Origin of the sequence: Sphingobium nicotianae (assembly GCF_018603885.1) — a bacterium.
Classification (GTDB): Bacteria; Pseudomonadota; Alphaproteobacteria; order Sphingomonadales; family Sphingomonadaceae; genus Sphingobium; species Sphingobium nicotianae.
In genome coordinates this window covers 1-111036 of the sequence record NZ_JAHGAW010000013.1, presented here as the reverse complement: position 1 = coordinate 111036, position 111036 = coordinate 1, and the positions used below count along the sequence as shown (strand labels likewise).

At 66.1% G+C, this 111036-nt stretch carries 111 protein-coding genes, 1 tRNA gene and 1 other RNA gene (1 of these 113 only partly in view); 53 read left to right on the top strand and 60 right to left on the bottom strand.

Annotated features, from left to right (window positions below):
- The 10 genes from KK488_RS18450 to KK488_RS18405 all read right to left on the bottom strand — a co-directional run.
- A protein-coding gene (locus KK488_RS18450) for a glycosyltransferase family 2 protein (RefSeq protein WP_349356931.1) crosses the window boundary here: on the bottom strand, positions 1–365 show its start. Its footprint begins 670 nt before the window's first position; the window shows 365 of its 1035 coding nt (coding positions 1–365); the start codon lies at positions 363–365; its stop codon lies off the left edge, out of view.
- 8 nt (positions 366–373) lie between these two features.
- The gene (locus tag KK488_RS18445; RefSeq protein WP_214625173.1) at positions 374–1408 is read right to left on the bottom strand and encodes a glycosyltransferase family 2 protein; all 1035 of its coding nucleotides are present in this window, start codon (positions 1406–1408) and stop codon (positions 374–376) included.
- Between the two features lie 89 nt (positions 1409–1497).
- A complete protein-coding gene (locus KK488_RS18440) occupies positions 1498–2637 on the bottom strand; it encodes a serine hydrolase (protein ID WP_214625172.1) in 1140 nt (379 codons plus the stop codon).
- Positions 2638–2957: 320 nt separating this feature from the next.
- Positions 2958–4562: an L-aspartate oxidase gene (gene nadB, locus KK488_RS18435; protein WP_214625171.1), complete on the bottom strand. Its 1605-nt coding sequence runs from the start codon at positions 4560–4562 to the stop codon at positions 2958–2960.
- On the bottom strand, positions 4559–4882 hold the full coding sequence (locus tag KK488_RS18430) for an endonuclease domain-containing protein (RefSeq protein WP_250890711.1): 324 nt from the start codon (positions 4880–4882) through the stop codon (positions 4559–4561). The genes nadB and KK488_RS18430 overlap by 4 nt, the downstream gene beginning before the upstream one ends.
- 128 nt (positions 4883–5010) lie before the next feature.
- Positions 5011–5931, bottom strand: a complete 921-nt coding sequence (locus KK488_RS18425; RefSeq protein ID WP_214625169.1) for an ABC transporter ATP-binding protein — start codon at positions 5929–5931, stop codon at positions 5011–5013.
- Between the two features lie 159 nt (positions 5932–6090).
- Positions 6091–6789, bottom strand: a complete 699-nt coding sequence (locus KK488_RS18420; protein WP_214625168.1) for an ATP12 family chaperone protein — start codon at positions 6787–6789, stop codon at positions 6091–6093.
- Positions 6786–7070 carry a hypothetical protein gene (locus KK488_RS18415; RefSeq protein WP_214625167.1) on the bottom strand — a complete coding sequence of 95 codons (285 nt, stop codon included), beginning with the start codon at positions 7068–7070 and terminating at the stop codon, positions 6786–6788. Before KK488_RS18415 ends, KK488_RS18420 begins: the two co-directional genes overlap by 4 nt.
- A gap of 58 nt (positions 7071–7128) precedes the next feature.
- On the bottom strand, positions 7129–8319 hold the full coding sequence (locus KK488_RS18410; RefSeq protein WP_214625166.1) for an acyltransferase family protein: 1191 nt from the start codon (positions 8317–8319) through the stop codon (positions 7129–7131).
- Between the two features lie 124 nt (positions 8320–8443).
- Positions 8444–9103, bottom strand: a complete 660-nt coding sequence (locus KK488_RS18405) for an HAD-IA family hydrolase (protein ID WP_214625165.1) — start codon at positions 9101–9103, stop codon at positions 8444–8446.
- 210 nt (positions 9104–9313) lie between these two features.
- On the opposite strand from KK488_RS18405, the gene KK488_RS18400 reads away from it, so the two are divergent.
- Both KK488_RS18400 and KK488_RS18395 read left to right on the top strand, forming a co-directional pair.
- Positions 9314–9616, top strand: a complete 303-nt coding sequence (locus KK488_RS18400; RefSeq protein WP_214625164.1) for a hypothetical protein — start codon at positions 9314–9316, stop codon at positions 9614–9616.
- 91 nt (positions 9617–9707) lie between these two features.
- The gene (locus KK488_RS18395) at positions 9708–10409 is read left to right on the top strand and encodes a hypothetical protein (RefSeq protein WP_214625248.1); all 702 of its coding nucleotides are present in this window, start codon (positions 9708–9710) and stop codon (positions 10407–10409) included.
- 16 nt (positions 10410–10425) lie between these two features.
- Here KK488_RS18395 and KK488_RS18390 read toward each other — a convergent pair whose 3' ends face one another.
- The 4 genes from KK488_RS18390 to crcB all read right to left on the bottom strand — a co-directional run bounded on the left by KK488_RS18390 (position 10426) and on the right by crcB (position 13599).
- Positions 10426–11298: a DUF8021 domain-containing protein gene (locus KK488_RS18390; RefSeq protein WP_214625163.1), complete on the bottom strand. Its 873-nt coding sequence runs from the start codon at positions 11296–11298 to the stop codon at positions 10426–10428.
- Between the two features lie 163 nt (positions 11299–11461).
- Positions 11462–11857, bottom strand: a complete 396-nt coding sequence (locus tag KK488_RS18385) for a hypothetical protein (protein WP_214625162.1) — start codon at positions 11855–11857, stop codon at positions 11462–11464.
- A gap of 72 nt (positions 11858–11929) precedes the next feature.
- Positions 11930–13216 carry an RluA family pseudouridine synthase gene (locus KK488_RS18380; protein WP_214625161.1) on the bottom strand — a complete coding sequence of 429 codons (1287 nt, stop codon included), beginning with the start codon at positions 13214–13216 and terminating at the stop codon, positions 11930–11932.
- A complete protein-coding gene (gene crcB / locus KK488_RS18375; RefSeq protein WP_214625160.1) occupies positions 13213–13599 on the bottom strand; it encodes a fluoride efflux transporter CrcB in 387 nt (128 codons plus the stop codon). The genes KK488_RS18380 and crcB overlap by 4 nt, the downstream gene beginning before the upstream one ends.
- A gap of 133 nt (positions 13600–13732) precedes the next feature.
- On the opposite strand from crcB, the gene KK488_RS18370 reads away from it, so the two are divergent.
- Positions 13733–14269 (top strand): hypothetical protein, encoded by a 537-nt coding sequence (locus tag KK488_RS18370; RefSeq protein ID WP_214625159.1) that lies wholly within the window; start codon positions 13733–13735, stop codon positions 14267–14269.
- A 3-nt stretch (positions 14270–14272) separates the two neighbouring features.
- Here KK488_RS18370 and KK488_RS18365 read toward each other — a convergent pair whose 3' ends face one another.
- The 5 genes from KK488_RS18365 to KK488_RS18345 form a co-directional block, all read right to left on the bottom strand.
- Complete coding sequence (locus tag KK488_RS18365; protein WP_214625158.1) at positions 14273–14653, bottom strand: hypothetical protein; 381 nt, start codon at positions 14651–14653, stop codon at positions 14273–14275.
- A 72-nt stretch (positions 14654–14725) separates the two neighbouring features.
- Positions 14726–15355 carry a hypothetical protein gene (locus KK488_RS18360; RefSeq protein WP_214625157.1) on the bottom strand — a complete coding sequence of 210 codons (630 nt, stop codon included), beginning with the start codon at positions 15353–15355 and terminating at the stop codon, positions 14726–14728.
- 59 nt (positions 15356–15414) lie between these two features.
- Complete coding sequence (locus KK488_RS18355; RefSeq protein WP_214625156.1) at positions 15415–15933, bottom strand: hypothetical protein; 519 nt, start codon at positions 15931–15933, stop codon at positions 15415–15417.
- A 21-nt stretch (positions 15934–15954) separates the two neighbouring features.
- A complete protein-coding gene (gene rpoH, locus KK488_RS18350; RefSeq protein ID WP_214625155.1) occupies positions 15955–16863 on the bottom strand; it encodes an RNA polymerase sigma factor RpoH in 909 nt (302 codons plus the stop codon).
- 51 nt (positions 16864–16914) lie between these two features.
- Positions 16915–17868 carry an RluA family pseudouridine synthase gene (locus KK488_RS18345; protein ID WP_214625154.1) on the bottom strand — a complete coding sequence of 318 codons (954 nt, stop codon included), beginning with the start codon at positions 17866–17868 and terminating at the stop codon, positions 16915–16917.
- Positions 17869–17883: 15 nt separating this feature from the next.
- Between KK488_RS18345 and KK488_RS18340 the strand changes: the two genes are divergently transcribed.
- Positions 17884–18336, top strand: a complete 453-nt coding sequence (locus tag KK488_RS18340; RefSeq protein WP_214625153.1) for a M67 family metallopeptidase — start codon at positions 17884–17886, stop codon at positions 18334–18336.
- A gap of 34 nt (positions 18337–18370) precedes the next feature.
- Positions 18371–19015 (top strand): histidine phosphotransferase family protein, encoded by a 645-nt coding sequence (locus tag KK488_RS18335; protein WP_214625152.1) that lies wholly within the window; start codon positions 18371–18373, stop codon positions 19013–19015.
- 133 nt (positions 19016–19148) lie between these two features.
- Here KK488_RS18335 and KK488_RS18330 read toward each other — a convergent pair whose 3' ends face one another.
- Positions 19149–19919: an N-acyl amino acid synthase FeeM domain-containing protein gene (locus KK488_RS18330; RefSeq protein WP_214625151.1), complete on the bottom strand. Its 771-nt coding sequence runs from the start codon at positions 19917–19919 to the stop codon at positions 19149–19151.
- Between the two features lie 439 nt (positions 19920–20358).
- Positions 20359–20892, bottom strand: a complete 534-nt coding sequence (locus tag KK488_RS18325; RefSeq protein ID WP_214625150.1) for an FxDxF family PEP-CTERM protein — start codon at positions 20890–20892, stop codon at positions 20359–20361.
- 468 nt (positions 20893–21360) lie between these two features.
- Between KK488_RS18325 and KK488_RS18320 the strand changes: the two genes are divergently transcribed.
- The 6 genes from KK488_RS18320 (at position 21361) to KK488_RS18295 (ending at position 27437) form a co-directional block, all read left to right on the top strand.
- The gene (locus tag KK488_RS18320; RefSeq protein WP_214625149.1) at positions 21361–23814 is read left to right on the top strand and encodes a chemotaxis protein CheA; all 2454 of its coding nucleotides are present in this window, start codon (positions 21361–21363) and stop codon (positions 23812–23814) included.
- The gene (locus tag KK488_RS18315) at positions 23811–24251 is read left to right on the top strand and encodes a chemotaxis protein CheW (RefSeq protein ID WP_214625148.1); all 441 of its coding nucleotides are present in this window, start codon (positions 23811–23813) and stop codon (positions 24249–24251) included. Before KK488_RS18320 ends, KK488_RS18315 begins: the two co-directional genes overlap by 4 nt.
- A gap of 68 nt (positions 24252–24319) precedes the next feature.
- Positions 24320–24685: a response regulator gene (locus KK488_RS18310; protein WP_214625147.1), complete on the top strand. Its 366-nt coding sequence runs from the start codon at positions 24320–24322 to the stop codon at positions 24683–24685.
- A 24-nt stretch (positions 24686–24709) separates the two neighbouring features.
- A complete protein-coding gene (gene cheB, locus KK488_RS18305) occupies positions 24710–25798 on the top strand; it encodes a chemotaxis-specific protein-glutamate methyltransferase CheB (protein ID WP_214625146.1) in 1089 nt (362 codons plus the stop codon).
- Entirely contained in the window at positions 25795–26646 is an 852-nt protein-coding gene (locus KK488_RS18300) for a CheR family methyltransferase (protein ID WP_214625145.1), read from the top strand. Before cheB ends, KK488_RS18300 begins: the two co-directional genes overlap by 4 nt.
- A gap of 107 nt (positions 26647–26753) precedes the next feature.
- Positions 26754–27437, top strand: coding sequence for an N-acetylmuramoyl-L-alanine amidase (locus KK488_RS18295; RefSeq protein WP_214625144.1), 684 nt, complete (start codon positions 26754–26756; stop codon positions 27435–27437).
- A gap of 109 nt (positions 27438–27546) precedes the next feature.
- Here KK488_RS18295 and KK488_RS18290 read toward each other — a convergent pair whose 3' ends face one another.
- Positions 27547–29133 carry a tetratricopeptide repeat protein gene (locus KK488_RS18290; protein ID WP_214625143.1) on the bottom strand — a complete coding sequence of 529 codons (1587 nt, stop codon included), beginning with the start codon at positions 29131–29133 and terminating at the stop codon, positions 27547–27549.
- Between the two features lie 115 nt (positions 29134–29248).
- Here KK488_RS18290 and KK488_RS18285 point away from each other — a divergent pair, with 115 nt between their 5' ends.
- The 7 genes from KK488_RS18285 to KK488_RS18255 all read left to right on the top strand — a co-directional run bounded on the left by KK488_RS18285 (position 29249) and on the right by KK488_RS18255 (position 33815).
- A complete protein-coding gene (locus tag KK488_RS18285; protein WP_250890709.1) occupies positions 29249–29845 on the top strand; it encodes a PEPxxWA-CTERM sorting domain-containing protein in 597 nt (198 codons plus the stop codon).
- A gap of 97 nt (positions 29846–29942) precedes the next feature.
- Positions 29943–31358 (top strand): M20/M25/M40 family metallo-hydrolase, encoded by a 1416-nt coding sequence (locus KK488_RS18280; protein ID WP_214625142.1) that lies wholly within the window; start codon positions 29943–29945, stop codon positions 31356–31358.
- A gap of 142 nt (positions 31359–31500) precedes the next feature.
- Positions 31501–31910, top strand: an RNA gene (rnpB, locus tag KK488_RS18275) — RNase P RNA component class A.
- A gap of 129 nt (positions 31911–32039) precedes the next feature.
- Entirely contained in the window at positions 32040–32579 is a 540-nt protein-coding gene (locus tag KK488_RS18270; RefSeq protein WP_214625141.1) for a J domain-containing protein, read from the top strand.
- On the top strand, positions 32576–32890 hold the full coding sequence (locus KK488_RS18265; protein WP_214625140.1) for a (2Fe-2S) ferredoxin domain-containing protein: 315 nt from the start codon (positions 32576–32578) through the stop codon (positions 32888–32890). The genes KK488_RS18270 and KK488_RS18265 overlap by 4 nt, the downstream gene beginning before the upstream one ends.
- Entirely contained in the window at positions 32890–33090 is a 201-nt protein-coding gene (locus KK488_RS18260; RefSeq protein ID WP_214625139.1) for a hypothetical protein, read from the top strand. Before KK488_RS18265 ends, KK488_RS18260 begins: the two co-directional genes overlap by 1 nt.
- Positions 33087–33815, top strand: a complete 729-nt coding sequence (locus tag KK488_RS18255; RefSeq protein WP_214625138.1) for a carbon-nitrogen hydrolase family protein — start codon at positions 33087–33089, stop codon at positions 33813–33815. The genes KK488_RS18260 and KK488_RS18255 overlap by 4 nt, the downstream gene beginning before the upstream one ends.
- Before the next feature lie 114 nt (positions 33816–33929).
- Here KK488_RS18255 and KK488_RS18250 read toward each other — a convergent pair whose 3' ends face one another.
- The 5 genes from KK488_RS18250 to KK488_RS18230 all read right to left on the bottom strand — a co-directional run bounded on the left by KK488_RS18250 (position 33930) and on the right by KK488_RS18230 (position 40210).
- Positions 33930–34874 carry a right-handed parallel beta-helix repeat-containing protein gene (locus KK488_RS18250; RefSeq protein WP_214625137.1) on the bottom strand — a complete coding sequence of 315 codons (945 nt, stop codon included), beginning with the start codon at positions 34872–34874 and terminating at the stop codon, positions 33930–33932.
- A gap of 81 nt (positions 34875–34955) precedes the next feature.
- Positions 34956–36251, bottom strand: a complete 1296-nt coding sequence (locus KK488_RS18245; RefSeq protein WP_214625136.1) for an MFS transporter — start codon at positions 36249–36251, stop codon at positions 34956–34958.
- A 178-nt stretch (positions 36252–36429) separates the two neighbouring features.
- On the bottom strand, positions 36430–38373 hold the full coding sequence (locus tag KK488_RS18240) for a hybrid sensor histidine kinase/response regulator (protein ID WP_214625135.1): 1944 nt from the start codon (positions 38371–38373) through the stop codon (positions 36430–36432).
- Between the two features lie 92 nt (positions 38374–38465).
- Positions 38466–39137, bottom strand: a complete 672-nt coding sequence (locus KK488_RS18235) for an RlmE family RNA methyltransferase (RefSeq protein WP_214625134.1) — start codon at positions 39135–39137, stop codon at positions 38466–38468.
- Positions 39137–40210 (bottom strand): Ppx/GppA phosphatase family protein, encoded by a 1074-nt coding sequence (locus KK488_RS18230; RefSeq protein WP_214625133.1) that lies wholly within the window; start codon positions 40208–40210, stop codon positions 39137–39139. The genes KK488_RS18235 and KK488_RS18230 overlap by 1 nt, the downstream gene beginning before the upstream one ends.
- Before the next feature lie 178 nt (positions 40211–40388).
- Here KK488_RS18230 and KK488_RS18225 point away from each other — a divergent pair.
- A tRNA-Gln gene (locus tag KK488_RS18225) sits at positions 40389–40462 on the top strand.
- 41 nt (positions 40463–40503) lie between these two features.
- Here KK488_RS18225 and KK488_RS18220 read toward each other — a convergent pair.
- A complete protein-coding gene (locus KK488_RS18220; RefSeq protein WP_349356930.1) occupies positions 40504–42681 on the bottom strand; it encodes a putative bifunctional diguanylate cyclase/phosphodiesterase in 2178 nt (725 codons plus the stop codon).
- A gap of 231 nt (positions 42682–42912) precedes the next feature.
- Here KK488_RS18220 and KK488_RS18215 point away from each other — a divergent pair, with 231 nt between their 5' ends.
- Positions 42913–43092 (top strand): hypothetical protein, encoded by a 180-nt coding sequence (locus tag KK488_RS18215; RefSeq protein WP_214625131.1) that lies wholly within the window; start codon positions 42913–42915, stop codon positions 43090–43092.
- A gap of 40 nt (positions 43093–43132) precedes the next feature.
- On the top strand, positions 43133–43612 hold the full coding sequence (locus tag KK488_RS18210) for a vgr related protein (RefSeq protein ID WP_214625130.1): 480 nt from the start codon (positions 43133–43135) through the stop codon (positions 43610–43612).
- On the opposite strand, the gene KK488_RS18205 is transcribed toward KK488_RS18210, so the two are convergent.
- The gene (locus KK488_RS18205) at positions 43609–44103 is read right to left on the bottom strand and encodes a flavin reductase family protein (RefSeq protein ID WP_214625129.1); all 495 of its coding nucleotides are present in this window, start codon (positions 44101–44103) and stop codon (positions 43609–43611) included. The genes KK488_RS18210 and KK488_RS18205 overlap by 4 nt on opposite strands.
- Before the next feature lie 214 nt (positions 44104–44317).
- Between KK488_RS18205 and KK488_RS18200 the strand changes: the two genes are divergently transcribed.
- The 3 genes from KK488_RS18200 to KK488_RS18190 are packed head-to-tail and all read left to right on the top strand — an operon-like array spanning position 44318 to position 50117.
- Positions 44318–45505, top strand: coding sequence for an efflux RND transporter periplasmic adaptor subunit (locus tag KK488_RS18200; protein ID WP_432653872.1), 1188 nt, complete (start codon positions 44318–44320; stop codon positions 45503–45505).
- 5 nt (positions 45506–45510) lie between these two features.
- Entirely contained in the window at positions 45511–48720 is a 3210-nt protein-coding gene (locus tag KK488_RS18195; protein WP_214625127.1) for a multidrug efflux RND transporter permease subunit, read from the top strand.
- The gene (locus KK488_RS18190) at positions 48717–50117 is read left to right on the top strand and encodes an efflux transporter outer membrane subunit (RefSeq protein ID WP_349356929.1); all 1401 of its coding nucleotides are present in this window, start codon (positions 48717–48719) and stop codon (positions 50115–50117) included. Before KK488_RS18195 ends, KK488_RS18190 begins: the two co-directional genes overlap by 4 nt.
- 147 nt (positions 50118–50264) lie before the next feature.
- Here KK488_RS18190 and KK488_RS18185 read toward each other — a convergent pair whose 3' ends face one another.
- The 10 genes from KK488_RS18185 to KK488_RS18140 form a co-directional block, all read right to left on the bottom strand.
- Positions 50265–50681 (bottom strand): SufE family protein, encoded by a 417-nt coding sequence (locus tag KK488_RS18185; RefSeq protein ID WP_214625126.1) that lies wholly within the window; start codon positions 50679–50681, stop codon positions 50265–50267.
- A 185-nt stretch (positions 50682–50866) separates the two neighbouring features.
- Complete coding sequence (locus KK488_RS18180; RefSeq protein WP_214625125.1) at positions 50867–51136, bottom strand: hypothetical protein; 270 nt, start codon at positions 51134–51136, stop codon at positions 50867–50869.
- 38 nt (positions 51137–51174) lie between these two features.
- Complete coding sequence (locus KK488_RS18175) at positions 51175–51435, bottom strand: hypothetical protein (protein WP_214625124.1); 261 nt, start codon at positions 51433–51435, stop codon at positions 51175–51177.
- Positions 51436–51467: 32 nt separating this feature from the next.
- Positions 51468–51755, bottom strand: coding sequence for a hypothetical protein (locus tag KK488_RS18170; RefSeq protein WP_214625123.1), 288 nt, complete (start codon positions 51753–51755; stop codon positions 51468–51470).
- Positions 51756–51766: 11 nt separating this feature from the next.
- Complete coding sequence (locus KK488_RS18165) at positions 51767–52045, bottom strand: hypothetical protein (RefSeq protein ID WP_432653874.1); 279 nt, start codon at positions 52043–52045, stop codon at positions 51767–51769.
- Positions 52046–52288: 243 nt separating this feature from the next.
- Positions 52289–52585, bottom strand: coding sequence for a hypothetical protein (locus KK488_RS18160; RefSeq protein ID WP_214625121.1), 297 nt, complete (start codon positions 52583–52585; stop codon positions 52289–52291).
- A gap of 25 nt (positions 52586–52610) precedes the next feature.
- Positions 52611–52991: an envelope stress response membrane protein PspC gene (gene pspC, locus KK488_RS18155; RefSeq protein WP_214625120.1), complete on the bottom strand. Its 381-nt coding sequence runs from the start codon at positions 52989–52991 to the stop codon at positions 52611–52613.
- A 3-nt stretch (positions 52992–52994) separates the two neighbouring features.
- Positions 52995–53261 carry an envelope stress response membrane protein PspB gene (pspB, locus tag KK488_RS18150; RefSeq protein WP_214625119.1) on the bottom strand — a complete coding sequence of 89 codons (267 nt, stop codon included), beginning with the start codon at positions 53259–53261 and terminating at the stop codon, positions 52995–52997.
- A 3-nt stretch (positions 53262–53264) separates the two neighbouring features.
- Positions 53265–53933, bottom strand: a complete 669-nt coding sequence (pspA, locus tag KK488_RS18145; protein WP_214625118.1) for a phage shock protein PspA — start codon at positions 53931–53933, stop codon at positions 53265–53267.
- Between the two features lie 72 nt (positions 53934–54005).
- On the bottom strand, positions 54006–54302 hold the full coding sequence (locus tag KK488_RS18140) for a hypothetical protein (protein WP_214625117.1): 297 nt from the start codon (positions 54300–54302) through the stop codon (positions 54006–54008).
- Between the two features lie 62 nt (positions 54303–54364).
- Between KK488_RS18140 and pspF the strand changes: the two genes are divergently transcribed.
- Positions 54365–55399, top strand: coding sequence for a phage shock protein operon transcriptional activator (pspF, locus tag KK488_RS18135; RefSeq protein WP_214625116.1), 1035 nt, complete (start codon positions 54365–54367; stop codon positions 55397–55399).
- Positions 55400–55548: 149 nt separating this feature from the next.
- Here the strand turns inward: pspF and KK488_RS18130 are convergent, their stop codons facing one another.
- Entirely contained in the window at positions 55549–56112 is a 564-nt protein-coding gene (locus KK488_RS18130; protein WP_214625115.1) for a urate hydroxylase PuuD, read from the bottom strand.
- Positions 56113–56368: 256 nt separating this feature from the next.
- On the opposite strand from KK488_RS18130, the gene KK488_RS18125 reads away from it, so the two are divergent.
- Positions 56369–56980, top strand: coding sequence for a superoxide dismutase (locus KK488_RS18125; protein WP_214625114.1), 612 nt, complete (start codon positions 56369–56371; stop codon positions 56978–56980).
- 176 nt (positions 56981–57156) lie between these two features.
- On the opposite strand, the gene KK488_RS18120 is transcribed toward KK488_RS18125, so the two are convergent.
- On the bottom strand, positions 57157–57609 hold the full coding sequence (locus KK488_RS18120) for a universal stress protein (RefSeq protein WP_214625245.1): 453 nt from the start codon (positions 57607–57609) through the stop codon (positions 57157–57159).
- A gap of 264 nt (positions 57610–57873) precedes the next feature.
- Here KK488_RS18120 and KK488_RS18115 point away from each other — a divergent pair, with 264 nt between their 5' ends.
- From KK488_RS18115 to KK488_RS18090, 6 genes are all read left to right on the top strand, one after another.
- Entirely contained in the window at positions 57874–59181 is a 1308-nt protein-coding gene (locus tag KK488_RS18115; protein ID WP_214625113.1) for a pyruvate dehydrogenase complex dihydrolipoamide acetyltransferase, read from the top strand.
- A gap of 67 nt (positions 59182–59248) precedes the next feature.
- Positions 59249–59656, top strand: a complete 408-nt coding sequence (locus tag KK488_RS18110) for an acyl-CoA thioesterase (protein WP_214625112.1) — start codon at positions 59249–59251, stop codon at positions 59654–59656.
- Between the two features lie 60 nt (positions 59657–59716).
- Positions 59717–61132 carry a dihydrolipoyl dehydrogenase gene (gene lpdA, locus KK488_RS18105; protein ID WP_214625111.1) on the top strand — a complete coding sequence of 472 codons (1416 nt, stop codon included), beginning with the start codon at positions 59717–59719 and terminating at the stop codon, positions 61130–61132.
- A gap of 11 nt (positions 61133–61143) precedes the next feature.
- On the top strand, positions 61144–62316 hold the full coding sequence (locus KK488_RS18100; protein WP_214625110.1) for a S41 family peptidase: 1173 nt from the start codon (positions 61144–61146) through the stop codon (positions 62314–62316).
- Positions 62307–62939: a phosphatase PAP2 family protein gene (locus KK488_RS18095; protein WP_214625109.1), complete on the top strand. Its 633-nt coding sequence runs from the start codon at positions 62307–62309 to the stop codon at positions 62937–62939. Before KK488_RS18100 ends, KK488_RS18095 begins: the two co-directional genes overlap by 10 nt.
- A 432-nt stretch (positions 62940–63371) precedes the next feature.
- Entirely contained in the window at positions 63372–65969 is a 2598-nt protein-coding gene (locus tag KK488_RS18090) for a TonB-dependent receptor (protein WP_214625108.1), read from the top strand.
- 74 nt (positions 65970–66043) lie between these two features.
- Here the strand turns inward: KK488_RS18090 and mtgA are convergent, their stop codons facing one another.
- Positions 66044–66790 carry a monofunctional biosynthetic peptidoglycan transglycosylase gene (gene mtgA / locus KK488_RS18085; RefSeq protein ID WP_214625107.1) on the bottom strand — a complete coding sequence of 249 codons (747 nt, stop codon included), beginning with the start codon at positions 66788–66790 and terminating at the stop codon, positions 66044–66046.
- A gap of 17 nt (positions 66791–66807) precedes the next feature.
- Entirely contained in the window at positions 66808–68145 is a 1338-nt protein-coding gene (locus KK488_RS18080; RefSeq protein ID WP_214625106.1) for a dihydroorotase, read from the bottom strand.
- A 67-nt stretch (positions 68146–68212) separates the two neighbouring features.
- Here KK488_RS18080 and ygfZ point away from each other — a divergent pair, with 67 nt between their 5' ends.
- Both ygfZ and KK488_RS18070 read left to right on the top strand, forming a co-directional pair.
- The gene (gene ygfZ / locus KK488_RS18075) at positions 68213–68959 is read left to right on the top strand and encodes a CAF17-like 4Fe-4S cluster assembly/insertion protein YgfZ (protein WP_214625105.1); all 747 of its coding nucleotides are present in this window, start codon (positions 68213–68215) and stop codon (positions 68957–68959) included.
- Complete coding sequence (locus tag KK488_RS18070; protein WP_214625104.1) at positions 68959–69702, top strand: glutaminyl-peptide cyclotransferase; 744 nt, start codon at positions 68959–68961, stop codon at positions 69700–69702. The genes ygfZ and KK488_RS18070 overlap by 1 nt, the downstream gene beginning before the upstream one ends.
- 248 nt (positions 69703–69950) lie before the next feature.
- Here the strand turns inward: KK488_RS18070 and KK488_RS18065 are convergent, their stop codons facing one another.
- The 3 genes from KK488_RS18065 to KK488_RS18055 form a co-directional block, all read right to left on the bottom strand.
- Complete coding sequence (locus tag KK488_RS18065) at positions 69951–70772, bottom strand: DsbA family protein (RefSeq protein WP_250890707.1); 822 nt, start codon at positions 70770–70772, stop codon at positions 69951–69953.
- The gene (locus tag KK488_RS18060; protein WP_214625103.1) at positions 70769–72169 is read right to left on the bottom strand and encodes a M48 family metalloprotease; all 1401 of its coding nucleotides are present in this window, start codon (positions 72167–72169) and stop codon (positions 70769–70771) included. Before KK488_RS18060 ends, KK488_RS18065 begins: the two co-directional genes overlap by 4 nt.
- A 106-nt stretch (positions 72170–72275) precedes the next feature.
- On the bottom strand, positions 72276–75032 hold the full coding sequence (locus KK488_RS18055) for an Rne/Rng family ribonuclease (protein ID WP_250890705.1): 2757 nt from the start codon (positions 75030–75032) through the stop codon (positions 72276–72278).
- A gap of 637 nt (positions 75033–75669) precedes the next feature.
- Here KK488_RS18055 and KK488_RS18050 point away from each other — a divergent pair.
- On the top strand, positions 75670–76551 hold the full coding sequence (locus tag KK488_RS18050; protein WP_214625102.1) for an N-acetylmuramoyl-L-alanine amidase family protein: 882 nt from the start codon (positions 75670–75672) through the stop codon (positions 76549–76551).
- Between the two features lie 6 nt (positions 76552–76557).
- Here KK488_RS18050 and KK488_RS18045 read toward each other — a convergent pair whose 3' ends face one another.
- From KK488_RS18045 to dacB, 5 genes are all read right to left on the bottom strand, one after another.
- Complete coding sequence (locus KK488_RS18045) at positions 76558–78303, bottom strand: aspartyl protease family protein (RefSeq protein WP_214625101.1); 1746 nt, start codon at positions 78301–78303, stop codon at positions 76558–76560.
- Between the two features lie 100 nt (positions 78304–78403).
- On the bottom strand, positions 78404–79099 hold the full coding sequence (locus KK488_RS18040) for a superoxide dismutase (protein WP_250890701.1): 696 nt from the start codon (positions 79097–79099) through the stop codon (positions 78404–78406).
- An 18-nt stretch (positions 79100–79117) separates the two neighbouring features.
- Entirely contained in the window at positions 79118–80404 is a 1287-nt protein-coding gene (gene chrA, locus KK488_RS18035; protein ID WP_250890699.1) for a chromate efflux transporter, read from the bottom strand.
- A 435-nt stretch (positions 80405–80839) separates the two neighbouring features.
- Positions 80840–81637 (bottom strand): EF-hand domain-containing protein, encoded by a 798-nt coding sequence (locus KK488_RS18030; protein WP_214625099.1) that lies wholly within the window; start codon positions 81635–81637, stop codon positions 80840–80842.
- 117 nt (positions 81638–81754) lie between these two features.
- On the bottom strand, positions 81755–83212 hold the full coding sequence (gene dacB / locus KK488_RS18025; protein WP_214625098.1) for a D-alanyl-D-alanine carboxypeptidase/D-alanyl-D-alanine endopeptidase: 1458 nt from the start codon (positions 83210–83212) through the stop codon (positions 81755–81757).
- 155 nt (positions 83213–83367) lie between these two features.
- On the opposite strand from dacB, the gene KK488_RS18020 reads away from it, so the two are divergent.
- The gene (locus KK488_RS18020; protein WP_214625097.1) at positions 83368–85866 is read left to right on the top strand and encodes a penicillin-binding protein 1A; all 2499 of its coding nucleotides are present in this window, start codon (positions 83368–83370) and stop codon (positions 85864–85866) included.
- A gap of 242 nt (positions 85867–86108) precedes the next feature.
- Here KK488_RS18020 and KK488_RS18015 read toward each other — a convergent pair whose 3' ends face one another.
- The gene (locus tag KK488_RS18015) at positions 86109–86930 is read right to left on the bottom strand and encodes an SDR family NAD(P)-dependent oxidoreductase (RefSeq protein WP_214625096.1); all 822 of its coding nucleotides are present in this window, start codon (positions 86928–86930) and stop codon (positions 86109–86111) included.
- A 121-nt stretch (positions 86931–87051) separates the two neighbouring features.
- Positions 87052–88041 carry a GGDEF domain-containing protein gene (locus tag KK488_RS18010; protein ID WP_214625095.1) on the bottom strand — a complete coding sequence of 330 codons (990 nt, stop codon included), beginning with the start codon at positions 88039–88041 and terminating at the stop codon, positions 87052–87054.
- A 427-nt stretch (positions 88042–88468) separates the two neighbouring features.
- Between KK488_RS18010 and prfB the strand changes: the two genes are divergently transcribed.
- The 4 genes from prfB (at position 88469) to KK488_RS17990 (ending at position 92604) form a co-directional block, all read left to right on the top strand.
- The gene (gene prfB / locus KK488_RS18005) at positions 88469–89596 is read left to right on the top strand and encodes a peptide chain release factor 2 (protein ID WP_214625094.1); all 1128 of its coding nucleotides are present in this window, start codon (positions 88469–88471) and stop codon (positions 89594–89596) included.
- On the top strand, positions 89593–90333 hold the full coding sequence (locus KK488_RS18000) for a class I SAM-dependent methyltransferase (RefSeq protein ID WP_432653871.1): 741 nt from the start codon (positions 89593–89595) through the stop codon (positions 90331–90333). The genes prfB and KK488_RS18000 overlap by 4 nt, the downstream gene beginning before the upstream one ends.
- Positions 90334–90601: 268 nt before the next feature.
- Positions 90602–91750, top strand: a complete 1149-nt coding sequence (locus tag KK488_RS17995) for a GNAT family N-acetyltransferase (protein ID WP_214625093.1) — start codon at positions 90602–90604, stop codon at positions 91748–91750.
- Entirely contained in the window at positions 91747–92604 is an 858-nt protein-coding gene (locus KK488_RS17990; RefSeq protein ID WP_214625092.1) for a cupin-like domain-containing protein, read from the top strand. The genes KK488_RS17995 and KK488_RS17990 overlap by 4 nt, the downstream gene beginning before the upstream one ends.
- A gap of 92 nt (positions 92605–92696) precedes the next feature.
- Here KK488_RS17990 and KK488_RS17985 read toward each other — a convergent pair whose 3' ends face one another.
- Both KK488_RS17985 and KK488_RS17980 read right to left on the bottom strand, forming a co-directional pair.
- Positions 92697–93770, bottom strand: a complete 1074-nt coding sequence (locus tag KK488_RS17985) for a GNAT family N-acetyltransferase (protein WP_214625091.1) — start codon at positions 93768–93770, stop codon at positions 92697–92699.
- A 51-nt stretch (positions 93771–93821) separates the two neighbouring features.
- Positions 93822–94502: a S24 family peptidase gene (locus KK488_RS17980; RefSeq protein ID WP_214625090.1), complete on the bottom strand. Its 681-nt coding sequence runs from the start codon at positions 94500–94502 to the stop codon at positions 93822–93824.
- A gap of 106 nt (positions 94503–94608) precedes the next feature.
- Between KK488_RS17980 and KK488_RS17975 the strand changes: the two genes are divergently transcribed.
- Both KK488_RS17975 and KK488_RS17970 read left to right on the top strand, forming a co-directional pair.
- Positions 94609–94797, top strand: coding sequence for a hypothetical protein (locus tag KK488_RS17975; RefSeq protein ID WP_214625089.1), 189 nt, complete (start codon positions 94609–94611; stop codon positions 94795–94797).
- Positions 94794–95198: a hypothetical protein gene (locus KK488_RS17970; RefSeq protein ID WP_214625088.1), complete on the top strand. Its 405-nt coding sequence runs from the start codon at positions 94794–94796 to the stop codon at positions 95196–95198. The genes KK488_RS17975 and KK488_RS17970 overlap by 4 nt, the downstream gene beginning before the upstream one ends.
- Positions 95199–95220: 22 nt before the next feature.
- Here KK488_RS17970 and KK488_RS17965 read toward each other — a convergent pair whose 3' ends face one another.
- Together KK488_RS17965 and KK488_RS17960 are read right to left on the bottom strand one after the other, a co-directional pair.
- Positions 95221–96459, bottom strand: a complete 1239-nt coding sequence (locus tag KK488_RS17965) for a hypothetical protein (RefSeq protein ID WP_214625087.1) — start codon at positions 96457–96459, stop codon at positions 95221–95223.
- 3 nt (positions 96460–96462) lie between these two features.
- Complete coding sequence (locus KK488_RS17960; protein WP_214625086.1) at positions 96463–97686, bottom strand: TIGR04063 family PEP-CTERM/XrtA system glycosyltransferase; 1224 nt, start codon at positions 97684–97686, stop codon at positions 96463–96465.
- Positions 97687–97797: 111 nt separating this feature from the next.
- On the opposite strand from KK488_RS17960, the gene KK488_RS17955 reads away from it, so the two are divergent.
- The 3 genes from KK488_RS17955 to KK488_RS17945 are packed head-to-tail and all read left to right on the top strand — an operon-like array spanning position 97798 to position 100324.
- Entirely contained in the window at positions 97798–97953 is a 156-nt protein-coding gene (locus tag KK488_RS17955) for a hypothetical protein (protein ID WP_214625085.1), read from the top strand.
- Positions 97946–99304 (top strand): putative O-glycosylation ligase, exosortase A system-associated, encoded by a 1359-nt coding sequence (locus KK488_RS17950; RefSeq protein ID WP_214625084.1) that lies wholly within the window; start codon positions 97946–97948, stop codon positions 99302–99304. Before KK488_RS17955 ends, KK488_RS17950 begins: the two co-directional genes overlap by 8 nt.
- 60 nt (positions 99305–99364) lie before the next feature.
- Positions 99365–100324, top strand: coding sequence for an NAD(P)H-dependent flavin oxidoreductase (locus tag KK488_RS17945; protein ID WP_214625083.1), 960 nt, complete (start codon positions 99365–99367; stop codon positions 100322–100324).
- On the opposite strand, the gene KK488_RS17940 is transcribed toward KK488_RS17945, so the two are convergent.
- Together KK488_RS17940 and KK488_RS17935 are read right to left on the bottom strand one after the other, a co-directional pair.
- Complete coding sequence (locus KK488_RS17940) at positions 100325–101119, bottom strand: class I SAM-dependent methyltransferase (protein ID WP_214625082.1); 795 nt, start codon at positions 101117–101119, stop codon at positions 100325–100327.
- 38 nt (positions 101120–101157) lie between these two features.
- Positions 101158–101940 (bottom strand): sulfite exporter TauE/SafE family protein, encoded by a 783-nt coding sequence (locus KK488_RS17935; protein ID WP_214625081.1) that lies wholly within the window; start codon positions 101938–101940, stop codon positions 101158–101160.
- 205 nt (positions 101941–102145) lie between these two features.
- Here KK488_RS17935 and KK488_RS17930 point away from each other — a divergent pair, with 205 nt between their 5' ends.
- On the top strand, positions 102146–102448 hold the full coding sequence (locus KK488_RS17930; RefSeq protein WP_214625080.1) for a hypothetical protein: 303 nt from the start codon (positions 102146–102148) through the stop codon (positions 102446–102448).
- A 50-nt stretch (positions 102449–102498) separates the two neighbouring features.
- Here KK488_RS17930 and KK488_RS21835 read toward each other — a convergent pair whose 3' ends face one another.
- A complete protein-coding gene (locus KK488_RS21835) occupies positions 102499–102681 on the bottom strand; it encodes an HIT family protein (RefSeq protein WP_432653873.1) in 183 nt (60 codons plus the stop codon).
- Between the two features lie 882 nt (positions 102682–103563).
- Between KK488_RS21835 and KK488_RS21485 the strand changes: the two genes are divergently transcribed.
- The 7 genes from KK488_RS21485 to KK488_RS17890 all read left to right on the top strand — a co-directional run bounded on the left by KK488_RS21485 (position 103564) and on the right by KK488_RS17890 (position 110948).
- The gene (locus tag KK488_RS21485) at positions 103564–104121 is read left to right on the top strand and encodes a PEPxxWA-CTERM sorting domain-containing protein (RefSeq protein WP_250890697.1); all 558 of its coding nucleotides are present in this window, start codon (positions 103564–103566) and stop codon (positions 104119–104121) included.
- Positions 104122–104295: 174 nt separating this feature from the next.
- Positions 104296–104661, top strand: a complete 366-nt coding sequence (locus tag KK488_RS17915) for a hypothetical protein (RefSeq protein WP_214625078.1) — start codon at positions 104296–104298, stop codon at positions 104659–104661.
- Positions 104662–104716: 55 nt separating this feature from the next.
- Positions 104717–105343 (top strand): PEPxxWA-CTERM sorting domain-containing protein, encoded by a 627-nt coding sequence (locus tag KK488_RS21480; RefSeq protein ID WP_250890695.1) that lies wholly within the window; start codon positions 104717–104719, stop codon positions 105341–105343.
- Between the two features lie 93 nt (positions 105344–105436).
- Positions 105437–106330: a helix-turn-helix domain-containing protein gene (locus KK488_RS21475; RefSeq protein ID WP_250890694.1), complete on the top strand. Its 894-nt coding sequence runs from the start codon at positions 105437–105439 to the stop codon at positions 106328–106330.
- Positions 106331–106654: 324 nt separating this feature from the next.
- Positions 106655–108058: a DUF1800 domain-containing protein gene (locus KK488_RS17900; RefSeq protein ID WP_250890693.1), complete on the top strand. Its 1404-nt coding sequence runs from the start codon at positions 106655–106657 to the stop codon at positions 108056–108058.
- A 19-nt stretch (positions 108059–108077) separates the two neighbouring features.
- Positions 108078–109295 (top strand): DUF1501 domain-containing protein, encoded by a 1218-nt coding sequence (locus KK488_RS17895; RefSeq protein WP_214625076.1) that lies wholly within the window; start codon positions 108078–108080, stop codon positions 109293–109295.
- Between the two features lie 597 nt (positions 109296–109892).
- Positions 109893–110948: an alkaline phosphatase D family protein gene (locus KK488_RS17890; RefSeq protein ID WP_214625075.1), complete on the top strand. Its 1056-nt coding sequence runs from the start codon at positions 109893–109895 to the stop codon at positions 110946–110948.
- Positions 110949–111036: the final 88 nt, after the last annotated feature.

The following is a 111036-nucleotide window of genomic DNA, read 5'->3' as shown; positions in this document are numbered from 1 at the left end:
TCGCGGCGGCGGCCGAACACGGCGCACAGCTCCGGCTCCGCATCGAGCGCGCGGCGCGCCTCGTCGATCCAGCCGGAGGCCAGCTCGCAGTCACCGTCGACGAACTGGATATAATCGAGGCCGGGATGCTCGGCGGTGAGCCGCCGCCAGCCGGCATTGCGCGCCCGCGCCGCGGTAAAACCCTTCGCTGTCGAGAGGCGTTCGACGGTCATGCCAAGGCTCTCCGCGAAGGCGACGCTGTCGTCGGTCGAGCCGGAATCGACATAGACGACCGGGCAGCCCGCCGGCACACTGCGCAGGCAGCGCTTGAGGCGCTCCCCCTCGTTGCGGCCGATGGCGACGAGCCCGATTCGCGGCGCGCTCACGGCCCCGCTCATGGCAAGGTCCAGGCAGGCGCGCGGCCTGGCGGCTCATCCCAGCGAGGAATCGAGCGGCGACTGTCGCGCGCGCGCGGCCAAAAGCCGTGCTCCAGCGTCATCGACACCTCGCGTGGAATCGCGTCCGCGCGCCGGCCCCGCAGCGGGCGCAGCATCAGCGCAAGTGCGCGCCCCGCCAGCCAGGCGATATTGGCGAGGATGAGCCCGCCCCTGCCATAGACCAGCACGAAGAAGCGCCGCCGTGCCTCGAAGCGATAGGCGGGATAGGGCCGCACCGCGACCTGCTTACCGCTTGCCACGCCTGTCGCCGCGCCGGCGATGTGGGTCACGCGGCTCTCCGGCGCGAAGCGGAAGGTCCAGCCCATGCCGCCCATGCGGTGCATCAGCTCGACTTCTTCGAAATAGAGGAAGAAGCCATCGTCGAAGAGGCCGCTCTCCCGCAACGCGGCGCTGCGGAACATCACGCTCGCGCCAGTCAGCCACTCGGCGGGACCCGCTTCCTCGACGAGATCGGGCTTGATGCCGAGCAACCGGCCAAGCTTGGCGAGACCGCAACCGCGTACGAATTCACGCCCGACCGAGGGGAAGCGAAAGGCCGATCCAGCGAGCGTGCCGTCGGGCTCCAGCAGCCGGCTGCAGGCGGCGCCAAGCTTGGGATCGGCCCGGATCGGATCGAGCAGCGCCTTGATGGCGCCCGGCTCGACGACCGTGTCGGGATTGAGGAGGTGGATGAATTCGGGCGGATCGGCGCGCTGGAGCAGACGCAGCATCGCCTGGTTGTTCGCCCAGCCGAAGCCGCCGTTCAGATCCAGCGGGAGGACGCTGACCCAGTCCCGAAAGCTTTCCGCCGCGAAATGACCCGCCAGCGCCTCGGCCGAGCCATCCCCACTATCGCCGTCGACGACGACGACCTCGAACGGTCCCGCCGTCGCCCGCTCCTCCGCCAGCGCCTCGACGCAGCGGATCGCAAAGTCCGCCGTCCGATAGTTCACGGTCACGATCGCGAGGCTGGGATTGGGGAGATCGGCCATATGGCTCCGGATAAGTGATCGGGCGGAGACGGGCAACTGCGCGCCTTCCCCCTTATCTCCCATATGTTAACACGGGATGGGGGCGGAGTTCAGCGCCGGTGCAGCGCTGCCACCGATCGCGCCACGGACTGCATCAGCGCCCAGCGCTCCGGAATGGACACGGTCGTCTCGCCGATCATCACGGCGATCGCATAGCTGGTGCCGTCCGGCGCGGTCATGATGCCGACATCGTTGAAGCCGGTCGAACGTGGCGCCAGTTCCTGCCCGGTCCCGGTCTTGTGGAGATAGGTCCAGCCTTCCGGCACCCCGCCCTTGATGCGCTGCGGACCGGTCTTGGCCTCACCCATCGTGGTGAGCAGCAGCTGCGTCGAGGCGGGCGAGAGCATGTCGCCCTTCTTGAGCTTGGCGAGCGCCTTGACGATGGCGAGCGGGGCCGCGCCGTCGATCGGATTGGCGAGATAATTGTCGAGCGCCTTCTCGCGCACCGAGCGCGGCAGGTTCGCCCGCGCCGCGTAGAAGCGGCGGCCCATCGCCATGTCCTGCGACCAGGTGAGGCCGGCCGTATAGCTCTGCAGGGCGCGCTCGCCGGGGCCGAAACGAATCGCGTCGGGACTGAAGAAGCGCCGTGCCAGGAAGCCGCGCACCGTATCCGGCCCACCGATCGTGCGCAGGATCGAATCGTTCGCGGTGTTGTCGCTCTGCGTCATGGCGCGATAGAAGAGATCGCGCACCGTCGTCTTGTAACCGGTGTCGGCCTTCACCATCGCGGCGATCGGCTGGTGGAAGAGTGTGAGGTCCGTCGGGCGGATCGTCACCGGCGTATCGAGCGTCAGCTTGCCGCGATCGATCGCGTCGAACATGGCCATCGAGACCCAGAGCTTCGAGACGCTCTGCTGCGGGAAGAGGAGATTGCCGTTGTAGGAGATCGTCCAGCCCGCGTCGACGCGCTGGATGGCGATGCCGACCTTGCCGTTGAACTGCTTGCCGAGCTGCTGGATCGTCGCGACCAGAGCCGGCGACGGAGGCGCGGGCGCCTGCGCCAGATTGGCCATCGGCTGGCCAGGTTCCACAGCCTTGGGCGGCGCCGGCAAGGCGGGGCGGGGCGCGGCGGCGAGCTGCTGCGTCGCCGGAATCGCCGTGCAAGCGCCCGCGAGAGCGATCAGCCCTATCCCAGTCAGCAATGGCGTCAGGCGCCCCCGTCGTGCCACGAAACTTCCCTTAGCATTCATGCCCATAGTCTTGCACAAACAGCCTTAACAGAGGCCGAACGGGTGCAACCCGCCTGCGGCGATCCGAGTCTGATTTGCGGCGAACCGAATCGAAACCGGGAACCCGCCTAACCTTTGATTCAGATCAATGCCCGTCAGGTAAGAGCGCAGCAGAACAAGCGCATCGCACAGACAGGAGTCCGCGCCGTGAGCGCAAGATTTCCACAGGAGCAGTTCACCGCGACCAGTGCCGCGCCACGTCGCCCGCTTTAATTGAATCCGGCTCCTCTCCGAGCCCAATCCTGAGGGCGCGTCGCACAGGCTACGCGCCCTCTTCTTTGTCACGGCACTAACACCGTATCTGCGGCTTCCGGCAGCATCTCGGGATAATCCAGCGTGTAGTGCAGCCCGCGGCTCTCCTTGCGCTTCAAGGCGCAGCGGATGATCAGACGGGCGACTTCCAGCAGGTTGCGCAGCTCGATGAGATCGGCCGTGACGCGGAAATTGCCGTAATAATCGTCCACCTCCCTGGCCAGCAGGTCGGCGCGGTGCTGGGCGCGCTCCAGCCGCTTCGTGGTGCGCACGATGCCGACATAGTCCCACATGAAGCGGCGGATTTCCTTCCAGTTGTGGGTGACGATGACTTCCTCGTCGCTGTCGGTGACGCGGCTCTCGTCCCACGGGCGGATCAGCGGGGCGGCGGGCAGCGCATCCCAGTTGGCGCGGATATGATTGGCGGCCGCCTCGCCGAACACGAAGCATTCGAGCAGCGAGTTGGAGGCGAGGCGATTGGCGCCGTGCAGGCCGCTCTCGGTCACCTCGCCGGCCGCATAGAGGCCGGGCAGATCGGTCTTGCCGTCGAGATCGATGACCACGCCGCCGCAGGTATAATGCTGCGCCGGGACGACCGGGATCGGCTCCTTCGTGATGTCGATGTCGAGATCGAGCAGCCGCGCGTAGATGGTCGGGAAATGCTCCTTGATGAATTCCGGCTCCTTGTGACTGATGTCGAGATGGACATAGTCGAGGCCGAGCCGCTTGATCTCATGGTCGATGGCGCGGGCGACGACGTCGCGGGGCGCGAGCTCGCCGCGCTTGTCGAACCGGTCCATGAAGCGTTTGCCGCCGCCGGGCACGCCGGGCGGGAGCTTCAGCTTGCCGCCCTCGCCGCGCATCGCCTCGGTGATCAGGAAGTTCTTGACCTCGAGATTGTAGAGGCAGGTCGGGTGGAACTGCATCATCTCCATGTTGGAGACGCGGCAACCGGCGCGCCAGGCCATGGCGATGCCGTCGCCGGTGGCGCCGCGCGGCGCGGTTGAGAAGAGATAGGTGCGCCCCGCCCCACCCGTCGCGAGAATAGTCGCGCGGGCGACGAAGGCATCGACACGGCCCGCCTTCTGATTGAAGGCATAGACGCCCCAGACATGGCCATCGCCCGAATAATGCTCGCCATGGCGCGAGGTGATGAGGTCGATCGCGACCATATCCTCCTGCAGCGTGATGTTCGGGTTGGCGCGTGCGGCCTTGAGCAAGGCCTTCTGCACCGCCGCGCCGGTGGCATCGTCGACATGGACGATGCGACGGTGCGAGTGGCCGCCCTCGCGCGTCAGATGCCAGCGCTCGCCGAATTGCTCGCCGTCATTGAACGGCACGCCGAGCGCCGCCAGCCGCTCAATCGCCGCTGGCGCCTCGGACACGACGAACTCGACCGTCGCGCGATCGTTGAGCCCCGCGCCCGCGATCATCGTGTCCTCGACATGCGCCTCGAAGCTGTCGCCCGCGTCCAGCACCGCCGCGATGCCGCCCTGCGCCCAATTGGTCGAGCCGCTGTCGAGCGCGCCTTTGGCAAGGACGAGCACCTTGCGGTCCTGCGCGAGATTGATCGCCGCAGTGAGGCCGGCGGCGCCGGAGCCGATAATGACGACGTCGTGAGTGGAGATTGTCATGGGTCTTCTCTCCCCCTCCCGCAGGCGGGAGGGGGCTGGGGGGTGGGCAGGTCCAGCGCCTGCAAAATGGAAAGGAGCACGCCTTCGAGGTTCGCCATTACATCTGCATTCTGAAAACGCAGGACGCGATAGCCACGAACGACCAAATAGATGTCCCGCTGCGCATCCTCATCCTGCCGAACATCATGGGATGTTCCGTCGAGCTCCACAACCAGCTTGTGCTCCCGACAGAGGAAGTCCGCAAAGAACGGACCGATCGGGATCTGGCGGCTGAACTTGTGGCCGCCGAGCTGGCGGGCCTTCAGGCTCTGCCAAAGCAACCGTTCAGGTGGGGAGGCGTCGTTTCTGAGGTCTTGCGCCCGGTCCGTATTTCGCGACCGGAAGGTCCGCTGCCCACCCCCCGGCCCCCTCCCACCTGCGGGAGGGGGAGCGTCCGGCAAATCCTCCCTCAAGCCGCCGCCCGGGTGAGCGTCAGGAACACATCCTCCAGGTCGGGGTCGTGCGTGCTCACGTCGACGATCGCGAAGCCCTCGCTCTGGACGAGGTTCAGCACCTCGCCGGCGGTGGCGCGGTTCTTGAGATAGGTGATCTTGAGGCTGCGCTCGCCGCTCTTCTCGATCTTCTCGAACTGGGGATGCGCCGGCAGGGTCGCGAGATCGCGATCGACGGTCACCTCGACCACCTTCTCCTGCGCCATGTTGACCAGCTCGCGGGTCGGCTTGTCGGTGATCAGCTTGCCATGGTTGATGATCGCGATGCGATCGCACAGCTCCTCGGCCTCCTCGAGATAATGGGTCGTCAGCACGATCGTGACGCCGCCCTCGTTCAGCCGCCGCACATAGGACCAGAGCTGTTGTCGCAGCTCGATGTCGACGCCCGCGGTCGGCTCGTCCAGCACCAGGATCGGCGGCGAGTGGACCATCGCCTTGGCGACCATCAGGCGCCGCTTCATGCCGCCCGAGAGGGTGCGCGAATAGGCATGCGCCTTGTCCTCGAGATGAACGGCGCGCAGCAGCTCTATCGAGCGGCGCTCCGCCTTGGGCACGCCATAATAGCCGGCCTGGATCTCCAGCGTCTCGAGCGGGGTGAAGAAGGGATCGAACAGGATCTCCTGATTGACGATGCCAATGGAGTTGCGCGCGTTGCGCGGATTGGCGTCGATGTCGAAGCCCCAGATGCGCGCACTGCCGCTGGTCTTGTTCACGAGGCCGGCGAGGATGTTGATGATCGTCGACTTGCCGGCGCCGTTCGGCCCGAGCAGGCCCATGATCTGGCCGCGCGGGACGGTGAGATTGACATGGTCGAGCGCGACCTTGCCGCCGGCGTAGGTCTTGCACAGGTCGGTGATCTGGATGGCCGCGTCCGTCATGAGCCGGTCCTTAGAGCAATGCGTAGCGAATGGAAACGGGTCGCCGGAACTTCACGAACATCGCACATATGAAGCATGGCGAATTTTTATAAAATCTTTTCTCTTCAGAGGCTTGAACATTCTCTTCTTAGCATGGTTTTTCGCGCGTAGGACAGGGCCTCAGACAGCGCGCACGAGGGCACAATAACGCGCCGCGTCGGCGAACTCCGCACGGCGGCGGGCGAGGCGCTCGGCGGCCTGCCAGTCCTCGCCCCATTGCTCGATCTGCCACAGCTCGTCGAGGCTGGCGGCGTCGAACAGGCCGGACGCGTCGATCGCGCCATCGAGATGCGCCAGCGTGCCGACGAGACTGCCGCCGATCTGCGTCAGCGTCGCGACGCCGGCCAAAAGCCACGGATCGAGCCCCTCGACCGCGCCGCGCAGGGCCGCAAGCGTGCGCGCCGGCTGGTCGACCGGAACGATGCCCGAAGTGACGGTGAAGGCGACGCCCAGTTGCGCCCGCGCCCAGTCCAGCAGCGAGTCCCACGCCGCCGCCTGCCGCGCGACCAGTTCCTCGGGATCGTCGGCCCGGTAGCAGAGCAGGTCGCTCTCGGCATAAGCGGCGATCTGGCCGCGAAAGTCGCCGAGTGCGGGAAGCACCCGATCGATCGTGGCATTGGCGAAGCCGGTCATCGGCATGGTGCCCGGGTCGATCTCCTCGCCCTGCGCATCCCATTCCGCAACGATGGCGCCGGCCAGCGCCTCACCCGGCACCACGAGCAAGGCGCGCGCCGGGGTGCGCACCGCCCGCCCGTCGAGCCGGATCGCCCAGCGGCCCTCGTCCGCGACCGCTTCCGCCGTCTTCCAGAAACGCTTCACGGCTTCTCGCGCGGCGTGGCGAAGGCGCGCGCCAGCATGCGCGGCACGATGAGGAACTGGATGAAGCCGACGGTCGAGACGATGATGCCCATCCATTTGGCCTTGTCGCCCTGCACGAAGGCGAAGCGCTGCAGCGAGATGGCGATGCCGAAGGCGAGGATGAACGCGCCCGACAGGCGGAACAACCCGATCATCAGGAAGCGCTGCTTCGCCAGCGCCTCGCGGTGCGCGGCCGCTTCGGGGGTCTCTGGCGGCATCTCAGGAGGCGTCTGGTCGCTCATGGCAGGCCGATATGGCGGCCGGGCGCGATCCTGTCCATGGCGACATCGTGATTCAGAGCTACGCACTCTCCAGGTTCACGCCGGCGGGCATCACCGGCGTACCATCGTCATCATCCCTGCGGCGCGCGCCGAGCGTTTTGCCAAGATTCCGGCCCGGCTCCTCGATCAACCGGCAAGACAGATGGGCCGCGACGAGCACACCCGCAAAAAACACGGCGACCAGCAGGCCGTAGAGCAGCGGGTCGCTGGTCAGCCGGGTCTCGCCGCCAACGGACCTCACGAGATCGAGGCCGGTGAAGCGCGCCCCGACGCTCAGGACGTTGAGATAGCGCCACAGCAGGAAGCCGTGGATCATGTAGATGGAATAAGAAAGCGTGCCCAGCATCACGAAGGGCGCTCGCCCGAGCAGGCGACTGACGATGCCGCGCTGGCGCGAGAAGATCACCACCACCAGGAAGAAGACCAAGGGCGCAGCGAGCGACAGGCGGGTGACGCCGGCCACCCAGACGAAAGCGACGCACAGCGCGACCATCGCCAGTTCGAGGGCATCATCCACCCATGGCGCGTTCGACCGCTCGCGCAGGCGCGCCGGCAGCTTCCAGCACAGCAGACCCATCGCGAAGCCATACAGGCAACGCGCCAACGCGCCGTCATGCCCGACGTTGATGTTGCGATCGGTCAGCACGGCGAGATACGGCGGCACCGCCAGGGCGACCAGGATGCACAGCGGCACGGTGAGGCGCGGCAGTAGCTTCATCACGCCGGCGAAGATGAGATAGGTCCAGAACTCGGCGGCATTCGACCAGCTCGGCCCGTTCCACGGCGTGGCGTCACGCCCGAAAAAGATCTGCACCAGGAACAAGGCGGAGATGAAGGAGGGAAGCGAATAGCTGCCCTCGAAAGGCCGCCGCCCCGCGCCGCCCGGCGCGAGCAGCGCGAAGCCAACTTCGAAAGCCAGATAGATCAGCAGCATGACCAGATGCAGCGGATAGACGCGGAAAAAGCGCAGCGTCATGTAGCGCTTCAGCGCATAACCGTCGGCGAGGCGCTGGCCGTAGCTTGACCCGATGACGAGGCCGGAAAGCACAAAAAAGAAGTCGACGAACAAGCCACCGTGCCGGATGACCGGGAGCTGCGCGAAGGCGCTGCCGCTGGGAATATGATATAGAATCACCATGCAGGCGCAGATGCCGCGCAGGCTGTCGAGCGCAACATAGCGATGCCGTGGCGCTGAAATCGCCAAGCTCATGAATTCCCCCCGCCATCGGCATGAAGGATCATGCCAATTCACCCCGTCGTCGTCATGGAGGATAAGGTTAATATCGCGCAAAGATAGCGGCCCGCGAACCGACGTCAGGGTGCGAGATCGGCGCTCATGGCAGGCCGATATGGCGGCCAAGCTCCGCCGAGTCCATCGCCACGCTTGCGGCGCCGGCCGCGAACAGCTCGCCCGGCGGATGATAGCCCCAGCCGACCCCGAGCGCGCGCACGCGGGCGGCTTGGGCCATCATCATGTCGAAGCTGGTGTCGCCGATCATCACGGCATTGGCGCGATCGACGCCGGTCTCGGCCAGCGCCGTCTCGATCATCGAGGGATGCGGCTTGGAGGGATGATGGTCGGCGGTCTGCAGCGTGACGAAATGGCTGGTCAGATTATGCGTGGCGAGGACATGGCGCAGGCCGCGGATCGACTTGCCGGTGGCGACGCCGAGCAGCCAGTCCTCCGCCACGAGCCGGTCGAGCAGCGGCGCGATGCCGTCATAGAGCGGATCGAACGCCGCGCCGCTCTCGCGGATGCGGACATTATAAGTGCGATAATGTTCCCGCACCGCCAGCACCAGAGCAGGCGACGCCTCCGGCGCCAGTCGCGCGATTGCCTCCTGCAGCGACAAGCCGACGATCGAGAGGATCTGCGCGCGGGAGGGCGGCGGCACGGACTCCGCCGCGAAGGCATGCTCCATCGCCGCGACGATCGCGTGCTGGCTGTCGACGAGCGTGCCGTCACAATCGAAAATGGCGAGGCGCAGGGACATGGGCCGCGTCATAGCGGATGGGCGCGGGGATGCCAGAGGGGAGAAGGTGGAAGCGTGGTTTGTTCAAAAGGGGGGTGCGGGGTCGCCAAACGCGAGCACTCCCAATTAACCATTCAACTGGCCGAATGCACGGCTGGGCCGAAACCCATTGTCGCTCTCCCGGCGCTCGGGTTGGGACATTTTGCGGGGGTCAATGATGGGAGAAATCAGATGTCGCAAGCTTTGAAGAAACTCGTTCCCGTGTGCGCCGTATTGGCGACGTCCCTGGGTCTGGGCGGGTGCGCCACCAAGGATTTCGTGCGTGAGCAGGTTGCCACGGTGAGCCAGCGCGTCGATGCGCTCGAGGCGAAGCTGGCGGCGACGGACGGCACGGCGAAACAGGCCCTGGGTGAGGCGCAATCCGCCGCCGGTCAGGCCCAGAACAATGGCCAGCGCATCGATCAGCTCAATGCCCGTGTCGATGGCATCGAGCAGAAGATGCAGGAGAACCAGCGCAAGCGCGCGCGCAATTAAGATCCCAAACCTGCTACCGCAGATCGGATATTGCTATTATGTCGTGTCGGCGCTCTTCCGGGCGCCGACATTCCCCTGAGTGCATCTCTCGATGATCAAAGCTGTTTGGGCGCTTGCCGGGCTTGCGCTGTTCGTCCCGATACCAGCGCTGGCGGCGATGGACGCTCGGCCTTCGGCATCGGCGACGGCTGAGATAAGTTCGGCGAAAGCGCCTGATCATCCCGCACGGGACAGGTCGCCGGCCGCCTCGCGCGTGATCGACTGGATCGCGTCCTCCGGGGACAACAGGTCGCTGCCCTATATCGTCGTCGACAAGACGGCAGCCGCGGCCTTTCTCTTCGATGCCCAAGGGAACATCCTCGCCGACGCGCCGGTGCTAATCGGCATCGCGGTCGGCGACGAGGCCACGCCCGGCATCGGCGCCAAGAGCCTTGCCGAGATCGGCCCCGCGGAAAAGACGACGCCGGCCGGTCGCTTCCTGGCGAAATTCGGGTTGGCGGCGGGCAGGCAGAAAGTACTCTGGGTCGATTACGCCACGTCCGTCGCCATGCATCCGATCCCGAAGGCAAACCCGAAGGAGAAACGGCGCCAGCGGATGCTGTCGCCGACGCCGGACGACAACCGCATCACCTTCGGCTGCATCAACGTGCCGCTGGCCTTCTACAACAAGGGGGTTCGGCCCCAGTTCCAGAAGAAGGGCGGCTATGTCTATGTCCTGCCCGACACGAAGGCGCTCGAAGACGTCTTCCCGCCCCTGCATGCGCGGCCGCTGCTGACCGACGCCACGCACTGAGGTCCGGGCGATCCGCTCAGTTGCGGATGATCGCCCCGTTGTCGTCCGCCTGCGGACCGGCGGTCACGCTGATCGTGTGGACCTGCCGGATCTTGCCGTCGACGAAGCGGAAGACGTGGCTGTCCGGCGCGCCGCTCGTCGAATTACCGAAGCGGCAGAAGACATTGATGACGCCCATCTGCGTGTCGATCAGATAGTCGCGATTGACGATGTAGAGCACGCCGGGCGGGATGCCGATGTTGCATGAAGCGTCCGGCTTGCCATCGCGATTGGTGTAGGCGCCGCCCTCCAGCCGCGCGCAGGGCGTGCCCCAGGGGATGTCGGTATACTTGTCGCTGAACGCGTCGAGATAGGCATTGGCGCCACGGATCAGCTCGGCGGGCGCGGTCCGCTGCGCGGCGGGGAGCGGCTTCCAGTCCTCGGCGCTGGTATATTTGAGATAGGCATTGGCATTGAACAGCCAGTCGCCCTTGTCGGTGACGAGGCTGTCGAGGCGGATGACCTTGCCATTGTGCATATAGAGCCGGGTGCCGATCACATAGGGATGGCCGCCCTGCGTCACGATGATCTCGGTGAAGCTCTTGCAGCGCGTCTCGTCGTGGAAGCTCTGCGCGTGCGCGACGGGGAGCGCGGTGTTCCACAGGCCGGCGCTCTTCTCGACCGTCGCCATATTCTCGAGGAAATGCGCCTTGTCATCGAGCGGCAGGCCGGCGAGGCTGCCCGCCTGCTGGCCCGCGACATAGGCGTCGGTCGCTTTGACCAGCTCCGCGCGGGTGCAGCTCGGATGGTCCTGCAGCGGGGCATAGGGGCTGGGCGGCGTGGGCGTCTGAGCGAGGGCCGGAGCGGTCGCCAGCAGGAGCGATCCGATGACAAGGCCCATCCTGATCATGATGTCTCTCCCTCTGCCCTGCCGGCGTCGATGCGCCTGACGGGGTGAAGCTATCAGCGGGCCGGGCCGGCGGAAAGAGGTTGGTTGATCATATCAACGAATCGTGCCGCTGCGGCGCGTAGGCCAATGCAACCTTCCCTCGAAAGCAACGAGAATTTCCTGCTCAGTGACACGAAGCCTTGCTTGGACGGATGGTACGGACCTCATCGCTGGATGCTCGTTGAGGATTATTTTTGAGCTTCACGTCAGGCGTTGGCGGATAAGCCATCAAACGGCCATCGTCGAACCAGCGGAATTTTACAGAATCCCCGATCAAGGAGTTCCAAGGCTGCAGGTCGAGATTGGGTAGGAGATATTCGTACCGACAGGACGGCGATTTCACGAAAATTCTCTGACTTTCGTCAGGTGCAGGAAAGGTCGCGTGAAAGCTGAGGCCCGGAACAATGGTCTCGGTCTGAGAACCAAGGGAGATTTGGATCTTTTTCGCGCCCGCATTCATGATCTCCAAGCCGAGCTTGAGCCTGCATGCCTCAAGAAGGACGAAGAGCAAGGTCGACATGATGAGTAGTCGCGCCTTCATATCTGTCTGCTCAGAAGGACATTCCGGATCATCGCTTCGCTCTATGCTGCATCACCCGCGCCGGGGTTTGGGCGGGCCGCTGCGGGAGGGCGTCGGCTTGCCGGCGGCCGGGCGGGATCGCGCGGGCTTCGCCGGGCCGGTCCTGGCCTTGGCGCCGGGCTTCGCGGAGGGCGCCTTGCCGTCCGCCCGCTTGCCGCTCGGGGGCTTGCCGCCGCTGGCGCCGCCACCCGACCGGCCACGCCGCTCGCCGCGCCGCGCCTTGCGCAGATCCTTGGCATGGGCGGTCGAGGCGCGTTTCTCCATCGCCTTCTTCTCGCCGCCGCTGGGCTTGATCTTGTCCTCCAGCGGCAGATCGCCCTCGCTCTCCTCGAAGCCGAGGCTCGCCAGCGTCTCGGCGAAATGGCTGGGCAGATCGGCGATCACGTCGAGCGGTGAGCCATCCGGATGGTCGATGCGCAGACGGCGGGCGTGGAGATGCATCTTGCGGCTGATCGAACCGGAGAGGAAGGCGTCCTTGCCGCCATATTTGCCGTCGCCGACGATCGGGAAGCCGATCGCGGCGAGATGGACGCGGATCTGGTGGGTGCGGCCGGTGAGCGGCTGCAGTTCGAGCCAGGCGGCGCGATTGCCGGCGCGCGAGATGACGCGATAGCGCGTCCGCGCGGGCATGCCCTCGGCCTCGTCGACATGCATCTTCTCGCCGCCCGAGCCCGGCTGCTTGGCGAGCGGCAGGTCGATCATGCCGTCATTGACGGGGGGCACGCCGACCACGATTGCCCAATAGACTTTCCGCGCCGTGCGCGACGAGAAACTCTTGGCAAAATGCGCGGCCGCCCGGGCCGAGCGCGCGAGCAGGAGCGCGCCGCTGGTGTCCTTGTCGAGCCGGTGGACGAGGCGCGGCCGATCGTCGCGCTCGAACATCAGCGCATCGAGCAGGCCGTCGACATGCTCGTGCGTCTTGGTGCCGCCCTGCGTGGCGAGGCCGGGGGGCTTGTTGATGACCAGCGCATGCGCATCGCGGTGGATGACGAGACTCTCGGCAAAGTCCATCTGGTCCTGGGTGAGCGGCTTGCGCGCGATCGTCTTGCGGCCGGACGTCGTTGCCACCGGTTCGAGCGGTGGCACGCGCAGCTGCTGGCCCTCGGCGAGGCGATCGCCCGGGGTGGCGCGCGCGCCATCGACGCGCAACTGCCCGGTCCGCGCCCAGCGCGACACGACGGCGAAAGTGACGTCCGGCATGTGCCGCTTGAACCAGCGATCGAGCCGGATGCCGTCATCATCGGCCTGCACGGTGAACTGGCGGACGGCGGCGGGATCGCCTGCCTTGCTCTTGCTCATGCCGTCGCACCCCGCATGATCGCGAGGCCGAGCGCCAGCGCGCCGACCGAGGCGATGACCGAGACGAGGACATAGCCGAGCGCGCCGAGCGCATCGCCGCGCTCCAGCATCAGCATGGTTTCGAGGCTGAAGGACGAGAAGGTGGTGAAGCCGCCGAGAATACCGACCGCGAAGAAGAGGCGGATCTGCTCGCCGCTCGCGCCCTGATAGCGCATCGCGAGGAAGCCCGCGACGAGCCCCATGACGAAGCCGCCGATGACATTGGCGCCGAGCGTGCCCCAGGGATAGCCCGGCCCGATCAGGCGCAGGCTGGCCATGCCGAGCAGGTAGCGCAGCACCGCGCCGATGCCGCCGCCGATGAGGACGAGGAAGATGTTGGTCATGCGAGAGGCCCTAGCCGCTTTTGGGCGAAGTGGGAATGTCTCGTTCTTGCGCCCGAGCCGCCCGCTGGCTAGAGATCGCGCGGACCTGCCTTCATGGGCAGCCGCTTTCGCCATCAGCCATCGGATCGCCGGTATGACCGCTCCCAGCTTGCGCGCAGACTGCACGCGGTGCGCCGCGCTCTGCTGCATCGGGCTGGCGTTCGACCGGTCCGCGCTGTTCGCCATCGACAAGCCGGCCGGCGAGCCATGCCCGAACCTTCGCGCGTCCGGCCTGTGCGGCATCCACGATGCGCTGGCGGACCGGGGCTTCCAGGGCTGCATCGACTATGACTGCCACGGCGCCGGCCAATATGTGACGCAGGCATTGTTCGGCGGGCGCTCCTGGCGCGACGACCCGCAACTGCTCAAGCCGATGATGGCGGCGCTCACGGAGGTGAAGGCCGCCCATGAGACCCGGATGCTGGTCGCGGCGGCGCAGATGCTTGCGCTGCCCGAGGCGGAGCGGCGCGCGCTCGATGCGTTCGCCGCGCAACTGGCGCCGACGCCGGGCTGGACGCGGGAGGACATTGCGAGCGGGGCGGTGCGCGATCTGGTCGCGCAGGTCCGACGCTATTTTCTCCGCCTCAGGGCCTATGCCGCCGGGGCGCGGGGCGATCCAGAAGCGATCTAGGCGTCAGGCGCTTTTCCGGCGGGGGCCGATCCACTGTTCAGCCGGCCCGATCTCATGAAAGGTCGCAAGCGTGTCGACATCGGCCATGCGCTTGATCTGCATCGCGAGGAGGGCGGTCGCGCAGACCACCGCGACGCGATCGGCAGCGCGATAGATGCGCCCCGTCCACTCGCGCACGACGGCGGCGGTTTCGGCGGTCTGGACGGCTGCCGCATGCAGATCGACGAGGACGCGCACCGCGCCATGCTCACGCCGGATCTTGAGGATCGCCCGCTCAAGATCGCGAAAATGCGTCGCGGCGCGTTCGGCCGACCACATGCCGGCACCCGAGACCGTCACGAATCCGTCGGCAAGATCCGCCTCGAAGGAGAGATGACCGTACATAGGTGCTGCTACCCTATCATGTCGCCATTATCTATCATGGTAGCTATTTCGGAACGATAAAGGTCGCGTGCCTCACTGGGCGTTGGCGACGACATCAACCTCGCTCTGGCCGTTGGCGAGGCGGCGGGCGAAGACGATATAGGCCGCGCCCTTGGGATTGGTGCCGCCGAGCTGATGCTCGCCATTGCTCACCAGATGCTCGCCGTCGTAACCGGCGCGGCGCGCCAGCGTGTAATAATAGTCGATGATCGGATCGATGCCGGTCGCGGTGGTGAAGCTGATGATGCGCAGCGTGCAATGCGCCTCATCGACACCCGCCGCCTCGGCCAGCTTCGCGCCGGGATAGACGCGGAACGCCTCGGGCATGCGGTCCGCCCACTCATTGCCATATTTGACGTTTTTCGCGCAGGGGCTGCCACCCTGGCCCGATGCGCTCGCGCTGCCCGCGAGGTCGCCCAGGGCATGCCCGGCCGGCGCGACATGCTTGGTCTCGACCGCCGCCGGCGCCTTCTCGATGCGTCCGCCCGCCGCAGCGAGCGCGATCGCCTCATCAGCATCGCCCGCCCCATTGACCATATTGTCCGCGCCATTGGTGAGCTTGGCATCGAGATCGGCGAGATTGTCGGCCTGCGTGCGCGGCTGACAGGCCGAGAGCAAGGCAAGGCTGGCGACAAGACAGATGGACCGCAGCGAGGCAGACATGGCGATAGGCTCCAGGAAGATAATCGCCGTGCCTATGCCAAAAAAGCCTTAACAGAGCGCTAGGATCGACGAGCGCCCGCGTCCCGCCGCCGCACGGCGAGCGCTGCACCAGCGATGATAATGGCGAGGCAGGCCAGCTCGATCCCGGCACTGAGGCTGAGCGGCAAGCCAGGCACCAGCCGCAGCCCGAGCATCGCGTCGAGGCCGTGCAACGAGATGGCTTTGAGCAACGCGAGCGCGAGCAGGGCGGACGTCGCGAGCGCCACGGCGCGGATCGGCCAGGTCGCGCGGCGCAGAAGGATAAGGAGCCCGGCCATGAGCAGGGCGGCACCGAGCAGGATGCCGATCGCCGCCTCGCGTTGCGGCGTCTCACGCCGATCGTACCATTGCCCGGCCTCCGCCAGCCCACGGACCATGTCGGTCACGCGGTCGAGCAACGCAAACTGCCGATCGATCGCAAGCAATCCGATCGTCAGCATGGTCACCTTCCAGAAAGCGGGCGCGCGGCGCAGGGGCCGCGCGCGCCAGACGAGGATCAGGGCGAGGAGATAAACAGCGACAGCAATCTCACGAGTCACGGTCGCTGCGACCGGTGCGCGTCAGCCCGCGACGGGCATCAGGCGCTTCTCGCCGGCAAGGCGCATCATCGCGCGCTGGAGCTTCTCGAAGGCGCGCACCTCGATCTGGCGAACGCGCTCACGCGACACGCCGTAGACCTGGCTGAGCTCTTCAAGCGTCTTGGGCTCCTCGGCGAGGCGGCGCTCCTGCAGGATATGCTTCTCGCGATCGTTGAGGTCGTCCATCGCGTCGAGCAGCATGGAGTGGCGCAGGTCCGTCTCCTGGGCGTTGGCGATACGCTCGTCCTGCAGCGGGCCTTCGTCCGCCAGCCAGTCCTGCCACTGCCCTTCGCCATCCTCGTTGACCGAGACGTTGAGCGAGGTGTCGCCGCCCATCGCCATGCGCCGGTTCATCGAGATGACGTCGTCGGTCGAGACGCCGAGATCGGTGGCGATCTTGGCGACGTCATCGGGATGCAGATCGCCATCCTCGAACGCTTCGAGATTGTTCTTCATGCGGCGCAGGTTGAAGAAGAGCTTCTTCTGCGCGGCGGTCGTGCCGATCTTGACCAGGCTCCACGAGCGCAGGATGAATTCCTGGATCGAGGCGCGGATCCACCACATGGCATAGGTCGCGAGACGGAAGCCGCGCTCCGGCTCGAACTTCTTCACGCCCTGCATGAGGCCGATATTGCCTTCGCTGATCAGCTCGGCGACCGGCAGGCCATAGCCGCGATAGCCCATGGCGATCTTCGCCACGAGACGCAGATGGCTGGTCACGAGACGGGCGGCGGCCTCGGGGTCGCCATGCTCCTGATAGCGCTTGGCGAGCATATACTCTTCCTCGGGCTTCAGGATCGGGAACTTGCGAATCTCCGACAGATAGCGGTTCAGACTGGCATCGCCGCCAAGCGCCGGGATCGTCGCGGGGACATTGCTACCATTACTCACGGATTTGGCCTTTCGCAGGACGCGACAAGAGAGGGGTCATCACGTCGACTCTTATACACTTAGATGGCTGAACAGTTGCTGCATGTCATCCGCAATTGGACTTTCAAAGCTGAGAGTCTTGCTTGTGACGGGATGAATGAACCCGAGTTTCACGGCATGCAGCGCCTGCCGGTGAAACCCCAGTTGCGCAAGCAGGGGGCGATGCGGGCCACCCCGGCTGTAAACCGGATCGCCCAGCAGCGGATGGCCGATATGCGCCAGGTGAACGCGGACCTGATGCGTGCGGCCGGTCTCCAGCCGGCATTCCACCAGCGCCGCGCGATCGAGCGGCTCCAGCGTGCGGTAATGCGTCACGGCATGCTTGCCGCGCCCTTCGCGTTGGACCGCCATCTTCTTTCGGTCGCCGTCCGAGCGGCCGATCCACTGGTCGACCTTGCCCGAGGATGGACTGGGCCGGCCATTGACGATCGCCAGGTAGCGCCGTTCGATGCTGTGATCCTTGAACTGCTTCGCCAGCCCCTCGTGCGCGATGTCGCTCTTGGCCACGACGAGCAGCCCGGACGTATCCTTATCGATGCGATGGACGATGCCGGGCCGCGCCACGCCGCCGATGCCGGAGAGCTGCCCCGCGCAATGATGCAGCAGGGCGTTCACCAGCGTGCCGTCGAGATTGCCGGCGGCGGGATGGACGACCATGCCGGCAGGCTTGTCGATGACGATGAGGTGCTGGTCCTCATAGGCGATGACGAGATCGATCTCCTGCGCCACCGCCTCGGCCGGGGTCGCCTCGGGAATGGCGAGCGCGAACGCCGTGTCGGCCTTCACCTTGAGCGACGGATCGCTGACCGCCCCGCCGCCGGGGCCGGTGACATGGCCCTGCAGGATGAGGGCCTTCACGCGCTCGCGCGAAAGATCGGGAAACAGGGTCGCGAGCGCGCGATCCAGGCGCGAACCCGCGAGCGCTGGCGTGATTTCCGCCGAAAGACTGACAACCCCCTCAACCACAGGTAGAATGTGGGGATGAGCCTCCTCATTTCAACCGTGCAGCTTCGCGCAATTCATGCACATGCGGATGCAGAAAGCGCACGGGAGTGCTGCGGTCTGCTGCTCGGTGATCGCATGACGGGCATGGTGCGGGCGGTTCGGTCGGCGGCCAATGTCGCCGCGCATCCCGCGCATCGTTTCGAGATCGATCCCGCCGTGCTGATCGCCGCGCACCGCGCCGCGCGCACGGGCGGACCGGCCATCATCGGCCATTACCACTCGCATCCCACGGGCGATTCCCTGCCGTCCGCGACCGATGCGGCGATGGCCGAGCGAGGCGGCGAGATCTGGCTCATCGTCGGCGGTGACGGCGCCATCCGCGCCTGGCGGGCCGGCCCCTCCGGCGCGCTGCACGGATGCTTTGACGCGGTGGACGTGACGATCGTACCGCATCCCGACCTTGCGCCGTCCCGCCCGCAGGGGCATTAGGACCGGGCCTTACCCTATAAGAGGATGCCCGATTTTGGCACAATCCCCCGATCCCATCGACTTCGCCAGCCTTCTCTGCTCGCGCCTTTGCCATGACCTGCTGAGCCCCGTGGGCGCGCTCAACAACGGCCTTGAATTGCTCGCGGTCGAGACCGACCCGCAGATGCGCGAGCAATGCTTCGGGCTGCTCGGCGACAGCGCGCGCACCACGGCGGGCAAGCTCAAATTTTTCCGTTTGGCGTTCGGCGCCGCCGGGGGATACGGCGAGGCGATCCCGGTGCATGAGATCCGCAACGCGGTCGAGGGCATGTTCCCGGCCGGCGGCAAGCTGTCGCTCGAGTGGATGATCGACAGCGACGCACTCTCCAAGCCGGCCGCCAAGCTGCTGCTCAATCTGGTGCTGATGACGGGCGAGGCGCTGCCGCGCGGCGGCGTGATCGCGATCGGCGCGGAAGAGCGCGGCGGCGTCACCGAGATTGCGGTGCGCGGCGAGGGCGCGAAGCTGATCTTCGATCCCGCTATCCGCGCGGCGGTCGAGGGCAGCTCGGGCGAGGTCACGACCCGCACGGCCGCCGCCTTCATGATCCGCACCATCGCCGAGCAATGCGGCGGGCAGATTCTGATCTCAGCGCCCGAGGATCCCTTCCTGATGTTCGGCGCGAGTCTTCCGGCGCGCTGATAACAGGCGATTTTTTTCGCCAAATGGGAACTAGGCGACAGTTGACGCATTATATGAACGGGACCGCTGCTCGGCAATCTCCCACGGCCAGGCGGCGGCCCCTTTCAAGACCTTGGTTCCGGAACCGGGAGTCCTATTGGAAGTGATCGCTGAAAGAGCGCGATAGCCGCGCCCTGACACTGCGCTCGTCCGAACGCGTGAGGAAGAGCGGATAGAGCGAGCGGCAATTGGCGCTCGGGGCACGCCCGGCATATTCGCTGATGCGCGTCGCGATGTCCGCCACCTTGAGCCACATGAGCTGCGCGGGCGCGCCGACGCTCTCATTTTCCTTGAGCCCGCCGATCGGCGTGAAGCCCAGCATCGCCTCATAGAAGCGGCGATGGCGCGGATTGACCTCGATGAACAGGTCCGTGCAACGGTGGCGCCTCTTGCCGTAGATGAAGACGATGTGGAACAGCGAGGCCATCAGCTTGCGCGAGGGCATCTCGGTGTCGAACGCCAGCTTGGTCAGCTCGCACACGCGCGCGCCGGGTACGCGGCGAAAACTGTTGATCTCGTCGCGGAAGATGCGGTCCGCCGCCAGCCCACCATCGGCATCGACCGCCAGCGTGATCGTGCCGACGGTCTGGTCGTCCAGGCTGGCGAGGAAGGTCGAGTGCCGCTCGGACGCGGGAATGACATGATCGCAGCCATAGCCGCGCCAGTCATACATTTTGTTGATCAGCATCCGCGCCAGATCGCGGTCCGCCGCGCAGGTCGCGAGGCGCACGTCGAGCCGCCGCTCGACGCTCTCGCCAGGCATCACGACATGATCGAAATAGATGCTGTCGCGGCCCGAGGGACGCGGAAACTCGGAGAAAACCTGCCCAGCAAAGCGCTGCCGGTGCTGCAACATGAGCGACATGGGACGACCCTCGATCTCAGTCGGTCGGCACGGGACATCGCTTTGCAAGGCGGCAAGCCCGGCAAATGGATCGTGACGGTGAACGAAGCCCCCGTTCCCCCGACTGTCTATTGTTAGACCGCCGCCCGGTCCATCCGAGCCGCGCGGCCATGCAGGGATCGACCCGCGCCCGTCGCCATCAAGGTCTGTTCTATGCGAGCAGAGGATTTTTGCCCTTGCACCGCAGCATATAAACCAGTCGCAAGGTTAATTTTCTATTTCGGATATGCCTTCGCACGGCGAAGCGTGGCGATGTTGAGACCAGCCATTCTGTATGCGCAAAAATGACCTATTTCCGCGCTTTTTGAGGCCACTAGTGCACATTATATATGTGCACTAGTGCGCACGAAAACGGGCCGTCGCAAGCGACGGTCCGTTTCCGCTGAGGTGGGTCTCCCGATTAGGAGAAGGCGACCCTGACCGACCGGCGACGCACCGCCGCGCCGAGCACCGCAAAGCCGCCCACCATCATGGCCCACTGCGCCGGCTCGGGCACGGCCGTGAAGGTCGCCGTGCCGGTATAGAGACCGGAACCGGTCACATTGCCCTTCACCTGGATCGTGTTCAGGCCGAAGGCGAAGATCGGGATACCGCCGACCGACCTCGACTGGCCGTTCGGCTCATCGATCAAGGCGTAGGACACGCCGTTGATGATCAGATCCGTGATCACCAGCTTGTTGGTCGATCCGTTCGAGAAGCTCGTCGAAATCGACCCGCTGCCGAAGCCATTCTGCGGGATCGTGAACTCGAACGTGTCGTCGAACGCGCCGGTCGCGCCGAACGAGGCGAAGAAGAGTGCCGTGATCGAAGGTGTAAACGGCGTACCGTTGGTGATCTGAAAATTCGGATCACCGACATGATACACCGTCGCCTGGGCCGCTGGAGCCCAAGCAAGCGCGAACGCGGCTGCGGTCGCCATTGCAAGCTTATTCATCTGATTATCTCCCATCTCAGAACACGCCACGGCCCACCAAGCGTGACGTTTCCAAGGGCGATACGAAGTTCCCGGACAATCGATCCCGCATTAACGAAAAAAATTTACCTTGATTCGGGAACCGACTCGCCATGAGCCAAGATTTTGTAAAAGTGCGGAAAATCCTGTGAGCACTGGGCGACATACACAGCGCTCAACATGGCGGTTTTTCTGCACTGCAATAAGACCAAGCGGTGCATCCGAGCGACGAACGAATGGGCCGCAGGCGATAGACGGCGAATGCGAAGGGCGGACCGAAAGTCGGTGAAAAATCCGGAGCTGATCCCGTCCCTTGCTGCGCCTCCAGGATCGGGCCGCGCGTTGGCGAGCCGGGGAAGCCGTACCGAGAGCGGTCACCATTTTCACGCACTTAACCCGGATTTAACGCCACTCGCGCCATGAGGGGGTTCCTGATCGGCGGGCCAGAGCATGGACGAAATACTCGGAGAATTCATCGCGGAGACGCTGGAAACGCTGGAGACGCTCTCCGGCGAGATCGTCGCGTGGGAGGCTGATCCTTCCGAAAGCGCGCGTCTCGATGCCTTCTTCCGCTTCTTCCATACGGTGAAGGGGAGCTGCGGCTTTCTCAATCTGCCGCGTTTCGAGCGGCTTGCCCATTGCGCCGAGGACGTGCTCGCGGCCGTGCGGCGCGGCGAGCGGATCGCCGATCCCGCCACAGTCAGCGCCGTGCTCGCCGTCATGGACCGCATCGGGGCCCTCGCCCGCAGCATCGGCGAGGAAGAGCAGATTCCCGAATCGGAGGATGACGCGCTGCTCGACGCGCTGTCCATGAATTCGGGCGGTTTCGAGATTTTCGCCCCCCTCCCGGTGGCGACGCCCACCGGGGACGAGATCGCTATCGCGCCCGCCGAGGACGAGGATGAGGTGCGCGTCGACACGCCCGTTGCCGAGGCGCCCACGCGCCGCAGCAGCGATGGCGGGAGCCGGGAGCGCGCTCCGCGCACCATCCGCCTGCCGCTGGCCCTCATCGACCAGCTCATGAACGGCATTTCCGACATGGTGCTGGCGCGCAACGATCTGGCCCGCAAGATGCGCGACCATGGTGTCGGGCCGGATCTCGAAGGCAGCTTCGAGCGCCTGTCGGCCAATGTCGCGGACCTGCGCGACATGATCAGCAAGACGCGGATGCAGCGCGTCGACCGGCTCTATGCGGCCATTCCGCGCATGGTCCGTGACCTTACCCGCGAGCTCGGCAAGAAAGCCACGCTCGAGCTGGACGGCGGCGATGTCGAGATGGACCGCGAGATGGTCGAGATGGTCGTCGATCCGCTTACCCACATCGTGCGCAATGCGCTTGACCACGGCGTCGAGGCGCCGGCCGACCGGATCGCGGCGGGCAAGAGCGAAGCGGGCACCTTGCGCATCGTCGCGCGCCAGTCAGGCAACCAGATCGTCATCGAGATCAGCGACGACGGGCGCGGCATCAATCGTGCAGCGCTGGTCGAGAAGGCCATAGCGGCCCGTTTGTTCTCCGCGGCGGAGGCGTCCTTGCTCTCCGATGGCGAGAAGCTCAACCTCATCTTCCACCCCGGCCTCTCCACGGCGGCGGCGGTCACTTCCATTTCCGGCCGCGGCGTCGGCATGGACGTGGTGCGCGCCAATATCGAGCAGATCGGCGGTGTGATCGGTGTCACCAGTGCGGCGGGCCAGGGCACGACGATCACGATGCGCGTGCCGCTCACGCTCACCATCATTCCGGGCCTCATCGTGCGCAGTGGCGCGCTCTTCTTCGCCATGCCGCGCGGCAATGTCGTCGAGTTGCTGCACCAGAACAGCTCGATGATCGCGATCGAGACCATCGGCGGCGCACGGATCGCGACGATCCGTGGCGAGCGCTATTCGCTGATCGAGCTTGAGGATATTCTCGGCCTGGAGCGCAACACCGAGCTTTCCGGTCCGCGCACCCTCATGGTCGTGCGCTCGTCGATCGGCCAGCCCTATGTGCTCGGCGTCGAGGCGGTCGACAGCAATGAGGAGCTGGTTATCCGTCCGGCATCCCCCGCGATCACCGCCGCAGGCGTCTTTGCCGGGATGACGCTGCCCGACAACGGCCAGCCGATGCTTCTGCTCGATGCTGCCGGCCTTGCCCAGAAAGCCGAGCTGCCGCTGCGCGAGGCCGACAGCAAGGCGCGGCCGACCGCGATCAAGGCCGATGCCGATGTTCGGGCGGAGACGATCCAGGCCCTGGTCTTCTGCGAGCGCGACGGGAAGCAGCGCCTGCTGCCGCTCGCCGTGGTGGACCGGGTCGAGGATCTCGATGCCGGCCAGATCACGATCAGCGACGGCATCGCCTTCGCGCGGATCGACGGCCGCCTGATGCCGGCACTCAACACGCAGGGCGCCGAGACCGGAACACCCAAGTCGCTGCGTCTTCACGATGGCCATGAGCAGATCTCCTATCTGATCGAGGATGTCGTCGATATCATCGAAGTGCCACGCAAGCTCGACGCGCAGCTGTCCCAGGGCCGCATCGCCGGCCTGGTCATGGTCGGCGACACGCAGCTCGAAATGATCGATCCCTTCGCCGTCTTCGCCGAGGCGGCGGGCCGACGCGTGGGTGCGGGCGGCACGCGGCCGATCCAGTGCCTCATCGCCGATGCCGAGGATCCCTGGATGCGCAACATCCTGGCACCCCTGCTGCTCCAGGCCGGGCATGACGTGAGCTTCGGCGCCGCCGGCGACGGCACACCCGACATCATCCTGTGCAGCGATGAGGCCGCCGTCTGCGCCGCGGGCGATGTCCCCGTGCTGGCGCTGCGCGAAGTGGCCGATCCGGCGGCGGGCGGCCCCGCCTCCATCTACCGTTACGACCGCGAGACGATCATGGCCGCCATTGCGCAGGCCGTGCGGAGGGCTGCATGACCGATACCTTGTTCCTGTTCGCATCGATCGCCGGCGTGCCGATCGCGATCCGCACCGCCGAGATCGAGGCGGTCGTGCGCCTTGGCGACGTCGTGCCGATCCCGCTGGTGCAAAACCATGTGCGCGGCCTCGCCGCGCTGCGCAGCCGGGTGCTCACCGTGATCGACATGGAGGCGCGCATCTTCGGCACGTGCGGCCACGCGTCGCTGATCACGCTGGCCGTCATCGCGGACATCGCCGCGCACAGCTATGGCTTCATCGTCGATTCGGTCAGCGACATCACTCAGGCGCCCAACGGCATCCAGCCGATTCGCGGCCGGATCGATCCCGCCTGGGCACCCTATGCCGCGGGCCTTGTCGAGCATGACGGCCGCAGCCATCTGTTGCTGAGCCTGACCGATTTCGTCGCCGCGCCCGGAACGGCGCTCGCCGCCTGAGCATTTACGGAAACCTTACATCCTTTCTGTAGAGTCGACCGACAAGAGGGCCTCAAGGGTTGCACGCCATGCTGAACTGTCTCGTCGTCGATGATTCCAAAGTGATCCGCAAGGTCGCGCGACACATCCTCGAATCGCTCAACCTCAAGGTCGATGAGGCCGCGGACGGCCGCGAGGCGCTCGAGATGTGCGATGCGAAGCTGCCGGACGTGGTGCTGCTCGACTGGAACATGCCGGTCATGAGCGGCCTCGATTTCCTCAAGGAACTCTCGCGCCGCGACCTGCCGCAGCCGCCCAAGGTCATTTTCTGCACCACCGAGAACGGCGTCGACCATATCCGCGCGGCAGTCGATGCCGGCGCGGACGAATATGTGATGAAGCCGTTCGATCGCGACACGCTGGAGAGCAAGCTGCAGATCGTCGGCATCCTCTAAGTTCCCCTCCGAAAGCCAGGTCCGATGTCACCCGCCGTCGCCGAGAGCCCGGTCAGCCCTGACTCCGCGCGCCACGCGATCGACGTGCTGATCGTCGATGATTCGGTCGTCGTGCGGCGGATCGTGGCCAAGGTGCTCGGCGAGGACTCGCGCTTCCACGTCATCGGCGCCGTCGCGAGTGGCGCTCAGGCACTCGAATTCGTGCGCACCCACCCGGTGGACCTCGTGCTTCTCGACATGCAGATGCCGGGCCTCGATGGCCTGCAGGTTCTGCCCAAGCTGATGGCCGACGAGCGCAAGATCCAGGTCGTTCTGCTCTCCGGCAATTGCCGCGAAGGCAGTGAGCTCGCGCTTCACGCGCTGGCAGCCGGCGCCAGCGACGTGGTGGCCAAGCCCAGCGCGGGGCATTTCAGCGACCGGTTCGTCGAACATCTGATCGATCGGCTGGTCCATCTCGTCCCGCCCACCGAGCGGAGCCGCACGCCCGAGCGCGTCGACCAGGCGACCGCGCGCCTGCGCCCGCCCGGCAACATGGTCCGCGCCGTCGCGATCGGCGGCTCGACCGGCGGCATCAGCGCCATGATGACCCTGCTCGCCGGATTGGAAGGGAATGCCAACTTCCCGATCTTCATCACCCAGCATCTCCCCGCCAATTTCCAGGCCCTGTTCGCCGAGCAGCTTCGCCGCGCGACGCGCCTGCCGGTCGTCATCGCCGAGGACGGCATGGCGGTGCGGCCCGGCACGATCCACGTGGCGCCGGGCCGGGCCCATCTCTCGCTCGCCAAGGATGCGCGCGGCCATGTCTCGATCAGGCTCACCAACGAGCGCTGCCTCCACGGCAGCTATCCGGCGGTGGATCCGATGTTCGCCGGCGTTGCGCGCGTCTATGGCGCGGGCGCCTGCGGCGTCATCCTCTCGGGGATGGGACGCGACGGCCTCGCCGGCGCGCAGGCCATCGCCGAGGAAGGCGGATGGCTGATTGCGCAGGACCATGAGACCAGCGCCGTGTGGGGCATGCCCGGCTCCGTCGCCAAGGCCGGCCTCGCCAGCGCCATCCTGCCACCCCAGGCCATAGCAGACCTCATCATCGGTCAATGGAGAGCTGTCGCATGATGATCAGCCCACCCAACCGCGCGATCCAGCGCCTCGGTGATTTGTTGAGCCGCCACACCGGCCAGGCTTTGTCGGAGAGCCGCCGCTGGCGCATCGAGACCTCGCTGCGGCCACTGATGCGCGAGCGCGACTTCCCGTCGCTAGATGCCTTGCTCGCGGCGATCGATCGCGACACGGACGGCACGCTGCTGCTCGAAACGATCGACGCGATGCTCAATCATGAGAGCAGCTTCTTCCGCGACATTGCCGTCTTCCAGGCGATCGAGCGCAAAGTGCTCCCGGCCCTTCACGAGCATAGCCGCGAGAAGCTGCTGCGCATCTGGTGCGCGGGCTGCTCGACGGGGCAGGAAGCCTATTCGCTGGCGATGATGATCAAGCGCATGGGCGCGTTGTGGGATGGCTGGCGGGTCAGCATCCACGCGACCGACGTCTCGCCGGTCGCGATCGGCAAGGCGAAAAGCGGCCGCTACGCGCAGATCGACATGCAGCGCGGCCTGCCGATCAACGAGCTGCTGCGCTGGTTCACGCCGGTGGGCGAGGATTGGCAGATCGCCGACGAGATTCGCGAGATGGTCCATTTCCAGACGGACAATCTGCTCGATCCACGCCGGCTCTCCGGCACCTACGACCTCATCCTGTGTCGCAACGTCCTCTTCTATTTTCCCGAGGACAAGCGCCGCCTCGCCTGCGATCATATCGCGCACCACGCCCGCCAGGGCAGTTATCTCGTGCTCGGCGCGGGCGAGATGCTGACCGGGGGCAACAATCCCTTTTCGACCTGCCGCGAGCTCTCCTGCGTCTATGTCGCCGAGCGCCCGATGAGCGGCATCGGGCGCCTCGCTGGCTGAGAGCGCACCGCGCGTCCAAGCCCGCTTCCGCAGCGCGCACCGATCGGCTAGGGTCGCGGCCTGACGAGGTTCCCTGCCTCCCGCGGAAGAAAGTGGCAAAGTCCTGCATGATCGAGACGCCGTCGCCCAATTTCGATGAGCGCACACTGCCGATTTCCATCCTGGTGCTGCACTATACCGGCATGCCCGATGCGCCGAGCGCGATCAGCTGGCTCGCCAATCCGGAGAGCAAGGTCTCGGCGCATTATGTGGTCACCGAGGATGGGCAGATCGTCCGCATGGTCGACGAGAGCAAGCGCGCCTGGCATGCCGGCCGGTCCTACTGGCGCGGCATTACCAATGTGAACTCGGCCAGCATCGGCATCGAGATCGTCAATCCCGGTCATGAATGGGGTTATCGGCCCTTTCCGGACGCGCAGATCGATGCGCTGATCCCGCTCGTCCACGAGATCATGCAGCGCCACAGGATCACGCGCGGCAATGTCGTGGGCCACAGCGACATCGCCCCGGGGCGCAAGGACGATCCCGGCGAGCTCTTTCCCTGGCACAAGCTCGCGCGCCTGCGCCTCGCTTTGCCGCGCCCGACCAGGAACCTCATGGATCCGCACTGGAGCGACAGCGGCTTCATGCTCGCACTTGAGCGCTTCGGCTATGACATCAGCGACCCGCAGAAGGCCGTCATCGCCTTCCAGCGTCGCTTCCGGCCCGAGCTGCTCGACGGCGTGATCGACGGCGAATGCCGCGCCATCCTGCTGGCTTTGCTGCTGCCCCGCCCGCGCGGGGACGACTAGGGCCGTCTGCATCAGAACGAATCAGCCTGTGCTCCTGCGAAGGCGGGAGCACTAAGTCCTTCCGATCCGGACGAACCCCAGATCCGGCCGTCCCCGGCGCAGGCGCAGCTCAGCCTCCCGCTCGCTTCAGATAATCGGGTCCTTGACCCGCCTGCCGCCAATAATCTCCCAGGCCGATCGCGCGGCACAGCGGCAGGAACCGGGCATCGGCCCGCAGGGCCGCCGCCGATGGCATCCAGAGCATCATCGTCTTGCGCCGGTTCTGGTCGTTGATCGCGGGCTGGTCCGCCGGCCGGCCGAGCGATCCGACCAGACTCCCCTCCCGCAGCAGATAGCCCCTGCCGACATCATAGGCGACCGCCTCGGCACCGAGCAGCGGCAAGGTCAGGATCGCGCTGACCGCGCCAAACTGACCGAGGTTGGTTGCTGCGAGATTGGCGGCGACGGCGGCCGCGATGTCGGCGCGCGACCGGGTCTCCAGCGCGGCGCTGTTGCGTCGAAGGAGGTCGACCATCTCGTCCGGAAAATCGGGCCGGCGGGAGCGGTCTTCCACCATCCTGCGCGCCATCGGCGCGCGCCCGGTGAGACCGAAGGTCCAGTAACGCGCCAGCCACACTGACGGGTGGCGCGGCCAGAGCTGCAATGCCCGGTCGGCGGTCTGGTCGGCTTCCTTGAGACGGCCCCGCGCCCAGAGCTGATAGACATGCCGATACTGGAAGCTCGGCGAGAGCGGCTCGCGCTCGACAAGGCGATCGATGATCGCCGTGCCGGCCTCGACCCGCCCGACTTCCATCAGGATGAGCGCGAGCCGGGCCTGCGCCGCGACATTGTCGGGCGCGGCGGCGAGGATGCCGCGCAGCGTCTGCTCGGCCGAATGCCAGAGCCCGAAATCCGGCGTCAGCATTTCCAGCGCGACCCGCGCATCAGGCTGCCCGGGTTGCAGATCAAGCGCGCGCCGGGCCGCGAGCTGCGTCGACGACACGGCTTGGGCGGTGGCATCGGGCGCCGCATATTCGGCAACCGCGGCCCAGGACAAAGCGAGCTTGCCCCAGATCGCCGCGTCATCCGGCGTCAACTTCAGCGCCTCGCGATAGAAACCGATACCCTGTTCGTCGGCATCCGGCATGTCGTTGCGCCGCACGATGTCGCCGCGCTCGACCAGCGCGGCGGCCTGCCGCTCACCGGCAGACTGATGCCGCCACGCATAGATGCCGCCGCCACCCGCCACGGCCACGCCGGCAGCGATCGCGCCACCCAGAAGCTTGCGACGTGAAACGGCAGGGCCGGAGGGATCGGGCGTCTCGGGCGCGGGCGCCACGACATCCGCTCCTCCGGAGGCGGGCAGCCCATCCAGGCGGTAGCCGGTCTTCGGGATGGTTTCGACGGAGATCTCGCTGCCGACCGCCTGCAAGGCGCGGCGCAATTCGAAGATGGCGCGGTTGAGAGCATCATCGCCGACCACGACACCGTTCCAGCACCGCTCGAACAGGGTCGCGCGGGTCACGACGCCGCCGCCGGCATCGACCAGAACGAGCAGCACCTGCATGATTCGCGGCTCGACCGCCAGCGTCGCCGCCGGGCCTTCAAGTGTGCGCGCTGCCGGCAGAATCCGGACGCCCCCCAGATTGAACGCCGGTCGCTCGACCGGCGAGCCGGCGCCCGGGAACGGTTCGTTGAGCCGGTTCAGACGACGCACTCCCCATGCGCGGAGAAAATGATCAGGAAATCATCATATGCCGATCATTGGCTTTTGTCACGGCAAGCGCCCCCATGCGGCGCCGTCGCCACGACGGCTCAAGTGGGAGACAATCATGCTGCACAGGATCCTCTATTCCGCCGCTCTTCTGGCGACGGCCATTCCGATGGCGGCCCATGCCGCCGTGTTCACCTTCACCGGCCAGTTCTCGAACGACACGCCGACGCCGCTGCCCAACCCCGCCTGCGCCGCGGGCCAGGTCTTCGTCGACTTCAACCCCAACAACTCGACCGCCCACGGAACGTCGAACATGGGCGATTTCGGGCCATCGCAGAGCCACTGCATCGCACCGGGTCAGCCCTATACCGGCATCTTCAGCTTCGCATTCGATCCGGGCAACGACCTGTTCGGCACCACCGCAGGATCGATGACGCCGACCGCGACCCCGGGCGTCTTCAACAGCTTCGTGACCTATACGGTGACGGGTGGCACCGGGCGGTTCCTGGGCGCCAGCGGCAGCATTGCGGGCGTCGGCCTGCTCGACCGTCGGCCGGCGCGCCCGCTCAATCACCTCGACCTGACCGGCACCCTGAACATGCCCGCCGTGCCGGAGCCGGCAACGTGGGGGCTTATGCTGACGGGCCTCGGCCTGACCGGCGCGGCGATGCGCCGGCGCCCGGCACGAGCGATGGCCGTGCGGTTCATCGCCTGACGCGGCGGCCGCACGCGGTACGACATTCACCCCCTAGCCCTGGCCCCGAAATCGGCCTTTAATGGGCGTGATCGGCAATGGGGCAAGGGGGTGGTGCATGAACTGGAGAAACAGCCTGCTGGCAGGCGCGGCGCTGACGCTGCTGGCGGGCGCGGGATATGCGGCAGACGGCCCGCTCCGTCCCGACCAGACCGCCTTCCGCGCGCTCTACAAGGAGCTGGTTGAGACCGACACCAGCATCACGACGGGGAGCTGCACCGCCCTCGCCGACAAGATCGAGGCGCATCTGCGCGCGGCGGGCTACGACGATGCCGCGATCACCCGCTTCGCCGTGCCGGAAGCGCCGAAGGAAGGCGGGCTGGTGGCCGTCCTGCCCGGCACCTCCAAAACCTTGAAGCCCATCCTGCTGCTCGGCCATCTCGACGTCGTCGTCGCCAAGCGCGAGGACTGGACCCGCGATCCCTACACGCTGATCGAGGAAAACGGCTATTTCTACGGCCGCGGGACGTCCGACATGAAGGCGCTGGACGCGATCTGGATCGACATGATGATCCGCTTCAAGAAGGAGGGCACCAGGCTCAAGCGCACGCTCAAGCTCGCCCTGACCTGTGGCGAGGAGACCAGCACGGCGTTCAACGGCGCGAACTGGCTGGCCCAGAACAAGCGCGACCTGATCGACGCCGAATTCGCGCTCAACGAGGGTGGCGGCGGCCGTACCGACGGCCATGGCAAGGTCGTCCAGATGTCGATGCATGTCGGCGAGAAGGCGGCGGTCAATTACCGGATCGAGGCGACCAATCCCGGCGGCCACAGCTCCGCGCCGGTGCGCGACAATGCGATCTACGAGCTCTCCGACGCGCTGGCGAAGATCCGCGACCATGAATTCCCGCTGATGTTGAACGACACCACGCGCGCCTTCTTCTCCAGGCTCGGGCCGACCCGCAATGACGAGATCGGCAAGGCGATGACGGCGATCGTCGCCAATCCGCAGGACAAGGCGGCCGAAGCGACCCTCAACGGCGACAAGAGCTATCACTCGATGCTGCGTACCACCTGCGTCGCCACCTTGCTCGACGGCGGCCATGCCAACAATGCGCTGCCGCAGCGCGCCGGGGCCAACATCAATTGCCGCATCTTCCCCGGCGTCTCGTCCGATGAGGTGCGCCTGGAGCTGGAAAAGGTGATCGCCGACCCGCGCATGACCGTGAAGCAGACCGACGATCGCGGCCCGCTCGCCAAGTCGCCGCCGCTCACGCCCGCCATGCTCGGCCCGGCCGAGAAGCTGGTCGCCAAATATTATCCCGGTGTGCCGCTGGTGCCGACCATGTCGACCGGCGCGACCGACGGCATCTTCCTCGAAGCGGTCGGCATCCCCTCCTACGGCCCGCCCGGCACCTATGGCGATCCGGACGGCAACGGCACGCACGGCCTCAACGAGCGGGCGATCGTCAAGGGCGTCTATACCGGGCGCGATTTCCTGACCGAACTGGTGAAGGATTATGCCTCGCGTTGACTCATCGTCACCCCAGCGAAAGCTGGGGTCTCATGCGGACGCGAGCGCTCTCCCGAACGAGATCCCAGCTTTCGCTGGGATGACGCTGGAGTTTGGTTGCATGGGGATGACTTAGCCCCCGTCCTGCCCTATATCCCCCCCGCCAGGCGGCCGGGCGATCGCGGCGGTGCTTGCACCGGCGAGGAAAGTCCGGGCTCCACGAAACGACGGTGCCGGATAACGTCCGGCGGCTTCCCTCGCGGGGAGTCAGGGACAGTGCAACAGAGAGCAGGTCACGAAGACTTCGGTCCCGTGAACAGTGAAAGGGTGCGGTAAGAGCGCACCGCGCCCCCGGCAACGGCGGGCGGCGAGGTAAACCCCACCGGGAGCAAGACCGAATAGGGGCGGCGCGCGACTCACGTCGCAGGGCATGTTTCTGCCCAGTCGCCCGGGTTGGTTGCTTGAGGCGTCCGGCAACGGCCGCCCTAGAGGAATGATCGCCCATCCGCCCGCGCGTCCCGCAAGGGATACGGCGGCGGTGGACAGAACCCGGCTTACAGGCCGCCTGGCAAATATCCCGCAGCCTCTGCCTGCCTGCACCGCACGCAGAAGCACATCGTCGAAGGCAATCGGCCTGATTCGGGGCGCTTTCACCCCGGATTGCCTTTCCCCAGCAATAAAGTGAGGCTATCGTCGTCGGTCATGGCGAAAGCAGGCAGAAATAATGACTGGGGATTTCCCCGCTGGCGGGGCTATGGCTCGGGCCGCGAGGCGCAGCAGGTGCGCCTGTGCGACCGGCATGGCTGCGACAGGCCCGGCGATTGCCCGGCGCCCAAATCGCCCAACAGCCCCGAGCGCTGGTATTTCTGCCAGGAGCATGCCGGCGAGTATAATCGCGGCTGGGACTATTTTCAGGGCCTCGACGAGGAAGAGCGCAACCAGCGCATGCACGACGAGGCGCGCGACGCCTCGGGCTTCAGGCAGAGCGCGCATCACCAATGGGCCGGGCCGGGCGACGGCAGCCGCTCGCGCGACGAGATGCGCGCGCTCGACGTGCTCGGGCTGGAGAGCGACGCGGACTTCGAGACGGTGCGCAAGAGCTGGCGCGCGCTCGCCAAGGAATGCCATCCCGACGTGAAGCCGGGCGACGCCGAGGCGGCCAAGCGCTTCCAGGCGATCCAGGCCGCCTATGACGTGCTGCGCGTGGCGGAGGAGCGCAAGAGCTGGAAGCCCGCCGGATGACCACGCGCCGCGCGAAGGCGCGCTGGGCCAATGCCGTTCTCGTCTGCCGGAAATGCTCGAAGAAGCTCAGGAAGGGCGGCTTCGGCCCGCATGGCGACCAGACCCTCGCCAAGGCGCTGCGCAAGCATCTCCACCTCGGCAAGGGGCCGAAATCGCGCGCCGGCATCGTCGAGGTCTCCTGCCTCGACCTGTGCCCCAAGCGTGCGGTCGCGGTGATCGACGGGCGCCATCCCGACCAGTGGCTGGTGGTGCGCCCGGGCGCCAGTCTCGATGGCCTCGCCCACGAGCTCGGCCTCAGGGGCGAGAGCTGATGCGCAGCACCGCGGACGGCGTGACGGTGCGCCTCTATCACCTCTCCGAAGCGGAAGGCGGGGGCGCCGAGACCCTGATGTACGGCTCGCTCGCCGACGCGCTGGCCATGGCCGCGCAGCAGAGCGAGGCGGTTCAGGCCGGCCTGTTCATCGCGACGGACAATGACGTTGTGGCCTATCTCGACCTGATCGGGGAGTGAGCGGACCGCTGACCATCGCGGCGGTGCAGTGCGCGGCGCTGTTCGATGATGTCGCGGCCACGAGCGCCCATATCCTCGCCCGCGCCCGCGAGGCGACAAAGGCCGGCGCCCGGCTGATCGTCTTTCCGGAAGCCTATCTGACGGGCCACAGCTACAATGCCGCTTTGGTCGCGAAGCGCGCGATGCCGATCGACGATCCGGCCATCCTGACCCTCGCCGAAGCGCTGGCAGCGTTGCCGGTCGTCGCGATCGTCGGCTTCTTCGAGCGGCGCGGCGACCTCATCCACAACAGCGCGATGGTCATCGCGGACGGGCGGGTGGTCGGCACATACGCCAAGATCGATCCCCGCGAGGCCGGCTGCACACCCGGCACGCAACGGCCGGTCTTCGCCTGCGAGGACTGGCCCTTCGCCATCAGCATCTGCCGCGACACGCGCTCCTCCGAGCTGGCGCTGGACCTCGCCGCGCGCGGCGCCCGGCTGCTCGTCTATCCGCTGGGCAACATGCTGCCGCCCGAGGCAGCCGAGGTGAATCGCGACCTCACGGCCACCGGCCATATCGATCGCGCGCGGGAAACCGGATGCTGGGTGGTGAGCGCCGACGTCGTCGGCACGCAGGGCGACTGGGTCGCCCATGGCAACACCCGCGTCATCACGCCCGACGGCGAGATCGTCGCCGATGTGCCGGCGGGCGAGACAGGCATGATCGTCAGGACGATCGGCTGACACTCTTTCACCCCTCCCTTTCAAGGGAGGGGACGGGGGTGGGTGTCGCGCAGCGATCTGAACGTGGCCAGCCCCACCCCAACCCCTCCCCTAATGGGGAGGGGCTAAGACCAGTCACCGCCGCTCGTAGGGCTTGACCCCCGGCCCGATCACATTCGCCCCCACCGCCAGCTTGTCGTGCGCCCAGTCGGCGAGGAAGGCGCTGTTGCGCACCAGCCCGGGCACGTAGCTCGCGCGATTGCCCTGCACCACCAGCCCCGCCGAGCCATTCTCGTTGCCCTCGGCGCCAAGCGCGATGAAGGCGCTCCAATTCTCCTTGTCGCGGCCCTGCACCATCACGTTGTTCTCGATGCGGCCGGTCGCGCCGGCGGGCAGGTCGATCATGTAGTTGGTCTGCTTGCCCTGGCTGTCGTCGAAGCTGTTGTCGATGACCTCCACATGCGGCGCGCGGCTCTTCACATAATGACCGCCATTGCCCGCCTCGAAGCGCGAGCGGGTGACGCTGAGCGAGCCATAGCCGCCGATATAGATGCTGTGCGCGCAGTCGAGATCGCGGTCGCAGCGGCCGAGGCGGCTGAAGGTCGAGCGGTCGATCCTGATCGCGCCATTGGGGTCGCCGCCGGTCAATATGCCTTCCTCGCTGTTGCGAAAGGTCGAGTAAGCGACGCTGAGATTGCCCGCCTCGAGCCGGATGCCCGCGCCATTGCCGTCCGGCACCGCCATGCCCTGGAAGACCAGGCCGTCGATCGTCGCGCTGCGGCCGCGCAGCACCAGCGCCGCCTTCTGCTCGCAGATGGTGCGATCGAAGATGGCGGTGCCGCGCTCGCGGGCGCGGATCGTGATGCTGCCCGCGCCCTGCACGGCGCACTGGCGATAGGTGCCGGGCGCCACCAGGATCGTGCCCTCGCCCTCGCCGATCGCGCCGATCGCGTCGGCGAGCCGGCCATAGCCCCGCCCCGTCTCGACCACGGTGAAGGGCGCACCCGCCTGCTGGGCGGAGGCGAGCGTCGCGAGGCCGACGGCGATCAGCGGAAAGGCGAGAAGGGCAAATCTTTTCATGCGCCTCTCTGTATCGGCGCGGCCGGGCCGGAGCAATTGCGATGGCACGCGCGACTGTCCAGTTTCAGGCCAGTCTCGCCCTCACGACATTGTGCGCGGCCGGTAGGGATCGGGCCGGATGTCGATCCGTGGCCGCCCCTGTTCCCAGAGCAGGCGAAGGCCGCGCACCCGGACGAGATAGCCAAGCCCGATCAGCGCCGCGATGAAGCCCGACGAGCCGCCGATGATCATCGCGATGCGCGGCCCCCAATGATCGGCCACCCAGCCCATAGCCGGCGCGCCGATCGGCAGGCCGCCGAGCATGACGGCGAGGTAGATCGCCATCACCCGCCCGCGCATCGAGCGATCGGTGGAGAGCTGGACGAAGCCGTTGCCCGAGGTGTTCACCGTCTGCATGAACAGGCCGACGACGAGCAGCGCCGCGCCGAACAGCAGGAAGCTCGGCGCCAGCGCGGCGAGGATCATGACGCAACCGAAGCAGAAGGCGCCGCCGATGATGTGATAGAGCCGCGGCCGGTCGCGCCGCGCCGCCAGCAGCGCGCCGAGCACCGAGCCGATCGCCATGACCGAGGTGAGCAGGCCATAGTCGCTGGCGCCCTTGTGGAAGACGGCGACCGACATGACGCTGACGAACACGCCGAAGTTCATGCCCAGCATGCCCAGGAAGAACAGCATGACCATCAGCGACACCAGGTCCGGCCGGTTGCGCAGGTAGCGGAAGCCGTCGAGCAGGCGCATCTGCCGCGGCCCGTCGCTCTCATGCTGCCGGTGGAGATCGGTGACATTCATGCGTGTCAGCGCGATCAAGGTCGTCCCGAACGAGAGGCCGTTGAAGATGAATACCCAGCCCGTGCCGACCAGTGCGATCAGCAGGCCGGCCAGCGCCGGCCCCATCGTCCGCGAGAGCTGGAAGGCGGTGCTGTTGATCGCCACCGCATTGCCGATCGCATCTTCGCTCACCAGCTCGGACACGAAGCTGTGCCGCGCGGGCGAATCGAAGGCCATGCCGCAGCCCAGGAAGAAGGCGAGGATATAGACGTGCCAGAGCTGCGCCAGGCCGCTTACGACATCGATGCCGAGGATGAGCGCCAGCGCGCCCATGCCGCACTGGATGGCGATGAGCAGCTTGCGCCGGTCGATATGGTCGGCAAGCGATCCGGTGACGGTGACGAGCAGAACCTGCGGGATGAACTGCAGCGCGGTGACGATGCCCACCGCGCCCGCGCTGTGATGGGTGAGCTGCGTCAGCACCAGCCAGGTCTGCGCGGTGCCCTGCATCCAGGTGCCGGTGTTCGAGATGATGTTGGCACCGACCCACAGCCGGAAATTGCGATTGCCGAGCGATCGAAACGTGCCCCCTCGTGCCGGCGATGTCATGCGGCTTTCCTCACCTGCGCTCCCAGGACGACGTGGCGATTCTTCGCGCCACGGGCGGTCCTTAAGTCGATGTGATGCTATAAGTAAGCCCGCTATTCATCGTCTTGCCGGGATCGGCAGTATCGCAGGCGCGAAACGGCGTTGCGTCAGATGGCACGGCGCGGGGCTCGGACCTTGCCTAGACCAGAGCGTTGACGGCCTGCGCCAGGGCATCGGCCAGATCGCGCTGGCTGAACGGCTTGCCGAGCTTGCGCAGGCTGGCCGGGGCGTCGGCCGGGAGCTCTCCGTAACCCGTCGCCAGGATGATCGGGATGCCGGGCCGCAGCGCAAGCGCCTGCTCCGCGAACTGGACGCCGGTCATGTGGGGCATGGCCTGATCGGTGATGATCAGATCGAGATCGCCGCAGGATTGCAGCAGGGCGAGCGCATCGCGGCCATTGCCCGCTTCGATCACGCCATGGCCGAGATCCTCCAGCAGCGCGACCGTGTTCATCAGCACCAGGCCATCATCATCGACGACCAGAATCTTCATCGCGGCTGTTGGAGAAGGCGCCGGGGCAGCCGCCACGGGTGCGGTTTCGGACGGGGCCACCGCAGTCGGCACGGCGGGAAGCCAGAGTTCGGCCGTCGTCCCCTCGCCCGGTGCGCTCTGCAGGACCAGCCGGCCGCCCATCTGCTCGGCCAGGCCGTGGATCATCGACAGGCCGAGGCCCGTCCCCTTGCCGACGCCCTTGGTGGTGAAGAAAGGCTCCGTCGCGTGCGCGAGGGTCCGCGCGTCCATGCCCGTACCGGTATCGATCACCGCGAGCGTCACGTAGGAGCCGGGCTCCAGCTTGTCGATCACGCCGGGTTTCACCCGCTCCTGGCGCGCCGTGATCGCGATCGTGCCGCCATCGGGCATCGCGTCACGCGCATTCACGGCAAGGTTCAGCAACGCCATTTCGAGCTGGTTGGCATCGGCGAGCACTTGCGGCAGGCTCAGCGGAAACTGGAGACTGATCGAATAGGATGGCCCGAGCGTTCGCTCCAGCAGGTCGCTCATGTTGCGGACCAGGGCAGGAATGTCGATCGCCTCGAAGGTCAGATCCTGGCGCCGCGCGAAGGCCAGCATTCGCTGCGTGAGGGCTGCGCCGCGCAGGGTGCCCTGCATGGCGTTGTCGATCAGACGGTGCAGCTGCGGATCGGACGGAACCCGCTTTTCGAGCAGGGCGAGGCTGCTCTGGATCGCCATCAGCAGATTGTTGAAGTCATGCGCGACACCACCGGTCAGCTGCCCGATCGCTTCCATCTTCTGCGACTGGAACAGGGCTTCGCGCGCCTCGTCGAGCTTGCGCTGCACTTCCTCGCGTTCGGTCACGTCGCGCGTGATCTTGGCGAAACCGACGATCGCGCCGCTCTCATCCCGGATGGGATCGATGACGACGCTTGCCCGGAAGCGCGTGCCGTCCTTGCGCTGGCGCCATCCTTCCGCTGCGAAGCGGCCTTCCTCTCTCGCGATGGCGAGAGCTCTCTCCGGCCCCCCGGCCGCGCGATCCTCCTGCGTATAAAAACGCGAGAAATGCTGGCCGATGATTTCCTCGGGCGCATAGCCCTTGATGCGCTCCGCACCGGCGTTCCAGCTCACCACATGGCCGGTCTCGTCGAGCCGATAGATGGCGTAGTCGGTGACGCTCTGCACGAGCAGCCGAAACTGCTCCTCGCTTTGCCGCAGCTCTTTGGCCGCGATCTGCCGCTCGGTCAGGTCGCGCGTGATCTTGGCGAAGCCGAGCAATTCGCCGCTGGCCGCCCAGATCGGATCGATGACGACATGGGCCCAGAAACGCTCGCCATTCTTGCGCAGCTGCCAGCCTTCCCACTCGAACTTGCCCTGCGTCCGCGCGGTGCGCAGCGCCTCCTCCGGCACGCCGGCATCGCGGTCTTCCGGCGTATAGAAGCGGGAGAAATGCTGGCCGACGATTTCGTCGGCGCGATAGCCCTTGAGGCGCTGCGCGCCGCTGTTCCAGTTGCTGATGATCCCCGTCGGGTCGAGCATGTAGATGGCATAATCGGTGATCGCATCGACGAGCAGGCGATAGCGCCCCTCACTGGAGGTCGAGTCCGCAAAACCCTGGTCACTCGACATTCCGCCCCGTCCTCATGCGTCCGTGCTTCTCCCCGATGTACAAAAACCAATCATCGTCGACTTTGTTCCCCCGCGATGGTCGCCAGACGCGGTCAGACCTCGGTCCGACCCTTGAAGCCCTGCGCGACGACGAACCACTCGACCGACCCCTTGCGGCTCGACGGCGGCTTGGCATGCTTCACCGTCTTGAAGGCGCTCTTGAGCTGCCGCAGCAGCGTGTCGTCCGTGCCGCCCGCGAACACTTTCGAGACGAACGCGCCGCCCGGCTTCAGCGTGGCGATGGCGAATTCCGCCGCCGCCTCGACCAGGCCCATCGTGCGCAGATGGTCCGTCTGGGGATGGCCGACGGTGTTGGCCGCCATGTCCGAGACGACGAGGTCCGGCGCCTCGCCCAGCTCCGCGATCAGCCGATCGGGCGCGTCGTCGGCCATGAAGTCCATCTGCAGCAAGGTGACGCCGGGGATCGGATCGACCGGCAGCAGATCGATGCCGACCACCGCCGCCTTGGGCGAGACCCGGCGCACCACCTGCGCCCAGCCGCCGGGCGCGACACCCAGATCGACGACATGGCGCACGCCGCGCAGCAGGCCGAACTTCTCGTCCAGCTCCAGCAGCTTGTAGGCCGCCCGGCTGCGATAGCCCTCGGCCTTGGCGCGCTTCACATAGGGATCGTTCAGTTGCCGCGCGAGCCAGCGCGTCGATTGCGCGGTGCGGCCACGCGCGGTCTTGACGCGCTTGTCCGCCGGCTTGTCTCCGCGCGCCATCAGCCGAGCTGCCGGCTCGACGCGCTGTCGAGCAAAGCGCGCAGGATGCCCTCGCGGATACCGCGGTCGGCGACGCCCAGCCGGTCGGCCGGCCAGATGTCGAGGATGCTCTCCAGGATCGCGCAGCCCGCCACGACCAGATCGGCGCGCTCGTCGCCGATGCAGGGCAGGCTCATCCGTTCGTCGAGGCTCATCGAGGAGAGGCGCGCGGCAATCTCCCGCATCGACGCGGCCGGCACGATGAGGCCGTCGACCGCCGCCCGGTCATAGCGCGGCAGGCCGAGATGGACGCTCGCCAGTGTCGTGACCGTGCCCGAGGTGCCGAGCAGCCGCACCGGCGCCCGGGCGGGCAGGCGCGCGGCGAACCCCGCGAAGGCCTCGCGCATCCGGCGCAGCATCTGGCCATAGGCGGCGAGGCGCTCGGCCGGACCGTCGCCATGCCCGCCGACCGCCTCGGCCAGCGACACCACGCCGAGCGGCGCGCTCAGCCAGTCGATGATGCGCAGATTGTCGCGCTTGCCCTCGAGCAGCACCAGCTCGGTCGAGCCGCCGCCAATGTCGAAGATCATCGCCGGCCCGTCGCCCTCCTCGAGCAGCGCCTGGCAGCCGAGCACGGCGAGGCGCGCCTCCTCCCGCGCCGAGATGATGTCGAGCATGATGCCGGTCTCGGCGGCGACGCGCGCGACGAATTCGGCGCCATTCGCCGCCTGCCGGCACGCCTCGGTCGCCACCGAGCGCGAGAGCACGACACGGCGCCGGCGCAGCTTCTCCGCGCAGACCATCAGCGCCGAGATGGTCCGGTCGATCGCGGCGTCCGAGAGCCGCCCGGTCGCGGACAGCCCCTCGCCCAGCCGCACGATCCGCGAGAAGGCGTCGACGATGACGAAGCGCTCGCCCTCGGGGCGGGCGATCAGCAGGCGGCAATTGTTGGTGCCGAGATCGAGCGCGGCGAAATTGCCACGCGGGGGTGCGCGGCGCGGCGCCACCTCTTCCCCCCCTGCTCCGCTCCCGCGCGGCCCATCGACATCGAGCCAAGGTCCAGTGCGCGGCGCGGCCGTGGCCCTGTGCGCCATGTGACCGTACCTTCCTCACCAGCGAAACAAATCGCCGGAACTTGCCGCAACGCTAGACGGCCACAGGGCTGATGGCAAGGTTTCGCGCGGATGACGCGATTGGAAAGGCGGACCAATGGCGTGGCAAATGCCTTGACCCCCGCCCGGGGTGGCGCTAATTGCGCGCCCTCTCGATTGATGCCCGATCGTCTAAAGGTAAGACAGCGGACTCTGACTCCGCTAATCGAGGTTCGAATCCTCGTCGGGCATCCAACTTCCTCATCGATTAGCTGACGGACCAGCGCGCGGCTTGTCTAGCGCGCGCGGATCGCCACCGGCGCCGGCCAGAACTGGTCGCCGAACACCGCCGGCGGGACGGGCTTGCCGAAATAATAGCCCTGCCCCTTCTGGCAGCCATGCTCCCGCAGGAAAGCGCAGTCCTCCCGGGTTTCCACGCCCTCGGCGACGACATCGAGCCCGAGCTTGCGCGCGAGATCGAGGATGGAGAGGACGATCGCGCGGTCGCCCTCCGAATGCTGCACCGCCTGGGTGAAGCTCTTGTCGATCTTGATCAAGCTGACGGGATAGCTCTTGAGCAGGTTGAGCGAGGCGAAGCCCGTGCCGAAATCGTCGAAGGAGAGCTCGACGCCGAGCTGGCGCAGGCTCCTGAGCTGATCGAGCACCGTGTCCTGCTGATCGAGGATGATATTCTCGGTGATCTCCAGCTCCAGCGCGTCGGGCGGAAGCCGGTTCGCCGCCAGCGCGTCGCGCACGACTTGCAGCAGGCTGTCGCCTCGGAACTGCGCGCCGAAGAGATTGACGCTCATCCGGAAATCGCTCTGCAGCCGCCGCCACTGCGCCGCCTGGGCACAGGCGGTGCGGATGACCCAGCTGCCGACCTGCCCGGCCAGCGTGCCGCTCTCCAGCGCCGGCAGGAAGGCGGCGGGCGCGAGCAGGCCGCGCACCGGATGCTTCCAGCGGATCAGGGCCTCGGCCCCGGCCAGCGCGCCGTCATGCAGGCGAATCTGCGGCTGGTAGAAGAGGCGAAATTCGTCCCGCTCGACCGCGCGATGCAACTCGGCCTCATACATGCGCCGCGCGACCGCCTCGGCCCGCAGCGCCGGGATGAACAGGAAGGAGCGCCCGCGTCCACCGCTCTTGGCCTGGAAGAGGGCGAGGTTCGCACTGCTCATCAGCGCCTCGATGGTCTCGCCATGATCCGGCGCGATCGCGAGGCCGCAGCTTCCTGCGATCCGCAGTTCATGCCCGTCCGCCACGATCGGCGCGGCAATCGTGGCGATGATCGCGCGCGCGAGGCCACCGAGCTGCAACGGATCGCCGCCGTCGCGCAGCAGGATCGCGAATTCGTCCCCGCCGGTGCGCGCGACGATGCTCTGGGCCGGCGCCGCCTGGACGAGCCGCCGCGTCACCGCCTGCAGCACCAGGTCGCCGGCGGCATGGCCGAGCGTGTCGTTGACGTCCTTGAAGCCGTCGAGATCGACGATGAGGAGCGCCACCGCCGAGCCATCGCGCATCGCGCCGCTCGCCTGCTGGTGCAGCAGGTTGCGGTTCGGCAGGCCGGTCAGGCTGTCATAATTGGCGAGATGGAACAATGCGTCGCGCTCGCGCCGCTGATCCGTCATGTCGCGGACGATCGCGCCGAAATGCATCTGGTCGCCCTCATACCAGCGCGACCAGTAGAGCTCGGCTGGAAAGCGCTCGCCCGAGCGGCGCACGCCGGTGAGCTCGCTCGCCACGTTCTGCGGCGCGCCGCCGCTGCGCACGCGCTCGATCCCGCTCTGGACGCGCACGCGATCCTCGGGCGCGACCAGCAGGTCGAGGAGCTGGCCTGTCATCTGGCCGGCATCGTAGCCGAACATCGCCGCCGCCGCGTCGTTCCATGCCGTGATCCGCGACTGCGGATCGAAACAGATGACGGCGTTGGGCGAGGTCGCGGCGCTCGCCTCGAAGCGCGACGGCGCCGCCTTGGTGGCGACCTCCAGCCTCCGCAGCTCCAGCTGGTTCGAGGCGAGACGGCCGAGATCCTTGAGGCGGGCACGGTCCTGCTCGCTGAACTCGGCGCGCGGCTTGTTGTCGACCACGCACAGCGCGCCCAGCGAATGGCCGGACGGCGATCTGAGGGCGACGCCGGCATAGAAGCAGATCTGCCCCGCCGAGACGATCGGATTGTCATGAAAGCGCGGATCGAGCCGGGCATCCTCGACGACCAGCACATCGTCCTGGGTGATGGCATGGGCGCAGAAGGAGACGTCGCGGCTGCGATCGACATCGTCGCCCACACCCTTGTTGGCGACGAGAAAGACGTGGTCGCTGCCGATCATGTTGACCGCCGCGGCTGGCGTATCGAACATGCGGGCGGCGATCTCGACGATCGGATCGAGGCTCGGCAGGCCGACCTCGGCGCTCAACCCATAATCGGACAGGGCTCGCAGGCGGCCCTCTTCATCGGCGATCATATTTGGACAGCGCACGGACTCTATCCCTTTTCCCCCGCCCGATATTTCCGCAAGTCGGTTAAAAAGAGGGAAATGGCGGAGAAGAAATCGGCCTATAATTTGTATCATTGCGGCAGACAAATCAATGAGATGATCCGCAGTTCCTGTCGACCGTGAACCAATCCGGCGGTTTCGACGGTCGTCGACGATCCTGCGTTAACCCTGACGGGCAAGGGCGGGGTAACCTCAACCTGTCAGAAGCGAGCCATGTTCGGCGTGCCCCTCAGATCCCTGTTCACGAGTCGCTGGATGGCGCTGGCCTGGGTCGTGCTGGTCTGCCTGACGGCCGTGCAATATGTCGGCCCGTCGGATGATGACGAGGCGCCGGTCGCTCAGGCCGGGGCGGACACCGCGGCCGCCAACGCGGCGATGGCGGCGCTGAACTGAGCGACCTTGCCCCGCGGCCCGGCCGCGCTATCTCATTGTCATGGCACAGGTGCATCCCGTCGAACGGCCGCTCACCGATCCCGAGCGCGCGCTGGTGCGGGAGATGTTCGGGCGCGCGATCGACGTCGCGCCGGTGCGCGTCCGCCGTCGCGCCTGGTGGCCGTTCCAGCCGCGCAGGACGGTCATGGCGCCACGCGGCCACATCCATTTCCATCCGCAGGGCGACAGCTATTGCGATTGCTTCGGCAGCGACACGCTCGCCGGGCAGGGTCTCTTCCTGCACGAGATGACGCATGTCTGGCAGCATCAGAGCGGCCTCAACCTGCTGCTGCGCCGCCACCCCTTCTGCCGCTACGATTATGTCTATGAGCCGGGCAAACCCTTCGCGCGCTATGGCATCGAGCAGCAGGCCGAGATCGTGCGGCACGTCTTCCTGCTGCGGCGAGGTCATGGCGTTCCGGGGAAGCCGGGACTGAAGGCTCTGGAGGCGATCCTGCCCTTCGGCGGCCCGCCAGCTTAGGCGGTCGCCTGATCCAGACCCGCCAGCGTGTGATAGCCGCCGCGATAGAAAAGCAGCGGCGTCCCGTCGCTGCGCCGTTCCATCGCGCGGACGGCCCCGACCACCAGCAGATGATCGCCGATCTCGATGGTCTGCGCGATGTCGCATTCGATCCACGCCAGGACGTTGTCGAGCAGCGGCAGACCGGCGGGCGAATGGCCATGGGCCATGCCCTCGAACTTGTCCTCGAGCTTGGAGGCGAAGCGGCGGCACGCGTCGAGCTGCTCGCTGGCCAGCACATTGACGCAGAAACGGCCGGTCGGCGCGATCCGCGCCCAGCTGCGCGAGCTTTTGTCGGGCAGGAAGCCCACCAGCGGCGGATCGAGCGAGATGGAGGTGAACGACCCGACGGCGAGCCCGAACCGCTCGCCATCATGCGCCAGCGACGTCACGACGCAGACCCCGGTCGGGTAACTGCCCAGCACATCGCGAAAATGCTTAGGATCGATCAACGCTGTCTGCTCCTCTGATGCGAAGGATAGCCGATTCGCCCCGACATATAGCGGAAACCTTCCGCTTCTAAGCAGCCGGCGCGCGGCATCCCCGGGCAATTCTAGATGCAGCGCCGGCAAAGTCGATAGGTTGCGAAGAAACTTGACACGATACCTCTTAAGTATGATTCCGAAATCGACTATCCTTCCTCGTCAAACAGCGGAATTCTGCGCCTTGCCCCTTCGCCATCGATGGACCGCGACAGTCGCCACGAGCCTCCTGGCGCTGGCGCTCGTGAACTGCAGCGGGTCCAAGCCGGCCGGGAACGGGCGGGATCAGGGGCCGCGCAATGTCGGCTTCGTGGTCGTGCAGCCGCAGGACGTGCCGCTCGTCACCGAACTGCCGGGCCGGACCAGCGCCTATCGCAGCTCGGACGTGCGGCCGCAGATTTCCGGGGTGATCCGCCGCAGGCTCTTCACCGAAGGCGCGCTGGTGAAGGCCGGCCAGCCGCTCTACGAGATCGATCCGTCGCCCTATCGCGCCGCCGCTGCGGAAGCGGAGGCCAATCTCGCCAGCGCGCAGGCGTCGGCCGTGGCCGCCCGTGCGACGGCCCAGCGCTACGAACCGCTCGTCAAGATCGAGGCGGTCAGCAGGCAGGATTACGACAATGCGGTGGCGGCCGCCCGCGCCGCCGAGGCCGCCGTCGCCCAGCGCCGCGCGCTGCGCGAAAGCGCGCGGATCGACCTTGGCCGCACGTCCGTGCCCGCGCCGATCAGCGGGCGGATCGGCCGGTCGCTGGTGACGCAGGGCGCGCTGGTGACGGCCGGTCAGGCCACTGCGCTCGCCCAGATCAACCAGCTCGATCCCATCTATGTCGACATCCAGCAGAGCGCAGCCGATCTCCTCGGCCTGCGCAAGCTGCTCGCGCAGGGCGGCGCATCGCCGAGCTCGGCGGACGTGCGGCTCGTGCTGGAGGATGGCAGCGACTATGACGTCGTCGGCCATGTCCAGTTCGCCGAGGCGATCGTCGACGAATCGACCGGAACCGTGACCTTGCGCGCCGAATTCGCCAATCCGCAGGGCTGGCTGCTGCCCGGCATGTTCGTGCGGGCCCGTTTCAGCCAGGCGATCGACAAGGGTGCCTTCCTGGTGCCGCAAGCCGCCATCACACGCGACAGCAAGGGGGAGGCGCAGCTCTTCGTCGTGGGCCGCGACAACAAGGCAAAACTGCGCACCGTGGTCGCTCCGCGCACCCAGGGGGTTTACTGGGTTGTTACCAAGGGAATTAACGCCGGCGACCGCATCATCATCCAAGGCACCGCCGACCTCAAGGCGGAGCAGGCCATCAAACCGGTACCGGCCGACAGTCCCCAGAAAGTGGCGCCCAAACGGCAAGGCGGCAAGGCCGGCACGGCCGGCTGAGCGACATGCTGTCCCGCATCTTCATCGACCGGCCGATTCTCGCCTGGGTGCTTGCCATCGTCGTGATGCTCGGCGGCATCGGCGCCATATTCGGCCTGCCGATCGCGCAATATCCCGACATTGCCCCGCCGCAGATCAATGTGCAGGGCACCTATCCGGGCGCCTCGGCCGAAGCGGTTCAGAACAGCGTCACGCAGGTGATCGAGCAATCGCTGAACGGCATCGACGGGCTGCTCTATTTCACCTCCTCATCGGACGCGCGCGGCCGCTCCAGCATCACCGCCACCTTCACCAAGGGCACCGATCCCGACATCGCGCAGGTGCAGGTGCAGAACCAGCTGCAATCGGTGATCGCGCGCCTTCCCACGCAGGTCCAGCAGCAGGGTCTGCGGGTCCGCAAGGCCAATTCGGACATCCTTTTGCTCGTCGGCATCTATGATGCGTCGAATCGCTTCACGCCGCAGCAGGTCTCCGACTATCTCTCGTCCAATCTCCAGGATCCGCTGAGCCGCATCGAGGGCGTCGGGGACGTCAACGTGTTCGGCTCGCCCAACGCGATGCGCATCTGGCTCAACCCGGATCGGCTGGCGAGCTACGGACTGATGCCGGGCGACGTGATCACCGCGGTCCAGGCGCAGAACACCGAGATCTCGGCGGGCCAACTCGGCTCCGAACCTTCGCCGCCCGATCAATATCTCAACGTCAACGTGACAGCGCAGTCGCGCCTGCAAACCCCGGAGCAGTTCCGCAACATCATCGTCAAGACCCTGCCCTCCGGCGCGACCGTCCGGCTGGGGGATGTGGGGCGGGTGGAACTGGGCGCCGATAACTACACGATAACCATCCATGTAAACGGCCATCCCGGCGCCGGCGTCGCGTTCATGCTCGCGCCCAATGCCGATGCGCTCACCACCGCCGAGCTGATCAAGGCCCGCGTCGCGCAGATGGCCAAGGGCTTCCCGCCCGGCTTCAAGTACGGCTTCGCGCAGGACAATACCGAGTTCATCAAGCTGTCGATCTGGGAAGTGGCCAAGACGCTGGTCGAGGCGATCATCCTCGTCGTCATCGTCATGTTCCTATTCCTGCAAAACTGGCGCGCGACTTTGGTGCCGACGATCGCCGTGCCGGTGGTGCTGCTCGGCACCTTCGCGATCCTCTATGTCGCAGGCTATTCGATCAACACGCTCACTTTGTTCGGGCTCGTCCTCTCGATCGGTCTGCTGGTCGACGACGCCATCGTCGTCGTCGAGAATGTCGAGCGCCTCATGGCCGAAAATCCCGGCATGAGTGCGCGCGAAGCGACGATGGAATCAATGCGCGAGATCACCATGGCGCTGATCGCCATCGCGCTGGTGCTCTCGGCCGTGTTCATGCCGATGGCCTTCTTCGGCGGCTCGACCGGCGTCATCTATCGTCAGTTCGCGATCACCATCGTCTCGGCCATGGGGCTATCGGTGTTCGTCGCGATCGTGCTCTCGCCCGCCCTTACGACGATCCTGCTCAAGCCGCACCCGACCGAGGCGCACGCGGCCATCAAGTCGAGCTGGCTCCAGCGCCACGCGCCCGGCCTCCATGCCCGCATGGAGCGCCTGCGCGAGCGGCTCAACCGCCGGTCCGCCGCCGCCCAGGAGCGTTATCTGGTCACGATCCGCAAGGTCGTCGACCGGCGCGGCCGCGCGTTGCTGGTCTATGCGCTCGTCGTCGGGCTGCTGGTCTTCATGTTCCAGCGCCTGCCGACCGGATTCCTGCCCAATGAGGATCAGGGCACCGCCGCCGTCCAGTTCTCGCTGCCGACCGGCGCGACGATCAACCGCACCAAGGAAGTGCAGAAGGCGGTCGAGGATTATTTCAGCAAATATGAAAGCGGGAATGTCGACACCTTCTTCACCGTCGCGGGTACGCAGGGCGCCGGCGGCGGGGTCGGCCAGAATCAGGGCCGCGGCTTCGCGATGCTGGCGCCCTGGGACGAGCGGCCGGGCAAGGAGAATACCGCCGACGCGATTTCGCGACGCGCGAGCCGGGCGCTCTCCAGCCTGCGCGACGCCGAGATCTTCGCCGTCGTGCCGCCGCCGATCCGTGGTCTGGGCCAGTCGACCGGCTTCGAGGTGCAGATCGTCAACAGCGGCAACCTGCCGATGGACCAGTTCCGGGCGGCCAAGGACAAGCTGATGGCGATAGCGCGTGCCGACAAGCAGCTCGCCGCCGTCCGCCTGTCCGAATTGCCCGACCAATCCTCGCTCAAGGTCGACATCGACCAGCAGAAGCTCGCGACGCTCGGCCTCCTCCAGAGCGACGTCAACACGACGCTTTCGACCGCCTGGGGCGGTCGCTACGTGAACGACTTCGTCGACGGGGGTCGCGTCAAGCGCGTCTATGTCCAGGGCGACATGCAATATCGCTCCAAGCCCGAGGATCTCGCCGAATGGCATATCCGCGGCAAGGACAACCAGATGACGCCCTTCTCCTCCTTCTCGTCGCTGAGCTGGTCGGTGGCGCCGGCCAGTCTCTCGCGATTCAACGGCGTCCCATCCTTCCAGATCCTGGGTCAGGCGGCGCCGGGCTACAGCTCGGGTCAGGCGATGCGCCGCATGGACGAGCATGCCGCACAGATCCCCGGCGTGAGCCTGGCTTATTCCGGCCTCTCCTATCAGGAGCGCCTCTCCGCCGGCCAGGCGCCGATGCTCTACGCGCTCTCGCTGCTGGTCGTCTTCCTGTTCCTCGCCGCGCTCTACGAGAGCTGGAGCATCCCGATCGCGGTGCTGCTGATCGTGCCGCTCGGCCTCGTCGGCGCCGTCATCGCGGTGACGCTGCGCGGGCTGGTCAACGACATCTTCCTGCAGATCGGCCTGCTTACAACCATGGGCCTCGCCGCCAAGAACGCGATCCTGATGATCGAGTTCGCCGAGCAGGCCGAAAAGCGTGGCATGCGCATCATCGAGGCGGCCATCGAGGGTGCGCGGCTGCGCCTGCGGCCGATCCTGATGACCAGCATCGCCTTCATCTTCGGCGTGCTGCCGCTGGCCATCTCGACCGGCGCCGGCGCCAATGGGCGCGTCGCGATCGGCACCGCCGTGGTCGGCGGCATGCTGACCGCGACCCTGCTCGCCATCTTCTATATCCCGCTCTTCTTCGTGCTGGTCCGCCGCACCACCCGCGACATGCTCCAGCAATTGAGCATGCGGATCGTGGCGCGCCGCGCCCGGAGGGGCGAATGAGGATGCGCTCCGCCCTGTCCCTGACCGCTCTGCTGCTCGCCGGCTGCTCGCTCGCGCCCAGATATGAGCGCGGCGCCGCGCCGGTGCCGCCCGCCTGGCCGACCGGGAATGCCTATGCCGGTGACTATGCGAACCTGCCGAGCGCCAGCTATCGCGATCTCTTCCGCGACGACGGGCTGCAGAAGCTCATCGCGCTCGCGCTGGAGAATAATCGCGACGTGCGGCAGGCGGCCGCCAACATAGAACGCGCCCGCGCCCAGTTCCGCATCCAGCGCGCGGAACTGTTCCCGCAGCTCGACGCGAATGCCGGCCTGACGCGCGGCTCCGCCGTCTCCAGCGCCCCGGCGACGACGAGCACATCGGCCAGCCTGTCGATCCCGAGCTACGAGATCGACCTGTTCGGCCGCATCCGCTCGCTGACCGATGCGGCGCGCAATAGCTACTTCGCCAGCCAGTCCGATGCGCAGGCGGTGAAGCTCGCGCTCATCGGCGACATCGCCACCGCCTGGCTGACTTATGCCGCCGACAAGAGCCGGCTCGACCTCAGCGCGGCGACGATCGTGACCGCGCAGAAGACCGTCGACCTGACGCAGGCGCGCCTCTCCGGCGGCGTCGCCCCGCGCACCGACCTGCGGCAGGCGCAGACGATCCTCGCCACCGCCCAGTCCGATCTGGCGCGCTACACCACCGCGATCGCGCAGGACCGCAATCTCATCGAGCTGCTGGTCGGCGCGCCGATCGATCCGGCGCTGCTGCCGAGCTCGATCGAGACGGCGAACGAGCGCATCGCCGCCCCGGCGAGCGGCATGAGCAGCGAAGTGCTGCTGCGCCGACCGGACGTGATGGCCGCCGAATATAACCTGCGTGCCGCCAATGCGCAGATCGGCGCAGCGCGCGCCGCGCTGTTCCCACGCCTCACCCTCGGCGGCCTGATCGGCCTGATCGGGCCGTCGCTCGAAGGACTGTTCGGCAATGCCGGCCAGGACGTGAGCCAGGGCACGGCCTCGGCGACCTATCCAATCTTCCAGGCCGGCGCCGGCCGGGCGAACGTCGCCGCCAGCAAGGCGCAACGCGACGCCGTACTCGCCGCCTATGAGAAAGCGATCCAGACCGCCTATCGCGAAGTGGCCGATGCGCTCGCGCGGCAAGGCACGATGACCGACCAGATCAACGCCGACCGCCTGCGAACGACGGCGGCGCAGGATGCCTACACACTCTCTGACGCGCGCTATCGCGGCGGCGTCGACAGCTTCCTGCAGGCGCTGGACGCGCAACGCTCGGCTTATGCGGCGCAGAATACGCTCGTCGCCACGCTGCTGACGGCGGCGACCAACCGGGTCACGCTTTATCGCGCGCTGGGCGGCGAGGCGGCTGGCGAGCCGGCGGGAGCCAACTGATCCTCTCCTCCTGTTGAGCTTCGCTCGCCTGCGGCTCAGAGGGGAGGGCGGGGTTGGTGGCGCTGCGCAGCTCGCTCGCGCAGCGATAATGCCGGACCGCCCAACACCACCCCAACCCCTCCTCTGAAGAGGAGGGGCTAAACCGCGCTACTCCGCGGCCAGCCGCGCCGCCGTCTCGCGAATCAGCGCGATCATGTTGGGCAGGCCCTGGGTGCGGTTCGACGAGAGCTGGCGCTTGAGATCGAACGGCGCCAGCGCGCCCTCGATATCGAACGTGGCGACCTGCGCCGGCATGCGGTCCTGCACCGTCAGCAGCACCAGCGCGATGATGCCCTTGGTGATCGCGGCATTGCTGTCGGCGAGGAAATGCAGTGCGCCGTTGTCCAGCCGCGTGGGATAGACCCAGACCGAGGCCGAGCAGCCGCGCACCAATGTCGCGTCGGTCTTGAGCGCATCGGGCATGGGCTCCAGCGCGCGGCCGAGATCGATCAGCAGCCGATAGCGCTCATCGCCCTCGAGCAGCTCATAATCGTCCTGGATGTCGGCAAGTGTGGGGCTGGTCATGGCGCCCCATATAGAGCTGGCGAAGATGGAGGCTAGGGGGCTTGCTCAGCTTGGCCCCCCGCATCTTCGGCGCATTCCCCCTTTCCGTTCGCCCTGAGCTTGTCGAAGGGCTGTCCTTCTTCTGCAACGTCGACAAGAAAGGACAGCCCTTCGACAAGCTCAGGGTGAACGGTGCGCAGGGTGAGTCAAACGTCGATCCCAGCCGCGATCGCCTCCAGCTTGCGGATGCGCTCCTTGAGGTCCGCGACGTCGATGCGGGTCGCGGCCGAGACCGTGCCGGCGCCCTCGCCGGCCGCGGCACTCGCGCCGCGGTGCCCGGCGACCAGCTCCAGCTCGGCGCGCTTGAGCGCCAGCCAGCCATTCCAGCCCTTGAGGCCGACAAAGGCGATGATGCCGATCCAGCTCGTGATGATCAGCGCACCGGCGCCATAATGCAGGATGTTCAGGTCAGTCATTTGTCCTGTTCCTTCCTCGAAACCAGGCTGCCTTCAGGTCAGTTCCGGTCGATCTGTTTCAACTTCTCGAACTCGCGGTCGAGCGCGGTCGAGCTATCGGTCGCGAGCCGCTCGAGCACGGCGACGCGCTCCTTGAGCTGCTTGACTTCCTCGCGCAGGCGGTCGGCCTCGGCGCTGCTTTGATAGCGGTCGACGAATTGCTCGCCCTTGTGCGTGCGCACGATCCCCATCTTGGCCCGAACGATACTGGCAACAGAGACGATCGCGACGATGGCGACGATCATTTCAACACCATTCATACAAGTCACTCCCTAGTCGGCGCTTGCGGCGCTCAATGGTCCAGTCGGCGGGGCTCGTCGTCCCCGCGCAGGCGATCAATCTCGCTGGCGAGGTCGAGCCCCTTGTCCGTGACGATCCGTTCCAGCACACGCACCCGCTGCTCCAGCCGCTCGGTCTGTGCCGCATATTGCGCGGCCTTTTCCGCGGTCTGCGTGCCAAGCACCTCCAGCTCCCGTTCGCGCAGCCGCATCTTCTGCCGCTGATGGCTGCTCCAGACGCCGCCGATAACGGGTATCCCCACGACGATGAGGAAGAAGGTCAGGAACGTGAAGCTGTTCATCGATCTTTTCCTCAGTTGCTCGGGCCGCGAAGGCTCTCGATCTCGTGGGTCAGACTGAGCGAGCGGTCGGTGACGATCCGCTCGACATTGCCGAGACGATCCTTGACCGAGCCAAGCTCGGCGCGCAGCTGCGCATTCTCCTGGCTGAGCAGGCGGACCCGCTCGACCATCTCCTCATTCTTCTGTGGATAGACCGGCTTGCCCCAGCTATTCTCCAGCGGATAGCCGTTGCGCACCCGCAGCCAGGTCGTGAAGATCCAGCCCGCGATGCCCATGAAGCCCAGCAGCATACCGCCGCCGATGATCCAGGGAAGGTTGGGAATGATGGTCTGGGCACCAAGGTCGTGCATCGTCTCGTCTTTCGTCTCGCGCGCCTCCCGGCTGGGTCAGCGCGGCTTGTGTTCCGTCAGGGCGCGGCTCGTCCGACGCCGGCCATAGGCCTGGCTCAGCAGGCTGCCGACGCTTCCGACCATGAGCCCCGCCACGAAGATGGCTACAGGATCCACGATCTCACTCCTGTTCCGATCAGGCGCTCAGCGCAGTTGCTCGATCTCGCGGGCCGTCCGCTCGGCGGGATCGGTGGCGATGCGCTCGAGCACCGCGATCCGCTCTTCCAGCCGGCCGATCTTGTCCTTGAGCGCGCCATTCTCGTTGCTCAGCAGCTCGATCTTGCGGCTGTCGTGCAGATCGCCATCCCTGCCGACCAGCTGACCCTTCTTGGTCTCGATCGGATAGCCGTGGCGCGCGCGGATCCAGTTGTTGGCGACCCAGGCGATCGGCCCGACGGTGATTGCGGCAATCGGTATCAAGAGACCCAGTTGCGAACTCATAAATCCCTCCCCGGATCAGCCGCGCTCAGCGCAGGCTGTCGATCTCGTCGGCCAGGCGCGTGTTGCGGCTGGTGTAGAAAGCCTCGATGTCCGAGAGGCGGCGGTCGATGTCGCGGAACGTCGAGCGGACGTTGCGGGTCGAGCGGGCCGGATTGCTGCGCACGCCCTGCCAGAACTTCGCGTCTTCCTCGCTATTGTAGAGACCGGTCGGCTTGGGCTCGGCCATCCACGCAGCGAGGAAATAGGCGATCAAGGTCCAGGGGAAAGCGCCCATGAGCGTCACCAGCACGGCGCCGATGCGAACCCACAGGACGTCGATCCCGGTATAGTCGGCGATACCGGCGCAGACGCCCATCCACTTGGCATTCTGCTTGTCGAGGTAGAATTTGGTGCGACGAGCGGACATGGTTCAATTCCTCCTGTCGAAACTATAATCGTCGGACTCGATCTGGCGGGCCGGACGGAAATCGGGATTGTCGGCGGCGATGATGCGTTCGACGGTCTGCAATCTCTCTTCGAGGCGGCGGGCCAGGACGTGCATGTCGTCCAGCAGCTTCTCGTCCTCGTCGGTGATCTTCGGCGCCTGCTTCCACTTGGTGATATAGTGGAAGATCAGCCACGGCATGCCGATGAAGAGCATGCCACAGACGAGGATGGGCACAAGCACATCTTCCATGGCTTAGTCCTTTCGCGCCTGCGCGGCCTTGAGGGCGGCGAGCTCGGCGTCGACTTTGTCGCTCGACTGCAGCTCGGCAATCTCCTGCTCCAGCGTCTTGGGCTGGGCGCCCAGACCCATGGCATCGGCGTGGCCTTCCGCCATGTCCACGCGGCGCTCGAGCATCTCGAAGCGCGAGAAGGCATCCTGCACGCGCTCGCCATTATACATCTCGCGGGCCTTGAGGCGCGTCTGCGCGCTCTCCATGCGGGTGACGAGGCTGCTCTGGCGCGCGCGGGCTTCGCGCAGCTTGCCCTGGAGCTTGGCAATGTCTTCCTCGGAGGCGGCGAGCGCATCGTCGAGCACAACGATCTGCACCTTGAGCTGGTCGGCCATGTCGGCCGCCTTCTGCTTCTCGACCAGGGCCGCCTTGGCGAGGTCTTCGCGGTCCTTGGAGAGCGCCAGCTCCGCCTTCTCGACCCAGCTCGTCTGGAGCGCGTCGAGCTTGGCGATGTGGCGGCGCATTTCCTTCTGATCGGCAATGGTGCGGGCGGCGCCGGCACGAACTTCGACCAGGGTCTCCTCCATCTCGAGGATGATCATGCGGATCATCTTCGCCGGGTCCTCCGCCCGATCCAGCAGATCGGTGACGTTGGCGGCGATGATGTCGCGGGTGCGAGAGAAGATACCCATTATATGTTTACTCCATCAAACTGTGGACCGGGGCGGGTGAGGGGCATCCCGCCCCGGCCGTCGGGCAAGCCGTCAAGCAAGGGAATTTGCCGACTTGCCGGGGACTTTGGCAACCCCCGCCGCAACAGTCTGGCCCGAATTCGAGCTGCTGTAGGCGGGGCCGACCGCGCCGAGCACCGTCACGGCGCTGAACACGACCGTCAGCAGGGCCGCCATGGCCGTTCCGCTGAGGTTATTTCCGAACTTCGTCATTGTCTGTCTTCCTGATCTGTTGGCCTTCATGCGCCCGCCTTGTTGGCGGATTGCCCTAAGCATTGCATGGGCCGTGCCAATTTCAGGAAATTGCGCAAATCCGCCCTTTTCCTTCATCTGGCGTTCAGCTTTTGCGATCTCCGCTTGCCAAGAACTGGGAAATCTTCCTAATATTTGGCATGGAGAAAGTGACGCATTTCGTGGGGCAATCGCTCGCCTTTCTCGACGCGGTCGAGCAGGCCGGGCGTGCGGCCGAACTCATCCGCCCCGTGCTGGTCATCGGCGAACGCGGGACGGGCAAGGAGCTGATCGCCGAGCGCGTCCATCGCCTGTCACCGCGCTGGGACGGGCCGCTGATCATCATGAACTGCGCGGCGCTGCCCGAAACGCTGATCGAGGCCGAGCTGTTCGGCCATGAAGCGGGCGCCTTCACCGGCGCGACTCGGGCGCGCGCCGGGCGATTCGAGGAAGCCGACGGCGGCACGCTCTTCCTCGACGAGCTCGGCACGCTCTCCATGGCCGCGCAGGAGCGGCTGCTGCGCGCGGTCGAATATGGCGAGGTCACGCGGATCGGCAGCTCGCGGCCGCTCAATGTCGACGTGCGCATCGTCGCGGCGACCAACGAGCATCTGCCCGACGCGGTCGAGGCTGGCCGCTTCCGTCCCGACCTGCTCGATCGCCTGTCGTTCGAGGTCATTACCCTACCGCCGCTGCGCGGGCGCGAGGGCGATGTCGAGGTGCTGGTCGAGCATTTCGGGCGCCGCATGGCGACCGAGTGCCGCTGGCCGGGCTGGCCGGGCTTCTCGGCCAAGGCGATGGCGGAACTCACCGCCTATAGCTGGCCGGGCAATGTCCGCGAGCTGCGCAACGTGGTCGAGCGCGCCGTCTATCGCTGGGATCTGGTCAACGATCCGATCGACGCAATCCAGCTCGATCCCTTCGCCTCGCCCTGGCAGCCCAGGGGAATCGCGGCGCGGCCGCCCCGCCCCGCCGAGCCGGCCTCGGCCGAGCCGGTGCTGAACGGCCATGCGCCAGAACCGACCCTGTCGCTCGACGAGATCAGCGATTTCCGCGCCGCCGTCGACGCCCATGAGGCTGCGATCCTCAAGCGGACGCTGGAGCGCCACCGCTTCAACCAGCGCGCCACCGCCAAGGCGCTGAACCTGTCCTATGATCAGCTGAGGCACTGCCTGCGCAAGCATGACCTGCTTTGACCCCTCTCCCGCAAGCGGGAGAGGGAGGGGCCCGCCGCGCAGCGGTGGGAGGGTGAGGGTCTTGTGACCCTGTCGCCCACGCCGAACCTCACAGAAGAAAAGGAAGACCCTCACCCAACCCTCTCCCGCCAGCGGGAGAGGGCCAGACCTCAGCCCCCGTTGAAGTTCACCATGCAGTAGAGCATCGCCAGCGACAGCAGCGTGTTGGTGCGGCTGAAGATCATCGCGGTGGTCGCCGCCTTCGCCTTCACCGCATCTTCCGCCGGCACGATACCGAGCACCTTCTTCTGGTTCGGCCAGATCACGAACCACACGTTGAACGCCATGATCAGCGCCAGCCACATGCCGATGCCGATGAGCCGGAAGTGCGGATCGAGCGACAATGCCTGCACGATATAGCCGGCATGCCAGGCGATCAGCAGCCCGGTGAGGACCGTGAACGCGGCACCCCAGCGGAAGAAGAACAGCACCGAGGGCGCGATATATTTGGTGACGCCCGGCTTCAGCTCGGCCGGTACCTTGGGCATGGTCGGAACCTGCACGAAGTTGAGATAATAGAGCAGGCCGATCCAGGTGATTCCAAAGAAGAGATGCAGCCAGCGCAGCGCCGCCTGCGTCGAGTCCGCATTGGGGCCGACCCCGTAGATCACCGCGATGGTCAGCACGACGCCGACGAGCAGAACGGCATGAAGATTGCCAAAGAATTTTGTCATATCAGCTCCCCCAATTATCTTGTCTGAGGCGCGCCGAGGGCCACCCCTCTCCTAATGGCCGGCAAAGACCGGTCCACGGCAAAACTAGAACAAAGCGTTCCCTCTGTCATATCAATTTAATATTTGAGGCTGATCGGCACTCATTGCTGGAATCTCGCGCGCGGCCGCGCCATTTCGCTCACGCACCGCTGAACGATTCGCCCACCAGGGCGTTTCGCCCCTCGAACGACGATCATCTCATCAAGGAGACGCACCCATGGCATTCATTCTGCCCGACCTTCCCTATGCCAAGACCGCTTTTGGCGATGACATGTCGGCCGAGACGTTCGAGTTTCACCACGGCAAGCATCACAATGCCTATGTCGTGAAGGCCAACGAGTTGGTCGCGGCTGATCCGGCGCTGCAGGGCAAGTCGCTGCTCGAGCTCATCAACTCCTCCAAGGGCGGCCTGTTCAACCAGGTCGGCCAGATCTGGAACCACAGCTTCTTCTGGCTCGGCCTCTCGCCCGAGACGCAGGAACCGACCGGCAAACTCGCCGATCTCATCAACGAGGGCTTCGGCTCGACCGCCGGCCTGATCGAGAAGCTCAAGGCCGAGGCCGTCGGCCATTTCGCCAGCGGCTGGGCCGCGCTCAACCTCAAGGACGGCAAGCTGGACGTGACGAGCTATCACGATGCCGACACGCCCGTCGCCCATGGGGCCACCCCGCTCTTCATCCTCGATGTGTGGGAGCATGCCTATTACATCGACTATCGCAATGCCCGCCCGAGCTATGCGGACACGACCCTCAACAAGCATGTGAACTGGGCGTGGGTCGCCGAGAATCTCGACGGCAACGGCGCCGAGCGCGCCAACCAGCCGGGGTAGTTCAAGCCAAAACTCCGTTCGTTTCGAGCTGAGGTTCGAGCCTGTCGAGAACCGGAGTCGAGAAATTCAGCGTCGCGCTGCGTTCTCGACAGCCGTCTCGACAAGCTCGACGGGCGCTCGAACCGAACGGTGAATTATGAAGAAAGGGCGCTCCAATCGGGGGCGCCCTTTTCACGTCAGCTCAGCCGCTCGATATCCTCGCGCGTCAGCGATCCCGGAATGACCATGATCGGACAGGGCATCGTGCCGGCATCATGCCCCGCGAAATGGGCGACCAGCGGCCCCGGTGCGCCCTTGGGCGCCGCGCCGAGCACCAGCGCCGCGACTGGTTCACCGGCCAGCATCTCCTTTACTGAGGCGATCGGATCGCCGATCTTGACGGTGATCGCTGGCTGGATCCCAGCCTCGGCCATCAGTGTGCCCGCCGCGCCCATCGCCAGCGCCTCGGCGCGGGCGCGCGCTTCCTCCTCGATGGTGGCCTGAACGGAGCCCCACTGGACGAATTCGGTCTTGGGCACGAGCGCCAGCATGTGGACCCCGCCACCGGTCTTGGCGGCGCGTCGAGCGGCAAAGAGCAAGGCGGACTCGGCCTCGCTGCTTTCATCGACGACGACCAGATAGGTGCGCATCATGTCGCGGCTCCAAATCTTTTGATCCGCTCGCGCGGATAAGCGGCACCAGCCCGCTCCCCCGCCCGGCCACCCAAACATCGTACCCTAGTGGGTGGCCGGGCGGGGGAGCGGGCTGGTGCCGGACCGTTTCGGCCAGGCCGAAACGCAAAGAGCCTGCTGGAAATTCGCTCCTGATGCAAGCGATGGCCTTGACCCGGAAAGGCAAAGCGTGAAGGTGGCCGGCGATTGTCCACCCCGCATGAAGCAGGAAAGCCTGGCCCCATGGCGATCAATATCCAGATGCCCGCCCTCTCGCCCACCATGGAAGAAGGCACGCTCTCCAAATGGCTCGTGAAGGAAGGCGACACCGTCACTTCCGGCAGCCTGCTCGCGGAGATCGAGACCGACAAGGCGACGATGGAATTCGAGTCCATTGACGAAGGCGTCGTCGGCAAGATCCTGATTCCCGAAGGCACCGACAATGTGAAGGTCGGCACCGTGATCGCCGTGCTGGTCGAGGAAGGCGAGAGCCTGCCGAGCGACGCGCCCGCGCCCAAAGCCGACACCCCGGCGCCGAAGGCCGAAGCCGCCGCGCCCAAGCCCGAGCCGGAAGTCGCCAAGGCCACTCCGGCGCCCGCCGCTGCGCCCGCTCCCGCGCCGGCCGCCTCCGGCGACCGCGTCAAGGCGAGCCCGCTGGCCAGGCGCATCGCCGCGCAATCGGGCATCGATCTGGCGAACCTCGCCGGCAGCGGCCCCAATGGCCGCATCGTCAAGGCGGACCTCGAAGGCGCCAAGCCGGGCGCCACCGCGCCGCAGCCGGCGGCCGCGCCTGCCGCCGCTCCGACGCCGGCCTCGGCACCGGCCCCGGCCCACGCCCCGATCACCGCGCAGGATTTCGGCATTCCGCACGAGGCCGAGAAGCTCTCGAACATTCGCAAGACGATCGCGCGCCGTCTCACCGAATCCAAGCAGACGATCCCGCACATCTACCTCACGGTGGACATCCGCCTGGACGCCCTCCTCAAGCTGCGCACGGAGCTGAACGCGGCGCTGGCCTCGACCGGCGTCAAGCTCTCGGTCAACGACATGCTGATCAAGGCGCTGGCCAAGGCGCTGCTGGCGGTGCCCAAGTGCAACGTGCAGTTTGCCGGCGACACATTGCTCAAGTTCAGCCGCGCGGACATCAGCGTCGCCGTGTCGATCCCGGCCGGGCTGATCACGCCGATCATCGTCGATGCCGGCGGCAAGGCGATCAGCAAGATCTCGACCGAGATGAAGGATCTCGCGGCCCGCGCCAAGGACGGCAAGCTCGCGCCGCATGAGTATCAGGGCGGCACCGCCAGCCTCTCCAACATGGGCATGATGGGCATCAAGCAGTTCGAGGCGGTGATCAACCCGCCCCAGGCGATGATCATGGCGATCGGCGCCGGCGAGCCGCGCCCCTATGTCATCGACGGCGCGCTCGGCATCGCCACGGTGATGTCCGCCACCGGCAGCTTCGACCACCGCGCCATCGACGGCTCGGATGGCGCCGAGCTGATGAAGGTCTTCAAGGAGCTGGTGGAGGCGCCGCTGGGTCTGGTGGCGTAAATCATGCCCGGCAGCAGCACCCATAGCCCGTTTCCCGCGAGGGGAGAGGGGCTCCGAGATTGCCCCCATGCCTGAAGGCGCCCCCGAAGCCCTGCCCACCGGCCAGCCCGCGACCCGTGTCACCACCATGCCGGCGGACGCCAACCCCTATGGTGATATTTTCGGCGGCTGGCTGATGAGCCAGATGGACATGGCCGCCGGGCTCGTCGCGGCGCGGCATAGCGCCGGGCGGGCCGTCACCATCGCGGTCGAGGGGATGAAGTTCCATCGTCCGGTGTTCGTCGGCGACGAGGTTTCGGTGTTCGCGCATCTGGTCAGGGTCGGCAACACCAGCATGACCATCGACGTCGAGGCCTGGCGCCGCGCGCGGCATAGCGCGGAGAGCTACAAGGTGACGCAGGCGCGCTTCGTCTTCGTCGCGGTCGATGAAAACCGCCAGCCACGCACCGTGCGGCCCATGGCGGACGAACCATGACGCACCATATTTCCACTGGCCGGGCAGCCTCGCCCGGCACGTACGCCCAGGGAGCTTATCTTGGCTGACACTTACGATCTCATCGTCCTCGGTTCGGGTCCCGGCGGCTATGTCGCGGCGATCCGTGGCGCGCAGCTCGGCCTCAAGACCGCGATCGTCGAGCGCGAGCTGCTGGGCGGCATCTGCCTCAACTGGGGCTGCATCCCGACCAAGGCGCTGCTGCGCTCGGCCGAGATCTTCCACTACATGCAGCATGCCGGGGACTATGGCCTTGCCGCCGACAAGATCAGCGCGGACATCGCCGCGGTTGTGAAGCGCTCGCGCGGCGTGGCGAAGCAGCTCAATGCCGGCGTCACCCATCTCATGAAGAAGAACAAGATCACGGTCCATATGGGCACCGGCGTGCTGACCGCACCCGGCAAGCTGACCGTGACCGATGCGGACGGCAAGAAGAGCGAGATTGAGGCCAAGCACATCATCGTCGCGACCGGCGCCCGCGCCCGCGACCTGCCCGGCCTCCCCGCCGACGGCAAGCGCGTCTGGACCTATCGCCACGCCATGACCCCGCCGGAGATGCCGACCAAACTGCTGGTCATCGGCTCCGGTGCGATCGGCATCGAGTTCGCCAGCTTCTACAATGACATGGGCGCCAACGTCACGGTCGTCGAGATGATGGACCGGATCGTGCCGGTGGAGGATGCGGACGTCTCCGCACATCTCGAGAAGGCGCTCAAGAAGCAGGGCATGACCATCCTGACCAAGGCGAGCGTCGACAAGATCGAGACCGGCGCGAGCGGCGTGAAGGCGACGATCAAGGACAAGGATGGCAAGGTCATCGCGGCCGACTACAGCCATGTCATCGTCGCGATCGGCATCGTGCCGAATACCGAGAACATCGGCCTGGAAGCGCTCGGCGTCGCGACCGAGCGCGGCCACATCAAGACGGACGGCTATTGCGCCACCAACGTCCCCGGCCTCTGGGCGATCGGCGACGTGACCGCGCCGCCGTGGCTCGCGCACAAGGCCAGTCACGAGGGCATCATCGCGGTGGAATCGATCGCCAAGGCGCTCGGCAACAAGGATGTCCACCCGCACGTCATGGACCCGCGCAACATCCCCGGCTGCACCTATTGCCACCCGCAGATCGCCAGCGTCGGCCTGACCGAGGCCAAGGCGAAGGAAGCCGGCTATGAGGTGAAGGTCGGCAATTTCCCCTTCATCGGCAACGGCAAGGCGATCGCGCTCGGCGAGGCGGAAGGCTTCGTCAAGACGGTGTTCGACGCGAAGACCGGCGAGCTACTCGGCGCGCACATGATCGGCGCGGAAGTCACCGAGCTGATCCAGGGCTATACGGTCGGCAAGACCGCCGAGCTGGTCGAGCAGGACTTCATCCAGACCGTCTTTCCGCACCCGACGATCAGCGAGACGATGCACGAGAGCGTGCTCGCCGCGTATGGCCGCGTGATCCACATCTGACGGGGGCCGGCATGCGCACGGTCTGGCTGGCGACGGGTCTTGCGCTGATCGCGGCGCAAGGCCGGGCGTCGGCCGCGCCCGCTGCGACCGACTATGCCGCCGACGCCAAGGCGCTCGATGCGATCATTGCCGAGAACTACGCCTATCTCGACCGGTTCGGCGACACCGTCCCGAGCTCGGCGAAGCTCGATGCCGAGCGTGACGCCGTGGCCGACCACGACAGCCTGCTCCATTATGCCGAGGACAAGATCGCCGCGCTGGCCGATCATCACGCGATCACCGGCAGCAGCTTCAAGACCAGCTGGGGGCTGGTGCCGAGCTATGCCGACCTCTGGATCGTGGCGGACGCGGATGGCTACCGCATCGACGCCGTGAAGGACGGCAGCCCGGCGCAGGGCGCGCAGATCGCGATCGGCTATCATCTCAAAGCCGTCGACGGCGTCCCAATCGACGCGGCCATCGCCGCATATTGGCATGATCTCGGCCTAGAAGCCGTCACCGATTCCGAACGGCGCGCCTTCGCGGCGCGCGTGCTTGCCGCCGGCCGGCGCGATCGCGCCCGGCATCTCGTCGTCGATGCCGATGATGCCGACATGCCGCTCACCCTGCCCAATCTCTATCAGTCCCGGCCGGGTGACCGACCGCCCGTCACGCTGACGGTCCAGACGCGCCGCGCCACGATCCGTTTCAACGATTCGCTCGGCAACAGCGACACGATCGCCGCGTTCGACGCGGCCATGGCGACCGTGCCGCAGGGCGCGCACCTCGTCATCGACCTCACCGACACGGGCTCGGGCGGCGACAGCCTGATCGCCCGCGCCGTGATGAGCTGGTTCGTCGACCGGCCGCGTTTCTATCAGAAGCATCGCCTCGTCGCCGAGGAGCGATCCAGCGGCATCGTGCGCGAATGGGTCGAAGAGGTCTATCCGCGCGCGGGAAAGCATTTCGCCGGCCCTGTCTCGGTGCGCGTCGGACGCTGGACCGGCAGCATGGGCGAGGGCATGGCCATCGGCTTCATGAGCATCGGCGTGCCGGTCTGCGGCGGCGCGATGGCGGGCCTGCGCGGCGCCGTCTATGACTTCACGCTGCCGGCGACCGGCATGGTCGTGAAGCTACCGGCCGAGCGGGTTTACACGCCCGGCGGCAAGCCGCGCGAAGACGTCGTCCCCCCGCCTTGTCGCTAGGCACACAGCCTCTCCCGATCCGACGTCGCCTGGCCACGGCGCTCGCCCTGCTCGCCCTCGTCATCGCGATCGGCCTGCTCCAGCCAACCGGACTGTTCGCGCCGGTGGACGGTCTGGCAATGCGGATCGTCCAACATCTGCGGCGCTGGCCGGTCGCCGATGCACTCACGACCACCAGCCTGTGGCTCGACACGCTCGGCGAGGGCGGCGCGCGGCTGTGGATCGCGTGCGCGGTCGCCATGTTCCTGGCGCGGGCCGGGCGAGCCGGGGAGATGCTCTGGCTGCTGGCCGCAGTCGCGGGAATGATCGCCGTCAACCCGCTGATGAAGCTCTTCTTCGGAGCGCCACGCCCCGACCTGATCGCGCATCTCGCGATCGCCACCGGCCACAGCTTCCCGAGCGGCCACGCCGCCGGCGCCATGTCGCTCTATGGCGCGCTGGCCATGGTCCTGCGTCACCGCGCCGCGTGGGCGCTCGGTGTCGTCATGATCCTGGCGACGGGCGCGAGCCGCGTCTGGCTCGGCGTACATTGGCCGAGCGATGTCGCTGGCGGCTGGATCGAGGGACTCGCCTGGCTGACCGTCCTGTCGCTCGCGCGACCCTCACCGGCCGAGTCGCGATAGCATTTCCGGGCCTCCGCGAGCGACGCGCTCACCGGGCGGAACGGCGCGCTGCCTTCGTCCACTTTCTGCTTTAACGGAAGCTGACTGACCGGCTATCCCGCGGCCCTTCCAGCCATTTTATCAGCGAGCGTTGCATCCATGTCGCACTGCACAATATTATATTGAAATTGAAGGACTTTATTTCCCGTAAGCCCCGAAATCAGACCAATATTTCTCCGGCGCGTCACAACTGGTCGCTATTTCGCGATAGCGAGCCAGGGGGGCTCACCGATATAGGCGGCTCATCGTCATAAATCAGCAACATGCAGGTCCCACCCGGCCGCCAGCAAGTGAGAGGACGCATCGGTTTCGCCTGAAACCGAGAAGGTCGTGCGCGGATACCCCGAAGCACGCCAGATTGACCAGATTGCATCGATCCAAAGGGGAGCACCGATGAACAAATTTCGCATTATCCTCGCGGCTACTGTAGCCAGCGGGGCACTGACCACTGGGGCCTTTGCCCAGTCGACCGGCTCGATCGACTTCGAAGACGCGATCATCGTCACCGGCTCGCGCGGCCCGGCCGACACGGCCGGCATCCAGGTGCCTGATTCAACCAAGGCCAAGGGCGTGATCACCCAGGAGCTGATCAGCCGCGGTGGCACCAACACCATCCTCAACACGGTCAACTTGATCCCGGGTGTCAGTTTCCAGAACAACGACCCTTATGGCTCGGCCGGCGGTACGCTCAACATCCGCGGCTTCGGCGCGGATCGAGTCTCGCTGACCTTCGACGGCATGCCGCTCAACGACACCGGCAACTATGCCGTCTATTCGAACCAGCTGCTCGATTCGGAGCTGATCGAGCAGGTCAACGTCAACCTGGGTTCGACCGACGTTGACAGCCCGACCGCGGCCGCCTCCGGCGGCACGGTCAACTTCCGCAGCCGCACACCTTATGACGACTTCAACGTCACGATGGTCGGCGCGATAGGCGACTATAATTTCTATCGCATGTTCGGCGTGATCGACACGGGCGTATTCACGCCGTGGGGCACGAAGGCCTGGTTCGCGGCGAGCCGCACCGGCAACGACAATGTGTACAACAATCTCGGCAAGATCGATAAGCAGCAGTTCAACGCCAAGATCTATCAGCCGATCGGCGACAATGGCGACTTCATCTCGATCGCCGGCCACTACAATATCAACCGCAACAACTTCTTCGGCTCGCTGCCGCTGCGCACCGACACCGACACGGGCCGCGTGGTCGGCTCGGACGCGAGCAATCGCTACCCGCTCAATGCGGACGAGCGTTTCTACAATATCGCGCAATGCTCGATCAGCAATGTGACGCCGGTCGCCGGCACGGCGCAGGCCGCGTCCACGTGCGGAACCCTGTTCGACTATCGCTACAATCCGTCCAACACCGGCAACATCCGCATCCAGTCGAAGTTCACGCTGGCCGACGGCCTCGTCCTGACGATCGACCCGAGCTATCAATATGTGAAGGCGAACGGCGGCGGCACAGTCTCAGCGCGTGAAGCTTATTATGACCTCGACCCGACCGGCGGTCAGGCCGCATGCACGACCGTGCTGACCGGCGCGGGCATTTCCTGCCAGCCGGGCTATTTCGCGGGCAATCCCTATTTCGGCCGCGACCTCAACGGCGACGGCGATCTGCTCGATCAGGTCACGGTGCTCGCCCCCAGCGAGACCAAGACCAACCGCTACGGCGTGATCTCATCGCTGCGCTATGACATCAACGAGCATCACACGATCCGCGCCGGCTACACGCTGGATTATGGCCGCCATCGCCAGACCGGCGAAGTCGGCTTCCTCCAGCCGAACGGCTTCGGCATCAATCCCTTCCCCGAGGACCAGCCGGCACTCGATGCGAAGGGCGCCATCCTCCAGAAGCGCGATCGTCTGTCCAAGGCGATCCTGCATCAGGTGTTCGGCGAATATCGCGGTCAGTTCTTCGACGACCGGCTGACCATTTCGGCGGGCCTGACCGGCAAGTTCTTCATCCGCGACCTGACCAACAATTGCTGGACGTCGAGCGCGGGCGGCTTCGTCGAATGCTTCGGCACCGGCGGCGTCGGCACATTCGGCACGCTGCGCCCGACCTATGCGCCGCCGCAGAACCGCGTGCTGCACTATAACCGCGTACTGCCGACCGCCGGCTGGAGCTTCAAGATCACCCCGGCCTTCTCGCTCTTCGGCAACTTCTCGCAGGGCATCCAGGTTCCGGGCACCGATCCGCTGTACAACAGCTTCTTCTTCCCCGTCGGCAGCCCGGGTTCGCAGCCCAAGCCGGAAACGACGAACAGCTTCGACTTCGGCGCGCGCTACACGACGAGCAAGCTGCAGGCCCAGCTGACGAGCTGGTACACCCGCTACAGCAACCGTCTGGCCTCGGCCTACGACCCCGATCTCAACCAGACCGTCTATCGGAACCTGGGCCGGGTCGACAAATGGGGTGTCGACGGCAGCGTCGGCTATCAGCCGCTCGAATTCCTGACGCTCTATGCGTTCGGATCGTATCTCCACTCGGAGATCAAGGACGACATCGCGACGTTCGAGACGACGAGCGGAACGCTGTTCTACACCCCGACCGCCGGCAAGCGTGAATCCGGTGCGCCGGTCTATACGCTCGGCGGTCGCGCCGAAGTGCACTTCGAGGGCCTCGATGTCGGCCTGCAGGGCAAGCGCACCGGCAAGCGCTACGTCTACGACAACAACCTGCCGACCTTCCGCCGCAATGCCAACGGCACTGATACGATGATCTACGGCGCAGTGGCCCCGGCCTACACGCTGTTCGATCTCGACGTGCGCTACTCGCTCAAGTCGTTCGGCGCGCCGAACGTCTGGGCTCAGCTCAATGTCAGTAACCTGTTCGACAAGTTCTATGTGGGCGGTTTCGGTGGCGGCCTGACCCAGACGGTCAACCGCAATGCCACGACCGGCGCGATCACCGGTTACGGCAATCCGGGCTTCGTCCAGCTCGGCTCGCCGCGCGCGGTGATGTTCTCGGTCCACGTCCAGATGTAAGTCTGCGGACAAACGAACTTGGGAAGGGCGGGAGCAGCGATGCTCCCGCCCTTTCTCTTTGCCCGCGCTTCACATCACTTCAGGCAGCTGTCCAGCCCCTGCACGCGCACCGACGTGACATAGCGCGCGATGCGGTTGCCGTGGCGCAGGGTGAAGCCGCCCGGCGAGGCCGCCTCGCGCTTCTTGGGGAGGGGCAGCACGGCGGCGATGCGCGCCGCCTCGGTGCGCGAGAGATGGCTGGCGCTGTGATTGAAGTAACGGATCGCGCCGGCCTCCACGCCATAGGTGCCGATGCCGGTCTCCGCGACGTTGAGATAGACTTCCATGATCCGGCGCTTGCCCCAGATCGCCTCGATCAGCACCGTGTACCAAGCCTCCAGCGCCTTGCGGAGATAGCCGCCGCCCTGCCAGAGGAACACATTCTTGGCCGTCTGCTGGCTGATCGTCGATCCGCCGCGGATGCGTCCGCCCTCGGCGTTGCGCTCCATCGCCTTGCGGATCGCATCGGTATCGAAGCCGTGGTGCAGGCAGAATTTGGCGTCCTCGCCGGCAATCGCGGCGCGCGGCATGTTCGGGTCGATGTTGGAGAGCGACGTCCAGTCCTTGGTGATGCCGTTGCCGTCCATGATCATGGTCAGCGTGATCGGGATGGGCACGAACTTGAAGAACAGCACCTGCGCGAACGAGATGACGACGAAGGCGCAGACGGCCATGGCGACCCAGCGGAACAGTTTGCCGTACCAGCTCCTGGGCTGACCCGGGAAGCGCCAGCGCCGCTTTGCCGATCCGCGCCCGCGCCGTGCCCTTGCCGTCGTCGCCATGCTGCCTCGTCTCCTCCTCAATGACCCGGAAATTCCGTCGCCTCGAAGCGCACCGGCTCGCCGATCGCGGCATTGGCAAGCTGCGCCTCCCACATGACGCGATGGCCGCGCACGATCGTGCCCACCGGCCGCCCGGTGACGCTCATCCCCTCGAACGGCGACCAGCCGCAGCGCGAGGCGAGCCAGTCGCCGCCGATCGTCCAGCGCGACTTGAGATCCACCACGGTGAAGTCCGCGTCATAGCCCGGCACGATCCGGCCCTTGCCGACGAGGCCGAAGATGCGTTGCGGCCCGGCACTGGTCAGGTCGATGAAGCGCTGGAGCGTCAGGCGCCCCTCCGCGACATGATTGAGCAGCAGCGGCACCAGCGTCTGCACGCCGGGCATGCCGCTCGGACTCGCCGGATAGGGCTTGGCCTTCTCCTCGATCGTATGGGGCGCATGATCGGAGCCGAGCACGTCCGGCACGCCCTGGCCGAGCCAGTGCCACAGCCCCTCGCGATGCGCGGCCGAGCGGATCGGCGGGTTCATCTGCGCATAGCTGCCGAGCCGGGGATAGGCCTCCTCGCCGGCCAGCGTCAGATGCTGCGGCGTCACTTCGCAGGTCGCGACGTCCTTGTTGTGGCCCAGATATTCGAGTTCGGCGGGCGTGGTGACGTGCAGCACATGGATCCGCCGCCGTGCCGCGCGGGCCAGCGCCACGATCCGCTTCGTCGCCAGCATCGCGCTCTCGTCGTCGCGCCAGACCGGATGGCTGGACGGATCGCCGTCGACCCGCTCGTCCTTGCGCGCATTCATCCGCGCCTCGTCCTCGGCATGGATGGCGACGCGGCGCTTGCCGTGCGCGAGGCAGCGGGCCAGCGCCTCGTCCTCGGCGACCAGCAGGCTGCCAGTCGAGGCACCCATGAAGATCTTAACGCCCGCCGTACCGGGGATCTTCTCCAGCTCGCCGAGCTGCTCGGCATTGTCGCCGGTCGCGCCGACATAGAAGGCATGGTCGCACCACATGCGGTGATGCGCGCGGGCGAGCTTGTCGCGCACGCGCTCTTCCGTGTCGGTATTGGGATTGGTGTTGGGCATCTCGAACACGGCGGTGACCCCGCCGAGCACCGCCGCGCGGCTGCCCGATTCGAGATCCTCCTTATGCTCCAGCCCCGGCTCGCGGAAATGGACCTGGCTGTCGATCACGCCCGGCAGCACGTCGAGCCCAGTGCAGTCGATCGTCTCGCCGGCATCGCCGAGGCCGGTGCCGATCGCCGCGACCTTGCCGCCAATCACGCCGACATCCACCGCCGCCGGACCGCCCGGCAGATGGACCGTGCCGTTCCTGAGGATCATGTCGAAAGTCTGGGCCATGGGAAGTTCCTCGCTCCGTTCGCCCGAACGGCTTGGCTATTGGTCGTGCCTGTCCTACCTAAAGCCGATGCTTCCCACCACCCTTCACGATCGCGCTGTTGTCCGCGTCGGCGGCGCCGAGGCGCGGCCCTTCCTGCAGGGCCTGCTGACCCAGGATCTGCTGACGCTCGCGCCCGGCGCGCCACGCTATGCCGGCCTGCTGACGCCACAGGGCAAGGCCCTGTTCGACATGATCCTCTGGGCCGATCCGGGGAGCGACGAGGACGTGCTGATCGATTGCGAGGCGGGCCGCGCCGAGGCGCTGATCAAGCGGCTGAGCCTGTATCGCCTGCGCCGCCCGGTCACCATCGCGCCCGAGCTGGACCTTGCTGTGCACTGGTCTGCCGAGCCGCACGAGGGCGCCTCCCCCGATCCACGCCTGCCGGAACTCGGTTATCGCTGGCTGGCCCCGGCCGAGCCAGGCGACGCATCGGAAGCGTGGCGCGCGAATCGGCTCGGCCATGGCGTACCGGAAGGCGCGGCGGAGCTGGGCGAGGACAAGACGCTCTGGCTGGAGACCAATGCGCAGGATCTGCACGGCGTCGACTATGCCAAGGGCTGCTATGTCGGCCAGGAGAATACCGCGCGCATGCATTATCGCAGCAAGGTCAATCGCCGCCTGGTCGTGCTGCCGCAGGACCAGTCCGATCCCGCGCGGCTGCGCATCGCCTATCCAGCGCTCGGCCTCGCCATCGATCATCGCCCGGTCGACACGCTGGGCGAGGTGACCCTGCCTGGCTGGCTCGCCGACGCGCTGGCCGAGACCGCCGACTGATGCGTCTTCTCGCTGCGTTGCTCGCCCTGCTGCTCGGCGCCGTCGGCGCCCGTGCGGACATCAAATGGAAGGTTGTGAAGACCCTTCCACACGATACCCATGCCTTCACCGAGGGCCTCTTCATCGCTGACGGCCTCCTCTACGAGAGCACCGGCCAGGTCGGCGAGTCCGATATCCGCGTCATGCGCCTCGCCGACGCGAAACTGCTCAAGCGCCAGACCATCCGCGCCGACCTGTTCGGCGAGGGCATCGCGCCGGTCGGCGACAAGATCGTCAGCCTCACCTGGCGGACGGGCGAGGGCTTCGTCTGGCGCCGCAAGGATCTCAAGCAGATCGGCACCTTTTCCTACACCGGGGAAGGCTGGGGCCTCACCAGCGACGGCACCTCATTGATCATGAGCGACGGCACACCGCAACTCCGCTTCCTCGATCCGCAGACGCGCAAGGAGCAGCACCGGATCACGGTGACCTGGGGCGGCCAGCCGGTCCGCTACGTCAACGAGCTCGAATATGTCGGCGGCGCCATCTATGCGAACATCTGGTACTCGCCGCTGATCGCCAGGATCGATCCCAGGACCGGCGCGATCAGCGACTGGATCAACCTCGCCCCGCTCGTCGCGGAGAATCTCGGCCGGGACACCGACGCCGTGTTGAACGGCATCGCCTGGGACGAGAAAGCCAAGCTGCTCTACGTGACCGGCAAGAACTGGCCGAAGCTCTACGCCCTGCGGCTGGGGGACTGACGCGGTCACGCCGCGCATCTTGACTAAGATCAAGGCAGGCTCCGCTCGCACCGATAAGCTGCACCTCAGGAAGAGATGAGGGACGGAGGCGGCGCGAAAGCGAACGCCTTCCTCCCGACACTCCGCCACGGTTCGTCATTCGGTTTTGCGCAGCCTCGTCGTCCGGGTGACTTTGAGCGCGCAAAGGGGGTTCCCTCATGCTCGGCGGCGGAGGGGACCCCCACCCTTCCCGGCCGATCGCGGGCCTGTCAGCCCTTGTTGCGCACCTTGTCGACCGCCGCCTTCAACGCATCATAGCCCACCGCCCCGGTGAACATCTCGTCGCCGAGCACGAAGAGAGGCGTCCCTTCCGCACCGAGGGCCTGGGCGAGGCGGACATTCTCGATGATCTGCGCGTCGGCGCCCGGCGCCTTGAGCGCCGCCTTCGCCTTGCCGGTGTCGAGCCCGGCGCGCTCCGCCGCCTTGATCACGGCGCCGGGCGCGACGTCGCCCGCTTCGTACATGGCCCGGTGGAACGACATGAACTTGCCGGTCTCCGCCGCCAGCAAGCTGACCTTCGCGGCGCCGACGCTGTCGTTGGTGATGATCGGCAGCTCGCGATAGACGATGCGCAGATCGGGATTGTCCTTCACCAGCCGCGCCAGATCCGGCAGTGAAGCGCGGCAATAGCCGCAGGCATAGTCCATGAAAGCGACGAGCGTGACCCTGGGATGCTCTGCGCCTTCCCATGCGCCTTTGTAGGGCGACTCGAGTTCGCTGCGGTGTTCCTCGATCTTCGCGGCGATCTGCTTGGCCTTCAGCCGGTCGATCGCCTCGGGAATGATCTCGGGATGATTGAGGATATAGTCGCGCACCACCAGCTCGATGGCCGCGCGATCAGCCGGCATGGCCGGCTTGCCGTCGACCGCGGCATAGGCGACGGCCGCGCCGCCCGCCGCCACCACACCGATGAGGCCGAGGCCCATCGCGCGACGGCGACGGTGCTCATCCGTCCCGGTCGAGGACCAGAGCGCCGATAGCAGGACGCCCCCGGCGCGCAGCGCAGTTCGCAGGCTTGGCGTGTCCGTCATTTCTTCTTCTTCGTCCTTTCCATCGCCGCGCGGCTTACCATGGCGATGTCCTGCGCGCGCAGATAATCGGGTGAGTTGGGCTGGATGCCGCCCATCGCCACTTCGGCATGGCGCAGCGCGAGGGGATAGTCCCCCTCCATCTCATAGCGTTCGGCCGTTGCCCATGCCGCCCGCGCGGTGTCGCCCTTGCGCGCGTAGATCGTACCGAGCGTGTACCAGGCGAACGGATTCTCGCGATCGCGCGCGACCGCACTGCGCAGCACCTTTTCCGCCTCGTCGAGATATTGATCGTCTTCGGTCGCGACCAGCGCATGGCCCAGCGTCACAGCGATGAGCGGCTGGCCGCCCGTCCGCTCGACCGCCTCCCGCAGCGGGGGGATCGCCGCCTGGGGCTTACCGGATTCGAGCATGATCTGCCCCTCCAGCTCCAGGAAATAGGGATCATGCGGCGCCGCCTTGAGCAGCGCATTGACCTCGGCGATCGCCTGCTCCGTATAGGCCGTCTTGTGATAGGCATAAGCGCGCGCGTAATGCGCCGGGATCGACTGGTCCGAGAGCGGATAGAGCTGCAACGTTCGCGGCGCATCCTCGACGAAGCCGACCAGCTTGGCCTTGATGCGCTGGAAGCGCGCCTCTAGCCCCGGATCGGTCTTGTTGTTCCAGGCGGGATCGCTCTCATAAGCCTGGGTCAGCGTCGCGATGCGCTCGCTGGAAAGCGGGTGGGTGTTCATGAACCCGTCCTGCGGGATGTAGAGGCGATATTCGAGCGTCTCAAGCTTCTTGAAGAATTCGAGGCTGCCCCTGCCGCTGATCCCCGCCTCGTGGAGATAGCGCATGCCGGCCGCGTCCGCGCTCGACTCCTGTGCGCGGCTGAACGCGAGATATTTGCCGAGCGCGGCCTGCTGGCCCGCCGCCATCACGCCCATGCCGGCCTCGCCGCCACCCGCCGCCATGGCGGCCGCACCGAGCAGCAAGCTGATCAACGTGATGCCCGTCGCTTCCTTGGCGCCCTCGCCCGAACGGATGACGTGACCGCCCTCGATATGGCCAATCTCGTGCGCGACGACACCCTGCACCTGGTTGAGATTGTCGGCCTGCTCGATGAGGCCGCTGTGCAGCCAGACAATCTGCCCCCCCGCGACGAACGCGTTAATGCTGGGATCGTTGATCACCAGCACGTCGAGATTGCCGGGCGCGAGGCCGGCCGCCTTGGCGAGCGGCGCGGTGGCGTCGCGCATCAGCGCTTCGGTCTCGGCATCGCGCAGGATCGTCTGCGCGTGGGCGGCCTGCGCGCCGAGCAGCCCGAGCGCCGCCACCAGCGCCACCGGCCGCGCGAGCAGGCCGAGCGCGCGGGCCGCCAGCGACTGGCACCGGGATGGACGGAGAGCCTGGATCATACGGCGCGCTATGCCGCCACGAGCCTGAACCCCGGCTGACGGACCGATTGCTCGGAGCGCCGCCGGGGTCATGCCCAGGGCCGAATTTGGCACGACCGCCGGATGATCACGCCCCGAAGGTGCGCTGCCACCAGCCGCGGCGAGGCGTGCCATCCGCATCATTGTCCGCGCCATTGTCCTCCGCTGCGGGCGCCTCGGCTGACGTCAGGATCTCCGTGGCTTCCTGCGCATCCGAGACTAGAGCCTCCTCCGGCTGGACCGCCGACGCGGCGGTCTCGGCCTTGCGGCGCGAGCGGCGCTTGGGCGCGGCCGGAGCCTCCTCGGCCACCTCAGCGGTCTCCACCGCGACTTCCGGCTGCGGCTCGGGCGCGGCTTCCGCGACCGGCTCGGCAGCGGCCTTGCGGCGCGGCCGGCGCTTGGGCGCTGCCTCGGCGGGGGCCTCGACCGGCGCCTCGCTCAGTTCCGACGAAACGTCGGCGGGGACGGCATCGCCCTCGCTCTCGGCCGGCGTCTCGGCAGCGGCCGCGCGACGGGTGCGACGACGACGCGCGGGTGCCGCGGGAGCCTCCTCGTTCTCGACGACCGGCGCTGCGGCCTCGGCTACGTCTCCGACCTGCTCGGCCCGCGTCTCCGGGGCCGCCTCGACGGCCTCGCCGGTGTCGTCGGCCTGCTCGGCCTCCAACTGTCCTTCACGCTGACCGCCACGCCGGCGACGACCACCGCGACGTCCGCGGCGGCTCCGCCGCGACTGGCCGTCGCCATTGTCGGCCGTTGCCTCTGCGCCAGCCTCGTCACCAGCCTCATCCGAGGACTCTTCCTCTTCGCGCTGCTCGCCCTCGGCCGCTTCGGCCGGACGGGCGCGAGCCTCGCCCTCGCCGGGCTCGCCCTCCTCGCGGCGGTTGCGGCGTCCACGGCGACGGCGCTTGCGCTTGCCGCGATCGCCCTCGCCGCGATCGCCGCGGCCCTCGGACCGGCGGGAGTCGCGCGCTTCGCTCTCCTCCTCGTCCTCCTCGTCCTCCTCGTCTTCCTCGTCCTCTTCGAACTCTTCGGCCTCATCGTCGGCATCGACCGGATCGAGGATCGGCGCATAGCTCACCTGATGCGTCGGGCGCGGCCCGCTGGCCTCGACCGACATGCGCGCGCCCTCGACCTCGCCATCGGGCAGGATGACGATCATCACGCCATAGCGCTGCTCGATCTCGTCGAGCTCGCGGCGCTTGTTGTTGAGCACGTAGAAGGCAGCTTCCTGGCTGGCGCGCAGCGTGATGAGGCTGCCGCGACCGCGCGCCGCCTCCTCCTCCAGCATGCGCAGCGCCGAGAGGCCTGCCGACGAGGCGGTGCGGACCAGGCCCGTGCCCTCGCAATGCGGACAGGCCCGCGTCGAGGCTTCGAGCACGCCGGTGCGCAGCCGCTGGCGGCTCATCTCCATCAGGCCGAAGCCCGAGATGCGGCCGACCTGGATGCGCGCGCGATCGTCCTTCAGCGCATCCTTCATCGCCTTCTCGACTTTGCGGATGTTGCTGTTGTGCTCCATGTCGATGAAGTCGATGACGACGAGGCCGGCCATGTCGCGCAGACGCAGCTGGCGGGCGATCTCGCGCGCCGCTTCCAGATTGGTTGCGGTGGCGGTCTGCTCGATGCTGTGCTCACGGGTCGAACGGCCGGAGTTGATGTCGATCGAGACGAGGGCCTCGGTCGGATTGATCACCAGATAGCCGCCGGACTTGAGCTGTACGACCGGATTGTACATGGCCGCGAGCTGATCCTCGACACCGAAACGCTGGAACAGCGAGACCGCGTCGGCATATTGCTTCACGCGCCGGGCATGGCTCGGCATCAGCAGCTTCATGAAGTCCTTAGCCTGGCGATAGCCTTCCTCGCCCTCGACGATCACTTCCTCGATGTCGCGATGATAAATGTCGCGGATCGCCCGCTTGATGAGGTCGCTGTCATTGTGGATCAGCGCCGGCGCTGCGGCCTTGAGCGTGTTCTCGCGGATCTCGTCCCACAGGCGGGCGAGATAGTCGAAATCGCGGCGGATCTCGACCTTGGTGCGCGAGAGGCCGGCCGTGCGCACGATGCAGCCCATGGTATTGGGCAGCTTCATCTCGGCGATGATCGACTTCAGGCGCTTGCGATCGGCGCCGTTGCTGATCTTGCGCGAGATGCCGCCGCCGTGGCTGGTGTTGGGCATCAGCACGCAGTAGCGGCCGGCGAGGCTCAGATAGGTGGTCAGCGCCGCGCCCTTGTTGCCGCGCTCTTCCTTGACGATCTGGACGAGCAGCACCTGACGGCGGCGGATCACGTCCTGGATCTTGTAGCGGCGGCGCAGCGCCATGCGCTTGTGCTTCAGCTCGTCGGCGGCCTGATTGTTGGCGCGGCCGCGCGATCTGGCCGGCTTGGCCTCGCCCTCCTCGCCGCCCGGCTCGCCGTCTTCGTCTTCGTCGTCACCATGGTCCGGGCGCTCGACGATTTCGACATCGCCGGCATGGTCATGGTCGTGATCGCCATGAACATCCTCGTCGTCGTCGTCATCATCGTCATCGTCGCCGCGCAGGGCGGCTTCCTCGGCGGCGTGGGCCGCTTCCTCGGCGAGCAGCGCCTCGCGGTCCTCGCGCGGAATCTGGTAATAATCGGGATGGATTTCCGAGAAGGCCAGGAAACCGTGGCGATTGCCGCCATAGTCGACGAACGCCGCCTGCAGCGACGGTTCGACCCTGGTTACCTTGGCGAGATAGATATTGCCCTTGAGCTGCTTGTGCTCGGCACTCTCGAAATCAAACTCCTCGATCCGGTTCCCCGTTACGACCGCGACCCGGGTCTCTTCCCGGTGGCGCGCATCGATCAACATACGCATTGTCATTCAAACGTCTCCAGCCGGTCATCGCATCCCTCCCCAGGGGAGCGCCGCGACCCGGCGCAATAAGGGGGCGCGCGGCCCGGCGCGTCGGATCGACGCGGCGGCGGCGGAGCGAGCCCCGGTTTTCAAAAAGAGATTGTGTGTCTGCTGCGAGGGCATGTCCGCGTCCTGCGGTGATCGGCTCGTGGAACGGCCGTAGCTCAGTGCCCGCTTCCGCGTGCTTCGAGCTCATCAAGCCATGCCCCATGCAACATCAACCTGTCAGATCGTCCGCCAGGCCTGAGCCAGGGGGCGATGATGGTCCGGCTTTTCCATCCGCGCGCTTTGTCAGAGCCTTGCGGACGTTTCCGGAGATAGGATGCGCTAGCAGGGCTTGCGCTGCAGAGCAACGACGAAAAGGTTTACGCGCTGCTCGTCACACGAAGCCGACGAGCCGGTCGGCCAAGCGCCGCCTCGCATCCTTCAAATCATCGTCATCCCGCCAAGGCGGGACTCCAGGGGCGGACGGACCCGACCTCGCGATCCTGGATTCCCGCGTTCGCGGGAATGACGAATAATGCGTCATAGATAGGTCATCTCCTGACGTAGACAAGCCGATTTGGCTGGACGTGCGCCCGCCGATCACGGCAAAAGCGCGCCCATGGTCCTGCTGGCGGCATTTCTCGCCCTTTCCGCTCAGATCGCGCCGCCGCCCCACCAGGATGAGGCAGCCTGGCGCCCCGCGCCGCTCGCCATGACCAGGCCGCCGAGCAAGAGCCGCATCCTCGTCCGCATCCCCGACACCGCGCCATCGATCGCACTGCCGCCGGTGCAGGGCCCTGCCGACAAGAACCGCCCGCTGGTCGTCATCGATGCCGGGCATGGCGGCCATGATCCCGGCGCGCACAATCCCGCCAGCGGCGCGAAGGAAAAGGATCTTACCCTGGCGATCGCCAGAACGCTGCGCGACGAGCTGCTCAAGACCGGCCGCATCCGCGTCGCGCTGACGCGGGAAGATGATCGGTTCCTCGTGCTGCAGGAGCGCTACGGCATCGCCCGCAAGCTGGGCGCCAGCCTGTTCATATCCATCCACGCCGACGCTGCCGACACGCCGAGCGCGCGCGGCGCCACCATCTACACGCTCTCCGACGTCGCCTCGGACCGCGAGGCCGCGCGCCTCGCCGCGCGCGAGAACCGCGCCGACATCATCAACGGCGTGGACCTGTCCGACAAGAGCAATGCCGTCAGCTCGATCCTGATCGATCTCACCCAGCGCGAGACGATGGATGCCTCGGCCCGCTTCGCCGAACTGCTCCACCGCGAGGCGCTGCCGCATTTCCGCTTCCGCACGCCCTATCAGCGCTTCGCCTCGCTGGTCGTGCTCAAGTCGCCCGACACGCCCTCGGTGCTGCTCGAGGCCGGCTATATCAGCAATGACGAGGATGCCGCCTGGATGGCGACGCGGGACGGCCAGCTCCAGCTCGCCAAGGGCATCACCGCCGCCGTCTCCGTCCATTTCGCGCGGCAATCGGTGCGGCGCTAGAGCGTTCTAGAGATGCAGCGCGTCCACGCGGGCTGCGATGCGTGGGTCGATCGCGTCTGCCGCCGCCCTGTCCCGTTCTGCGGCGTCCGACTGGCCCAGCCTCGTCTCGGCAATGCCGCGCGCATAGCGCGCCATCGCAAGGTTGGGCGCGAGCGCGAGGGCGGCGTCATAATCGCTGACGGCCGCATCATTCTCGCCGCGCCGAAGGTGGACGAGGCCGCGATTGTTAAGGAAACCCGCCGTGTTCGGCCGAAGCTTGAGAGCCGTGTTGCAATCGGAGAGCGCCTTGTCGAGATCGCGGTTCAGGGCAGCGAGCGCGCGGCACCGGCCACTGAGCGCGGTCGATCGCAAGCCGTCCTCGGCGTGAAAATGCAGCCATGACTCATAGCTGCCGAGCGCGGCCTCATAGTCATCCAGCTCGCCGAACAATCCCGCCAGCGCCAGACGGGCGGCCGCCTGCGGCGCCAGAATCCGGTCGGCCGCCCTGGCATCCACGGCCGCCAGCGGCCGGTCGCCCTTCGCGATGGCCAGCCGCCCGTGGACAAGCCTGATCTCGGCGTCGGACGGCGCGAGCGGGATCGCCTTCGAAAGATCGTCGAAGGCCAGCGCGGATTGCCGAAGCGCCAGCCGCACCTGCGCGCGCTGATAGAGGTAGCGACCATCATCGGGAGCAAGCGCGACGGCCCGGTTGAGATCGCCGAGCGCGCCCGCGAAATCGCCCTTGGACGCCGAGGCCGCGCCGCGCGCGCTGAAGCCCGCCGCGTCGGTCGGCTCATTTCCATTTTCGCTCAGCGCCACCACCTGTCCCTCGGCCGAGACGACGCGCGCGGGTTTCCTGCCGAAAAGCGGGCCGCCATCATAGGTGAAGAACATCTGATGGGTGGCATTGGAGACGAAGACGCGGTGCGCGAGGAAGAAATCGATGCCGATCAGCATATCCACACTGCCACCCAGCTCGTGCATCCCCAGCGTGACGTGCTTCAGCTTCTCGCCGCCCATGTCGATGCTGTCGAACGGCGCGCGCCACGAGGGCACCTGCTTGCTGCCGAGCCCGCGCGCATAGCCGTCCCGCACCACGCCCGCGCTTTCGGGCGTGACCCCGGCTCGCCGCGCAGCCTGCGGGGTAATCACGCTTGACGCGGCGCCGGTGTCGAAGCCCGCGCGCATCTTTACCCCGTTGACGAGAATGGTGCCGATCGTGTGCGGATCGCGCTGATCGAATGGCTCGATCGGCAGGACCGTCGAGGGCTTCCCGGCCGCCCAATAAGCAAGGCTGGCCGTAGCGCAATCATGCCCCCGCATGAGCCGCACCGCGCCATGCTCAAGATCATATTCGACATCGTGGATGCCAAGGATGTTCTGGCCGATGAGACCGGCAGAGCCGGTGTCGCTGCCGCCGACGAGGAAAATGATATTGTTGATCGGAATGTCGGCGAGCTTGACCTCGCGCACCTTCGTCAGGCCGGCATTCGCCTCGCCGCCGATCCCGCGCATATGGAACTGGGGCGGCAGCGGCGTCGTCGGCAGTTTCAGCTCGCGCGCGATCGCGGGCGACAAGGTGCTGTAGAATGCCCCGCTGTCGATGATGAAGTGGACGGGCCTGCCGTTGATTTCGCCATCGGTCGTCGGGCTGCGGCCATGCATTGTGACCGGCAGCACGGCCAGCATTTCTATCTCGCATTTCGCCGACGCGGCCGGCGCGAAAAATAGCGCCGCCACGCAGGCTAGCACCACGGTCTCGCAACGCATCATCTGCTTCCAATTCAAGGCATTGCCCGGATTATGGCACAGATGACTACACCAGCAAGACAGTCATGAAAATGGGACGAATCGCACCAATCCCGGCTTCCGTTTACATCTTCATCGCCGCGAAGGCGCGGTTGGCGTTCTGCCACGACACGCCCTTCATGAAGCCGTCGACATAAGCGCCGGCCTTGGCGCCGAAATCCATGGCATAGGCGTGCTCGTACATGTCGAGCGCCAGCAGCGGGACGCCGCCGGCGAGGGTCATGCTGTGATCGGCGGCCCATTGATTGGCGAGCATCCGGTCGCGCGGACTCCAGACCAGCAGCACCCAGCCCGAGCCGCCGCCCAGGGCCTTGCCCATCGCGGCGAATTCCGCCGCCCAGCGCGCCTGGCTGCCGAAACTGCTTTCGATGGCATTGCCGAGCGCGGGGGAAACGGGCTGCGCCAGCCCCAGCCCGGCGAAGTAGAGCTCGTGCAGGATCATCGAGTTCCAGGCGATCAGCTCCTCGCGCTTGAGGCCGTTGATCTCGAAGACCGGCGCCGTCGCCATATCCAGCTTCGCGAAGTCGGCCTTGATGGCGCCCAGCCGCTTCACCGCGCCGACATAATTATTGTCATGATGGCTCGTGATGAGCTTCTCGGACAGCCAGCCGAGCGATGCCGGCGCGAACGGCAGGGCTTGCGGCGAAAAGGGCGCGGCGGCGGGATCGGCCGCCTTCGCGCCGGCTTCCAGACCGGTGACGGCAGTCATGAGAGCGGCGACAGCGAGCAGATCGCGTCGATTTGTCGTGAACTCGGACATGCAGATCATCCTTTTTGCTCAGGGTAGAACCAGTTGGGCGGCGACCGCCGAAGCACCGCAGACCGCAAGCGTTCCCAGAACGCCGAGCTTCGTCCGGAACAGGAGGACGAACGCGACCACAGCGAGGCACAGCGCCAGCAGGTCGAGGCTGTCGGGATCGGGAAGCTGCAGGTGGAACGGGCCGCTGCGCAAGAGCGCGACTCGCCGGAAGAGGACATGGAGTGCGAACCACAAGGCGAGATTGGCGATCACCCCCACGACCGCGGCCGTCAGCGCGGCCAGCCCGCCCTGCAGCCTGCGCGCATGCTCCAGCCGTTCGATCCAGGGCGCGAACGCGAAGATCCACAGGAAGCACGGCGCAAATGTGACCCATGTCGTGAGCAGCGCGCCGAGCGTGCCCGCAACCAGCGGGGCGAAAGGCGCCGGGTCTCGATAGGCACCCAGAAAGCCGACGAACTGGGTCACCATGATGAGCGGGCCGGGCGTGGTTTCGGCGAGGCCCAGACCGTCCGCCATCTCGCCCGGTTGCAGCCAGTGGTAGGACTGCACGGCTTCCTGCGCCATATAGGCAAGCACCGCATAGGCACCACCGAACGTCACGACCGCCAGTTGCGAGAAAAAGGCGCCGATGTCGGCCAGAACATGATGTCGGCCGAGAGTCAGCCATACGAGGGCCAGCGGCAGCACCCAGACGGCGCACCAGAGAAGGATCGTCTTCACCGTAGATGCCAGAAGCGGCGCGGACGGCGGCAGCGGTGCGTCGCTCTGCGCCGCCTTCAGCCTGAGCCAGTCCGGCGCGCATGCCGCGACGATCATGCCCAGAGCACCGGCACCGAGCACGACGACCGGGAAGGGCAGGTCGAACACGAACAATGCGATGAACGACAGGACGGCGAGGCCCAGCTTGAAGGGCGTGTTGAGCGCCCGCCGCCCGATGCGGAGGAGCGCCTGCACCACGAGCGCCAGAACCGCCGCCTTGATGCCGATGAACAGCGCCACGAACCAGTGCAGTCCGGCGGCATGGACATAAAGAACCGACAGGCCCCAGATGACGAGAGCGCCGGGGAGAACGAACAGCATCCCCGCGACGAGTCCACCTTTGAGCCCGTGGAGGCGCCAACCGATATAGGCCGCGAGCTGCTGTGCTTCCGGGCCGGGCAGCAGGTGGCAGAAGTTCAGCGCGCGCAGAAACTGGTCTTCGCTGATCCAGTCCCGATCCTCGACGAGCTCCTTGTGCATCAGCGCCACCTGTCCGGCCGGCCCCCCGAAGCTCAGCAGGCCGATGCGGCCGAAGACGCGGGTCATGTCTTGAAAGGATGATATAGCCATGCGTTCCCCACGGCAGAAACTGCCGATTGTGACGCAACGCTTGGGCGGGGAACGCCTGAACGGGAGGTTGCCTCGTCCCGATCAGGAATCGATGCCACAGCGCATCAGGGACCGCAAGGACATCATCGCGCGGGCCCGCCCGGCGGCGCCGAACGCGTGCCGTGAATTCCTTGATTGCGCACCGCGCCCGATCCGCCCGCTGTCCTACGTACACGCATTCATGGCATGATTGCCACGCGCGCAGGCGACCGCTCTTTGACCCGTGAAGCCATCCCCGAAAAACCCGGCCCCTTTGCGCGCCCGCGCGAAACTTTTTGGCCAAACGCCATGCGTCATATGCGCGATGTTCGTGAAGTTTCGGGTCGGAAATGGCGGTTTTCCGCCATCGGTTTGTCACCCGATGTTTACGGCCTAGCGCCGGCGCGGACCGTCCGGCAGCGACGGAAGCTCCGCCAGCGTGATCTTGCCGTCATGATTGGCATCCAGCAGGTGGAAACGCTGCCGCGCCGTGTCGCGGAATTCCTGCTGGGTCACGATGAAGTTGAGATTGGTGTCGGCCGAGGCCACCGGCTCGGGAATGTTGAGATAGCTGAACCGCGCCGCGCCCTGGCGCTGATCGTCATAGTTCGGCTTCGACGGGCTGCTCCCGGTGCCGCCTGCGGCCAGTTCGCCCAGGCCCTCGTCCATGTTGCCGCCCATGCCGCCTCCGCCGCCGCGATGACCGCCGCCGCGCCGTCCGCCGGCACCACGACGGCCGCCCTGGCCGCGACCGCCGTCCCCGAAGCTGCGCCCCTGCACGATGGGCGCGATCTCGGTCTCGTAGCGCGACACTTCCGTGCCATTGAGCCGGCCGTCGCCGTCGACATCCAGCAGGGCGAAGAAGCGATCGGCATCAGCGACCATTTCCGCCTCGGTCAGCACGCCGTCCTTGTCGGCATCGGCACCGGCGAACCAGATGGCCGGACTGTCGAGGTCGCCGCTGGACCGGAACTGCTCGCCCATGGGACTGATGAAGGGACGGCCGCGCGGCTTATCCGGCCGCGGTCCGCCAACCTGCGCGTGCAGCAGGGTGCCGTCGGTCGCGGGCCGCAGCACCTTGTCGTCCTGCTGGCGCTGCTGCGCCAGGGCTACGACGCCGCTGCTCAGGGCAAGGGCAAGCAGGAAGGACAAGGTCGGAACGCGCATCGGCACCTCGCATCTGGTCGACATGTCCGCGCGCTGGTGCTTCGTCAGCCGCCGGCAACGCCCGATTGGGAAAGCGCGACGGCCTCGTCCGAACGCCACATCGGGCAGTCATGCGCAAGACGGAGACGAGGCGCCTTGGCCTTATTCCGCCTCGGCAATCGCCAGCAAAGCCTGGTCCATCGCCGCGACGGCCTTGTCGGTCTCCACGTCCGGGCAGTCATTGGAGATGATCGAGAAGATCAGCGTCCGGCCGCTCTTCGCGACCATGTAGCCCGAGAGCGCATTGCTGGCGTTGAGCGACCCGGTCTTGGCGAAGAGCCGGTCGGCCAGCGCCGTGCCGCCGAAGCGGCGGCGCAACGTGCCGTCGACGCCGCCGACCGGCAGGGTCGCCCGCCAGTCCGCGCCCCAGTGCTGCGCGGCAACCCAGCGCAGCAGCGTCACCGCACCGCGCGGGCTGATCCGGTTGTAGCTGGACATGCCGGAACCGTCGGACAGGTCATAACTCGCGTCCGGCAGGCGCGCCTGCGCCATCACCGCGCGCAACGCGACCTGCCCGTCCGCGATCGAGCCACTGCCGGTAAGCCGCCCGACCCGGCGGAGCAGCAGCTCGGCATGGAGATTCTGGCTGACCTTGTTGATGATCGTGACGTCACCGGCGACGGGAAGCGCGGGCAATTGCGCCAGCGGTTCGGGCTCGGCCGGCAGCGCCACGACCGCCTCGCCGCGCACCCTGGGATCATCCTGCGGCAGCAGCGGGCGATGGCGGGAGAGGACCTCGCCCTTCACCTTGACACCGCGCGCCTTCAGCATCTCCGCCAGACGCCAGGCGGCATAATGGGCGGGGTCGTCGATCCCGAAGCGCAGCCGCTCGGCCGGCGCGTCCACCCCGATCGTGCCGGTGACGCGCACCGTCATGCTCATGGGATCACGCCAGTCCTGGAGATGGACTTCCTTGCCGGGCACCGTCAGCGCGCGATTGTCGAGCGCGTAATAGGACAGCCCGTCGATCCGGGGCGCCTCGCCGACTGCGCCGGGCGCCACCATCGCGGCCAGTTCATTGTCGTCGAGCGTAAGCGCGGAAATGCCCGTGCCGGATCGGGTCGGGATATTGTTCCAGCTCATGCCCGGGCTCCAGCGCTCGTCCGGGAACCAGCGATCGTCGCCAATGACGTCCCGCACCTTGCGGGTCTTCGCGGCGATCGCGTCGGCCAATGTCGCGAGGCAGTCCTGCTGGCAGTCCGCAGCGCTGGAGAGCCGCGCATCGCCCCGGCCGAGCAGCACGACGCTGAGGCCCTTGCGCCCCTTCTCCAGCGCGACCGCCGTGCCGCGCCCGGCTGCATCGACCTCCGCAAGGCGGGCATAGGCCGTGGCGGTGGTGAACATCTTGGTGTTCGAGGCGGGGATGAAGCGTTGGTCGGGCGCGATGGCGATGATCTGCGTGCCGTCCTCATCCGTCACCATGAGGCCGTAGCGCGTGCCGGCCGGTGCCGTGGCCAGGATCGCCTCGATTTTCTGCTCCAGCGCGTCGCCATCGCTCGACAAGGCATGGAGCGGCATGACCGGTAGGGCCGCGAGAGCCAGAGTTAAAACCGAACGCATGGCCGGAGGCCTATCAGCAAGGCGCCGCCGAACAAAGCGCCGCCGCGCCTGATTCACGCCTCGTACGTCATTCATCCACCCTTTCGGCGCAGCCAGATCGGCACCCCACCAAAAGCGTTTCCCTCTCCTAAGGAAAATGGTCTAGGTGGCGCAGCATGGACGAGACGAGCGACGCGACCAGCTTCCGGCTTCGACGTGATGAGGGCCGGCCCGGGCTGTTCGCGCGCGTCCGCGCGCTTCTGTCGCATCGCCGCTGGCGCTGGCCGGCCTATATATTCGGCGCCTTTCTGGTCTTCCTCTTCCTGTTCTGGCTGCTGTTCGCACGCGGCCTGCCCGATGCCCGCACGCTGCTCGACTATCAGCCGCCGCTGCCGACCGTGGTGCGCGATGTCGACGGCAAGCCGGTCTATAGTTTCGCGCGCGAGCGGCGCGTGCAACTGCAGTATAGCGATTTCCCGCCGGTCCTGATCAACGCCTATCTCTCGGCCGAGGACAAGACCTTCTTCAGCCATCACGGCCTCGATTTTCCGGGCCTGGTCCGCGCGGCGGCCGAGGGCCTCATGCGCGGACAGACACCACGCGGTACCTCGACGATCACCCAGCAGGTCGCCAAGAATCTGCTCGTCGGCAACGAAGCGAGCTATGTCCGCAAGCTCAAGGAGGCGATCCTCGCCTGGCGCATGGAGAATGTCCTCTCCAAGCAGCAGATCATCGAACTCTATCTCAATCAGATCTTCCTCGGCCGCAACGCCTATGGCGTGCAGGCGGCCGCGCGCGCTTATTTCGACAAGGACGTCGCCGACCTCAAGCTGCCCGAAGCCGCCTATCTGGCCATCCTTCCCAAGGGCCCGGCCAATTATCGCCCCGAGGTCCACATGGACCGCGCGCTCGAGCGGCGGAACTGGGTGCTCGGCGAGATGCGCGACAATGGCTTCATCACGCCTGCGCAATATGCCGACGCGGTTGCCCAGCCGCTCGGCACCGTCGCCCAGCGCGGCACGGGCTACAGCAATGTCGGCGGCTATTATATCGAGGAAGTGCGCCGGCGCCTGATCGCGGCCTTCGGCGAGACCGCCGACAAGGGACCGAACAGCGTCTATGCCGGCGGCCTCTGGGTCCGCTCGCCCATTTCGCCCTTCATGCAGGAGCAGGCGACCCGCGCGCTGCGCGAGGGCCTGCTGCGCTATGATTCGGGCCATGGCTGGTCCGGCCCGCTCGGCAAGGTCGATGTCAGCCGCTGGCAGAGCGATCTCGCCGTCTCGAACATCGGCGTCGACTATGCCGACTGGACGGTCGCGGTGGTGCTCGACAAGTCGGCGACCAGCGCGCAGATCGGCCTGCCGAACGGCCGCACCGCCACCCTGCCGCGCGAGAATGCGATGTTGGTCGACCGGCGCACCAGCGGCGTGACCTTCGATTCGCTCAAGCCCGGCGACGTCATCGTCGTGAAGCCCGAGGGCAGCGCCTATGCGCTGCGTAACATCCCGGCCGTCTCGGGCGGCATGATGATCGAGGATGTCCACACCGGCCGCGTCTATGCCATGCAGGGCGGCTTCGATTCCCGCCTCTCCTCTTACAACCGCGTGACCCAGGCGCTGCGCCAGCCGGGCTCGACGATCAAGCCGTTCGTTTATGCCGCCGCGCTCGACAACGGCATGACGCCTGCCTCGATCATCGTCGATGGCCCCTTCTGCGTCTATCAGGGCGGCGCGCTCGGCCAGAAATGCTTCAGGAATTTCGGCGGCGGCGGCTCCGGCCCGCAGACGATGCGCTGGGGAGTCGAGCAGTCGCGCAATCTCATGACCGTGCGCGCCGCCTCGCAAACCGGCATGGAGCGCGTCGTGCGCACCATCAAAGGCATGGGCATCGGCGACTACAAGCCTTACCTCGCCTTCGCGCTCGGCGCCGGCGAGACCACGGTGGAACGCATGGTCAATGCCTATGCGATGCTCGCCAATCATGGCCGGCAGCTGACACCCAAGGTCATCGACTTCGTGCAGGACCGCAACGGCAAGGTGATCCTGCCGCAGGGCTGGCGGCCGTGTCAGGGCTGCAATGGCGACGACTGGGACGGCAAACCGATGCCGCGCTTCGCGCCCGTCGGCCGTCCCGCGATGAACCCGATGACCGCCTTCCAAGTCGTCCACATCACCGAGGGCGTGATCCAGCGCGGCACCGCGACGATCCTGCGCGATCTCGATCGCCCGCTGTTCGGCAAGACCGGCACCACCAACGGCCCGACCAATGTCTGGTTCGTGGGCGGCTCGCCGGACATCGTCGCCGGCGTCTATATGGGCCACGATCAACCGCGCAGCCTGGGCGGCTATGCGCAGGGCGGTCGCATCGCCGCGCCGATCTGGAAATCGGCGATGGAGCCGATCCTCAAGGACATGCCCAAGACGCCGTTCGTGGCGCCCGCCGGCATCCGCATGGTCCGCATCGACCGGCGCAGCGGCAAGCGCGTGTTCGGTGGCTGGCCCTCCGATGATCCCAAGACCGCGATCATCTGGGAAGCCTTCAAGCCTGAGAGCGAGCCACGCATCTCCATGCGCCGCGACGAACTGGCCGAGCGCGCCAGGCAGGACGTCCGTGCCGCAGGCCCGCGCCGCGACGTCAACCGTGACTTCGCCGGCGAGCAGGGCGGCATCTACTGAACGAGCGAGAGAAGATGACCGCCTATTATTTGGCGGAAAACGGCCATTTCCAACGCGAAACATCACGAACATCGCACATATGACGCATGGCGTTTCGGCAAAAGTCTTGCGTAGGGCGAGTGGGGGCGCTGATTTTTTTGGGAAAATGCTCTACGAATCAAAGAGCGGGCGCCATGGGCGCCCGATGATGATGCCACGAGAACGGACCTGTAGGACAGCGACGCCGGCTTGGTCGGGCGCGATCAGGTCTCCGCCATGTAGGCCGCGAACCGCGCTTCCCAATCGGGATGCCAGCGCGACAGAGCCGGGCGATTCTCGATGATGTCGCCGGCCGCCCAGGCGATGCGCCTCTCATCCACAACACGGGTGACATCATTGTCCGGGCAGAGAATATAGAAGTCGCCGCGGGCCAGGCTTTCCATCATGAAGTCGATGACCTGCTCGGCGGTCCAGGCCGCAGCCGGCTTCTCGCCGCGCGCGGTGAGGCCCGTGTAGGTGAAGCCCGGGATCAGCAGATGGGCACTGACGCGTCCGCCCGTCTGCTGCATCAGCGTGTGAGCGAGCCCCTCGGTCAGTGATTTCACGCCCGATTTGCTGACATTATAGGCTGTGTCGCCCGGCGGCTGGGTGATGCCTTGCTTGGAACCCGTGTTGATCACGAGGCCGGGGGCATCGCCCGCAACCATCGCGGGCACGAAGGCCTGCACGCAGTGCAGCACGCCGAAGAGATTAACGCCGAGCACCCGTGCCCAGCCGTCCGGATTGGAGAGCGCATCGCCGCCGCGGCCGACGCCGGCATTGTTCATCAGCACCGAGACCGGCCCGAAGCGCGATACAATATCCGCCGCCAGCGCCTCGACCGCCGCGCGATCGGAAACGTCTATGCGAAAGCCGGTCGCCTCACCGCCCAGCTCCGTTGCGAGCTCTGCGACATTGTCCGACCAGTCGAGCAGGCAGACCCGCATCCCGACGCCCACGAAATGGCGCGCCGCCGCGAGCCCGATCCCGCTCGCGCCGCCCGTGACCACCGCCAGCTTGCCCGGCGCGATTGCCTCGATGCCCATCTCCGTCTCCTTCCATGCGTCCGATTGCGAGAGCACCCTGATCGCGATCGGGCACGGCTTCAACCCCTGCTGACGAGGATGCCGACGTCACCGAGGTGATCCGCCGGACCGGAGAGAAGCATCAGGCCGCAGCTTTGTAGATGGTGCGGTTGCGGCCGCTGCTCTTGGCTTCGTAGAGCAGGCTGTCGGCCTCGCGCAGGGCAGCTTCCGGATCGTTGCCGCACAGGGCAATGCCGGCGGAGAAGGTTACCTGCCCGATGACCTCGTCCGTGTCGCGCACGCGCAGGTTGCGCTCGCCGACCGCGGTCCTGGCCTTCTCGACCAGCGTGAAGGCCGTGGCGCCGTCGACCTGGGGCAGCACCACGACGAATTCCTCCCCTCCGAAGCGGCCGACCACATGCGGCGCCATCGTCTCGGCCAGCGTCTCGGCAACCACCTTGAGCACCCGGTCGCCGACGGCGTGGCCGAAGCGGTCGTTGATCGACTTGAAATGATCGATATCGCAAAAGGCGATCGCCATCGGCATGCCATGATCGGCGAAGGTCTTGAGCTGCCGGTCGATCGCGCGGCGATTGGGCAGATTGGTCAACGCGTCGCGGGTCGCGTCGTCGCGCGCGGCGTCGAGATCCTGGCGCAGCCGCTCGGTCTCGCGGCATGTCTCCGCGAGGCGGCGCTCCATCTCCGCCGTCTTCTCGATCATCGCGCTGATAACGCTGGCGAGATCGCGGGTCCCGCTCGCCTGCTCGGCGCTTTCCGCCAATTCGCGACCGAACGCTCCGGTATTGTTGAGCGCCTTGGCCGTCAGGTCGGCAAAAGAGAGCATCTGATGCCGCAACCCGGCCTGCTGTTCGTCCATCTGCGCATCGAGGGTCGACGCCGCGCCATGGCCGGTTTCACCCGGCGCGGCGTCCATCAGATCGTCGACATCCTTCTGGTGGAGACGCACGCCCCCATCGGTGATGCCATCGACCTGCTTGCGCAGCCAGCCATTGGCGCCGGTCAGATACAGGTAGGCGAACGTATAGTTGGTCGGCGTCGCGTCCAACATATTGGCGTCAAGGAAGCGGATGGCCTCCGTCGCCGTCTTTCGGTTGATCTTCTTTCTGTCCATCGTTCACCCCCCACGAGCTGTGCGATGAGGTGGGCGATAGGCCGCGCTGGTGAACAGGCGGTTAAGGTCAAATCCGGCTTTTTCCGCCATTTCGGAGCGACCGTCGCTCGACACGGGCAGATATTATCAACCGGCGTGCCGACATGCCTTATGTGCACGAGTGGTAAGCAACACATACGAAACAAGATTTCCGCCCATTCCCTTTTTCGGCCTCTTTCGTTCAGGTGGACGAGCGATCAGCTTCCGGGTGAACAAGGGAGGAAAGGGTCGTCCGAAATTTTTTGTCGCTTTTCACCACGCGCCGCGTGACCTGACAGTCCGGCATTGTCGAAGCCCGTTGGGCCATCCCCTTGACCTCGCGCGCTTCCCGTCGCATCCGGCGGCACTTGGCCCTATATCGGGCATCCAGAGTTTGACGGAGTATCCCATGCGCGCCGAGGCCGAGGCCCATGTCGCCCAGATCAATGCCGCGCTTGCCCTTCTGCGCCGCTCCCTCGATTGGGACCGCGCGCTGCGCCGGCTCGACGAGCTGAACGCGCGCGTGGAAGACCCTACCCTGTGGGACAATCCCAAGGCTGCGCAGGACGTGATGCGCGAGCGCACGCGGCTCGACTCCTCGATCACCGCGACCCGCTCGATCGAGCGGGAGATGAACGACACCGCCGAACTCATCGAGATGGCCGAGGCCGAGGGCGATGAGGAGATGGCCAATGACGGCGTCGCCAGCCTGGCCGCGCTGGCGCAGCGGGCCGACAAGGACAAGGTGACGGCTTTGCTCTCCGGCGAAGCCGACGGCAACGATACCTTCCTCGAAGTCCATGCGGGCGCAGGCGGCACCGAGAGCCAGGATTGGGCCGAGATGCTGCTGCGCATGTATCAGCGCTGGGCGGAGAAGCGCGGCCACAAGGTCGAGATGATCGAGTATCAGGCAGGCGAGCAGGCCGGCATCAAGTCGGCCACGCTGCTCATCAAGGGCGAGAATGCCTATGGCTACGCCAAGACCGAGAGCGGCGTGCATCGCCTCGTGCGCATCAGCCCCTATGACAGCTCCGCACGGCGCCACACCAGCTTCTCGTCGGTCTGGGTCTATCCGGTCATCGACGACGATATCGACATCGACATCAAGGAAAGCGATCTCAAGATTGACACCTATCGCGCATCGGGCGCGGGCGGGCAGCATGTCAACACGACCGATTCGGCGGTGCGCATCACCCACGTCCCCTCGGGCATCATCGTCGCGAGCCAGAACGACCGCTCGCAACACAAGAACCGAGCGACGGCGATGGGCATGCTCAAGGCCCGACTTTACGAAGCCGAGCTGCGCAAGCGCGAGGAAGCGGCCAACACCGACTATCAGGCCAAGACCGAGATCGGCTGGGGTCACCAGATCCGCTCCTATGTCCTGCAGCCCTATCAGCTGGTGAAGGATCTGCGCACCGGCGTCACCTCGACGAGTCCCGACGACGTGCTGGACGGTGCGCTCGATCCGTTCATGGCGGCCGCACTGGCTCAGAAGGTGACAGGTGAGACGGTCGACGTGGAGGATGTCGATTGATCCAGCCGCGGCGGAGGGCGGTGCTTTGCGCGGCGCTTCTCGCCGTCTGCACCGGCCTGTCCGCCTGCGATTCGCTCTCCCAGCCGCGCAGCGACCGGCCAGAGACGGCGCGGAACTTTCCGCGCGCCGACCGGCCCGTCGCACCGATCATCTCGACCCGCTGGTCGACCGAGGAAGACCGCGACCGGGTCAACGAAGCCAATGACATCATGAACCTCGCCGGCATCAAGCCGGGCATGACCGTCGCCGACATCGGCGCGGGCGAGGGCTATTATACCGTGCGCCTGGCCAAGCGGGTGGGGGCGCGCGGGCGCGTGCTGGCGCAGGACATCATCGCCGAAGTCATCGACCAGCTCGGCCGCCGCGTCACCAAGGAGAATTGGGCGAACGTCAGCGTGAAGCTCGGCAGCGAAGATGACCCCAAGCTGCCGGAAGCCAGCTTCGACCGCGTCTTCATGATCCATATGTATCACGAGATTTCCGAGCCCTACGCCTTCCTCTGGCGGCTTTACCCGGCGCTCAAGCCCGATGGCGAGATCATCGTCGTCGATACGGACCGGCCGACCGGGCAACACGGCACGCCCCCCCTGCTGCTGCGCTGCGAATTCGAGGCGATCGGCTTCCGCTTCGTCGGCCTCACGGCGCGCACGGCGGCGGGCGGCTATCTTGCCCGCTTCACGCCCGGGAGGAAGCGCGTCGACCCGAGCGAGATCGTCGCCTGCCGGGTGAAGCGCTAGAGGCTGGTCGAACCGATATGCCTCTCCCACCTTCGTGGAAGAGGGAGGGATCCGCTCCACAGGCGCTGGAGGGTGAGGGTCTTCCTTCCTTTCGGGAGCTCGCGAAGAAAGACCCTCACCCAACCCTCTCCCGCGAAAGCGGGAGAGGGCTAAGAATGCCGTTTCCGACCCACCCAAACAGCTGGGCGAGGATACCGCGTCCGGCCTGGCAGTTATGGCGGCGTAAAGCTTAGTCTTATGCTAAGCAGTCCCTGCTAAGGACATTGGCATGAACGCGGGGCCCCTGCCGATCCAGTCTCGATCCGTCGTGGCCCAAACGGCCGCGTTGCCCGCTGTCCGCGCAGGTGACGGCGACGACGATGCCTGGTTGATGGATGCCTGCGCCGAGCCCAATCCCTTCTATCTCCCAGCGCTGCTCGATCCCGCGCTCGCCATGTTCGATGCCGCTCATGCCGTGCATCTGATCGAGGCGCGGGACGCACATGGCGCGCTGATCGGGCGCCTGCCGGTGACGCCGGGCAACCGTCACGGCCGCTTCCCCATCCGCCATGTGGTCAACTGGCAGCATCATCATTGCTTCTTTGGCGCGCCTTTGCTGCGCGCCGGGCATGAGCGCGAGGGCTGGCAGCAGATTCTGGCTGCGCTGGATGCGGCGCCCTGGGCGGGGCCGTTCCTGCATCTGCGCGGCATCGACGCCGACGGTCCGGTCCTCGCGGCCTTGCGGGCGCTCTGCGCAGTGCAAGGGCGACGCTTCGAGGAAGTAGGGCGCTACGAGCGCGCCATGCTGCGCAGCCATCTCGACGCAGATGCTTACTGGACCGAAAATGTCCGGGCCAAGAAGCGCAAGGAATTGCGCCGCCTCCAGTCGCGCCTCGCCGAGATGGGCGAGATCGTCCACCGACACCTCACTGATCCTGGGGAACTGGGTGGCTGGGTCGACGCCTTCCTGCGTCTGGAAGCCAAGGGCTGGAAAGGCGAGCAGGGCACGGCGCTCGGCTCCCGCCCGGAAGACACCGCCTTTCTGCGCGCGGCCTGCGCCGCCGCGCTGGACGCCGGCCTGCTCGACATGCTGCGCATCGATTGTGCGGGCCAGCCGATCGCCATGCTGATCAATTTCGCGAACGCTCAGGGCGGCTTCTCCTTCAAGATCGCCATCGATCCGGAGTTCGCGCGCTATTCGCCCGGCGTCCTCATCGAGCAGGACAATCTCGCGCGCGTGCTCGACGACAGGATTACGCCCTGGATGGACAGCTGCGCGGCGGCCGGTCATCCGATGATCGACAGCCTCTGGGGCGAGCGCCGCATGATCGCCCAATATCGCATCGGCCTCGACAAGGGCCTGCTCGGCAGTCTGGCGCTGTCCGGCATGTCGCTCGCCGAGCGCGCCTACGCCATGATCAAAGGAGCCCGCGCATGATTGTCACCGCCACGGAGACCAAGGCCGCTTTCCCGCCTGCCGCGATCGAGGCGTTCAGCGCCGCCTATCCGGACCGGCATGAAAAGCTCCAGCATGATCTGTGCGGCCATCCGCTGCTGACGCGCGAGGCCATCGCGGCGCTGGCCGAGCGTCATCCGCAGGACCGCATGGAATATAATCTCGGCACGCTGCCGCTCGGCATCCGCCCCGAGGACACGCCCGCCAACGGCCTCAGCGTCGCCGACACGATCCGGACGATCGAGGAGAACAGGAGCTGGGTGGTGCTCAAGAATGTCGAGCGCGATCCGGCCTACGGCGCGCTGCTCGATGCGCTGCTCGCCGAGCTGGAGCCGGTCGTGCGGCCGCGCACCGGGCCGATGGAGCATCGCGAGGCCTTCATCTTCTTCACCTCGCCCGGCAGCGTCACGCCGTTCCATATGGACCCCGAGCACAACATCCTGATGCAGATCGAGGGCGAGAAGGTGATGCACGTTTTCCCCGTCGCCGACCCCAGCCTGGTGCCGCCGGAGCAGAGCGAGGCCTTCCACGCGGGCGCGCATCGCAACCTGCACTGGGAAGACGACTTCCTGGCGAAGGACGATCCGGTCCACCTGACGCCGGGCACGGCCGTGCTGATGCCGGTCAAGGCGCCGCATTTCGTGCAGAATGGTGACGCGGTCTCGATCAGCTTCTCGATCACCTGGCGCTCCGAGCGATCGGTCGCGGAAGGCGAGTTGCACAGCTTCAACCGCCTGCTGCGCACGAAGAAGCTGCCGCTGGTGAAGATCGGCAGGACACCGGAAGCGCAGAAGCTGGCGCGGGTCGGCTATCGGGTGATGCGCAAGCTGAGCTGAGCAGTCTCGTCATCCCAGTGCAAGCTGGGATCTCCTCCGGCAGTGGCGCTCGCGTCCGCATGAGACCCCAGCTTTCGCTGGGGTGACGATGGCTAGCGCCGCAGCACGCGCCGCAGCCAATATTCCGCTTCTAGGCCGAGCGAGAAGCGCTCGAGCTGCCACCATTGCAGTTCCTCCGCGCCGGTCGCGAGGCTCTGCTTGTAGCGGTCCTTGCCAGCAAGCAGCGAATAGAGCGCGAGGCCGCGGCTGGCATAATGAGCGACGGCCGCCATGTGGGTGATGAGTCCCGGCTTGTCCTTCTGGCTCACCGGCTCGCTGAAGGCGGACTGATAGTTCATCGCGCGGTCGCCATGGACGAAGTTCAGCAGATAGCCGGTCACGTCGCCACCGATGGTAACGCGCAGCAGATCGACGGCGCCGGACGCCAAGCCGGTCCTGGCGATCTCGGCGGCGAAGGCGCGGAAGAGCGGCGCATCCCAGGCATTGTCGTCGTGCCGCCCGACATTGAGGCGCGCCATGTCGGCCAGCCAGTCCTCGATCTGCGCATCGCTTGACGCGCGCATGACGCCGATCTCGCCATCGCCATGATCCTTGAGCGAGCGGCGAATCTGGCTGCGCGTATTACTGGAGAGCAGAGACAGATAGTCACCCACCCCCTCGCGCACCGCCGGGAGCGCGACGCCATAAGCGGGCGACACGTCGACGAGGATGCGCCGCCGCGCCGGCACGGCGCCGATCAGCGCGCAGTCATCCGCCACGCCGGAGAGGCGCAGGACGCGCCAGTCACGCCGCCGCGCGATGAGCGTCGCCACCGCAGCCGTCACCGCCTCCTCGGCGTCGCGCGCGGCAAGCGGCGCATTATATTCGATGAACATGCGGTCGGCGTCCGGATCACCCGCCTCGTTGAGGCGAAGGGTCTTCTGGGCGCCCAGCTTGCGTGGCTCACGAGCGAGGCCCAGCAAGGCGAGGCCGACCTCCGCGCCCGCCTCGTCGCGCACGCTGACGAGATCCGGTCGCGCCCGCGTCGTGCGCAGCCAGCTGCCGATCCAGGTCCAGCTCAGGAAAAAACTGCCATCCGCCTGCGCCTCAAGTGTGCGCCAGCGAGCTTCGAGCTCATCGAGCGGCGGCAGCGGCTCCTGCGTGGCGGTGGCGAAAGCCTGGATCATGCGCGCTCCTTACGGCCAGCGAGTAAACGATCCGCTTGCGCGGAGCCAGCCTCATCCGACCCGGCGACCGGCCCAGATCACCCGGCCGACGATCGATACCAGATCCGGGTCGACATCTTCCCAGGCAGGATAGAGCGGATTGTCGCTGCGGATCGAGAAACGGCCGCGGCGCGGCGCCAGCGCGACACGCTTCACCATCAGCACATCATCCATTCGCAACACGTAGATGCCGTCGCGCAGCCGGTCCACGCCATCGCTGCGATCGACCATGATGTCGTCGCCGTCGGAGAGCGTCGGCGCCATGGATTCGCCATCGACGCGAATCAGCGAGAGCATGTCCGGACGCCCGCCCATGTCTCGCAACCAGCGCTGATCGAACGCCATCACGCCCGCCGCCTGCTCATCCTCCTGCAGCGAGCCCGGCCCGGCCGAGGCGCCGAGCGCGAGGCGCGGCACTTCGACGAGATCGCGGCTCGGCCGGCGCATCGGCGCGCGGCCGGCAGCGAACCGGCCGCTGGCGGGATCCGGCGCGCCGAGCAGGGACTCCTCCACATTGAAATAGCGCGCGATCAGCTTGCGATCGGCCTCGTCCAGCTTGCGGGGCGAGCCGCGCTTGACGAACTGCTGAATGTAGGCGGCGTTGCGACCGATCAACTTGGAGATGGCACCATAATTCTCGCCGCGTTCGCGGATGAGACGATCGAGCGTCGCGCGGGCGTCCATTGGCTCCATGGCGATCTCCATAGCGGTAGGATTTTTCCTAGACAAGTAGGATTTTTCATATGACATAGGATTATTCCTATCGAATCGCGGTCCTGAACAGGAGGGAACCCCGGCCATGTCCACGTTGCGCACCATCGAGATCTTCCTCCGCCGCACCGGCATGGCCGCGACGACATTCGGCCGCGACGCCGTGCGCGACCCTCGCCTCGTCCATGACCTGCGCAGGGGCCGTGAACCGGGCGCCCGGATGAGGCGCCGTATAGAACATTTCATGAACATATATGACGGAGAAACCGTGCAGTGACAAGCCCGACCAACCAGCCCCTCGCGCACCGCCGGTTCAAATTGTTGCGCAGGCCACCCGAATCGATCCGCCCGGCCAGCCCGCGTCCGCAGCGCAGGGACTGTCAGGGACAGCTGCTCGCCGCTCTGGACGGACTGACCGGGGAAACCGGCGCGGTCGAGCAAGCGACGCTGCGACCGTGGTGCAGCGCGACCTTCGTCGGCGCGCAGCATCACATCATGCTGCGAATCACGGGGGAGAATGCTGCGCAGCAAGCGGAGACCCTATCGACATCGCTCGGCGAGGCCGACTTCAAGCTGCGCGGTCATATCGTGGCGGATCTCGCAGTCGACGAGGTTCGTCCGGAGGAGAACGGCGACGTGACAATCACCCTCGTGGTGCTGACCATCGAAGACTGGTGAACGCTCCGCGGCGGCGAGAGCCCTATCGCCGGCCCTGCTCGGTCAGCTTGCGCAGGGTCGCGAGGGCGCTGTTGAGCGCCTGCTCAACGGTCACGTCGAGATGCAGGGTCGGCTCGGCCGTCCGCACATCGACCGTCGGCGCTGCCGGAGTGGCGGATGCCGGCACGACTTCGAGCGGACGCTGAGCCCGCAACGCCGCGCGCACCGACGGATCGGGCTGAGCGAAAGCGATGCGGGAATCGAGGGAATGCCGCGCTTCCTCGGCATGCACAATCGCCTCGCGCTTGCCCAAGCCCTGCTCGAAGCGGGCGGCCAGCGCGGCGAGATCGGCGCCTTCGATGAGGGGAAGATCGATCTTGCGTGACAGCAGGCTCGCATCGCGCCCTGGCGGCGAAGCGACGGCTGGCGCCGGCGCGGTCGTAGCGGGCTTGTTCGCCGGAATGGCGTCGATGACGCGCGAGACCTCTTCGGCGCTCAGCGGCGCGGGCGAGCGCGGCATGGCGCCCAGGACGCGAGCGATATCCTCGTCGCTCATCGGCTCGGGCGAACGGGGCGGCGGCGCAACCGCGGCGGCGCGCTGGGGCTGGATGAAAGCGACCGCATCCGAAAAGGCACGCGGTGCTTCAGCCTCGGTCAGCCTTTGCGCGCCAGAGCGGCCCTCATGTGGCGGCAGATCGCGGCTGGCGGAGAGCGGCGGGCGCGGCGGTGCGTCCGGATGACGGTCGCGGCGGCGCAGCTTCGGCAGCATGCCATCCCGCCCTTCGGCATTGTCGTTAAAGCCGCCGCGCACGAGGCGGATGATCGCGCCCCAACCCGAACTTTGCTTGCGCGCCTGCATCATCTCGTCCGCGTCCCCGTCATTGTCGCTATTGTCCTGCTCGCTGACCTGAACCGGATCGACAGCCGGTCCCGAGCCATAATCATAATCATGATCGTCCTCGTCTCGTTCCGCCCATGCTGGTCCACGAGATACCGCTGGATGGCGCGGCGCCCAGAGCGCCCAGACGATCGCGGCCGGCACAAGCGCAAGCCCGCCGGCCAGCAGGATGCGCGTGCCAAGGCCGATGGGCGGCTCGAACAGCCTGGAAATTTCATTGAGGCCGCTCGATGTCGCGATCTGCTCGATCAACGGGGTTGGAATCGACAGCACGACCGCGGCGGTGCCGCCGGTCGCCAGCAGCAGCCGCGCGCCGCGCGCGCCAAGCGCCCGCTCCAGCCTGCTCCGCCCCGTCTCGACTTTGACCAATGCGTGAGAATTCATGACTCAGCTCGTCCGGACCACATGGCCATTGGTTAACAGCTGTTGGTAAACAGGTTCGTAACGAACGACATTCTTTGCCCAGCTCCGCTCCCGCTCGACGAACGCGCGGGCCACGCGGCGCCGTTCGTCCCATCCCGCCCGGTCGGCGAGCAGGCGAGCAAGAGCATCAGCCATCGCGGCGGGATCATCCGGCGGGAACAGGGTGCCGGTGACACCGTCTTCGATCAGCTCGCGATGGCCCCCGACGGATGAGGCCGCCACGAGTCGCCCCTGCGCCATCGCCTCCAGCGGTTTCAGCGGCGTGACAAGCTCGGTGAGGCGCATCGCCTTGCGCGGATAGCAGAGGATATCGGTGAGGCTGTAATAGCGCTCCACCTCATGATGCGGCACGCGGCCGACGAAATGGATATGCGCGGCGACGCTCGACGCTTCCGCCTGCGCGCGCAGCGCATCGGCGCGCGGGCCGCCGCCGACGAGCAGCAGATGCGCCTTGGGCCGCCGGGCGACCAGCAGCGGCATGGCGGCGATGAGATCGTCCAGCCCTTCATAGTCATAGAAGCTGCCGATGAAGCCGATCACCTCCGCACCGTCGAGGCCGAGCTGGCTGCGCAGCGCCTCATCGGGCGGGGAGGGATCGCCGAACAGATCGAGGTCGACGCCATTGGGCGAGACGTTGATCTTGTCGGGCGAGACCCCGCGCGCGATCAGATCCTGCCTGAGGCCCTCGCAGATCACCATGACCGCATCGGCCCTTGCTACGGCGCGATCCTCCAGGAAGCGCGTCACGCGATAGCGCAGATCGCCTTCGAGCCCGGTGCCGTTGCCGACCGCCGCATCCTCCCAGAAGGCACGGATCTCATACACGAAGGGCAGGCCGTGGCGCCGCGCGACCGGCGCGGCGGCGAGCGCGCCAAGCACCGGCGAATGCGCGTGAATGAGATCCGGCTTCCAGTCGCGAACCAGCGCGTCGATCCCGCTCGACAAGTGGCGCACGTCGCGCCACTCGGCGAGCGGCGCGATGCGGCTTTGCGAGCGCCCGGGGACGCGATGAAAGACGAGATCGTCCGCCGTCTCGACGAGTGGCCCGTCCGCGATATGGCGATTGCCGGTGATGCCGCGCACGTCCCAGCCGCGCCCCTGCTGCGCCTTCAGGAGCGCGCGGGTGCGGAAGGTGTAGCCGCTGTGCAGCGGCAGGCTGTGATCGAGGACATGCAGGATTCGTGTCATCGCCCCCTCCCTGCCGCAAAACGTTTAACGCCGCCTCAACCACCGACGGTTTAGGACAGGAACCGACAGGTGCGATAGCATCGGCATGCCAGGAACAAGAACGCTTCTCCGATGATCGACACCTTCTCCCTGTTGCTGATGCATGGGCTCATCTTCATGACCTGCTGGCGGCTGCTCGGCCGCGACGATCTCGACGACGAATCGGCCGAGAAGACAGATTTCCTCGGCCGCAAGAGCGCGGGCAAGGCAGCCAAGCCCGATGCGTGATCTGTTCTTCATCGCCTTTCTGGCGTCGATCTTCGGTCTCGGCCTGCGGCGTCCGTTCATTCTGGTGCTGGTTTACAGCTATATCGACATCGTCTCGCCGCAGCGCCTCTCTTATTACCTGCTGAATTCCATTCCCATCTCGCTGATCAGCTTCGCCGCGGTGCTCGTGACCTGGCTGATCTTCGACGACAAGAAGGATTGCCGCCTCTCGCGGCGACAGGGCGTGATGGCGCTGCTGCTGGTCTATTGCTGGTGGACTACCCTGCATGCCGACTTCCCCGTCCAGGCCGCCACCAAATGGGACTGGGTGTGGAAGGCTCTGCTCTTCGCCATGTTCCTGCCGCTCACCTTGCGCACCAAGCTGCGTATCGAGGCGCTGGCGCTGATGATGGTGCTGTGCGCGGGGACGATCATCGTCACCGGCGGCATCAAAACCGCGCTCGGCGGCGGCGGCTATGGCGAGCTCAATCTCATGGTCGAGAACAACAGCGGCCTCTACGAGGGCAGCATCATCTCGACGGTCGCGATCGCGATCATCCCGCTGATCCTCTATCTCTCCAACTACGGTACGATCTTCCCACCGGACTGGCGCGTGAAGCTCTTCGCCTATGCCTTCTGCTTCGCGTGCCTGCTGATCCCGATCGGCACCGAGGCGCGCACGGGCCTCATCTGCGCGGCGGTGCTCGCGGGCATGATGTGGTGGCAGACCAAGCGGCGCGTGCTTTATGCGGGAATCGGCGCGGTGGCCCTGCTCGCCGCGATTCCCTTTCTGCCGGCGAGCTTTACCGAGCGGATGAACACCATCCAGACCTATCAGGGCGACGAGAGCGCCTCGACCCGCCTGCAGGTGTGGAAATGGACCCTGGATTATGTCTCCCAACATCCGATGGGCGGCGGCTTCGACAATTATCTGGCGAACAGCTTCACCTACAACACTATCCAGAAGACCGGCCCCAAGGACAATCAGCGCGTCGAGCATGTCGTCGTCACCGATCGCGGGCGCGCCTTCCACTCCAGCTATTTCGAGATGCTGGGCGAACAGGGCTATCCTGGCCTCATCATCTGGCTGGTCCTCAACATCGGCACGCTGGTCCAGAGCGAACGGCTGCGGCGGCGCTACAAGGATACCGACAATCCCGACTATCGCTGGGTCGCGCCGTTCGCGCAGGCGATGGTGCAGGGCCATGTCTGCTATCTGATCGGCTGTTTCTTCGTGGGCATCGCCTATCAGCCCTTCGTCTTCATGCTGATCGCGCTGCAAATCGCCGCGACCACCTATATGCGCCGCAAGAGGGCGAGCGAGGACTGGCGACCTATAGCGGCGAGCAAGGTGGCGCCTGCGACGGGGTAAAACCTCCTCCGTTGACGAGGCCGACCGCTCATGCGACGCGGTTTGCGAGAGGAGCCGCATTTGCCGATACCCGCCCAGCTTACGAAGGGTCTGCGCCTGCCCGTCATCGGTGCGCCCTTGTTCATCATCTCCAATCCCGACCTCGTGATCGCCCAGTGCAAGGCGGGGATCATCGGCTCGATGCCCTCGCTCAACGCGCGCGGGGATGAGACGCTCGCGGATTGGCTGACGAAGATCACCGAAGAACTCGCCGCACATGACGCTGCTCATTCCGAGGCGCCGGCCGCGCCTTATGCGGTCAACCTGATCGTCCACCGCTCCAATCCGCGACTGATGGAGGACCTGCTGATCTGCCAGCGCTTCAAGGTGCCGCTGATCATCACGTCGCTGGGCGCGAACGAGGAGGTGAATGCGGGCGTCCACAGCTGGGGCGGCCTCGTCTTCCACGACGTCATCAACCAGCGCTTCGCCCACAAGGCGATCGAGAAGGGCGCGGATGGGCTGATCCTCGTCGCGGCCGGCGCGGGCGGCCATGCCGGCGCGCAATCGCCCTTCGCCCTCACCGCCGAGACGCGCGAATGGTATGGCGGACCGGTGGCGCTCTCGGGCGCGATCGCGACCGGTGCCGGCATCCTCGCCGCGCAGGCGGCGGGCGCCGACTTCGCCTATATCGGTTCCGCCTTCATCGCGACCGATGAGGCCCGCGCGTCGCCTGCCTACAAGCAAGGCCTCGTCGAGGGTACCGCGGCGGACATCGTTTATTCGAATTATTTCACGGGTATTCGCGGCAATTATCTGCGCGCCTCAATCGTGGCGCAGGGCCTCGACCCCGACAATCTGCCGCAGAGCGACCCGTCCGCCATGAATTTCGCATCGGCGACCGACGCCAAGGCCTGGCGCGACATATGGGGTGCGGGTCAGGGCATCGGATCAGTGCATGAGGTGGTGCCGGTGGCCCGGCTGGTGGCGCGGCTGGGCGACGAGTATCGCGCGGCAAAGGAGCGGCTGGCGACGCTCTAGTCAGGCGCGGGCGCTGACCGTCCACGTCGCGGCCATCAGCCTGACCTGCGTCCCGGCGGTTCGCGCCGAGAGCGCATCCCTGACCCGGGCGTCGCATGTATCCCGCAGGCCGGGATCTTCGCGAAGAATCTTGCCGAGCGCACCGACCCGCATCACAACCGCCATCGTCGCGTCCAGATCGCCACATGAAACGGGCGTGTCGTTCGCGCTGAGCGAAATCTCCCGAAAGCCTGCGGTCTCCAGGACGCTCCGGATGACGCCCGGATCCTCGAAGCTGAAGGGCGTGCGGTCGGCCTTTGCCTCCAGACCGGCCGCGTGCAGGGGAAGATAGTCGAGCTCATTCTCTTCCAGCGCCCGCCAGCACACGAATGCGAGCCGGCCACCGCGCCTGAGCAGTCTGTGAAAATGGGAGAAAGCCGCGATGGGATCGCCAAAGCCCATGACGCCGAAGCGCGAAAAGACGCCGTCCGCGATGCCATCAGGAAGAGGCAGCACGGCAGCGTCCGCCTCCAGAAAATCGACCGTCTGTAAATCCACTGCCCGGGATGCCGCGATCGCCAGGAGCCGTGGCGCGATGTCCACGCCGATGACTCGCCCGGTCGGTCCGACCAGCGCCGCGAGTTGCAGGAGGGTCTGACCAGTGCCACAGCCTATATCGAGAATGACGTCCCCCGGCACTGGCGCGAGCGCGACGATGGCGCGCTGGCCAAGCGGCGAAAGTTGCTGGTCCAGAAGATCCGCGACCTCGGCCCAGGCGCTGGCATGCAGCGCGCGAGAGGCGACTCTATCTTGCATTTGCGAACCCTAGCAGGTTTGGCCCGCGCGCCGATAGCTCAGGAAAGGATCATCTTGAGACCGGTCGCGGCGAGCACCAGCGCAAGGACCGGGCGCAATATGCTGGCGGACAGCCGCGTCGCGAGCAGCGAGCCGATGACGATGCCGGGCACCGACCCGATGAGCAACGATCCGAGCAACGGCAGATCGACATTGCCCATAACGAGGTGACCGATGCCCGCGACGACCGTCAGCGGCACGGCATGAACGATATCCGTGCCGACGAGCCGACGGGCTGTCATCCGCACAGGATAAAGCGCCATCAGCATCACGGCGCCAAGCGCGCCGGCGCCGATCGAGGTGAGCGTCACCATGACGCCGAGCAGCGCACCGGCAGCGACGGTCAGGCCCGGCTGGCGCTTGCGATAGGCCGCGGCGATCGGCATTTCGAGACGCAGGACGATGCCCTGCACCCGTCCCCAGGCGAAGGTGGCAGCCGCGGTCATCAGCAGGATGACGCCGAGCGCGCTGATGATGAGTCCCTGCTTGATCTGACCGGTGTCGATCTGCGCGAGGATCAGGCTGGTCGCGATGCTGGCCGGGAGGCTGCCCATCGCCAAACGGCGAACGACCTGCCAGTCCGGCTCGCCAAGGCTGTGATGGATCGCCCCACCGACCGACTTGGTGATTGCGGCGAACCACAAGTCCGTACCGACCGCCGTGGCCGGCGCAACGCCGAGTAGCAGAATCAGGATCGGCGCCATCAGCGAGCCGCCGCCGACACCGGTCATGCCGACGAGCACACCGACCAGCAGCCCGGAAAGTCCATGCGCCAGATCCATTATGCCTCGTCGCGCTCCGAATAACTGTGCTTTGGGCGCCTGCGCGAGGCCCTCCGCCGAGTCGACCCTAGCTGCCATGTCAGCGCCCACGGCGATAGGCACAAATGCTATGCGCGGCGAGAAGAAGAGCTTTCGGGTTCCCGCCAGCCATCAAACACGCGCTTCCCCTTGAAAAGCGCCGCCAAACCGGCCAAGTGGCCGAGCCATGGAAAATAGCCGCATCCTCGAGGCAATCGCTTTGCGCCGCTGCCTCTCCGCCCGCTACAACAAGCTGGCCCTCGTGCTGGCTCCGCATGTGCTCTACAAGCGCAACGACAGCTATTTCATCGACGCGATCACGATCAGCCGTGACGGGGCCGAACCGAAAGAGCCCAAGGTCGGCAGCTATAATCTGGCCGGACTCTCCGAGTTGGAGGTGCTGGAAGGCGGTTTCGACGAACATCCGTTGTTCAACCGGATGGATCCGAAATATCGCGACAACACACTGTTCATGATCGACGCGGATTGAAGAGATAACATTCCATTTTCAATAAGTTGAATAATCCGTCGAGATCGACCTCAATGCGTGGTAGCGGCGGCCATTGCCGAAACGCCGTCCTCCGGAAACCGCGGCAGGAAATGAAAGTGCAGATGGGGCACTGACCGCTCGGCATCGCCGCCATTGGCACTGGGCAGATTGAAACCGGTCGACCCGAGCCGCTCAGCGCACATCGGGGCAAGCGCCTGCGCGGTCTCGAGCAGGCCAGCGTCCAGCGTCGTGGCAATCGCGCATATCCGCGTTGTGCATCCGGCTACTCGACGCGCGCCCTCGAAGCGTTCGACGCCGCACCAGGCGCGTAAGCCCGAGGCATCGGCCTAGGTCCGAAGTCTCGGCACGACGAGACGGCGTCGGGGGCGGTCAAATCCGCCTCCGACAGCCGCCACCCCTCAAAGAAGGCTTCACAATGACTGACTCCCGCATCATTCGCGCCGCAGCGGTCCAGATGCCCCCGATCTCGACGCGCTGGCTGGAACCGTAGACCGCGTACTCGCCGCGCTGACGCAGCCGCTAAGGACGCGGAGATGGTCGTCTTCCCCGAGACCTTCCTGCCCTGGTATCCCCATTTCTCGATCTGCCACGACCCCGGCCCAGGCCGACGATGACGCAAATCCTCTATATAGGCGGAATTATAGGACCGATTAGGGGCCACTTTCGTCCCCGCTAGGGTCCTATAAACGGACGTCCAACGTGGGCGCTGTCCTCTCCAAGAAATTACGGTCCCACCTGCCATTTCCGACGCCCGATGCTTCAACGGCTAGTCCCGCCCCAATATCGGCCATTCGATGGCTGAGCTGAGTTTCCCGATAGCGGTCATTCGTTCACGATGGCCGACGCGGCCCCTTTCGCCCTCGGTTCCAGATGTTGCCGGCCTGGATCTCTCTGATCAGAAAGCTGTTCTCCAGTCCAATTCCAGCGCCTCCCAATCCAAGACGGCGAGGGCAAATGATGAGAATGACCAGCCACGAAGCCGTCCTCGCCGACGCGGTGCGTATGGCGTCGGCGCGGAACGATGTTGCGGGTCGGCTGCAAAAACGGACTGGCGCCCGGACGGCAGAGTATATCGCAGAAGTGGGAATGAAATGATGAAATGTTTCAAGCATGGATATTTTGGCCTAGCCGCCTCTCTCGGATTCGGCCTGTTCCTGGCGAACCCCGCGTCCGCGGCGGTCCGTTACACGTTTACCGCCTTTTCCGGCCCGGAAAAAAACGGAGAGCAGATCAATGGCGGCGGTTTTTCGCTTACCGTTCCAAGCTTTCTGACCGGCGATCCGAGCTTCCCAGCCGCCAGCCTGACCAATTGCTCGATATCGACAACGATGCAGCCGACCGGTGGGTCGTGCTATAATCAGGATTTCTACTCAAATCCCAGACGCGATTATCTCGGATTTGGCACGGACACCACGCTCAATCCCCTGAGCTGGACCTATTATAACTTTGCCTCCGGGGCATTCACTGCGCCCGGGACTTATGCGTCTTTGCCGACACCGGGATACGGAACTGGCCAGATTTTGGTCGAGCTGGTGGCGGACATCGACACGCCAGCCGTGCCCGAACCCGCCGCCTGGGCTATGATGCTGGCCGGCCTAGGCCTGGTGGGTGGGGCCATGCGCCGCCGCAGTATGATCGTCCAGTTCGCCTGAAACCCGTTTATCGGTCGGCTCTGCAAGTCCCGCTGGAGAAATTCGGCGGGACTTTTCGCGCGCCCATCCGTCCCCAATCGGGAAAGCGCCCCCTGCTCCAAATCTGGCGCCCCCCGTTCCAAGACTGAAACGGCCATTGATGGGAATGGCGGGCATCAATTTGTGGGGACAGCTATGACCAACATCATGATTCGGTTCGGTAAACGGACGCGCCTGTCGGGACTGGCCGGCGGCGCCCTAGTCGCCATCGGCGCACTCCTGCCGACCGCCGCGAGCGCACAAATCTATGCCACCGCTTATGACGGCGTGGACACCGACTTCTTCTTCCAGGTCACGCCGAACGGAAGCGGCGCGGCTGCATCCGGTTTCGGGCATGTGCTGCTCGGTCCGACCGGGCCCGATTCCGACCCGCTCCCGCTCACCGCAATGGCGGGCATCAACGCTGCTCAAGGCGACCAGCGTCAGCAAGGGCGGCACGTTCGACTATTATTCCGACATCGCGCCGCAGCCCGACGGAACGGGTGGTTACACGTTCAATAACGGCAGCGTCACGGAGTTCGAAAACGGTATCCCGCTCACCGAACCGGTAGGGAGCATGGCAGCGCTCGGCGGTGTGATGCTGGGGACGAGCTGGACCGGCACGCGCAATTACTTTTTCGAGATGCATGAGAACAGCGGGTCCACCGGCGCCTATGGCAATAATTTCGGCGGCGTCGTGCTGGGTGAAGGCGGACGGGATTTCGGCTACGAGGTCGAGACGATGGCGAGCTATGGCGGCCAGCTCTACGGCACTGCCTTCGACGGCGAGCATAGCCTCTTCTTCCGCATCAATCGCGATGCCGACGGGGCTGGCGCCTGGATCGACGGCTTGGGCTTTCTGACCGTGGGCGGGGTGCCCGACACCGATCATATCGACGCGATGGTCGGCGGCGCGGACGGGCTCTATGCGACCTCCTGGAACGCCAATGGCAACTTCAACTATCTCTTCAGGATCGATCCCCTGGTGGACGGCGGCGGCCATGAGACGGAAACCGGCGCGGTCACGCTCGATGGCGCAAAGATCCCGTTCCGGATCAATACGCTGGGATATATCGATAACGGCATGCCGACCGTGCCCGAGCCGGCAAGCTGGGCGATGATGATACTCGGTTTCGGCGCCGTGGGGTTTGCGCTCCGCCGCCGTCCAGTCCATTGTGCGTATCTGGCCCGCATGTCCCGCTAGGCCGACTTCGTTGGAAGGTCGCGCCCGTTGCTGAGAAGTCGCTTCACCTCCAGCGCATTGCCCAGAGAGCTGAATGACAAGCAGCGCTTCGGCATGTGGCGCGACATCCATAACGCACAGATCGCCTCGTTCGATTACGGGATTACCGGCGATCGACCGTTCGAGGCCCATCTGGACGCCATATCGTTCGGGAGGATCACCGTCGGGACAATGACGGGGACCGTAAATAAGGCCGAGCGCTCGACGGCCAACATTCGCGAGGATGGCGGGGACGGTTATTGCCTGCTGATCAACAACAGCGTCGGCGGGATGGCCGGCACACAGCTCGGTCGTGATTTCCTGATCGACACCGGGGCAGCGGTGCTGGTGTCCAACAGCGAAGCGGTGAAGCTGGTCGGGAGCAATGAAACGGCGTGGACCAGCGTTATCCTGACCAACCAGCTGCTCGATCATGGCTTCACGCATATCGGCGATCGGCTCGGGCTGGAGATCCGGCAGGACAACGAAGCGCTGACGCTGCTGCGCGCCTATCATCAGCTGTTGGTCACGACAGGGTCGTTTTCATCCCCGGCCCTGACGCGCCATGCGGGCGAGACCCTGCTCGATCTGGTCGCCCTGGCGACCGGCCTGAAGGGGAAGGCGGCCGACCTGGGCAGCGCCAAGGGGCTGCGCGCTGCGCGGCTCTCCGCCATCCTGCAAAAGATCGAGCAACACTATCGGGAGCCCAGCTTTTCGTCCGGGCACGTGGCCGCCCAGCTCGCGCTGTCGTCACGATACGTCAACGACCTGCTCCACGAGACAGGGCGCAGCTTTGCCGATCGTGTCCTCGAACTGCGGCTACAGGAGGCTTTCCGCATGCTGACCAGCGAGCGCTTTCGCGCGGAGCGGATTAGTGACATCGCCTATCGCGCCGGGTTCAGCGACATCTCCTACTTCAACCGCAGCTTTCGGGCGCGGTTTGGATGTACGCCAAAGGCGGCTCGCTGAAGGGGTATTAAAGCCGCGCCGACCCATTACTCAAGAGGAGCCGCGCGTATTGAACTGGAGCAGTGTTGGCGTATTGAATTGATGCGGCGCGCGGGGTTCGGCGCCGCGGAATTTGCCCCGATCCCGGACATTCTCAACCAGAAAGACCACTCCCCAAAGCGGCCATTCACGCTCAGGTCAGCTACGCCTGCATATATTCCCCGCTTGTCGCGTCCACGCCATCTAGAAGGGCGACCGATGAGAGGTTGGAGTTTGACCATCGTTGCGATGCTGCTCTCGTCTGCGGCATCAGCAGCTGGTTCTGCGCAGTTTTCCCCAACGCAGATGGCGCAGATCAATCGCAGCAGCTGGGGCCTCGATCTAGCTGCGCTTCAGACCGACCCGTCGGCAAAGACCGTCATGGCCGGGCTCGATTCAAGCTTGCCAGCCGCCGCCGCGGCCCAGATCGCGCAGATGCGGATCGTGCGCGAGCCGATGGCGCAGCTCGTCGTCGAAATGGACACGCAAAACCAGGCGGCGAACAAACTCGCCGATCCGGACGCGAAGAAAGCCGCCCGAAAAGCTTATCAGCAGGCCATGAACGACCTCAATCGCGAGGCGGCAACTCGCTCGTTGCTGCGCGATCTCTATTCGCCGGCCCAGCTTCAGGAGCAGATGACGTGGTTCTGGTTCAACCATTTCAATGTGCATGCCGGCAAGCGCGACATCCGCGCCATGGTCGGCGATTATGAGGATGTGATCCGCACCCATGCGCTCGGCAAGTTCCGCGATCTGCTTGAGGCAACGCTGCGCCATCCCGCCATGTTGCGCTATCTCGATAATGACCAGAACGCTGCCGGCCACATCAACGAAAATTATGCGCGCGAGATAATGGAGCTGCACTCAATGGGCGTCGGCTCGGGCTACAGCCAGGCGGATGTCCAGGAGCTGGCCCGCGTTCTGACCGGCGTCGGCGTCAGTCTGAAGCCGGACAATCCCAAGCTGAAGCCGGAATGGCAGCCGCTTTACATTCATGCCGGCCTGTTCGAGTTCAATCCGGCTCGCCACGATTTCGGCGCCAAGCACTTTCTCGGTCATCAGATCAGCGGTTCGGGCTTTCATGAGGTCGAGCAAGCGCTCGATCTCATCGCTGCTTCGCCTGCGACCGCGCGACATGTGTCGACGCAGATCGCCACTTATTTCATGGGCGACAATCCGCCTGCCGCCGTCGTCGACCACATGACGACAGCGTGGCAGCGGTCGAGCGGAGATATTGCGACGGTGCTGCGGGCAATGTCGGCGTCACCCGAATATAGTGCGTCGCTGGGCCGCACGTTCAAAGATCCGATCCACTATGTCGTCTCTGCCGTGCGCTATGCCTACGGCGATCGCGTGATCCTCAACGCCGATCCGATGATCGGCTGGCTCAACCGGATGAGCGAAGGGCTCTACAATCACGAGACGCCGGACGGCTACCCGATGAATGCGTCGGCTTGGACCGGACCAGGGCAGATGGAGGTCCGCTTCGAGATTGCCCGCGCGATCGGCAATGGCTCGGCAGGGCTGTTCAAGTCACGCACGGCTGGATCGACGGAGCAGCCCGCCTTCCCGCAATTGCAGAACGCGCTCTATTTCGGGGGGCTGGACCGGACATTAAGCGCACAGACCCGCGAAGCATTGGCACAGGCGACCAGCCCCCAGGAATGGAACATGCTGTTCCTGGCCTCGCCCGATTTCATGCGCCGATGAGCGTCAAGGAGATGGCCTCATGATCCTCAATCGCCGACAAATGCTCGAAGCCACCGCGCTCGCAGTCCCGCTCCTCGCGACCGGCCGCGCCTTCGCTGCGCCCGCTGCCGGGAAGGCGCGCCTGCTCGTCGTGTTTCTGCGCGGGGCCTATGACGGCCTCAACATCGTGGCGCCGACCAGCAGCGATTTTTACCATGCCTCGCGGCCGACAATCGCGCTCGCCAAGCCCAATGCCGCCGCGTCCGACACTGCCTTGCCGCTGGATGCAGACTGGAGCCTGCATCCGGCGCTCAAAGACAGCATCCTGCCGCTCTGGCAGGCAAAGCAGGTTGCGTTCGTGCCGTTCGCAGGAACGGACGACCTCAGCCGGAGCCATTTCGAGACGCAAGACACGATCGAAATGGGCCAGCCCATTGCGGGACATCGCGATTTCCAATCTGGCTTCATGGGGCGCCTCGTCACAGCGCTGGGCACGGACAAGCCGATCTCCTTTACCGATCAGTTGCCGCTCTGTTTCCGTGGCGGGCCGACGGTGCCGAACATTGCACTTGCCAATGCCGGGTCCAAGCCACCGATCGATGCACGGCAGACCGCGCTCATCAACGCGATGTATAAGGGCCAGAAGGCCGGCGGCATGGATCTGGAGGCCGCCGTTGCCCAGGGTTTTCAGGTGCGCGACACGGTGTTTCAGTCGATTGCCGATGAAATGAACAAGGCCGGCCGAGGGGCGATCAGCGCCAAAGGCTTCGAGTTGTCGGCGCGGCGCATCGGCCGTCTGATGCGCGAGCAGTATAATCTCGCCTTCGTCGATGTCGGCGGCTGGGACACGCACGTGAACCAGGGCGGCGCGCAGGGCTATCTTGCCGGGCGGATCGGCGAGCTGGGCCGAGCGCTCGCGGGCTTCGCGAACGAGATCGGGCCCGATGCCTGGAGCAGCACGACGGTCGTGGTCATTTCCGAGTTCGGCCGGACCTTCCGCGAAAATGGCGACAAGGGAACCGATCACGGCCATGGCAGCGTCTATTGGGTGATGGGTGGCGGCGTGAACGGCGGACGGATCGCTGGACCGCAGGTCAAGCTTGCGCCCGAGACGTTGAACCAGGATCGCGACCTGCCGGTACTCACCGACTATCGAGCCTTGATGGGTGAGCTGATTGTCCGGCAATTCGGCCTTTCTGCTGATAAGGTCGCGCAGGTCTTTCCAGGCGCGAGGGCGGCCGATCTGCAGTTACTTTAAAACGCATGGAGAGATTACTTCTGTTTCCGCCTCAATCTCGGACGTTCGCAGCCTGGGCTCTCGAAAGTCGCCATTCATTCAACAGCCCCTCGCCATGGCACAGGGCCGCCAACGTCCCTAAATCTCGGGCCCCTCATCGGGGATGAAAGCATCCCTAAATCAACGCCGAGATGGCGGGCCGTGGTTTTGATGCGGCTTTATGCTGTCGGAGCCTAGTTCGGCGGAAGGAATGCGTGCCGCACTCCCGGCCGCCGAGCGTCTTCTGAGATCGACGCTCGCGCCATATATTCACCTCATGATCCGTCACGGCAAATCGGCACACCGGCGCGGTGTCACGAACATGTCATTACGTATGTCCTAGGAGCGCCTCCAACGGCGGCGATCGGAGAACCAGCAGCGCCATTTTGACGGGTGAAGACGACGCAACGCATGGATGGTAAGCGTGACATTGTTGCTGCAGGGGTTGCGAAGGAAATCCTGCCCCCGTGCCCATCGGCAGTTCGCAACAGCAGGCGAACACCTTCCCGTCGACGTACGACGCCCTCGGCACCGAATATTTCGTCGGCTTCAAGGTACGCTTCTGAGGAGATGGACCGGATGCGCGTCGACCGTCGTGAGCTGCTGAAGGCTGCCTCCGGCTTCGTCCTTTTCGCTGGGTTGCCATTGCGCGGCGTCCTTGCGCAGGCGCCGCGGCAATATCCATTCACGCTGGGTATTGCCGCCGGCGATCCGGCACCAGATGGCTTCGTCATATGGACGCGTCTCGCCCCACGGCCCTTGGAGCCGCATGGCGGCATGGAGCCGCAACCTGTGGTGGTTGCCTGGGAAGTGGCCGAGGACGAGGCTTTCAGCCGCATCGTGCGATCCGGCGAGGTGATCGCGCGCCCGGAACTCGGGCACAGTGTGCACGTGGAAGTGGAGGGCCTGCGTCCCGCGCGACCTTATTATTACCGGTTCCTGGCGGGGACAACGGTCAGCGACACTGGGACTGCGCGATCCGCACCTCCGCCAGGAGCAGCCGTCGGGCGGGTGCGGATCGGCGTTGCAGGGTGTCAGCGCTACACCAGCGGTTACTTCACGGCTTATCGCTACCTTGCCACCGAAGGCGATCTCGACGCCATCTTTCATTATGGCGATTATATCTACGAAGGAGGTGCACGGCGCGGCTGTGCCGTGGTGGACGGGCAGACGGTCTGCGTGCGCGAGCATGACAGCGACGAGATCTATTCGCTGGACGATTATCGCCACCGCTACGCTCTCTACAAGCTCGATCCGGACTTGCAGGCCGCTCATCGCGCCGCCGCTTTCCTGTCGACGTTCGACGATCACGAGGTCGACAACAACTGGACTTCACAGTGGGACGAGAATGGCACGCCGCCGGAAGTGTTCCTGTTACGGCGCTTCGCGGCGCTACAGGCCTGGTACGAGAACATGCCCGTGCGCAGGACGCAATTCCCGGCCAATGGCCAGCTCCGCATGTTTCGCCGGATCGACTACGGAAGTCTGCTGCGCATCCATCTGCTCGACACGCGCCAATATCGCAGCGACCAGCGCTGCAACATGCCCGGGGACCGAAACTGTCGGTCTGCGGATGATACCGGGCTGGAATCGGTACTAGGCCGGATCGACATTCAGGATTTCCAAAAGGTCTGATCGCTGATTCATAGGGCTCCGTGTTGGAACGCGGAGCGGACGATGGGTAACAAGCGTTACGAGTTGAACGATGCGCAGTGGGCGAAGA

What these genes read in the sequence shown, in the direction of transcription:
- KK488_RS18325 (WP_214625150.1), bottom strand. Translation starts at nt 20,892, where the DNA reads ATGAATAAGCTTGCAATGGCGACCGCAGCCGCGTTCGCGCTTGCTTGG.
- KK488_RS17965 (WP_214625087.1), bottom strand. Translation starts at nt 96,459, where the DNA reads ATGAATTCTCACGCATTGGTCAAAGTCGAGACGGGGCGGAGCAGGCTG.
- KK488_RS17935 (WP_214625081.1), bottom strand. Translation starts at nt 101,940, where the DNA reads ATGGATCTGGCGCATGGACTTTCCGGGCTGCTGGTCGGTGTGCTCGTC.
- KK488_RS18180 (WP_214625125.1), bottom strand. Translation starts at nt 51,136, where the DNA reads ATGACTGACCTGAACATCCTGCATTATGGCGCCGGTGCGCTGATCATC.
- pspF (WP_214625116.1), top strand. Translation starts at nt 54,365, where the DNA reads ATGGAGAAAGTGACGCATTTCGTGGGGCAATCGCTCGCCTTTCTCGAC.
- KK488_RS18210 (WP_214625130.1), top strand. Translation starts at nt 43,133, where the DNA reads ATGGCACAGGTGCATCCCGTCGAACGGCCGCTCACCGATCCCGAGCGC.
- KK488_RS18065 (WP_250890707.1), bottom strand. Translation starts at nt 70,772, where the DNA reads ATGACGGACACGCCAAGCCTGCGAACTGCGCTGCGCGCCGGGGGCGTC.
- KK488_RS18040 (WP_250890701.1), bottom strand. Translation starts at nt 79,099, where the DNA reads ATGTCCGAGTTCACGACAAATCGACGCGATCTGCTCGCTGTCGCCGCT.
- KK488_RS17950 (WP_214625084.1), top strand. Translation starts at nt 97,946, where the DNA reads ATGCGTGATCTGTTCTTCATCGCCTTTCTGGCGTCGATCTTCGGTCTC.
- KK488_RS21480 (WP_250890695.1), top strand. Translation starts at nt 104,717, where the DNA reads ATGGCAGCGCTCGGCGGTGTGATGCTGGGGACGAGCTGGACCGGCACG.
- KK488_RS18190 (WP_349356929.1), top strand. Translation starts at nt 48,717, where the DNA reads ATGAGGATGCGCTCCGCCCTGTCCCTGACCGCTCTGCTGCTCGCCGGC.
- KK488_RS18060 (WP_214625103.1), bottom strand. Translation starts at nt 72,169, where the DNA reads ATGATCCAGGCTCTCCGTCCATCCCGGTGCCAGTCGCTGGCGGCCCGC.
- KK488_RS18370 (WP_214625159.1), top strand. Translation starts at nt 13,733, where the DNA reads ATGACCGCTCCCAGCTTGCGCGCAGACTGCACGCGGTGCGCCGCGCTC.
- KK488_RS18170 (WP_214625123.1), bottom strand. Translation starts at nt 51,755, where the DNA reads ATGAACAGCTTCACGTTCCTGACCTTCTTCCTCATCGTCGTGGGGATA.
- KK488_RS17960 (WP_214625086.1), bottom strand. Translation starts at nt 97,686, where the DNA reads ATGACACGAATCCTGCATGTCCTCGATCACAGCCTGCCGCTGCACAGC.
- KK488_RS18365 (WP_214625158.1), bottom strand. Translation starts at nt 14,653, where the DNA reads ATGTACGGTCATCTCTCCTTCGAGGCGGATCTTGCCGACGGATTCGTG.
- KK488_RS18385 (WP_214625162.1), bottom strand. Translation starts at nt 11,857, where the DNA reads ATGTCGACCTTGCTCTTCGTCCTTCTTGAGGCATGCAGGCTCAAGCTC.
- KK488_RS17895 (WP_214625076.1), top strand. Translation starts at nt 108,078, where the DNA reads ATGATCCTCAATCGCCGACAAATGCTCGAAGCCACCGCGCTCGCAGTC.
- KK488_RS18110 (WP_214625112.1), top strand. Translation starts at nt 59,249, where the DNA reads ATGCCTGAAGGCGCCCCCGAAGCCCTGCCCACCGGCCAGCCCGCGACC.
- KK488_RS18050 (WP_214625102.1), top strand. Translation starts at nt 75,670, where the DNA reads ATGGTCCTGCTGGCGGCATTTCTCGCCCTTTCCGCTCAGATCGCGCCG.
- KK488_RS18410 (WP_214625166.1), bottom strand. Translation starts at nt 8,319, where the DNA reads ATGAGCTTGGCGATTTCAGCGCCACGGCATCGCTATGTTGCGCTCGAC.
- KK488_RS18160 (WP_214625121.1), bottom strand. Translation starts at nt 52,585, where the DNA reads ATGAGTTCGCAACTGGGTCTCTTGATACCGATTGCCGCAATCACCGTC.
- KK488_RS18120 (WP_214625245.1), bottom strand. Translation starts at nt 57,609, where the DNA reads ATGCGCACCTATCTGGTCGTCGTCGATGAAAGCAGCGAGGCCGAGTCC.
- KK488_RS18295 (WP_214625144.1), top strand. Translation starts at nt 26,754, where the DNA reads ATGATCGAGACGCCGTCGCCCAATTTCGATGAGCGCACACTGCCGATT.
- KK488_RS18115 (WP_214625113.1), top strand. Translation starts at nt 57,874, where the DNA reads ATGGCGATCAATATCCAGATGCCCGCCCTCTCGCCCACCATGGAAGAA.
- KK488_RS18260 (WP_214625139.1), top strand. Translation starts at nt 32,890, where the DNA reads ATGCGCAGCACCGCGGACGGCGTGACGGTGCGCCTCTATCACCTCTCC.
- KK488_RS18140 (WP_214625117.1), bottom strand. Translation starts at nt 54,302, where the DNA reads ATGAAGGAAAAGGGCGGATTTGCGCAATTTCCTGAAATTGGCACGGCC.
- nadB (WP_214625171.1), bottom strand. Translation starts at nt 4,562, where the DNA reads ATGACAATCTCCACTCACGACGTCGTCATTATCGGCTCCGGCGCCGCC.
- KK488_RS18020 (WP_214625097.1), top strand. Translation starts at nt 83,368, where the DNA reads ATGGACGAGACGAGCGACGCGACCAGCTTCCGGCTTCGACGTGATGAG.
- KK488_RS18235 (WP_214625134.1), bottom strand. Translation starts at nt 39,137, where the DNA reads ATGGCGCGCGGAGACAAGCCGGCGGACAAGCGCGTCAAGACCGCGCGT.
- KK488_RS18130 (WP_214625115.1), bottom strand. Translation starts at nt 56,112, where the DNA reads ATGACAAAATTCTTTGGCAATCTTCATGCCGTTCTGCTCGTCGGCGTC.
- KK488_RS18055 (WP_250890705.1), bottom strand. Translation starts at nt 75,032, where the DNA reads ATGACAATGCGTATGTTGATCGATGCGCGCCACCGGGAAGAGACCCGG.
- KK488_RS18215 (WP_214625131.1), top strand. Translation starts at nt 42,913, where the DNA reads ATGTTCGGCGTGCCCCTCAGATCCCTGTTCACGAGTCGCTGGATGGCG.
- KK488_RS18230 (WP_214625133.1), bottom strand. Translation starts at nt 40,210, where the DNA reads ATGGCGCACAGGGCCACGGCCGCGCCGCGCACTGGACCTTGGCTCGAT.
- KK488_RS21475 (WP_250890694.1), top strand. Translation starts at nt 105,437, where the DNA reads ATGTGGCGCGACATCCATAACGCACAGATCGCCTCGTTCGATTACGGG.
- KK488_RS18045 (WP_214625101.1), bottom strand. Translation starts at nt 78,303, where the DNA reads ATGATGCGTTGCGAGACCGTGGTGCTAGCCTGCGTGGCGGCGCTATTT.
- pspB (WP_214625119.1), bottom strand. Translation starts at nt 53,261, where the DNA reads ATGGAAGATGTGCTTGTGCCCATCCTCGTCTGTGGCATGCTCTTCATC.
- chrA (WP_250890699.1), bottom strand. Translation starts at nt 80,404, where the DNA reads ATGACCCGCGTCTTCGGCCGCATCGGCCTGCTGAGCTTCGGGGGGCCG.
- KK488_RS18310 (WP_214625147.1), top strand. Translation starts at nt 24,320, where the DNA reads ATGCTGAACTGTCTCGTCGTCGATGATTCCAAAGTGATCCGCAAGGTC.
- KK488_RS18195 (WP_214625127.1), top strand. Translation starts at nt 45,511, where the DNA reads ATGCTGTCCCGCATCTTCATCGACCGGCCGATTCTCGCCTGGGTGCTT.
- KK488_RS17955 (WP_214625085.1), top strand. Translation starts at nt 97,798, where the DNA reads ATGATCGACACCTTCTCCCTGTTGCTGATGCATGGGCTCATCTTCATG.
- KK488_RS17930 (WP_214625080.1), top strand. Translation starts at nt 102,146, where the DNA reads ATGGAAAATAGCCGCATCCTCGAGGCAATCGCTTTGCGCCGCTGCCTC.
- KK488_RS18090 (WP_214625108.1), top strand. Translation starts at nt 63,372, where the DNA reads ATGAACAAATTTCGCATTATCCTCGCGGCTACTGTAGCCAGCGGGGCA.
- crcB (WP_214625160.1), bottom strand. Translation starts at nt 13,599, where the DNA reads ATGACCAACATCTTCCTCGTCCTCATCGGCGGCGGCATCGGCGCGGTG.
- KK488_RS18395 (WP_214625248.1), top strand. Translation starts at nt 9,708, where the DNA reads ATGATCAAAGCTGTTTGGGCGCTTGCCGGGCTTGCGCTGTTCGTCCCG.
- KK488_RS18320 (WP_214625149.1), top strand. Translation starts at nt 21,361, where the DNA reads ATGGACGAAATACTCGGAGAATTCATCGCGGAGACGCTGGAAACGCTG.
- KK488_RS17995 (WP_214625093.1), top strand. Translation starts at nt 90,602, where the DNA reads ATGAACGCGGGGCCCCTGCCGATCCAGTCTCGATCCGTCGTGGCCCAA.
- KK488_RS18380 (WP_214625161.1), bottom strand. Translation starts at nt 13,216, where the DNA reads ATGAGCAAGAGCAAGGCAGGCGATCCCGCCGCCGTCCGCCAGTTCACC.
- cheB (WP_214625146.1), top strand. Translation starts at nt 24,710, where the DNA reads ATGTCACCCGCCGTCGCCGAGAGCCCGGTCAGCCCTGACTCCGCGCGC.
- KK488_RS18080 (WP_214625106.1), bottom strand. Translation starts at nt 68,145, where the DNA reads ATGGCCCAGACTTTCGACATGATCCTCAGGAACGGCACGGTCCATCTG.
- KK488_RS18030 (WP_214625099.1), bottom strand. Translation starts at nt 81,637, where the DNA reads ATGTCGACCAGATGCGAGGTGCCGATGCGCGTTCCGACCTTGTCCTTC.
- KK488_RS17990 (WP_214625092.1), top strand. Translation starts at nt 91,747, where the DNA reads ATGATTGTCACCGCCACGGAGACCAAGGCCGCTTTCCCGCCTGCCGCG.
- KK488_RS18070 (WP_214625104.1), top strand. Translation starts at nt 68,959, where the DNA reads ATGCGTCTTCTCGCTGCGTTGCTCGCCCTGCTGCTCGGCGCCGTCGGC.
- KK488_RS18300 (WP_214625145.1), top strand. Translation starts at nt 25,795, where the DNA reads ATGATGATCAGCCCACCCAACCGCGCGATCCAGCGCCTCGGTGATTTG.
- ygfZ (WP_214625105.1), top strand. Translation starts at nt 68,213, where the DNA reads ATGCTTCCCACCACCCTTCACGATCGCGCTGTTGTCCGCGTCGGCGGC.
- KK488_RS18185 (WP_214625126.1), bottom strand. Translation starts at nt 50,681, where the DNA reads ATGACCAGCCCCACACTTGCCGACATCCAGGACGATTATGAGCTGCTC.
- KK488_RS18270 (WP_214625141.1), top strand. Translation starts at nt 32,040, where the DNA reads ATGGCGAAAGCAGGCAGAAATAATGACTGGGGATTTCCCCGCTGGCGG.
- KK488_RS18250 (WP_214625137.1), bottom strand. Translation starts at nt 34,874, where the DNA reads ATGAAAAGATTTGCCCTTCTCGCCTTTCCGCTGATCGCCGTCGGCCTC.
- KK488_RS18280 (WP_214625142.1), top strand. Translation starts at nt 29,943, where the DNA reads ATGAACTGGAGAAACAGCCTGCTGGCAGGCGCGGCGCTGACGCTGCTG.
- KK488_RS18100 (WP_214625110.1), top strand. Translation starts at nt 61,144, where the DNA reads ATGCGCACGGTCTGGCTGGCGACGGGTCTTGCGCTGATCGCGGCGCAA.
- dacB (WP_214625098.1), bottom strand. Translation starts at nt 83,212, where the DNA reads ATGCGTTCGGTTTTAACTCTGGCTCTCGCGGCCCTACCGGTCATGCCG.
- KK488_RS18285 (WP_250890709.1), top strand. Translation starts at nt 29,249, where the DNA reads ATGCTGCACAGGATCCTCTATTCCGCCGCTCTTCTGGCGACGGCCATT.
- KK488_RS18330 (WP_214625151.1), bottom strand. Translation starts at nt 19,919, where the DNA reads ATGTCGCTCATGTTGCAGCACCGGCAGCGCTTTGCTGGGCAGGTTTTC.
- KK488_RS17890 (WP_214625075.1), top strand. Translation starts at nt 109,893, where the DNA reads ATGCGCGTCGACCGTCGTGAGCTGCTGAAGGCTGCCTCCGGCTTCGTC.
- KK488_RS17980 (WP_214625090.1), bottom strand. Translation starts at nt 94,502, where the DNA reads ATGGAGCCAATGGACGCCCGCGCGACGCTCGATCGTCTCATCCGCGAA.
- KK488_RS18425 (WP_214625169.1), bottom strand. Translation starts at nt 5,931, where the DNA reads ATGACGGACGCGGCCATCCAGATCACCGACCTGTGCAAGACCTACGCC.
- KK488_RS18390 (WP_214625163.1), bottom strand. Translation starts at nt 11,298, where the DNA reads ATGATCAGGATGGGCCTTGTCATCGGATCGCTCCTGCTGGCGACCGCT.
- KK488_RS17915 (WP_214625078.1), top strand. Translation starts at nt 104,296, where the DNA reads ATGACCAACATCATGATTCGGTTCGGTAAACGGACGCGCCTGTCGGGA.
- mtgA (WP_214625107.1), bottom strand. Translation starts at nt 66,790, where the DNA reads ATGGCGACGACGGCAAGGGCACGGCGCGGGCGCGGATCGGCAAAGCGG.
- pspA (WP_214625118.1), bottom strand. Translation starts at nt 53,933, where the DNA reads ATGGGTATCTTCTCTCGCACCCGCGACATCATCGCCGCCAACGTCACC.
- pspC (WP_214625120.1), bottom strand. Translation starts at nt 52,991, where the DNA reads ATGTCCGCTCGTCGCACCAAATTCTACCTCGACAAGCAGAATGCCAAG.
- KK488_RS18440 (WP_214625172.1), bottom strand. Translation starts at nt 2,637, where the DNA reads ATGAATGCTAAGGGAAGTTTCGTGGCACGACGGGGGCGCCTGACGCCA.
- KK488_RS21485 (WP_250890697.1), top strand. Translation starts at nt 103,564, where the DNA reads ATGAAATGTTTCAAGCATGGATATTTTGGCCTAGCCGCCTCTCTCGGA.
- KK488_RS18240 (WP_214625135.1), bottom strand. Translation starts at nt 38,373, where the DNA reads ATGTCGAGTGACCAGGGTTTTGCGGACTCGACCTCCAGTGAGGGGCGC.
- KK488_RS17940 (WP_214625082.1), bottom strand. Translation starts at nt 101,119, where the DNA reads ATGCAAGATAGAGTCGCCTCTCGCGCGCTGCATGCCAGCGCCTGGGCC.
- KK488_RS17975 (WP_214625089.1), top strand. Translation starts at nt 94,609, where the DNA reads ATGTCCACGTTGCGCACCATCGAGATCTTCCTCCGCCGCACCGGCATG.
- prfB (WP_214625094.1), top strand. Translation starts at nt 88,469, where the DNA reads ATGCGCGCCGAGGCCGAGGCCCATGTCGCCCAGATCAATGCCGCGCTT.
- KK488_RS18165 (WP_432653874.1), bottom strand. Translation starts at nt 52,045, where the DNA reads ATGCTGCTGGGCTTCATGGGCATCGCGGGCTGGATCTTCACGACCTGG.
- KK488_RS18315 (WP_214625148.1), top strand. Translation starts at nt 23,811, where the DNA reads ATGACCGATACCTTGTTCCTGTTCGCATCGATCGCCGGCGTGCCGATC.
- KK488_RS18175 (WP_214625124.1), bottom strand. Translation starts at nt 51,435, where the DNA reads ATGAATGGTGTTGAAATGATCGTCGCCATCGTCGCGATCGTCTCTGTT.
- KK488_RS18015 (WP_214625096.1), bottom strand. Translation starts at nt 86,930, where the DNA reads ATGGGCATCGAGGCAATCGCGCCGGGCAAGCTGGCGGTGGTCACGGGC.
- KK488_RS18405 (WP_214625165.1), bottom strand. Translation starts at nt 9,103, where the DNA reads ATGTCCCTGCGCCTCGCCATTTTCGATTGTGACGGCACGCTCGTCGAC.
- KK488_RS17900 (WP_250890693.1), top strand. Translation starts at nt 106,655, where the DNA reads ATGGCGCAGATCAATCGCAGCAGCTGGGGCCTCGATCTAGCTGCGCTT.
- KK488_RS18245 (WP_214625136.1), bottom strand. Translation starts at nt 36,251, where the DNA reads ATGACATCGCCGGCACGAGGGGGCACGTTTCGATCGCTCGGCAATCGC.
- KK488_RS17985 (WP_214625091.1), bottom strand. Translation starts at nt 93,770, where the DNA reads ATGATCCAGGCTTTCGCCACCGCCACGCAGGAGCCGCTGCCGCCGCTC.
- KK488_RS18400 (WP_214625164.1), top strand. Translation starts at nt 9,314, where the DNA reads ATGTCGCAAGCTTTGAAGAAACTCGTTCCCGTGTGCGCCGTATTGGCG.
- KK488_RS18010 (WP_214625095.1), bottom strand. Translation starts at nt 88,041, where the DNA reads ATGGACAGAAAGAAGATCAACCGAAAGACGGCGACGGAGGCCATCCGC.
- KK488_RS18125 (WP_214625114.1), top strand. Translation starts at nt 56,369, where the DNA reads ATGGCATTCATTCTGCCCGACCTTCCCTATGCCAAGACCGCTTTTGGC.
- KK488_RS18265 (WP_214625140.1), top strand. Translation starts at nt 32,576, where the DNA reads ATGACCACGCGCCGCGCGAAGGCGCGCTGGGCCAATGCCGTTCTCGTC.
- KK488_RS18415 (WP_214625167.1), bottom strand. Translation starts at nt 7,070, where the DNA reads ATGAGCGACCAGACGCCTCCTGAGATGCCGCCAGAGACCCCCGAAGCG.
- KK488_RS18445 (WP_214625173.1), bottom strand. Translation starts at nt 1,408, where the DNA reads ATGGCCGATCTCCCCAATCCCAGCCTCGCGATCGTGACCGTGAACTAT.
- KK488_RS18360 (WP_214625157.1), bottom strand. Translation starts at nt 15,355, where the DNA reads ATGTCTGCCTCGCTGCGGTCCATCTGTCTTGTCGCCAGCCTTGCCTTG.
- KK488_RS18340 (WP_214625153.1), top strand. Translation starts at nt 17,884, where the DNA reads ATGAGCCTCCTCATTTCAACCGTGCAGCTTCGCGCAATTCATGCACAT.